The following is a 113669-nucleotide window of genomic DNA, read 5'->3' as shown; positions in this document are numbered from 1 at the left end:
GAAGACGAAGCCATCTACGAGGCACTCGGCGAGCACGTCGCCCCCAAATTCGTCGAAGCGAAACGCCAGGAGTTCGGCGAGTACCTCATCGACGTCTCCGAGTGGGAACTCGACCGCTACCTCGAGACGTTCTGATACGGTCTGGTGTATCGAGCTGACGATCAGACCACAGGACGGCTCGCGGTCAGGGCAGAACTGAGGACAGGAGTCCGTCTGTGTCGACACGCCTCCCTCGAGGAATCGATACCGTCGGCTCGACGGGACGGTCGTCGCCGTCAGCGAAGAATTACGCGATCGAGTATTCGCCGTCGTCTTTCTCGACGTAGCCAGCACTCGAGAGCGATTGCAGAACGCTCAGGACGTCGATTTTCTTCATCGTAAGCGTCCTTCCGATTTCGTCGGCCGTTGTGCTGCCTGCTGTCTCGAGATAGAGGAAAACGAGTTTCGCCTGTGCCGATTCGATTGATTGCGGAACGGGGTCGAGCCGTTCTGTGAGGCGGGGCTCTTGTGAGTGCATTGTCACCTGCTTCGACCACGTTCTGGTATATAAGAGACGCTCTGATTGGGGTTATATGCACCAGTAGGCCCTAGTATGCAGTCTGTGGGCATTGGACACGCTATGTGAAAGGCGGCCCGCCGTCGCGCTCGAGTCGACTGGAGGGACGGCTTTAGGCAACCCCGGTCCGAACGTCCGGACGGATGACCGACACTGGCAGTGAGCGTCCAGCACCGCCCGACGATCTCGATGCCGACCTCTATGACCTGCTCGAGGCGCTTTCCAAACGGGATCTAGAGACGGTCAGTGCCGTCGCGACGTACGTCACCGAACTCGAGGCGTGGCTCGAGTCGACCGAACGCGACGCCACGTATCCTGACGACGTCCCGGAGCGTGCGACCGTCTCGGTGATGGAGGTCGCCGGAACGAGCTATCGGTACTATCAGTGGCGTGAGGGCGACGAGATCAGATCGAAGACGGTCGAACTCGAGTGACGCCCAGCCCAGTCGGTCGCTTCCTCGAGGAGTTCGACGACGCCCCAGGTCCCGTCGATACCACTCCCCGTTCGTTCATCTCGTTCTACTCGGGAGCGGCTCAGGCCTCGCCGTAGACCGGAACCGCCGCGCCGCTCGTCACCGCTGCGGCGTCGCTACAGAGGAACCCCATCACGTCCGCGATTTCGGCCGGCTCGACCCACGAGTCGTGATCCGCGTCGGGCATCATCTCACGGTTCATCGGCGTATCGATCACGCTCGGCATTACGCAGTTGGCCCTGACCGCTCCACGGTTTTCCTCGGCGAGCGTCTCGGTCAACAGCCGAATCCCGGCCTTCGAGATGCGGTACGGACCGTCTCCCTCGCCGCCCTCGAGTGAGGAGCGAGCGCTGACGCTGACGATCGCTCCGTCCTGTTGTTGAAGATGTGGAAGAGCGTGTTTCGCCGCGAGAAATGCCGTTTTCAGGTTGACGTCCATCAGAAACTCGAACTCCTCGGCGTCGGTCTCCTCGATCGGCGCACCACCTCGCCAGGTGCCGGCGACGTTCAGCAGGTGATCGATGCGGCCGTGGTCGTCGACGATCCGGTCGACGAGTTCGGCGACATCGCTCTCGTCAGTCAGATCCGCTTCATAGAAGTGGATTCGATCGTCCGGCTCGAGTAGGCTGTCCGCGTCGTCCGGTTCGACGAGGTCGACGGCACAAACGGTCGCACCTGCGCGGTGAAATCGGTCGACGATCGCGCTTCCGAGCGCCCCGCTTGCACCGGTGATTACGGCGACGGTCCCGTCGAAATCGAGGTCGAACTGCGTCGATGGCATACTGACTACTGCGCCCTCCGGACAGATCAATGCGTGGGTATCCCACACACTCTCTGAGAGGTCATAACGGGCCGTATCAGGCGTGAGTCGAGGGCAGTGCGACCCGATCGAACCAGAAATCGGCGACCGCTTCGACCATCTCGATGTACGCTGCCGGATCGGCCGGCTTGGTGAGGTAGGCGTTCGCGGCCCGTTCGTAGCTCTCGGCGACGTCTTCGCACGCGTTCGAACCGGTCAGGACGAGGATCGGAATCCGTGCGAGCGCCGGTTGGTCCTGTATCTCATCTAAGAACTCGAAGCCGCCCATCCGCGGCAGGTTGAGATCGAGTAAGACGAGGTCCGGGACCGACTCGTTCCGGAGACATCCCGAGAGCGTCTCGAGCGCCTTGGTGCCATCGGTTGCGACGTCCAGTTCGGTGTCGGTCGAGAGTTCACGAAGGGCAATCTCGACGAGTCGGACGTCGCCTGGGTTGTCCTCGACCAGTAGAATTTCGACTGGCTCCTCGAATCGCGTGCTCATCGATTACGCGGTGAGAGAAGCGATCGGTATCGCGACGTGTACATGAATAGCTACTCGGCCATCCATAGTTACGGAACTCGGTTAAACGTGCTTGCTAAAGGCTTTGGAAGCGTCCACAGATCGGCCGAAAGAGGCGTCTAAGACGCCATCTGGCAGACATCTTGTCCGCTGGATGGTTATTCCTCGTCGTTCGAAGGCGAGCGCGGAGTATAACCCCACTCGCCACCGAACTGTAGCCGAATGCGACTGATCGCCCATCGCGGCTTCGCCGCGACCGCACCAGAGAACACGATTGCAGCCGTCCAATCGGCGGCCGACGTCGCCGACGCTGTCGAGTTCGACGTCCGCCGCTGTGGCTCTGGCGAGCTGGTCGTCATCCACGACGAGACGATCGACCGCGTCACCGGTGGCGTCGGCACCGTCGCCGATTCCTCGCTCGCGGACCTCAAGACACACACCGTCCTCGAGTCCGGTGAGCGAATTCCGACGCTCGAGGAACTCCTCGCGGTCGTCCCCGACGACGTCGAGATCAACCTCGAGATGAAAGACCGCGACATCGCGGCGGACGTCCTCGCGGCTCTCGAGGGCGTCGAGAACCGGGTGGTGACCACCTCGTTTCTCGAGGATGAACTCCGGGCGGTTCGCGCCCTCGATCCGGACCAGCCGACGGGACTGCTCGTGCGCCGAGACCTCGACCACCCCATCACCACGGCCGTCGAACTCGACTGTGACGTCATCGGGGCGAACTACGCCCGCTGTCTGACGACGCGACTCGTCCCGCGCGCGAAAGCCGTCGACCTCGAGGTCCACGCTTGGTCGATCGAACGGCCGCTGATGGCGAAGCTGCTGGGTCTGCGTGGCGTCGACTGTGTCTCTGCTGATCGTCTGATTCGGATCTAAAGGGAACAGCGAGAGTTCCACGGGTCACCTGACCCGTGGTTGTTTACCACGGGACACCGCGTGTCTGGATAGCTCGGTCGGTCGCGATTTCGGTCACTGGTAGGCGTCGAACTCCTCGCCGAACAGGACGAAGTAGGCGACGCCAACCATGCCGATGGTGGAGGCGACGGCGAACGAGAGTTCCGGGCTGGCGAACTCCCAGAGGATACCACCGAGCGCGCCGCTTGGGATGACGATCAGGTTCCGAAGGAAGTAGTACGAGCCAGTGACGCGGCCACCTGCGTCTTGCTTGGCAGGGCCGACGACCAGCGCCTTGTGCGCCGGCAGCCCTGCAAACCGAAGTCCGGAGAACGCGAACAGCGCGACGAGAACGGGAACGCTTTCGGGTGCGAAGATGAGGAGGACGGGGAAGACGGCGTAGACGAAAAAGCCCAGCCCTACGACCGTTTTGAGACCGGTGTACTCGGCGAGCTTTGCGGTAGGGGCCATCGTGAGCAACGCGACGAGCATCTCGATCCCCAGCAGAACGCCGAAAAACGCCGCCGGCGAGAGCTCGACCGTCCCGACGACCGGCAGCGACAGGGTCAGCCCAATCCCCATCACCTGCGTGATCACGAGGATGAAAAAGACGTAGACCATCCCGTTGGCGAAGCGAACGAACGTGTCTGCGACGAGCAGCGGTCGGAGGGGATCCGGCATCGCGCGGACGTCATCGACGATCCGTCTGATTCCCTCGAACTCTTTACCGAGCGAGTCGGCCGAGGCGTCGTAGAGGAAATGCTGCGTGAGTGTCCCGATGAGCCCGAAGACGACCGCAATCGCGAGGACGAACAGGAACCCGGGCATCAGATCGTCGGCGACGAGAACCGCGACGATCAGCGGAGCGAGGAGAAACGCCGTTCGTCGGAACGTCTCGGTGCTTGCGAACCCGCGTGCGAGTCGCTCCGGTGGGACGCTCTGTTTGACGATGGCGTACGTGGCACCGATCCCAAACGACTTCCAGCCCTGTGCGAACAACAGGCCGACGAATACCCAGATCCAGGGCTCGAGAACGAACACGCCCAGGTCGACCGGCGGAACGAACGCGCCGGCGAGCCAGATACCGAAGCCGATCGTCGAGAGGAGGCCGAAGGCGGTGAGTGCATACCGCGAGCCGACGCGGTCGGAGATCACGCCGCCGTAGTACGGAAAGACCGCACCGATCACGTTGCCGAGCGTCGCAAAGAGGCCGACGACGAACCCAGTCGCACCGAGGTAGACGAGATAGTCCGGCAGAAATCGGGTGGTCATCTGAAAGCCGAGGCTGAACGCGAACATCGCCAGCGAGAGTACCAGCACGTCCCGTTGCAGCGAGAAGAACTGCCGGAACGGATCGAAGACGTCCGGCTGCTCGGCCTCGGTCGTCATGGCGTACCGTACTCGAGACCGGAGTATAAACACCGTGTCGAAAGACTGTCACCGCCTCTGTCTGAGCGAGACACTCGTAGGGGCTCTGTCAGACCGAGACAATTGTAGGGCCCCTCAGACCGTGGCTCTCGCGGGGTTCTCGAGGCTACTCGCCGACGGTCGTCACGGTGATCGTTCGCGTCCGCGGTCCGTCGCACTCGACCAGGAGCACCGACTGCCAGGTGCCGAGTGCGAGCTCGCCGTCTTCGACCGGAATCGTCACGTCCGGCCCGAGCAGCGTCGCTCGCAGGTGCGAGTCGGCGTTACCGTCTAGCTGGTCGTGGGCGTGGCCCTCGTCCGGGACGACCTCCTCGAGAAACGATTCGATGTCCCCGCGCAGTCGGGGCTCGTTCTCCTGTACAATCAGTCCCGCGGTCGTATGCCGGACGAACGCGGTGGCGGTTCCGGTGGCCAGCTCGTCGGGAACCGCGTCGGCGATCCGGTCGGTCACGTCGACGGTCGTGAGTCGTGCGTCGGTGTCGACTGAAACGTCCATACAAGACGTACGTGCTCACAGTGCCCGTACGTTTCGGTGCCTACGGAAACTGCTCGAGCGCCCCCGCAGCGCGTTCTTTGACGGTCGAGTCCGGATCGTCGGCTGCGAGTTCGGCCAGTCGGTCACGGACGGGATCGACGGTCGCGTCAGTCTCCGTTGCAAGCCGACCGAAGGCGGTCGCACCGGCCGCTCGAGCCTCGGGTGCGTCGTTTTCGAGTGCGATGTCGAGTGCGTCGACGTGGTCGACGAGGGCGTCCGGTCGATCGCTTGAAATAGCGGCGAGCGACCGAATCAGCGCGGGTGTCGCGTCGTGAGCCGGTCGCTCGGCGACGAAGGTGGCGAGTTCGTCGGCCGACGGCGCGACGTCGACCGGCGAGTGTTCGGCGAGTTCGGCGAGACAGTACGCGGCGTCCGCCTGACAGTCGACGTCAGGCTGCTCGAGCAGCGTTCTGAGCTTCGGGACGGTCGGCAAACAGGCGTCCGGATTCTCGGCGACGTGCGTCTGGACTGTCTCGACTGCATCTCTGCACTCCGCTGGCGTGCGTCCGTCGAGTTGTGCGAGCACCGACGGCAGATCGAACCCGACAGATTCGTCGTGTTCCTCGACGGCGTGTCCCCCATCCATCGTATCCGGTTCATGCGAGAACGAGGGCAAAAGGGTTCCGACAGTTTATCACAAACAGTTGGGAAAGAAAGACGTTTCAGGCGAGCCACTCGTCGGGTTTCGTGTCGTAGTCGACGTCTTCGGCCGAGAGGTGTTCGACCTCGTTCCAGGGGACGGTCTCGACGGTCACTTCCTCGCCGTCGTATCGGATGAGCTTGCCGCGTTCTTCGGGCTCGGGCTCACGATTGCGTCGTTTGGCGACCTCGACGTCGTGTTCGTTGACGTCCTTGACGATCGTCAGGAGGTTCACGGGCCGACCCCAAAGTTCGAAGATCCGCTTCAAGGTCTCCTTGGCCTTCCCGAGGTCGAGCATGACGCCGTTGTACTGGTGGCCCAACAGGAGTTCGTTCGCGTTGTTGTAGTTGCCGTCGTAGACCGCGATCGTCGGCTTCCCAAAGTTGGTAAACTGCAACAACAACTTCTTCTTGACGTCCTCGGCGGCGTCGCTCGCGACGTGGAATTGGCCGGTCGCCTTCGAGTGCTCGTAGGTGAAGTAGTTGTTCTCCGTGATGAACTCCTCCGTGAGGAACTCGTCCAGGAAGGTCACGTCGTTGTGACTCTCCCGTACGTCGTACATGCGATCCCAGCCCGCCGTGAACTCGACGTCCTCGAGCGCCTCCTCGACGCTCGCGTATCGAGCATCGTCGAAGAGGTATCGCCCGATCCGCTCGAGTTCGTTCTGGTTGACCCGCGAGAGGAAGCCACGGTGCTGGCGTTTGACCAGCGAGTAGTGCCGACGGGCCAGTCCCTCGTACGTCAGGACCTTCCACGGGTAGCGATCGACATCGACCTCGCCGTCGTGGGCAGCCGACAGTGCGTCGTGGTCGATCCACTCTTCCGGCGCGGCCTCGAGTTCCTCGAGCGTTCCGGCCTCGATCGTGGCGATCGACACTGGCGGCTCGAGCGTCTCGAGGACGTCGTCAAAGTCGACGACGTCGGTCAGATTACGCCAGGAGATTCCCTCGACGCGAAGCAGGCGCTCGAGCACCTCGCGGCGGTTCGTCGTGTTTTCGACGTACTCCCACAGTTCCATGCCGAGGCTGTAGGGGTTGAGTCCGCCGGAAGCGAGCACTTTCGCCATGTGATCGGCGTAGTTGACGAACTCGTCGTCGCCAGCGAACGCCTCGTCGGTCATCATCGCCGACTCCCAGTAGGCCGCCCACCCCTCGTTCATGATCTTCGTCATCTTCTGGGCGGCGAAGTAGTAGGCCTCCGCGCGCATCATATCGAGGACGTCCCGTTGCCAGGGCTCCATCTCGACGGCGCGACCGCTCTCGGCGTCGTACTGTTTGCCGTGTTCGCGGACGAACGAGAGGAGGTCCTTCTGGGGCTCCTCGGGGAAGGTGACCTGTCCGTTTTCGGCCTCGAGTTTCTCGAGCCACTCCTCGTCGAACACCTCGCCTTTGATCTCCTCGGAAAGACCGAGTTCGTCGAGTTTCTCGGCGAGATCCCCGTCGATCTCTTCGGCGGGGCCGTCGACGTCGAGTCGGCGTTCGAACACCCGGTGCTGGTCGATGTTGTCTTCTAAGCTGAGACAGTGGTCGATCCACTTTTCGACCTCCGCACGGTCGATCTCGGGATCGGACATGTACTCGTCGATCGCCCGGGCGTGGCGTTCGAGCATCGCGGCGGCGTTGACCTGTGCTTCGTCCGACTGGCCGCCCGTAAAGAGCCCGAACCACTCGTTTTTCGCGAAGAAGTCCGAATGGGCCTCGACGTGGGTGATGACGGCCTTCTGATCGGCCAGCGTGTTCGACTCCTGGAGGAAGGCATGGGCCGGGTTGTCGTTGTTGACGATCTCGAAGGCCTTCCCGCCGGTGTACTGGCCCTGTTTTTGCTGGCGGTCGTACTGCATCCCCCATCGCCAGTGTGGGTAGCGACTCTGGAAGCCACCGTAGGCGATGAGTTCGTTCATCTCGTCGTAATCGATGATCCAGTACTTCACCGGGTACGGCTCGAGGCCGAGTTTCTGTGCCAGATGTCTGGCTTCTGCGACCGGCTCTTCTAAGTCGGCGGCGATCGCCTGCTTGCGAAACCGGTCGGCGTTGGAATTCGTCTTACTCATCCGAATCACTCTCCGTCGAGAGAATCTCGTAGATCGCGTCGGTCACGTCCGCTTTGCCGTTGACGTACGCCACCGCGACGTCGTCGGCGTCGGTACCGAAGTGACGCTCGAGTTCTTCGGCGTGGGTGGCGTTGATCGCGTTGCCGCTTGGCTGGGTTTCGACGTAGGCATGGAGGTTCGCCGGGATCTCCTCCATGATCGGGATGACGCGCTCTTCAGTGTCGTTCGAGGAGTTCTCCGAATCACCGGCGGCGAAGACGTAGCGGTTCCAGTCGCTCCAGGGATATTCCTCCAGGAGTTCGGCGGCGAGTTCGTACGCGCTCGAGATCTTCGTGCCGCCACCCGAGCGGATGCCGAAGAAGTCCTCCCGTTCGACCTGCCAGGCGTCGGCGTCGTGGGCGATGTAGACGAACTCCGCGTTGTCGTACTTGCCCTGGAGGTACCAGTCGAGCGGGGTGAACGTCCGTTCGACGAGTTCGCGTTTCTTCTCGCGCATCGAGCCGGAGACGTCGCGGATGTTGACCACGACGACGTTCTTCTCTTTTTCCTCGATGATCTCGGGGTAGCGGTAGCGTTCGTCTTCGCGACGGAAGGGGACGTGTTTGATCCCCTCACGGCGGATCTTCTGCTGGACAGTCTCGCGTTCGACGTTCGCTTCGACCTCCTCGATCGACGACCAGGCCCCACGTTCGTCGGCGACCTCGTCGTGGGCCTCCTCGACCCAGGCCATCGACACCGGGAGGTTCTCGCCGCGGGCCCACTCGAAGACCTCGCGGGGGCTGATCCCCTCGACCTTGCACAGTTCTCGCAGGAACTCCTCGTCGAAGTCCATCGCGAGTTTGCGCTTGAGTCCCTCTTTGAACATCCGCTCGAAGTCGAGCGTGCTGTCGGGGCCGGTTCTGGTGAGGTCGGTGAACGGCCCTTCTTTCTCCTCGATCACTTTCTTCCCCTTTGGCTCTAAGTCCAGCCCCAGTTCCTCGTCGAGTTCCTGGGCGAACTCCTCGGGGTCCATCTCGTAGTACTTGTGCTCGCCGCCTTCCTCGCCGGGTTCGTCGCCGTCACCGTCGTCGTCGCCCGGCTGAGGCTGGGGCTGGCCGACGGGCTGGCCGACGTCCGGCGTTCCGCCGTCGCCCTGGCCGACGCCACCTTTGTCCCGGCGGTCGTACTCGAACTCCGGGAGCGAGACGATCTTGACCGGGATGTTGATCTGGTCCGGTCTGCTGGTGCCAAGTTCGCCGTACTGGATGAAGTCGGCTAAGTCCTCGCGTCGCTGTTCGCCCACTTCACGGAATCGCTCGAGGTCGTCTTTCAGTCCCATGGTCGCACCTCGTACGTAGTCGTCAGTCCCATCGGTAGCTCACCTGTCCCATGACGTGTCGGCTGGTCAGTTCGGCCGATGCCTCGGAGTAATCGAACTCGTCGACCATCGTCTCGATCGTTCGCTCCTTGACGCCCTCCGTTTCGGTCCCACTCGGCGGATCGTCCCACTGGCGCGGGTCGAAGTCCTCGAAGGTCCGCCGGACGTCGTCCCAGTCGTGGCTCTCGAGGACCGACTTGATCACTGGAATCGCCGTCAGGTCGACGTTCTGGACGGCGAAATCCTCATCGCGGTGCTCCCAGGCGTGGCGGTTGAGGGACGTGATCACTTTCTCCCGGCGGAAGTTTCGGACGCTCTCGCGGGGGAGGTTGCCTTCGTAATCGTCCTCGCCAAACCGGCCGAGGTGTTCGACCTCGAACAGTTTCATCTTCAGCGGATCGGGTTCGACGCGCTCGCCGCGGTCGTTGTACAGCGGCTCGTCGGTCTCCCAGGCGTAGACGTGTTCGACGTACGCTGCGACCGTCTCCTCGTCGACGCGTCGGTCGTGCATGATCGCCTCGATGACGTCCGACTCCTGTCGGTCGTAAATGTAGTTTTTCACGGGGACGACGCGACCTTCGAACTCCGAGCGTTCGCCCGTCGAGAAAACGGGAGCAGTCGAGAGTCCCTCGGCCATCGCGTTCAACACGTCCCGCGGCATGATGACGTCGCTGACGGGAAGCTCCGGGTGGTGGCGATCCTGGTCAGCCTGGACCAGTTCGGCGAGCGTGTCTCGTGTGTACGTCACCGGGATGCCGTGGTCGCCGTCGCTGCCGTCGTCGGCGAAGTCGAACGCCGCTTTCTCGCGTCGGCTATCCCCTTCCTGCAGGTAGCCCTGATCGTAGATCAACGCCTTGTCGACCAGATCGAGGCCGTTCGGCAGATCCTGCTCGTCGAGGCGGGAAACCACCGCGTACAGCGCGGCCGACTCGATCGCATGCGGGGCGAACTCCTTCGTTCGCGTCTTACCGTCCTGTGCTTTGATCGTGACCCGGACTGGCTCGCGGATGCGCGACTCGAGTTCGTCGTAGGTGTCGGCCTCCCAGACTTCCGTCTCGTTGGTCAGCTCACGTCGGATGAGTTCCGACTCGAGCGAGAGGTTCGTCAGGTAGCCGAACTGGTGTTTGTCGAGCCTTCGTTTGAGCGCCTTCAGCGGGTCCATCCCGTTTCGGTCGGCGTGCTGGTTAAGCTGGGCCTCGAGGTCGGGGTTCGAGATGATCAGTAACTGGGTGTCGACGTCCATCCCGATTCCCTTATCGAGTTTGACCGACTGTTCGTCGGGGACGTTCAGTAGCTTCTGGAGCAAGTCGGCGTGCTGGGCGGCGTCCTCGACGATCGTGAGGACGCCGTTGCCCTGCGAGAGCACCCCGTCGTAGGAGAACGCCTGCGGATTCTTCCGTCCACGCGAGTCCAGTTCCTGGAGCATGCCGTGCATCCAGGAGCCGACGAGCCGTTCTTTGGGGCGGCCGTCGTCTTCGGAGTGGAGCACGCCGACGCCCTGGCCGATGTCGACGACGTAGTTTTTCACCCGCAGGTGTCGATCGTTCGTAATCGCCGAAAACAACTCGTCTTCGCCTTCGCGACGGTAGCGCTCTTCGAGGTAGTCGTAGGCCTCCCGCGAGAACGGGTCGAGTTCTGCGTCGACCCGAAGTGGGACGTGCTCGTCGAGCTCGTCGTTTAGATCCTCGAGGATGCGCTCGCGGATCTCCTCGGGGAAAACCGACAAGGGGTGTGACTGGACGGGACTCTCGTACCAGTGTTTGTCGTCGCCGGCGGTCGGGTCGCTCCCGTAGCTCAGCCCGCGCTGTTCGGCCTCGGCGCTGGTGACGTTCCACTCGACGGTGTACCGACGTCCCGCGGGCGTCTTCGAGTACTCACGCAGTCCGTTGACCAGACAGCGTTTGAGTTCGGATTTCCCCGTCGCCGTCGGCCCCTCGAACCAGATGATCTTCTCGTCTTTCGCCCGGCCGGCCGCGATCGAACGGAGGTCGTCGACGAAGCCGTTGAGCACCTCGGTGTTGCCGAGGATCGCGTGTTCACCGTCGTTGTGCGGGTCGTCGAAGAAGCGATAGCGCTCTTTCTCCTCGCCCTCTTCGACGACGGTGCGAGTCCCGGCGGCCTCGATCGCCTCGAGCAGGTACTTCGAGGCGTGCGAGGCGATCGTCGGGTTCTCGAAGATCCGATCGACGTAGGTCGCCAGCTCCATCGGCTCTTCGTAGGTCGCCTCGAGCGTTCGGTCGGCCTCGGTAACGTAGTCCTCGCCGGTCATACTAGTCTTCCATCTCGGCTTTGGCGACCTCGGCGCCGGCAAACTCGAGAACCTCTTTTGCGCCCGCTTCGGAGTAACCCTGTTCGGTCAGGGCGTCGATCCACGAGGAGCGTTCGTCGTCGTCGACGTCGCTGGCGCTGACCAGCGCGGAGAAGTTGATGTTGTGTTTCTTGTCCTCCCAGAGCTTGCGCTCTAAGGCGCGGCGCAGGCGCTCGTTGTCCTGGGGATTGAATGCCTCGCCTTCGCGGGCCCGCCGGGAGACCCAGTTCGACACTTCCTGGCGGAAGTCGTTCTTGCGGTCTTCGGGCACGTCGAGTTTCTCCTCGACGCTGCGCAGGAACGTCTCGTCGGGTTCCTGTTCGCGGCCGGTGAGGTCGTCCTCGATCGTGTCGTCGTCGATGTACGCCATGACGTGGTCCATGTACTTTTCACCCTGGCGCTGGATCTCGTCGATGTCGTACGCCAGCGCATGGCGGACGTCCTCGATCGCCCGCTCGCGGTACTCCTCACGGACCGTCTCGAGGTAGCGGTAGTACGTCTCGAAGTTGTCTTCGGGGATCGAGCCGTGGTGTTCTAAGTTCTCCTCGAAGAAGTTGAACACCGTCAGCGGCGAGAGGAACCCGCGCTGGCGGTGTTTCGAGTCCATGATCGCCTCGGCGATCTCGTCGCCGATAAAGCGAGGCGAGATGCCGACCATCCCTTCGCCGATCTCGGCTTTCGCCGCGGCTTCCTCACGAAGCTTCTTGACGTCGATGTCGTCGCCTTCGTCGATCTCGCCGTTGTAGGCTTTGGCCTTCGAGAGGAGATCGACGGTTTCGGCGTCGGGCTCTTCGACCCGGGTGAGGACGCCGAACAGCCCCGCCATCTCTAAGGTGTGTGGCTCGACGTTGATGTCGGGGACGTCGGCGTTGTTCAGCATCTTCTCGTAGATGCTCGCCTCGTCTTCGTAACTCAGGACGTACGGGAAGTCGATCCGCTTGGTGCGGTCGTTGAACGCCTCCATCTTCTCGTCGCCCTTTTTATCTTTGTACTCGGGCATATTCGTCCGGCCGACGATCACCTGGTCGATGTCGATCCGGGGGTTGTTCTTCGGCTTGATCGTCTGCTCCTGGGTGGCGTGGAGGAAATCGTAGAGGAACTCCCGCTGGAGCTTGAGCAACTCCTCACCGCTGAATATTCCTCTGTTTGCATTACAGAACGCCCCCGAGTAATCGAACGCACGTGGGTCGCTCTCGCCGTAGATAGCGATCTTCGAGTAGTTGACGTCGCCCGTGAGTTCGGTCTCGTCCTGATTTTTCTTGTCTTTGGGCTCGAACGTCTCGACGCCCTGGCGTTTGTTCTCGTCGGCGACGAAGCGGATGATCTCGACGTGGTTCTCGAGCACCTGCTGTAAGTCGTCGTCGTAGTGCGCCAGCAGCCGATCCATGTAGAACTCGCTTTCGGGGTCAAGCGCCTGCTCGTTCTGGATGGTGTAGGGTGCATCCAGGCGATCGTTCAGATCGTCGATCACCGACTGGCGCTGCTCTACGGGCAACAGAACCAGCGGGTCCTGATTCATTGGCGATCGAACGACGTCGTCGGCCGGATCCTGGTCTTTGACGACGTCACAGAGGTTCGTCCAGCGGAAGGTGTACATCCGACCCTCCTCGCGGAGCGTGTAGTCCTCGAAGTACTTGCGAACCTGCTTGTCGAAGTGAGACTTCCCCGAGCCGACGGGACCGAGCAGGAGTTTGATCCGGCGTTCGGGACCGAGTCGGCGGGCTCCTGATTTCACCTTGTTGACGAACTCGTGGATCGACTGGTGGATCACCTTCCCGTAGAAGGTATTCTCACCGTCGTGTAACGGGTCCTCGCTCGCGAGGCGGTACTCGACGACCCCTTCGGTTTCGTCGTAGGTCGTCCCGTAGTAGTCGAACATGTCCGCGACGCGCTGGTGGGCGTTGCGGGCGATCTTCGGGTCCTCGTACACCGCTTCGAGGTACCAGTCGAACGATTTGGTCTCCCGCAGGTCCGCGGGCATCGATTCTTTGTACGCCGTACTGAGCTTCTCGAGCGTTTCGATGTCACCGGTCATGGTTGGTAGTGTAAATCCCCACCGTCGGTCGTCCGTGATCGCACGGGGTTTGTGTGTGCGGTTCCCGATCTGCTGGAACGTCTCGCGGCCGAAGCGTCACGTTCGTACTGCTTGCTAGAGCCAGCGTGGCACCTCACGGTCGTCTCGGTAACGAGGCGTTGCCAGAACGCGTCTCCCTTTCGGGCGGCGTCGAACGGTCGTGTCATGTGTGGGCGATCACCACTCATTGGTGTGTGAACCCTGGTCGTTGGTTTCACACGACGTGCGCCGGGGACGGGCGCAGAGTGGATCGGTCCGGCGGACGGATACCGATAGTATTTAATGAGTGAGTAATCCAGATACTTAAAGTTGGCCCCAACAGGTATTTACCAGAACCTATTTTCAGGCATTTCTTGCCAGAAAAACATACTGTCATCTGGTACCACAGGGCATTTTTACCGATTGACGGCATAACTGGTCCCCTTGCATTGTCGTGGTCTGCTCGCGCGCGGTTGGTCACCGTGGCTATACACTCCCCGCTTCCGTGGACCGGCCCACTGGCCACGACGACCATTTACCATCACTAGCCCTATCGACACACATGAGCGACATCCCGGCACTACCGGCAGCGTGGGACGTCTGGGCAGACGGTGACGACGGTCGACTCGTCCTCGCCTATCGTCCGGACGTCTTTAACGCCGATTCCTTCCCGGCTGCGTGTCTCCCCACGCTATACGTCACCCATGGCCGCCGGACCCGACGCCCCGGCCGCAACCCGACCGATACGACCGCGGCCGACGACTGGTTCGTCACGTTCTACTTAGAGCCAGACGTCACCGTCGAGGACGGCCGACGATTCCCGGACCGAGACGACGCACTCGAGTACGCAAGCGAGTTGGCGACGCGTTTTGCCGCTGGCGACCTCGAGTATCGCAGTTGCTATCAGGTTCCTCGCGACAGATATCTCGAGCGACTGGACGATCTCACCGGTCGTGACGACGGCTGAACGCGTCGACCGTCCGTACGCGCTCACGCGTGAGGCTTAACCACGCGTGGGCACTACCCGTTGCCATGTCGACCGTGACCCTCATCGGAACCCGGCTGGCCGAGCCGGGGACCGAGTTTATCTACCAGGGCGAAGCCGACGGCTGTGCCGGCTGTCCATACCGGAGTCAGTGTCTCAATCTGTCGACCGATACGAAGTATCGCGTCACGTCGGTCCGCGAAAACGCCCAGACCCTCGAGTGTGCGATGCACGATGATGGCGTCAGAGCCGTCGAGGTCGAACCTGTCTCGGTCCGTGCGAACATCCACGGCAAGGGAGCGTTCGCCGGCAGCAAGACGAGCCTTCCAGGCCCGTGTCCGTACATCGAGTGTCCCAGCCACGAGTTCTGTGACCCCGACGGCGTCGAGTTCGACGAGGAGTACCGCATCCGCGAGATCCTCGGTGAACCGCCACACGACGTCTGCCATCTCGACCGCTCGCTCGAGCTGGTCGAACTCGACGTCGAAGACTGATCGCGTTGTGAGTTATGGTCAAAAATCGCGTCACAGGAGCACCGCCAGTCGGTGCGTCGGTACTGTCAGTCCTCGCGAGCGTCGACGACGAGGACCGGGATGGTCGTCGCCCGGAGCGTCCGTTCGGCGACGCTGCCGAGTAGCATCCGACGGACGCCACCGCGGCCGGCCGACCCCATCACGACCATGTCGATGTCGTGTTCTTCACCGTAGTCTGCGATTCGTTTCCGCGGGTTGCCCGCGACGATCGCTTCGGTTACCTCGAGTCCGTGCTCACTGGCTTGTTCGGCCACGTAGTCGGTGGCATTACGGGCCCGTTGCTCGAGTTCGGGCAGATCGCTCAGGTCGCCCTGCCTGAAGCGGTCGATCTGTTCGGTGCCGACGGCGACGTCCATCGCGTCGAGGTCGACCACGTACAAGGCGTGGACGTCCGCGTCGTACTGCGAGGCGATGTCGATCGCGTGATCGACGGCGTTCTCGGCGACTGCGCTTCCATCTGTCGGGACGAGTATACTGTCGTACATGGTTAGTCGTCTGCAGGGGTGCCGCCGTCAGCGGCGACGTCTTCGGCGGAGTCCATCTTCTTCATCGGTTCGGGGCTGTGACACTGGCGGACGAGTCGTTTGACGTCCTCTGGTGGCTCTTCCGTGAACACCGAAACGACGATGATGACCGTGAATACGACCGGAACGCCAATGAGCGCCGAGGCGGTGCCTGGCAGCCACACGGCCAGCTCTGGAATCACGGCCCCTTCAACACCGGTGTACATTGGGAGTGCCGTGTCGTTCAAGATCGCGCCGAACGAGATCGCCATTCCGACGAGCATCCCGGAGATCGCTCCTTCTTTCGTCGTTTTCTCCCACCAGAGCCCAAGGAAGAACACGGGGAAGAAGATCGATCCTGCGATTGCGAACGACATCGCGACGAGTTCGCCGATGAGCGCCGGCGGGTTGAGTCCGATCAGCATCGTCAGGATACCGATGCCGAGGATCGTGGTCCGACCGACGATCATCTGTTCGCGCTGGGTCGCGTCCTCCTTGTAGAGGTTCGTGTAGATGTCGTGTGCGGCAGCCGAAGATGCCGTGATGAACAGTCCTGCAGTGGTCGCGAGCGCCGCTGCAACTGCACCCGCAGCGACGAGTCCGACCAGCCACTCGGGCAGCTCCGCGAGCTGGGCTGTCAACAGAACGATCGAGTCCGCGTCCCCACCGGGCATGTCCATGAAGCTGCCACCACCGGGGCCGTCGGCGTACAGCAGCCCACCGAAGGCCGCATACGTCGCGGTACCCCAGTAGAGCAGACAGATGAAGAACAGCCCCCAGACCGTCGACCAGCGGGCCGTCCGTTCGTTGTCGACCGTGTAAAACCGCACCAGAACGTGAGGTAGCCCACAGGTACCGACGATGAGACTGAACGTCAGCGCGATCCAGCCGTAGTAGCTCGTGAACGCGAACGGTTCGACGAGCTGGGCCTCGAGGCTCGCCGCCTCGGCGACCTCCGGACCGGCCTCTAAGTACGGTACGGCGAGCGACCAGCCCTGCGCCCAGCCGGTCGCGTAGAGGCCGAGCGTAAAGGCGATGATCAGGATGATGTACTGGATCGCCATGTTCTTGGTCGTCCCCAGCATGCCCGAGAGGGCAACGTAACCGATGGTAACAACCATCAGCAGGATGACGCCGACCTCGTAGGAGAGGCCGAAGATGTACTGGGACATCAGACCCATGCCGCTTGCCTGTCCGATCGCGTAGACGAACGCGATGACGAGCGTGGTGAACGCGGCGATACCGCGCGCCCAGTCGGAGTAGAACCGGTCACCGACGAAGTCGGGTGCCGTGTACTTCCCGAAGCGACGGAACTGGGCCGCCATGAAGATAAGCAGGATGAAGTACCCGGTCGTCCAGCCAACGACGTACGCCAGTCCGAAGTAGCCGATCGTCGCAATCAGTCCGGCCACCCCGAGGTACGACGCGGCGCTCATCCAGTTCGCGCCAATTGCCATGCCGTTTTCGATCGAACCGATCGATCGACCGGCGACCCACAGTTCGTCGACTGCCGCAACGCGGAAGAAGTATCCGACGCCCAGGAACAGTATGAGCATCCCTGCGAGCGTCAGCGTCGGCACGAGTTTGAACCCGATGTCGAGGGCAGACTCGAGGACGACTGGCTCTATCATTGTTCACCCCCGTCGGCGGCCACTGCCCCTGTCTCGGCGTCTTCTTCGTCTTCGTGACTGATGCCGTACTTTGTATCGAGCCGGTCGCGCTGGAACGCATAAACCGCCGACAGCACGAGTGCCCCGAGCGGGGTCACGACCGCCGTAATGAAGAAGTGTAGCGGGAATCCACCGAGCACCTCCGTCCCGGTCATGAACTCCGGGGCGAACAGGATCGCCGTCGTCGGTCCGAAGACGATGATCGCCCACAGCGCGAACAATCCCCACATCGCACGCAGGTTGTCCCGCATGAACGGCGTCGCTGGCTTGAATAAATTTATTTCCTTATCGAGGTACGCTTCCGTCTTCACGCCGCCGTCTGTCTCGGCAACGTCCGTCGAATTCTGGTTGGTATTGTCTGACATAGTTTGTTTTCGTCTCGTAGTCTCGTGCCCACTCGTGTGCGTCCGAAAAGGCCGTTGGTCAGTTGCCTCCGACCTGATCTGCGATGTCGTCGACGACCTCCGGATTCCGAAGGGTCGAGGTATTTCCGAGTTCGTTACCGCTCGCGATGTCCTCGAGCAATCGGCGCATGATCTTGCCCGAGCGCGTCTTCGGTAGTTCGGGCGTGAAGATTACCTCCTCGGGTTTGGCGATCGGACCGATAGAGTCGATGACGCCCTCGATAGCCGCCTCCTCGAGGCTTGCTTCCTGGCCTTCACGACCGTCCTCGGGGATGGCGTAGACGTAGACTGCTTCGCCTTTGACGTCGTGGTCGCCGCCGACGACTGCCGCTTCGGCGATTCCCTCCACGCCGACGACGGCGGACTCGATCTCCATGGTGCCAAGTCGGTGCCCGGAGACGTTGATCACGTCGTCGACCCGACCGAGGACAGTGATGTAGCCGTCCTCGTCGATCTTCGCGCCGTCTTCGGGGAAGTAGACCCACTCGTCGGCCTCGGGGTCGGAGTACTCTTCCCAGTACTCGGAGACGAACCGGTCGTCGTTCCGGTAGAGCGTTCGAAGCATGCCGGGCCATGGCTTCTGAACGGTGAGATAGCCCGCCTGACCGGCGTCGATCTCTTCGCCAGCGCCGTCGACGATCTGTACGTCGAGGCCGGGCAGCCCCGGACCAGCCGAACCGGGTTTCATCTCACAGATACCGGGCAGCGTGGTAATCATGTGCCCGCCGGTTTCGGTCTGCCACCAGGTGTCGACGATCGGGCAGTCACTGCCACCGATGTGCTCGTAGTACCACTTCCACGCCCGCGGGTTGATCGGTTCGCCGACCGTCCCCAGCAGTCGCAGCGAGGAGAGGTCGTGGCGCTCGGGGTACTCTTCGCCCCACTTCATGAACGCCCGGATCGCCGTCGGTGCCGTATAGAAGACATCGACGCGGTTCTTCTCGATGATCTCCCAGAACCGATCTTTCTCCGGATAGTCCGGCGTCCCTTCGTACATCACCGTCGTCGTTCCGAGCGCGAGCGGCCCGTACAGGATGTAGGAGTGACCCGTAATCCAGCCGATGTCAGCCGAACACCAGTAGGTGTCCTCGGGCTTCAGGTCGAGCACCGCATGAGACGTCCAGGCGGCATACGACAGGTAGCCGCCAGTGGTGTGCTTGACGCCTTTCGGCTTGCCAGTCGTCCCCGACGTGTACATCAGGAACAGCATGTCTTCGGCGTCTCGCGTGACTGGCTCGACCGTCTCACCGGCGTGGGCGTCGACTAACTCGTCGTAGTCGTGCTGTCCGTCGGCCAGCGAGTGCTCGAGTTCGGTGCCGAGTCGGTCGACGACGACCGTCGTCGTCTCGTGCTCGACGTCGTCGAGTCCCTCGTTCGTCTTCGAGAGGTGATCGAGTGCGTCACCGCGGCGGTAGTAGCCATCGGTGGTGATCAGATATTCGCTGTCGGCGTCGTTCATCCGGGTCGCGAGCGCGTCCGCAGAGAAGCCCGCGAAGACGACGCTGTGTGGTGCGCCGATACGGGCACACGCGAGCATCGCGATCGGGAGCTCCGGCACCATCGGCATGTACATGGTGACGACGTCGTCTTCTTCGACGCCGAGGTCTCTCAGTGCGGACGCGAACTCGTTGACCTCGTTCAGAAGGTCACTGTAGGTATACGTCCGCGTCTCGCCGAGTTCACCCTCCCACTTGATCGCCGCTCTGTTCTTCGCGCCGTCTTCGACGTGTCGGTCGAGGCAGTTGTACGATGCGTTGAGCTTTCCGTTCGTGAACCAGCGGTAGGTCGGTGCCGTCGACTCGTCGAGAATCTCGTCGTATGACTCTTCCCAGTCGAGAAACTCCGCTGCCTGGTCCCAGCACTCGGGCCAGTTCTCTTCGAACTCGTCGTATATCCCCGGATCCGCCACGTTCGCCTGCTCGACGAACGACTCGGGGGGCTCGAACGTATCTTGCTCCTCGAGTCGTGCCTCGAGATCGGCTTCCTCCTGTGACATGATACACCCAATCAATGAGCAACGGTGATAGTAAAGTGCGACTCTAGCTGTACAAAATCGATCGAGAGATAAACCGATCGTCCAGAATACTTTCTTTCTAAAATCGATGAAAAATTCAAGGGAATCGTCTGTAAGGAAGAGACGGCGGACGAACGACGAGCCGTGTGAGAGTGCCCGATGCCAGAGAGCGGCCGCTTCGCTCCGGATCTGACGGCCCCTCTAGAGGCTTAGTGTGGTGACGGGGCGGTCGGTCACCTGGTCGACTCGCCGACGGCCCCCTCTGCCGGGTCGTCGAAAAACGTTCGGAGGAGTTCGTGCTGGCCTTTCCGAAGGTGGTTGTGAAGCGTCGGTGATGAAATCCCCATCGCGTCGGCGACCTCTTCGGCCGTGCTCTCGCGGGGCCAGTCGTAGTAACCGCCGAAATACGCGGCTCGCAACGCGGCCTCCTGGCGGTCGGTCAGCCGATCCTCGAGGCCTTCGCGGAACTCGCGAGCGGTCTGGACGGTCCGTTCGGCCTCTCGCTTTCCGATGAGTTCAGAAGCCGGGAATGCGGCCCGCAGTCCGTTGAGTATCGTCCGCAGGTCGGCGTCGGCGGCACACTCGCCCGTCACCATCGCCGTTCCGGTATCGAAGACCGCGTCAACGACCGTGACGCCGTACTCGGTCAGCGTCAGCGTCGGTGACGATCCCTCGACGACGAACTCGACACGCCACCCATCCTCGTAGGTCTCGATCAACCGGTAGTCTGCAATGCCCGGATCTGCCTCGGCACGGTCGAACACGTCAGCCGGCGGTGTCCCTTCGAGACGGAGGTAGTACAACTGGGTCGACTCCGAAACCGGGACGAGTGAATCGAGCTCGAATCGACACTCGAGTTCCTGGGAGGCGGCGACGAAAAACGACTCCTCGTCTCGACAGGCGATCTCGAGTTCGACGACACGGTCGGACAGCAGGAGGTTCCGCCGGCGAACTGCGGTGATCGCGTAGCCGACCTGCCTGCCGATCGTCTCGAGCCACTGTCGTTCTTCGCCGTCGAATGCGTTCGGTCTGGTCGTCGCCACCGAGAGACTTCCGTAGACCGTATCGCCGTACGAGAGACTCACGCGCGCGAGGGTGCCATCGAACCGATCACCTCCGAGATCGCTGCTGACCTCGGTTGCGACGTTGACCATCGGTGTCGCGTCGTCGGTCGGTGCAGCGTCGAGCGAGCCGTCGTCGACTTCTGTTGTCGGCGCGTCGACCCACTCATCGGGGACGAGTCGGTCGACTGCGCCGGGTCCAATGCCAGCCGCGGCTCGCCACTCGCTGTGTCGGTCCGTGAACGTCGTCCGGTCGATCCAGGCGAACTCGTAGGCCTCGCTGCTGGCCAGCGCCTCACACGTGCGCGTTTCTACTTCTCCGTGGTCAGTCGATCCGAGCAACGCCCGTGTGAGCGCTCGCTGGCCGCGGCCGATCGCAATCTGACGCTCGAGTGCGTCGCGTTCGGCTTCGATTGCCTCGAGAGCCTCGTAGTGAGTCGAGACGTCACGAACGAAGACGGCGTAACCGCGGTGGCGTCCCCGGTCGTTCCGAAGCGGAGAGATGACTTCGGTCGCGCGGAATCGGGACCCATCCTTGTGCACTCGCCACCCCTCCGTCTCGTATCCGGACTCCTCGACCGCTGTAGCCAGGGTCCGTTCGGGGGCTCCGTCTTCGACGGCTTCGTCGGGGTAAAACGTAGAGACGTGCGTGCCGACGATCTCGCCGGCGCGGTAGCCGAACAGTGAGGCACCGCTTCGGTTCCAGCGCTCGACGTAGCCGTCCTCGTCGAGCCGGATCAGCGCGTATCGATCGCTGGCAGCGAGCAACAGCCTGATTACGCTGTCGTCGCTCACCATTGGTCCGGATCGTGATCCAGACCGGTTGCGGTCGGGTCCTGAAGGTCGCTCGACGGTGTCGAAGGCGTCGACGATCTCTACATCACTCGGCTGGGGAAAATACGGCTCGAGGGCCTCGAAGCTCTGCCAGCCGCCGGCAGACTTGACGATTCGAGGGTTGACGTCGTGATCGACCAGGGACCGATGGGCGAAGTAGTGTCGGAGATCGCCCGAGGAGACGTCGGCCAGCGACGGGGTGTCGAACAGATCGGCGGCCCGTTTGGCGACATCGGCGACGAGCATCTGGAGTCGGCGTGGTGTGACCGAAAAGATTCGGTCTTCAGCAGCGAGGTCGTTACTCCGGGCGTAGCGGCGCAGTTCGCGCTCGACGGTCGTCGGCAAATAGCTGGTCCGCCCTTCACGCTCGCCGATCGATGGCACCCGCACGAGATATCGTGGCGGGTCCATCCGAACCTGCTCGACGTCGCCGATCGTGAGCCCGGCGAGCTCTGCGGGCCGGAGTCCGACTTCCCCACAGAGCCTGACGACTAGCGCCTCACGGTAGGTTTCCGCGGCGTCAAGCAGTGACTCGTACTGGCGGCGCGAGAGGACGGCGTCGGCAGCCGCCTCGAGTGACATGTTTCGCAATTTCAACGGACGCGAACATAATTGTACTGGGTCTGGACAGCGCTTGTGTAGATCTCGACCACCATCCTGGGTGAAACTGTGAGTCGTCGTTTCGCATAACTTGGATTTGCGAAACTGTCAGTGGTCGCCGCGCTCCGTCTGGATTTCACCGACGATCTCCGGGTTTCGAAGCGCGCTCGTATCGCCGAGTTCCTCACCGTTGGCGACGTCCTCGAGCAGTCGGCGCATGATCTTTCCCGAGCGCGTCTTCGGCAGTTCGGGCGTAAAGACGATCTCGCTCGGGCGCGCGAACGGGCCGATCGCGCTCTCGACGTTCTCGACGATCGCGTCCCGAACCGCCCCGTCTGCATCGACGCTGCGTTCAGTGCTCACGTAGACGTAGATTTCGGTCCCGTCGCACTCGCTCGAGCGGCCGACGACGGCGGTTTCGGCGACGCCGTCGACGTCGGTTACCGCGCCTTCGATTTCCATCGTGCTCAGTCGGCGGCCGGCGACGTTAATTACGTCGTCGACTCGGCCGAGGACGGTAACGTAGCCGTCCTCGTCGATGGTCGCCGTGTCACCGCTGAAGTAGCGCCACTCACCGGCTTCAGCATCCGAGAAGCGATTCCAGTACTCCGATCGAAAGCGGTCGTCGCCGTCGTAGAGTGTACGTGCCATTCCAGGCCAGGGACTGGCGAGTGTCAGATAGCCCGTCTCACCGGGATCGACTTCTCGACCGTTCGCGTCGACGACTCTGACGTCGGTTCCGGGCAACGGCGGCCCTGCGGCTCCGGGTTTCATCTCGTCGACGCCGGGCAGCGTCGAGAGCATCACGGCACCCGTTTCGGTCTGCCACCAGGTGTCGACGACCGGACACTCGCCGTCACCGACGTGGTCGCGGTACCACGCCCACGGCCGAGGACTGATCGGTTCGCCGACCGTCCCGAGCAGTCGCAGCGAGGAGAGGTCGTGGCGACCGGGGTACTCTTCGCCCCACTTCATGAACGCGCGGATCGCCGTCGGTGCCGTATAGAAGACGTCGACTGCGTTCCGGTCGACGATTTCCCAGAGCCGGTCGCGATCCGGGTAATCCGGAGAGCCTTCGTACATGACCGTCGTCGTCCCGAGCGCGAGCGGGCCGTAGACGATGTAGGAGTGGCCCGTGATCCAGCCGATATCCGCTGCACACCAGTAGGTGTCTTCGGGCTTGACGTCGAGAACCGCGTGGGTCGTCCACGCGACGTGTGCGAGATAGCCGCCCGTCGTGTGAACGACGCCTTTCGGTTCGCCCGTCGTCCCGGAGGTATACATCAGAAACAGCATGTCCTCGGCGTCACGCGACACCGGATCGACGCGCTCGCCAGCATAACGCTGCTGAAGGTCGTGGTAGTCCCACTCGTCGTCGCCCAACACGTGTGGGAGGTCTTCGCCCAGTCGGTCGACGACGACTGTCCGGACGTCGTGGTCGAGTGAGAGACACGCGTTGTCGACCTTGCTCTTCTGGTTGAACGCATCGCCACGTCGATAGTACCCATCACAGGTGATCAGGAACTCGCTGTCGGCTGCGGCCATTCGGGTCGCGAGTGCGTCCGCCGAAAAGCCCGCGAAGACGACGCTGTGTGGTGCGCCGATACGGGCACACGCGAGCATCGCGATGGGGAGTTCCGGAATCATCGGGAGATAGATCGTCACGATGTCGTCCGCGCCGACGCCGAGTCCCTGCAAGGCGGCGGCGAGCTCGTTGACCTCGACCGCCAGATCCTGGTAGGTGTACGTCTCGCGTTCGCCCTGCTTTCCCTCCCACCGGATCGCTGCGTGGGTCTTCCGCCCCGTCTCGAGATGTCGGTCGATGCAGTTGTACGAGGCGTTCAGTTCGCCGCCGGTGAACCACCGGTAAAAGGGAGGATTGTCGTCCTCGAGAATCGTCTCGTACGGCTGGTCCCACTCGAGCAACGCGGCTGCTCGGTCCCAACACGCCGGCCACTCGGCATCGAACTCACGGTGAATCGACTCGTTCGTGACGTTCGCCTGGTCGACGAACGAACCTGGAGGGCGATGGGTCGTGCCGGTCAGGGCTGAGTTCGTCCGCTCCCAGCCGTTCCGATTATCCATGTCTCGTTCCAACCGAGGATAGTTAGCGGAATAAGCGTTCCTCCGGACGATAGACGGCGACGCGATCCGATTCGATCGCTGTCGAAGCGGTGCCGGTGGCCGCGACGACCCTTGTTGATCGACCGCCAACGGCGAGTGTGTGCAGTCGTGTCAGTCTGCCATCGAATCGACGTCGTCGATCTCGTCGGCGTCAGCGTCGTCGACTGCCTGTCGAACCACGTAAACGTCGTAGCGCTGTCCTTTGGCGACGGGGCTGCCGACACTCGACTGCGGAGTGATCACGGAACCGGCGTTTTGCGAACCGATGAAGACGACGCTCGCATCGATCTCGACGGCGATGCGACGGATCTCTCGGACGACCTCCGTCGTCGATGTCGCGGTCGGCTCGTCCGAACTGACCCGCTCCGTTCGAAACGTCGCCTCGGGAGCGACCTCGGCGGCTCGAGACTGTAGCCCATCGGCGATAGCCTCGCGGTCGAATGGCTCACCTCGGGTGATCCAGCCACGTTCGCGGGCGTAATCTGCGTCGTCTGGAATAACCGTTACCACGACGACCTCCTCGTCCAGCAGGTCACCGAACGTTGCGGCCTTCTCGAGCGCTTTCGTCGCCAACTCCGAGCCGTCGAACGGTACGAGCAGTGCCATGTTGGACTAGCAGGAGAACCGGTGAAGTAAATGTTCGGCTTCGAACAACCGACTGAGAGTATCGGGAGTCGGCGTCGGCTGCGGATTTCGATCATCTCGGCCGCAGAACCGGCACCGATCGTTCCTGTGAGCCGTCACTCAGTGTCGGAGTCGACGACGACTACCGGTTGGTCTGCAAGCCTGACGACCCGGTCCGCCGTGCTCCCCAGCAGTGCCCGCCTGAACGACGATCGGCCCTGTGCACCAAGTACGATAGCGCCGACACCCAGCTCGCCTGCGTACGCGCGGATCTCTTCGTCAGGGACGCCAGAGCGGATCGTCGTCTCGACGCCGACTCCACCCTTCTTGGCTAGCGTTTCGACGTGCTCGAGCCACGACGACGCCTGCTCCCGTCGTCGGCGGTCGACCTCCTCCGGATCGACGATCGCGTTGTCGTACTCGGTCCGCGACTCGAGGACGGCGATCGCATACAGCGGGACCTCGAGTCGGCGTGCCAGTTCGATCGCGTGCTCGACGGCCGTGGACGCGGCGTTGCTCCCGTCGGTCGCGACGAGTATCGAATCGTACATGGCCGCCGATACGTTCCCCGACCTAAAGGCACTACCTGCTGGCACGAGGCCAGTGGGTGCTGCACTCGCCGAGAAACGCCCATCACTTTATACCGCCGACGACAAGATCTGGTATGGCCGAAGCCGGTGCGCCCGAGGAAGTGCCCGTCGAACGCAGGGATCTGATCGTGCTCGCGCTCGTCTCGGTCGTCGGTGGAATTCTCATCGCGATCTGGACGGTGTCACCGGAGTTCTCTCCGGAGTTCTTCCAGGCGATCTTCGTCGGTGCCTGTCTGCTCGCGTTCTTCCTGTTCATCCCGATCATGGGGACGCGACTGTTCATCGACGACTGGCGCGAGAAGTAAGTCCGTTCATCCGGATCGCTGTCCGCCAGTTCCGTTAGACCCGCGATCTGTCTTGGGTGTCTGGTGGTCACCTGGTCTAGCAGATCGAATCAATCGTTCTTCTCGGGCATCGTCGAGAAGCGGGCTGTCCCTTTCATGTCGGCCCGATCCGACGGCGACGGCGCGACCGTCGAGTGTCTGACGACGCCTCGTGAACTCGAGCGGTCGGCCCGGTCGCCACCGAGGTCGACCTCGAGGAGATCGTCCGATTCGCCGGCTTCGCTCGCGTTCTCGTCCTCGGCCGTCCGTTCGTCGTCGTCCTCCCCTGCTTTCTCCTCTGCGCTCTCGTCAGTCCGCGCTGTCTCGAGTCGATCCCGAAGGCGCTGGACGTCGTCGCCAAACTCGGTGACAGACGAGCGGACGGCGTCCTCGAGCGCATCGCCGACGTCGGCCGTCTCTTCCGCAGTCGCCTCTTCGGCAGTCGACTCGTCGCCGACCAGCCCATCTGCGAGTGACTCGAGGACGGAACCCGAATCATCGGCGTCGTCAGCCGCGTCGGTTTCGTCCACCTGGTCGTCGTCTTCCTCCGAGTTGTCCGTCGCGTCGTCAGCGTCGTTCGCACCCGATTCACTCGTCGCGTCGCCGTCCGCTTCGGCTGTCTCACCCTCGAGTTCGGCTGCATCGTCGAGTCGATCTCGGAGCGGCGCGGTCGCGTCTGCGAGCGCGTCTCCGTCTGCGTCGTCGGCTAACTTCGCGAGGTTCATCATCCGCTTGAGGGCTTCGACCTCGCGTTCGTCCCCGCGGACGATTGCCGCCGGAATCGACTCGGGTTCGCTTCCATCAGGGAGCATATCGAGGCCGACCGCCTCGAGCACCGCCTGTGGGTCGTTCGACTCGAGAAACTCGCTGGCCGCTTCGGCAACCTCGAGCAACGAACCATCCGCTAACGCCTCGTCGGTCGAGAGCAGTGCGCCGCTTTCGCGGTCGGCTGTCTCGAGCATGTCCGTCACTCGTTCGCGTTTGGTCTGGCTCATGATGGGATTGTCTCGCCCGGAGTTCTGCCGGCTCGACGCCGTCTCGTCAGTCGGCTTCGGCGTCCGCTTCCGAGTCGGCATCTTCTGCTTGCTCTCCGTCGGATACTGCGTCGACGATCCGCTCGGTCATCTCCTCGCGACCGAGGTTGGCTTTGACGTCGACGTCTTTCGCGATCGATTGCAGGTCCTCGTAGGACAGTACGCCGAGGAAGTCCTCGAGCGTTTCCGTCCGCAATTCCTCGAGATCCTCGGCCGGCAGGTCGGCCTCGCCATCGTCGGTTTCGCCCTCAGTCTCGGCCGTCGACGTGTCGGCTGACTCGGCCGCTCTTTCGTCTTCGTCTGTCTCTTCGGCCGCTGACTCCGCTTGTGCTTCCGTTTCGTCGTCCCCCTCGGCGGCTTCCGCTGACTCGTCTTTCGTTTCGTCGTCCTCCTCGGCGGCTTTCTCTGTCTCATCCTCCTCGCTTTCCTGCGGTTCGTCTTCGAGGACTCCCTCGAGTCCACTCCCTTTGGCGGCGCTTTCGACCAGCGATTGTGCCGACTCGGTGACGGCTGCGTTCTGGACGACGCTCTTGACGGCACGTTTGATCGCCGTGGCGAGGTCCGACCTGATCTCGCCGAGGGATTTCCCCTCGTCGACGCTCTTGGAGATCCCCTGATGGAGTTCGCGGCCGATCGCCGCGCCGAGTTCGCGGCCGAGTTGTTCGCCCGCGCTTCGGCCGACGGCTGCACCGAGTTCTCCGCCGTCGATCGACTCCTGAATCGATCCGTCGCCGAGAAGCGTCGCCAGCTGGACCTGTTCGCTGAGCTCGTCGGTAACCAGTTGCGTGAGTTCGGACTCCGCGCTCATCGGCCCCACCTCGAGCGACGACGAGCTGTATACCGGTCGATTTGCCGGGTGTCGCTCATGGTCTTAGCCCCCTTCGTTGTCGCTGCTTTCGGCTGTCTCCTCGTCGGCGTCCTCGGACTCCGAATCGGATTCTGTCTCGTCACCCGCGTCGCTATCGGTGTCTTCACCACTCGAGCCTTGGTCTTCGGTCTCTTCTGCTCCGTCTTCAGATGCTTCTTTTGCTTCGCCTTCGCCCTCGTCGACTTCCGACTCGGCTTCGTCCCCGTCTTCATCATCACCTTCTGTTTCATCCTCGTCGACCTCCGATTCGGTTTCTTCCTCGCCTTCATCTTCGTCTTCGACCGTTTCGTCAGCCGAGTCCTCGGACTCGAGCAGTTCCTGCGTGACCAGCTCGCCGATCGTACGGCCGAGGGATTCGCCGATTTTCTGCCCGACGACTGAACCGACCTGTGCGCCAAGGGCTTCGCCAAGGGGTCGATCCTCGCCGACCTCGTCTTCCCACTGGGTCCCTTCGACCAGTTGCTCTACGTCGACGTTCTCCGATACCGTCTCGTAGTCCAGACGCTGTGTGGGTGATCCATCGTTCATGCTTATGCCTCCGCTTGCGCCGCCTCGGCTTGCTCTGATTCCTGTTCTTCGCCGGGCTCGAGCTGGTCGATCACCGCTTGAATTACCTCGCGGACGATGGTCGCCACGAGCACCTCGAGCGGGAACCCCGGAACGAGCCCGGCGAGTTTCTCCTTCAGCCAGCTGAACGCCCTCGAGATGCGGCCGGGACCCTCTTCGGCGTCAGCATCCGCTTTGTCGCCTTCGGGTCCCGCCTCGGCATCCTCGGTCAGCTCGGCGTCGAAGCCAAACAGGCTCGAAAGAACGGCCGTTGGTTTCGAGAGCAAGTCACTGAGAAACGCTCGGGGTCGCTCGAGCAGGCCGCTGAAGAACTCAGCCGGCTTGCTGAGCAGCGACGTTACGCTATCGACGACGGCACTGGGGCCGTCGAGCAGCCCCGACACCGCCGACAGGAGGTTCCCGAGCAGGTTGTTCTCGCCCGGACGAGCCGAGACGTCGAGGGTCACTTCGTTCAGGTTGACCTCGAGGCCAAGCAAGTCGAGAAAGAGCCCATCGAGGTCGAGGTGGGCGACCCCGGATGTCCCGTCGCTTTGGTAGACCTCCGCTGCGTCCTCGACGTGCGATTCGGCCTCGGCGTCCGGCGCTTCCTCGTCGACCGACTCTGTGTCTGTCGCTTCGGTAGCGTCCTCCGCCATCGATTCCGCTTCACCGTCGGTTTCTGTGTCGTCTCCCGTGGTTTCTTCCGCTGATTCCGCTTCGTCGTCTGCTGCCGACTCGCTTTCGGACGCGTCGTCAGTCGATTTTTCGTCCGATTTCGCTGTTTCCTCGTCGGCTTCCTCGAGTTGTGCCTGTCCGCCGTCGGTCATCACGCGACCGCTCGGCGGCCCCCACTCGTCACTCGGTCGGCTGCTCTCGTCAACGCTCCCGGAATCGGGACACGCACCGGAGCGGACGGGGTCTCTCATATCTGTCATTATTCGGGAAAGAACACGGTCGTCAGCGTTGTGGGGATTTCCCTTGCGTATGCGACCGATCGAGCTACCGCTGAAACAGCCTCGAGAGCGTTGATATCTCCCAGAAGCGACCAGAACAGTTTCGGCTACTACTCGAGCGAGTCGTTGCCGCTCGAGTCTCGGTCGGCCGCCTCGAGGCGCCACGTGTGAAGCCGATACTCGCCTCGAGTGATCCCTTCGTCGTGGTACTCCACAGGCTCTTCGATCACGGCGAGTCGATCGTCAGCCAGGTCGCCGGCACTCGAGATTCCTTTGATCGGATGTGTCTCGAGCAACCCCGATCCGGCCTCGAACAGGTGTACGGCGTGGGTCTCTGCATCCCGTTCGCGGAAGTTCTGGGCGGACGGAACCGCGACGAGATCGCCGGCGGCGGAAACGCACCGGGCGAAGCCGCGGACGTCGTGGGACCAGACGGCTTCGCCAGACTCGAGGTCGACGCCAAACGCGGTGTGTTCGTTTGGATGGCGACCGTCGGGATCACGGGTCTTCTCGGCGAATGTGTTTCCGGTCACGAAGACGGCAGTGCCGTCGACGACGGCGACGTGGTTTGGGTACGCATACAGCGTTTCGCCCTCGAAGTCGCGCTCGCTCGCCAGGTCGACGCGCCAGCGCTCTCCGCAGTTGTTCTCGAGGAGGTAGCCGTGTTTGTCGCCGTGGCTAGCGACGACGATCCCATCGTCGGTGAGCGCGACGTCGCCGACGCGGCGCTCACCCGGCGTGCCCGGATCCCAGTTCGCGACTTCGTCGCCGGTTTCGAGGTCGAGCACGACGAGGCCACACTCGTGGTCGTGGGTGTCGGGACAGCGATTGTACGCCACAGCGACTTGTTCGTCGTCGACGTCGAACGCAATCGGCGAGGCCTGAACGTCGAACGCCCACTCGAGATCGCCCTCGAGATCGAAGCCGTAGACGACGCTCGACCACTCCTGGACGTCACCATCGCGTTCGTATCGGCGAGCGGCGGCGACGATTTGGTCACCGGCAACGCGAACGTCAACGACGAACGGCTGGGCGAAGAACGTCTCGTTTGTGGGCGAGCCAACGTCTTCGGCGGTGACATACTCCCACAGGAGGGCACCGGTCTCGGCATCGCGCACGCAGATTCGTCCTTCGGAACCACGCTCTCCGATCACGAGACGGTCGCCGGAGACGTCCATCGAGACGACATAGCGCTCGCCGTCGCCGTCGACAGACCAGCGTTGTTCTGGCTTTCCCTCGGCGAGCCTAGCAGCGATAACACGCCCGTCTGCGAGTCCGGCAAAGACGGTTTCGTCGCCGACGGCGACGGCTGAGCGACGCCAGTTGTGTCTGCTCGCGGCTGGCCCGAGGTCGCCCAGCGCCAGTTCCGCCTCGGCTGAAAGGACAGCGTCACTCCCGGCGTCGATAGACGGCGATTCGTTCACGCCTATCACTCCTCGATCGGGAACGCCTCGTGGAGTGTGTGGTGGGTCTCGCCTAAGTCCTCGAGGAGCCCATCAGTCTGCTCGCGGAGCCGACGGATCCGCTGTTCGGCGTCCCGGACGGCAACGACACGTCCACGAAGATACGCGCCGTGTGGATCGGTCGGATCGGCGTCGGACGCCTCCTCTTCGAGGTCGACCAGCGCCGCGTCGAGATGTCGCGCGATCTCGTCGAGGGTTTCAGCGTTCGAAAGCGCGGCGATCGGGCCGTCTTCCTCGAGAGCATCGCCGATTTCGGCTTCGGCGTGTTGTTTGACGTGTTCGTCGACGGTTCCGGTCAGGTTCATCAGTGCGAGTCGTACTGCTTCGAGTTCTGCGCAAGCCATTGGTCTGGTAGTGTGTTGGATAGTCAGCTCCGGTCACAGCGTTTGCTGGACCAGATCGGAAACGATGCGATCCCGTTCTATGTGGGACGAAACGATGCGTTCGGTATCCGCTGAGGTGACGCCGCCGTACCAGATCCCGTCGGGGTAGACGGCAACCATCGGCCCCTCGCCACACTGGCCGAGACAGGAGCTGCGAGAGATGTGAACGTCACAGTCCTCGGCGTCACGGACCTCCTGGCGGAGTCGTTCCAAGACGGTCGCCGCGCCGCTCCCGGCACAGGTCTGGTTCGTACAGACCGCGACGTGTTTCTCGGGCGCGTCGTGGACGTGTGGCTCATCGCCGACGTCTTCGCGGTCTGCGTGTTCGGCCTGATGAGCAAGCGCCCGGAGCATCGCTCGAGCCCCACCGACGTCTTCTTCGTAGCCCTCGAGGTCGACTTTGTACTTGCAGGTGTCACAGGACATCTCGACGCTGCCAGTGCGGGCTTCCTGCCATCGGTCGGCGAAGACGTCGAGCAGCCGGGAGTCCGTGCCGAGGGGATCGCCCGCCAGCGCGTCGACGTACGGATACTCCGCATCGAACTCCGCAGTCCAGTCGCGCACGCGCTGGGTGAGCACGCCGTCACCGAGCATATACGGGAGGACGACGACCGCATCGGGTCGGTGTTTCGAGAGGTCGTGTAATGCCGCCTCGAGTGTGGGTTCGGTAATCCCGACGAACGCAGCCTCGACGCGGTCGAACGATCGCCCTTCGTACAACAGTCTGGCGAGTTTGTGGACGTCGCCGTTGGCGTCCGGATCGCTCGAGCCCCGTCCGCAGAGGACGGCGACGACGTCGTCGCGCTCACGATCGACGCCGAGTTCCGCCTCGACCGCCGCAGCGCGGTCGTCGAGCAAGTCCAGAATCGCCGGGTGAATCCCCAGATGTGAGCCGTTGTCGATCTCGAGGTCGTAGCTCGCTCGGGCCTGCTCGATGGCCAGCGGGACGTCGTTTTTCACGTGACTCGCGGCGAACAGCGAGCAGTGAACGACGGTGACGCGGGAGACGACCGTCTCGAGGTGCGAAAACGCCTCGTCGATCGACGGCTCGGCGAGTTCGAGAAACGCGGCATCGACGGGAAAGCCGAGTCGTGACTCGAGGGCTGCGGCCAGCTCTCGGACCTGTTCGTTCGATTTCTCGCGTCTCGAGCCGTGGCCGACCAGCAAGACGGCCTCGTCGTCGAACGCCGTCGCGGGTGCGGACGTGGTGTCGTCGGGATCGGACGTGGTGTCGTCAGGTGTACTCATCGGTGATTGATCGGTCGTGTCATCTCAGTCGTCGGCCGCCTCGTCGTCGGCCGCTGCCTGCTCGAGGCTGCGCTCGAGCTTTCGGTTTCGACTCGGGGCGTACAGTCCGGTCTCCGCACAGTCCTCGTAGAGCCAGCGCCCGAACGCTGGGGCGGCGTCGTCGTCGATGCCGAACCAGTAGCCTCCCGAGGAGGTCTCTCCGAGATCGCCCGTCGGTGCATCGACCGGACAGGCGGCGATCAGGTTCTGAACGTGCTCGAGGAGCGCACGGTCGTCGTGGACGGCCGAGATACCGACCGTACCGCTCGAGGACTTGAAACAGATCGTTCCACACCCCTCGAACAGGCCGCGAAGGAGCTCACGGCGGTAACTCGAAAACGCTCCGAACCGGTAGCCGCCGCGGCCGTCGACGGGAAGGCCGAGCGTACTCTCCCGTCCGAACAGCCCGTCGTCATCGCGTTCGATCGAGACCGTGTACTCGTCTTCGGTCCGGGTGATCGACGTATCGTGGGCGTACTCGCGGGTCATCGTGTCGTGGTCGACCGTACCGCCAGCGACGGCCGCGAGCACCTGTGCCGACGCCTCGTCGGTGGCAACGACCTCGATCCGGTCGCCCGAGACCTCGCCGCTGCCAGCCACGTGCCCCCAGAAGTACGCCGTCGTTGGGTGTCTCGCGAGCGGATCTGCAGGGACCTCGAGGTCGGCGGTCTCGAGCGGCTCGCGACCGCCCGCTGTGGTGTCGCTCATTCGCTCACCTCCCGGACCTCGATCGCATCGACGGGGCAGGCCTGAGCGGCTTTCTTCGTCTCGTCGACCCGGTCGTCGTCGAAGGTGGCGACGACCCGACCGGCTTCGACCGTGACGGTCTCTTCGCCCGTCGCATCGTAGATCGGGTCGGCATCGGGATCGATCGTCGCCAGGCCGTCCTCGTCTTCGACGAACCGGGGGTCGCGAGTCAGACAGGCGAAGATGCCGTCACAGGCCTCCTTTTCGAGGGTAACTTCGTATTTTGTCATCTGTGTTGGATCGATCAGCGTCAGTAGTCGTATTTCGTCTCGTAGCCACGCGGGGTGACCATCCGGTCGTCCCAGACGTAGGTCTCCTCGTTACCGACGACGATGGTCGTCGTCATGTCGATGATTTCGCTTTCGCCTAACTCCTCGAGTTCGCCGAGTTCGGTGATCATCACCTGTTCGTCCTCGCGGCCGGCGGCGTGGACGATGCCCACCGGCGTGTCTGGGTCGCGGTGAGTCAGCAGGATCTCACAGCACTTCTCGAAGTTGTCACGACGCTTGCGGCTCCAGGGGTTGTAGATCGTGATCGTGAAGCTCTCCTTCGCGACCGCGTGTAGCCGGGACTCGATCTCGGGCATCGGCACGAGGTGGTCAGACAGCGAGATCGAGACCGTGTCGTTCACGAGGGGCGCACCCAGGCGGGCCCCACAGGACTGGGCTGCCGGCACGCCGGGGATCACCTCGAAGTCGACCATCGAGGCCGTCGCCCCTTTCGACTCGAGAATCTCGAGGGCCAGGCCGGCGAGTGCGTAGACGTTCGGGTCACCGCTGCCGACGATCGCTACATCGTTTCCCGCGAGCGTTCGGTCGACCGACTCCTCGGTCCGGGAGACCTCGCCACACATCGGCGTGTCGTAGATGTCCTCTGCTCCCTTGACGATCTCGTCGGGCAACAGATCGATGTAGGTCGTATACCCGACGATGTGATCCGCCTCGAGTAAGGCGTCTCTCGCTCGCTGGGTCATCCCCTCAGGGTGACCGGGGCCGAGACCGACGGCCATCAGTCGCCCGGGTTCGGCGTCGAAATCGTCGACCGTCGCCTCGACCTTCTCCTCGACCGACTCGCTCTTACTCGAGGCACCACAGTTCGAGCCGGAACCGCTCGAGTCGGAACCGCTCGAGTCGGAACCGCTCGAGTCGCTCGAACTCGAACTCGAGGCCCCACACTTCGAGGACGAGGAACTCGAGTCGTCGCTTTTGGACGCGCCGCATTTCGAACCCGACGAGGAACTCGAGGCTTTGCCCTCGTCGGTGTTCGCACCACACTTCGATGTCGATCCGTCTGGTTCAGAGTCCGTGTCGCTGCTCATGATTAGAAATCCTCGACGTCACGCCCGCCGCGCGGGGTGACCAGGTACGTTCGGTCGTCGTTGCTCCAGGTTGTGGTCTCGTGGGTGCCGATGATGAGCGAGGTGCCCATCCCCGAGACTTTGTCGTCGTGATTCACAGCGTCGCCCAACGTCGTGACGAAGTGACCCTCGCCGTTTCGACCGGCATCGGCCCGGCCGGCGTCGTTGACGATCGCTACGTAAGCGTCATCGGTCCGTTCCTCGCGGACGATCTCGACGGCCCTCTCGTAGTTGCGCCAGCAGTTATAAAGGACGATCACGAAGTCGGAAATCGCTGCGGCGCGCAGTTTTTCCTCGATCTCGTCCCAGCCACGCCACTTATCCGACAGCGAGACGGTACAGAAGTCGTTACACAGCGGTGCACCGACTATCGCCGACCCGCCGAGTGCGGCAGTCACGCCGGGGACGATCTCGATGGGGACGTCGGTAGCCGCCTCTTCCTCTGCCATCAGAAAGAGAAGGTCCGATTTTCCGTAGACCGATGGATCACCACCGGAGACGTGAGCGACGTCCTCGCCCGCACGAACCCGCTCAAATGCCTCTCGAGCCAGTTCTATCTGCCGTCCCATCGACGAGCGGACGATCTGCTGTTCGTGCCCATCCTGGTGGTCATCGTCGGCTCGAGTCACGAACCCGTCGTCGTCCACCGCCTCGGCCGGCGGTAGGGTGCCGTCCTCGCGCAGGAACTTCTGGTACAGGTTCGAGACGATGACGCAGTCGGCCGTCTCGATGACCTCCTTTGCCCGCTTGGTCATGTGGTCTGGCAGGCCGGGACCGATGCCGACGACGTAGAGCGTGCCGTACTCCTCGGGCGTCCCGGCGTCAGTCGATGTCGTCGAGTCATCCGTGTCGGTGATATCGAGGTCAGAACTCATCGACCGATCGCCACCGTGACCTCGTTTTCGTAGCTAGTCTTCTCGAGGAGCAGTTCCTGCTCGCGCCCGCCCGCGATAGCCGACGCCTCGGAGACGCCTGGCCAGCCGATCAGCTCCTTCGACTTCGAGGGCGTTGGTCCCTCGTGAGCAAGCAGCGTCTCCTTGTCGAAGGAAACGACACCGAGGTCGAGTTCCTGGGCGGCCTCGAGCAGGCCCGGTTCGTCCTCCTTACGCGTCGCGGTTCCGATGAATTCGACGTCCTCGAAGTCGTACTCGGTCCGTGAGAGTGCCTCCTCCCACGCTGCGAGGAACGCATCCTTGCGTGCGCCGGAAACACTCCCGGTGCCGATAACGACCCCGTCATCGCTATTCCGTTTGAGGACGGTCACGTCGTCCCCAACGAGGACCGCACGGGGTCCCTCGAGTCGCGCGACGGGGCCGAGGTTGTCGTCGAGCACGGCGAGGTTCGTCTGGACCGTCGAGTCACCGTTGACGACGTGCGCGTCCATCGCCTTCGCACGCGACTCGACGCCTTGTTTCCCTGCCGCCTCGCTTGCGGTCGTCATCGCGGGTACGGCCCCCATGGTCGCCAGATCGCCCGCAACCTGATTCGCGCCGTGGTGGCCGCCCGTAATCGGGATCGCCCACGTCAACTCCTCGTCGACCACGACGATCGCGGGGTCTTCCCACTTGTCGTCGAGTAAGTGGGCCGTCTTCCGCATCGCGATTCCTGAGGCCATCAGCCCGACGAAACAGTCGTACTCGCCCCAGTGCTCCTCGAAGACGTCACCGTGGTACTCGATGATGTCGATCGTCTCGTACCGATCCTCGAGGCCGGATTTGATCTCGTTGGCGGTCTCCATCTTCCGCCCGAACGAGACGATACCGATCTCTTCGGCGACCTCACCGTCTGAATCCGGTGCCGAACAGTGACCTCCGTCGTCGTCCGTCCCTGAACTCATCGACTCCCTCCGTACCGATTCGATCTGGCTCGAGTGCTCACGTGCGATACCATCGAACTCCTCCCTAATCAAGCTACGTTTCCCAAGTGCAATATTAGTTTACTTCTTCCGTGCTGTTACTGGCGGCCGATCCGGTCGAGGAAAAGTGCCTGAGCCCTCGAGTCGCCTTCGGAGGCTGTGGATGAAAGCCCCGCAGCGTTGCACCGTGTTCTCCGCGATCATCTTGCCAGTCCAGTGCTTTCAGCCTATCATTGCCGACCGCCCGTGACAGCAGTCGGGGAAAACCGATTCGATAGGTCCTCAAATACTATTTTGCTTCTGTCAGCAAATCCAAAAATACATTACCAATGGTTGTTTCAGTTACGAACAATATGGCTGCATACAGATATACTCGACGGCGCTGGCTTGCGACCTGTGCCGGCGCAACCGCTGGTTTGGCTGCGATAGCTGGCTGCTCCGACGAGACCGACACCTCGAGTCTAGACGACCCTGGGGCTACCGCAAGTGATGGCGACTACGGCGATTGGCCGATGGAACGCTACAATGCGACAAATAGACTCTCGGTTCCCCACACTGGTCTCGACAGTGAACCCGAAGTGCTCTGGACTGCCGAACTTGAGGGCGCTGGTTCAACTAAACCGCCTGTCGTTTACAGCGACACGGTCTTTGTCAATCATGGACTCGATACATGCACTGCTATCGACATTCATGATGGCGAACCGATGTGGGAACATGAGACAGATGGGAGCGAGGCAATCGCTGTCTCCGAAGTTGGCCTGTTTGTCGGTGGTGACGGTCTTGAGGCCCTCGACCGCGAGAACGGGGATGTTCTCTGGACGAGCGGTCATGATCGTACAGTAACCTCAATTAGAATGTACGATGAGACAATTTACGCCGGATTAGAAGATACTGTCATTGCGTTTGACAACGAGGGTGGAGAAAATCTCGAATTTGAGACACCTGAGCCCGTTCAGTCGCTCGCAATCGACGATAATCAGATCTATGCTCGCTGTCGAGAAGATCCTGATGTCGATGATTTCCTCATGGTCGGATACGAACGTGTGAGTGGTGATCAGCTTTGGAGCCATGAAATATCCCACGCACAACAATGGGCCGACGATAGAGTCACCCGTACGTTTCCGGTGATAGATAAAATAGCTTATACAGTTACTAATGAGAATCTCATTTCGATTGATGGCCCAGGCGGTACCTTAGATGAAATTGTGGAATTAGACCAGTCTTCGTGGACTAGACCATCGGTCCATGATGACATTGCCTATCTCCAACGTGGATCAATGGCATACAACTTAGACACGAGCGAAGAACCATCAGAGTGGGACCCCGATGAGGGCGCAGATACGCCGATGGTGATCGCCGGGGGAACCGGCTACATGATTAGCCCTGGCGGGATTAGGGACCCAATTGAGGTCGTATCAGTCGATCCTCTTACAGGGGCAGTCAATTGGTCAATACCAGCACCAGAGAAAGGATCTTCCCATTATCCAATTGTTTTGAACGGACTAATACTTCTGCCAATAGAAACTCTCGGTCTCGTTGCCTTAGGCTAGGCTATCCCCGCTATAGTACTTTACATTAGAAGTAAGCTCTCACAATAATAGCCAACTCAGTCAAAATTATCACATTCGTCATAATCTGTTTTGGCTTCTGGACCAACACCGTTCCACGTTTCTGAACAATAGGTCATGCCAAATTGGTCATACTCACCATCAGCAACAGACGGCACAGGCCCGCCCCGTTGTACGACCGCCCCAGGCATGATAACGATGACTTCGGTGTACGTCTCGAAATCGACCGCTTCGTTCCGACCTGCCTGCACGCTCGAGTCGCCTTCGGAGGCTGTGGATGAAAGCCCCGCAGCGTTGCACCGTGTTCTCCGCGATCATCTTGCCAGTCCAGTGCTTTCAGCCTATCATTGCCGACCGCCCGTGACAGCAGTCGGGGAAAACCGATTCGATAGGTCCTCAAATACTATTTTGCTTCTGTCAGCAAATCCAAAAATACATTACCAATGGTTGTTTCAGTTACGAACAATATGGCTGCATACAGACATACTCGACGGCGCTGGCTTGCGACCTGTGCCGGCGCAACCGCTGGTTTGGCTGCGATAGCTGGCTGTTCCGACGAGACCGACACCTCGAGTCTAGACGACCCTGGGGCTACCGCAAGTGATGGCGACTACGGCGATTGGCCGATGGAACGCTACAATGCGACAAATAGACTCTCGGTTCCCCACACCGGTCTCGACAGTGAACCCGAAGTGCTCTGGACTGCCGAACTGACCGGAGCAACTAGACCGCCAGTCGTCTACGATGATACTGCTTTCGTCAATCATGGCTACGATACGTGTACTGCGATCAACATCAACGACGGCGAGATGCTTTGGGAAGTGGATACCGACGGGAGCGAAGCGATAGCTGTCTCTGAAATGGGCCTCTTGGTTGGTGATAACGGCCTCACGGTGCTTGACCGTGACAATGGAGAAGCGCTCTGGACCTCAAAATCTGACCAGATTATTACATCGATCCGTCTCTACGAAGACGCTATTTATGCTGGTTCTGAAGATTCTGTCGTCACTTTTAACGAGCATGGCGAAGAAATTGTGAGTTTCGACACACCCGACCCAGTCCAATCACTCGCAGTTGATCAGGACCATGTTTACGTTCGCTGTCGAGAAGATCCGGACATCGATGATTTCGTTTTACTCGGATATAGCCGCGACAGCGGGAACAAACTTTGGGAGCACGAAATAACACAGGCACAGCAATGGTTCGATGATAGAGTCTCCAGAACGTTCCCCGTAGTTGAGAGTAAAATATACACAGCTACTGATGACTATTTATTGGAAATCGATGGATCAGATGGTGACACGAACAAAATCACTGAGTTCGATTCGGTCCCATGGACGAGGCCGACAGTCAACGACCACATTGCCTACATCGAACGGGGCTCAATGGCATATAATGTAGAAACTGGCGAAACACCAGAGACATGGAGTCCAGAGCACGGATCTGAAAATCCGCTAGTCTTTGCTGATGGAATTGGCTACGGCATAAGTGCTAACCTGACAGACCCACTTGATTTGGTGGCAGTAGATCCAAATTCGGGAGAGTTACTATGGCAGAAAGAAACCGAGAGAGACAGTCCTCACTACCCAGTTATCTTAAATGGAATAATCATACTACCGCTTGATGACCTGGGACTCATAGCATACAGCTAACACCATAATTAAATGGCTCTGGTGAATCGCCATACTACGCCAAGTTGTACTGTCTTGCTCTCTTGCTGAGACCGGCAAATCAGTTCGCCGTCGGAGGATCTGTTGGGATTGCAGCCATGATTGTTCCAGCGTGGGGCCTCGAGCGACCTATTTTCTCACCCGAAGTCACCGCCGTCTAGTGATTCACCAGGACCAATTAAATGAATTTAATGTTAAGGAAGGGACGAGTCGTCTTCGAGATTGTTACAGTCAGAGTAATCAATATCTGCCTCGGGTCCGACGCTTTCCCACGTTTTTGAACAATATATCATTCCAGTAGCATCGAAATCACCATCAGCAACAGACGGCACAGGCCCACCCCGTTGCACGACCGCCCCAGGCATGATAACGATGACTTCGGTGTACGTCTCGAAATCGACCGCTTCGTTCCGACCTGCCTGCACGCTCGAGTCGTCGGAGAGGTCGACGTACACTGGGCTCTCTTCGGCGACGTACGTCAGTCGGTCGCTGTCGGCTGGATCTCCGATCGTTGAACTGACCTCGAGGCGGGCGTACTCGCCTCTGACGTCGACAGTCCAGGAATTGATGGTAACGTACCACTTGTTTGGCAAGTAAAAGAGCGCCGGTGAACCTGGCCATGGGACGAATTCGTCGGTCTGGATCGCCATCGGAGCGTGATGGGCATCACTATCGGTGTCCATAATCGTTTCCGATTCGCCACGGATTGCTGGATCTCTGTCGCGGTCGATGTCGACCGACGTCAAATATGTGGGCGAACCGGAGATTTCATATTGGGCATCGTCGTGGACTGGCGAGCCATCGAGGTCCTCGGGTTCGGGGTTGAAGTCGGCATTAGCAAAGCCCTGGACGAAGTCGAGTGCGTCGTTCATCCCGTCGACGCCACCGCCGGTTGCGCCGTCTATCGTGTCGTCGAACTGTCCGACGTTTTCATTGTAGTCGTCGTCCGCTAGGTCGAGCCAGTAGTATAATCGGTCGAAGTAGGCGCTTCGGATCTGCTGTCTCGCTTTTTCTTCGGGCGTTTCGTACGGCCCATCGTCGACGAGATCAGTTTCGATGTTGTTCTGAATGTGAGTTTTGACCTGCTCGGGAGGGGTCTCGTCTGTCTGGGTCAACTCGCCAACTTTGACGCTGTGTGGGTCTTCATCCCACCGATCCTGGAATTCGTTATGGACCGCCTCGAGTTCTTCATCGAGGGCCGTGAGTACCTCGGCCCGTTCACTGCTGGTGAGGACATCGTCAGTTTTCAACGTTGCTCCGTCTCTTTCTTTGACACTCTCGATTGCGACGTCACCGAGATTATCGGTGTCGGGGTCGGTCCCGTCGAGAGTCGACTCGAGTCGGCTTCGTAGTTGGCTTTCAGCAGTGCCGTATGAACTCACACCGGTGACCTCGGTGACTGCGTTTCGGGCGCCCGTACGAAACGTCACGTTCTCGTGATCGTCGTAATCCGTCTCGATCGGGTCGTCGGCGACTCGAAACTCGTCGTAACTCTCGTGGTAGTATCCAGCGGCTTCAAAGGCATACTCGCTCTGGATGGCGAACTCGACGTCGATATCGACGGCTCTCGAGGTCGCTGTGGAATCAGTGCCGATCACGGCGCCAGTCTCGTTGCGCTGCACCCAGTATGACGATGCGTCCACCTCGGTCGTTGCTTCCACCTCGAGTTCGTAGATATCGCGAACGTACTCGTCACCGGGACCAGTGGGCTCGATCAAAACGGAGACATCCGAAACGTCTGAGACGCTCCTATCGAGTGAGGTTCGTTCCCAGCCACTGCCACCGGGTGAATTCGGGGTAGGGAGCCTGTCGACCGAGGGGTCGTCGTGGTCGAGCGTGACGCTCAACTCGTAGAGTTCGTCTCGAATATCGTGCGGGCTTGCGTCATAGTTCTCCTCGCCGTCGAATGACGGATTTGGAACGTCCTCATCAACCAGTCCGCCCTCGTTCTCTATCTCGTTCTGAATAGTGTCTATCTCGGCTTCGAAGTACTCGATAGGGTCCTCACTCCCCAATCGATACTCGAGATACGAGGCTTCTGAAAAATCGTTGACAGGAAGTTCGATCTCTTGCTCAGCGACATCCATGCTTTCGATGCCGTCGCGAAGCAACTCCGAGACGGGCGGCACATCTGGGAGGTCACCGGTCGCCTCGTCGCCGAAAACCCAGTCGTTGAGGAGCCCGCCCTCATCACAGACTTCCTCCTCGAAGTCGAGTTCCTCGTTTATCCAGACGGTAATGTTGTCATGCTCGCCGATGCTCTCGTTTCCTTCTTCCATCTGTTCGACATAGTCTTCGAGGTCTTCGTTGAACGTTATATTATCACTGGGAACGATATCGTTTAGATCTATCTCGAGGTCGACGTCTGCAACCGTTGTCGAAACGTCGAGTGCCATACAGAGATACTGTGGGCGCATCGTTCGATCCGCGTAGGGATCACGTGTCCCGAAGGTCTCCTCCTGGATCGAAAAGCGTGCCTGATTCGTGAGTACCTCGGTATGGTCCGTATGGATCACTTCTTCGAAGTCGTGATCGTCTGGACTGTTGGTCGGGTGGGCCCCGAACCGATTCCACGATGCTTTCATGTATGCGTTCGGATACAGCCGAACGCCGAGTTCCTGTCCAAGCCCGTCAGGGTCTGTCGGATTCGGTAAGCCACCGTCCTCGAAGAACCCTGCGTTGAGTTGCGCCTCGTAGTCGATCAATTTCTCGTTCAGCTCGAACACCGGCGTGCCGACGCTAACGGTGATCGATCGTGATTCTGCCGGGACGCGCTCACCGCCTGCGTAGGCACTGAATTCGACATCCTGAATCGTCGCAATGACCGTTCCGTTCTCGACGTCGTCATCGTAGTGGCCGATTTCGAGGTCGACTCGCTGGATCGCCTCGCCGGGATCGATGTACCCGTCGTCAGGGGCATCGGAGACGGGCACTACCGAGACGGTCGAGTACGTGTCGTGGCTTACGGATTGACTCGCAGTGGGCAATCGATCGGCGGCCTCGAGATAGATCAACAGCTTGACGTAGTTTCGGAAGGCCTCGGATTGATCCGACGCTGAGGAGATTGCGTCGACGTCGCTCCCCGCGGTAGAATTGATCGGCGCGCCACCGGCCTGGTGTGTCGCCTCGAGAACAGCCGTCCGAAATTCACTCTGGGCGGCTGTCTCGGTTCGATCCATCGCCAACTCGGCGTCTCGGTCGATTCTGGGCTCAGATCGTTGCTCCAGGATGGCAATCGCCGCCACACTCGAGACGAGTAACAGTACCGCGAGTATTGCAAACGGGACGTGTCCCCGTTCGGCTATCGAAAACGATCGTTCGTTCCGTGATCGAGAGTTCTCTGACATTAGTCCCACGTTTGGACCGTGACGTCGACCGTATCGGTCGCGATTGTTTCATCGAACACTGCTTCGAACGCCTCCGTCTCGTCGTCACTCGGCGACTCATCCAGGTCGTCGTAAGCCTTCCTGATCTCTTCGCCTGCAGGAGAATCACGTAAATCGTCGGCAACGAAGTCCTCGAGTCCCGTTTCATCGGCGGTTTCACCTTCCAGAAGGACCTGGTTGGCTTGCGCTGCGTTCGCGTCGGGTCCCCTGATAGAGTCGTCAATGTCGACGCCGACGACGTCCGCCAGCTGTCGGTAGTTGTACAGCGTGACGGCGGTTTCAGTCAGCGACGACTCGAGGGTGTACTGTGTTTGCGTCGGTGGGAAGTAGCCCTCGATGATCGTTTCGGCAATCTCCCGTCCGATGGCATCGAAGCCGTCCTCGATAGAGTCGCCGGGCGACGCCGTTTCTCCCACCTCGAACTTCGTCGCGAGGTGTTCGGCCTCGAGCGAGTCCGGATTTGCCGAGACCTCAATCGATGCACTCGATACGTCCTCGGTGTGTGGGGGTGTGTTACCGGCTGTCGCCGTGCCGGTTATTGCCGCGCCGTCGTACGGCTCCCACGTCGCGACAGTAAACGTCCGTCCATCGCTGCCGACTAGTCGATCCTGTATCGCCCCATCAACCGACTGTTCGACGGAGTGTCCGTAGGCCCATACCTCGGTGTCGTTGATGACGAGATTCGTCTGGGCGGCTTCGGCGAGGACGTCCATCGCCGAACCGTAGGTCGTGATCTCGTACAGTTCTCCGACGTCGTCGGGATCGAGATCGTCGAGCGGTTCGTAGTGCTCGCTGTCAGTGGCCCGCTCTCCCGCTTCGTTCGGTTCGCTGATGTCGTACGTGATCGTTACCGTTGAGCCTGAAAGCGACTGCAACGCGTGGTCTCCGCGTTCGCTGTCGATCGACTCCGTTTCGGTGTGGACGTACGTTCCGATGAGCAACACGGTAGCACTGATAATCAACAGTGCCAGAGAGACGTCCATCACCGTCGAGATCGCACGGTCGGGCACTACCATACGCTCACCTCGAGTGTTCCGGAGCGGATTTCGGCCTGGCTCTCGACCGCGACCGGAATCGACCGTGTCGAAATACTTGCGCCGCTGGGAACGCCTTCGTCCTCGACGTACTGCTCGATCTGGGTAGGCTCGGAGGGATCGATATCGTCAGGATACCCCGACGGAAAGGCGGCTTCGGCGACCGGTTGCTCTTTCCCCCCATCGACCGCGGTCACGACTACGTACACCGCCGATCCAGCCGGGACCGACTCGCCGTCGACGAGGGCATCAATATCGTCGGCACCGTCGTAGGCGTGAAAGACGCCATGCTGTTCGATATCGTCCCATACCCGATCGATCGTTCGATCAGCTGTCGAATCATCACTAAACCCTGGAAAGATCGGCTGGGCTGCAACGACGTAGAGGCTGAGAGCGATGGCGAAGATCGACACCGCAAAGATCGCCGCCAGCGGTTCGGTCTGTGCTCTATACTGTGACCAACGTAACATAGTGAACGTCACCTCGTGTCTCGTGCCAGTGTGGGTCGTCGAAGGACTCGAGCGTCAGATCGGGACCGCAAATCTCCGTCCAGTCTTTAGCTTCGTCGATCGTGTCGTGACAGCCGTCGAAGTCGTCACCGTCGGCTTCGATCTCCAGTTCGTATGTTCCAGTCCACAGCTCGACGGTGTCGGCCTCGCTGTCGGTTACCTCGTCGAGATCTCCCTCGACGAGGGTCACCGTTTCGGTCCCTTCAAGGGTGGAAACCGACTCGAGCACGTACTCGATCGGCTCGATGTCTGGCTCGTCGTCACACCAGAACCCGCCGTACTGGCAGGTGTAGCCAGTGATTGTATCTCTGAGCCACCCGTCGGAACCGTCGACGTCGATCGCATCCGTCAACGTCTCACCGCTGACGTGAACGGTGGTCTCGCTGGCTGCTGTCCCCGTCATCCGGAGCTCGACTTCGCCGGGTATCTGGAAGTCCTCCGCGTCGAGACCGTCGTCTGCGTCGGCGAGATCCTGCTCGAGCGCCTCGCTGTTCGACGTTCGTGCGTCGAGGCCGACCGCCGAGTCGTCCCGAATCGCGACGGTTCGGACGACTATCTCACCGTCGGCGTGTAGTTTGTCGCCGCTATTGGCCTCGTCCGCCTCGGCGATCTCTTCGAAGAACGTGGCCGTTCCGTCGGTGTGTGGATCGTCCAGCTCGTCATCGTACGCAGCACCGAACGACTGTCCGCCGGTGACGTTCTCGAGCCGATCGTGGCCGTTGACCGGAACGACGGTGCCATAAGAAAAGCTCGCGTGAGCGGTTCCGTACTCGTTTTTCATCGTAATCGTCTGCCGGTCGATCGTTACGACGTCGGCGTCGTGTTCGTACGATGCACTCGAGGCATACTCGCTCCCGGTTGCCGTTTCGATCGCGTTTGCCGCCTGCTGGGCGTCCGGTGGCGGCATCGACGAAATTCCAACCACGATCCCAGCGAAGCTAACGCTGATGATCACGACGGCGACGTAGACGTACCACGCATCGGCGGGGGCCTCGAAGTCCATCCGCTACCTTGCGTTCGACACCGGTGGTTGGTTGGCGATCGATAGTGGCGAGCTCTGGAACTCGGCCGGCAAAGCCACTTGACTGGCACGCACAACACTATCGGACCAGCGTGTAACCGCGTCGGCTCGAGCTGAATGACTACACCTATCGTCCGAAACGATAGCCTGCAAAGACCATACGTCTCTGGCGTAGTCGACTTCCCGTCGGGTTCGACGTCTACCCACGGCTCTAAGCAACAAGCAGTGATACTGCCGCTGAACTCGTCGTCGGCAACGCATAGCATCGGGCCACCGTGCTTGACGACTGCTCTGAGTCGTTTCCTCGAGATTCATGCCCTTGTTGGCCTCGGATTCGTATATAAACTCGAGGGCGATAGCGGGGCGTCCACCACGATGGAGGCGGTTGGGAGACGCGGCCCGACTGCTCGGTCGACGTTCGAACGGTGTCGAAGTCAGACCGGCTCCAGCAGCACCACGTCGATGAGGCTGACCGTTAGCACGAACAGGAGCATCGACGACGTGAGCGTTCGACCGATGTGGTAACCGAACAGGGTACGGTCCATCCCATACCGGAGGGCATACGACAGCGGTGTCAGGATCAACGCGAGCATGACGAGGTAGATGGCCACGACGACCCCCAACTGTTCGATCGGGAGCGTCGCAGCGTCGCCGAACCCCTCGAAAGTAGCGAAGTCGTCGGCGCTGAGCATGTCCGCCATGCCGACGGTCGCACCACCGATCATGGGTCCGAAGTACGCGGCGGTGTTGTCGAGCGTGCTCGTCACTTCTAAGAGTGCACGTTTGGTCTCGGCTTCGACCGCCTCGAGTTCTTCGAGATGGTCCGCCATCGAGACGATGGCACGGCCGGCCGGCTTGCCCTCTTCACCAGCGATGGCGAGCAACGCTGCCATGCTTCGGGCGCGCTGACTCGGGACGTCGCGGAGCGCGCCGTACGTGCCCAGAAACGCCTCCTCGATACTCGTGTGGAGTCTGCGCTGGACGCCTGCCGCGTGGGCGAACACCGCCCCGGTTTCGGCCGGAACGCGGTCGGCGGCGAGTTCGATGGCTGACTCGACAGATTCGCCTTCGGCGACCTGTCGACCGACGATATACAGCGCGTCAGTCAGGTGTTCCTCGACGTCGCGAACGGAGTGACGAAGCTCGAGAATCGGACTGTAGACGGCGAGCAAGGCGACGCCGATACCGACGCCGAACGCGACGATTTCGGCGAGGTACGCTGGCCCGACCGTCGTAACCGAAACGAACGTGACGGCTCCCGCGAGCAAGCCCCAGCCGGCCCGCAGCCAGAGCCGGTCGGGCAACTCGGGATGGGCACGGTCGATCTTCGGTGGTGGGAACGCGACCGGGCGGCGAACGAGCAGCCACAGCGAGGCGACGACCAGCACTGCCGGCAACACCACGTTGTACAGGAGCACGAATATCCAGATGTTGAGGGTGACGCCCGCCATCGGTGCGACGGGGACGATCGCAATGAGCGCCATCGGAAGCAAGATTCCGAACGCGAACAGCATCGTCGTCGGCGCTCTAATCGCGGCCGTGAACTCCGCCATCTGGCTGCGAGTGCCGTCGAGGATGGCTATCAGTGCGCGATCGAGCGTCCGGGCGCGTTCGGCCTTCGGCGCGTCCTGTGCGGTCGCAAGTAGTGTCGAGGATCGCCGGAGGGCAGGAAAGTGTTCGGCCCACTCTTCGGCGAACGTCAACAAGCCGGCGTGTGGCGTCCCTTTCGCACGATTGGCGTGTCCACTGAGACTACTCGCCAGCGGCCCCTGGCCGGTCTTGGACGCGAATCGGATGGCGTTCTCGAGCGAAGGCTGTATTTGCATTCGCAACACTGCTCGGCCGATGAGAGTGGGCGTATCGCCCAGTGCCTCGGTTCGGCGAAACGCAGCCTGGAGGTGCGGCCAGGTATGGACAGCATGGATCGCTCCGAGCGACACTGTCAGGACGAACACCCCGACGAAGACGACCGAAATCTCGAACAGGAGCAGCGGGACCGGCACAGCGGCGCCGATCAACCCTGCGCCGTAGCCAGCACGAACGACGGTCTCGGCGTCGTAGGGGGCATCGATGAACCGGACCGAGTCGACGAGATTTCTGGTAGCCTCCACCTCGTAGGGATAGAGGGCCGCGAGCCCACGGATGACCGTTGTGAAAATCGTCACGAGTGGGATCACCGTCGATCGGTGTAGGCGGCGGCGATCTCTTCGGGTGAGGTTCGCCCGTCTGCAGCCAGTTCACGTAGCAGTTCGGTGCGCTCGGCGATCGCCCGTCGAACGTCCGCGTACTCCTCTGTCGGGCTGGCCATCGAGTGGACGTATCGACTTTCACCCCGGTCGATTCGTCCCGTCGGTGCGGCGCTTCGTCCATCGAGTTCGTAGAGCGACTCGAACCAGATGTCGTCGCCGGTTCCGAGTACCTCCTCGATCCGGGTAATCCGGCGTCGCCGGCCGTTTGGCGTCCGATAGGCCTGGACTGTTACGACGAGGTCGGTCGCGCCGAACGACGACGGTTCAACGGTCAGGTCGGAGACGACCCGTTCGTACACCTCGTCTGCCCCGTCACCGTGGATCGTTCCAAGAACGGCGTTCGCGTTCGCACCGACACGCATCGCTTCGTAGAGGACTCGAGCCTCTTCACCGCGGATCTCGCCGACTACCAGTGCGCCGTCTCCGAGCCGAAGAGCCGTCCGCAGAGCTTCCGTCGGCGAAATTTCGGGCCCGTCGCTGGTGCCGGTCCGAAGCGCCTGCACGTCCCGTCCCACGGATTGCAACGGGTCGACCGGCAGTTCCGGTGTATCCTCGATGATGACGGTCCTGGTATCGGGCGTCACCTCGTAGAGGAGCGTCCCGAGCAGCGTCGTCTTCCCGGCACCGCGAGTTCCGGCGATCAGTGCTGCGGCGTTTCGCTCGATGGCTGTCGAAAGAAAGCCGGCGACCTCCGCGGGGATCGTCCCGTTGGCCACGAGAGCCGGGAGCGTGAACCGGTCGTCGGACTGTTCGCGGAAGGCGAAAGCCGTGCCTCGAGCGACAGGTTCGGTGACCCCGGCGATTCGGAGCCCGCGGCCGTTCGCCAGCGACGCCGTCGCGTCGACCGTCGGCTTCGCCCGCGAAAACGCTCGGCCGCTCGTTCGCCGGACGCGAGATGCGAGCGCTTTCACGCCCGTCTCCGTCAGGTGGACGTTCGTCTCCATCGCCCGACCGTCGAGTTCGACCCGGAGCGGATTCGCCGTCACCGGCGACGTGACGTAGACGTCCGTCACGTCAGGGTCGGCGAACAGGTCCTCGAGAATTCCGTATCCTTCCGTGTATTTCTCGAGCACCCTCGTCAGCACCGGATCCACCGGTTCGCCCGTGGCGAATTCGATCGCCCGCGACGGTGCGCGGTCGCCCTCGACCCATCCTTCGGCAAGCGCCTCGTAGCCGTCGACGACCACGTTACGTTGGGCCGGTGACAGCGTCAGGTCGACGACGTCGAGTTCGTACAACGCCAATCGGTCCTCGCGTTCGTAGATCCGGACGGTACTTCCGGTCTCGAGTTCCCTGACGTCGACGAGCCGGGCGGTATCGTCGATCGAGCGGTCGATGAAGTAGTTTGCCACTTCGAGTCCGACGCGTGGCGAAAAACCGTCCGCGTACGTGTCGACGCCGTCGACCACATCGAGCAGGCCGGACTCGATGGCAACGTCGCCGAGCTCGTCGACGCGGGTTTCGAGTCTGTCGGCCGCACCGAGTGGATCGCGGGCGACGTCACCCACGAGTGGTTCATTACGACTTCCGAGGAGTTCGACGAACCGGCCTGCGGCCCCGAATAACGCTGTCTGCCCACGGTCGTACCGGTAGCTCAACCCGCTCGAGTGGACCACGATCGAGTCAATCTCGTGCTCTGTCAGTACCCGAACAACCGATTCCCGACAGTCAGGTGATTCCGCGAGCTGCCCGTCGCAGTTCGACGCATCGACGACGAGCGTCCGGTCGTCGAACGCCATCTCGCAGTTACAACGGCCCCCGGACTCCGGCTCCCCGAGCAACCCATCGAAGCCGATCCTCGAGAGGGCCCTCCGGACCGTTCGCCTGGTCCCGTCCGTAGACATATCTCATCTGGGCTCGGCTTCTGGTTTAAACTCTCACCGCCGACGCAGAAAACCGTCGTCCGTCAGTCGCTGTTCGGTCGGTAAGACGGTACGGAGGACCTGTCTACTCCGGGGGATCGACGACGACGACCGGATCCCCGTCCGCGTCGGGGCGCAACACGAGCGTCACCATCTGGGTACCGCTCCCGCGAATTTCGGTCGTCCGCGCGTCCGTCGCGTCCCGGTAGACGATCCGCACCTCGATGATCTCGCGGTGATCCGTGCCGTCGGTTAGGACGTACCGGGCGAAACTCGCGTCCGCCCCTGCTACTGGTTCGATCTCGAGGTGTGAGACGCCGGCTTCGGTGAGCGAGCCGGTCGGGACCCTGAAATCGACGACCCGGCGTGGATCGGGGTGGGTATCCGGTGAGAGCTCTTCGTTCTCGGAGAGCTCGATCGCTGCGTCTTCGATATCCGAGATCCCAGTCTGCAGTTCACGTTCAGTGTTGTCGGCCGCGCCGTCGTCGAGGGCCAGTCCGGCGACGCTCACGATGGCGACCGCCAACAGCGCTGCCACGACGTACCGGATCATGACAACCGCGACCGCAGCGATCCGAGTAGACTGCCGTCATCGGCATCGGTGTCGCCGTCGGCGTCGGTTGTCGACGGTTCGCCCTCGTTTATTGCGGAATCGACTGCCATCTGGTTCGCCGATGATACCGGCCTCTCGACGCCGTCGTCGACGAACGACCGCGGTTCGCTCCCGACGATTTCCCCGACTAATCGCTCGGGCGACGGGTTCTCGTCGGACGATCGGAACTCGAAGACCGTCGAGCCGTCTCCGGCCGTCTGGTTCCTGGAATCGCCATCGCCATCGCCATCGCCATCGCTGTCATCGCTCCCGGTCTCCTCTCTTCCGCCATCCTCTCCCCTATCGCCCCCGCTTTGTGCCGTCGGTTCGTCCTCGAGGAGGCCATCTTGGAGGTCGTCGAGTTCGACCTCGAGGGTGTCGATGCGACGCTCGAGTCTGTCGACCGTGGCGATAGCGGACGCTGCGTGTCGTTCGACGTCGTCGTTGACCGACTCGATGGTTCCGACGTAGCCTTCGACCGACTGCACCGACGCCTCGAGGTCAGCAAGGCGACCCTCTTGTTCTTCGAGACGCGATTCGAGTTCGGCAACGGCTTCTACGACCGACGTCAACTCCGACAGTCCCTCGAGCGTCACGTCGCCGTCGACGACGACGCGCTCGACGGCAGCCAGCCGCTGATCGAGCCGATCGATATCCGTCATACCCCTGTTGCTTGCCCGATCGTATTTAAACTACAATATCACAATGGGTGGCTGCCCGGCAACGAGTCGAACGGATGATCCGCTCGAGATCACTCGAGACCGGCCACGTCGCGCGCGCTCGGACTATCGCCACCGTGTGGTGTATCTCGAACCCGAATCCGTGCCGCGTGAACCGTCTCGGTCGCGTCGTCGATAACCACGACTTCCCCTGGTTCCGTTGGGAGTCGTTCCTTGAGCGACTCGTTCAGATATATCGGCTGGGCGGCGGCAAGCGCCTCGAGGTCGGCCTCCGCGGTCAGGCGATGCGAGATCAACACGTCGGACTGAGAGATCGCTGTCTCGGAGACGGCGCTGGGCCGTTGTGTCGCGAGGACGAGACTCACACCCGGAGCGCGCCCGCGTGTAAGAATCGTGTGGAGTGCGGCCTTGGCGACACCGGCGAAGAACGTGTGGGCTTCGTCGATCAGCAGCCACGGGAGTCGATCGATCGTCTCGTCGACGCGTGCGCGATAGAGTCCTTCCCCGATCCCCCGGCAAACGGCGTTCATCGGGGCCGAATCGAGCCCCGAGACGTCGACGACGGAGACGGCGCCGCTCGAGAGCGTCGCCGCGTCGAGGCCATCGGGATCGAAGACGTCCCACGAATCGGCCAGCGAGAGGTGGTTGATCGCTGCTCGTCTATCGACCTCCGGTGCGTCGCTTCCCTCGACGTGACGTCGCATCGTCTCGAGCGACTCCGCTTCTTGGGCGGCTTCCCAGACGAGCGCCCCGGCGGCACTCTCGGGCGAGAGTCCGAGCAGCGAACACCACGAGCGTGGATCGAGCACATCGGCCGAAATCGATGGTTCGTCGACGACGTCCGCTGGGACGGGCTCGCCCTCGGCGGGCGCGGCGAGCGTCGAGAACACTCCCATCGGATCGACGATAACCGGTGCGACGCCCGATACCCTGGCGAGTTCTTCGGCAACGACTCCCAGCGTAAACGACTTTCCGTACCCTCGCTTGCCAACGATCAGCGTCGCGTGCGGACTGTCGAGATCGAGATACAGGTTTGCCCCCTCACTTCCGTCCAGTGCTCGATACTGCCCGACGTGACCGGTCTGGTCCGTCCCGGCGTCGACTCCACGTCCGATAACGAAACGCATGCCGGTGTTCGTTTCCTTCTCGTACGTCAACCTTCGTCCGACTGTTTAAGTTAGATGACGGGACCAACCACGGCATGCAGGCAGGGAACGGAAACGAACCGACGGTTCGACGCTCCAGTTCGAGGCGGTCGTTGCACGAGGACGATCGAGCGATCGAAGGCTTACCGATCAGACTCGTGATCGCGCTCGTTATCGGTGTCGTATCGCTCGGTCTCATGTTACAGATCCTCGGCGGGATCGATACGTTCGAGGGTGATACCGAAGTCGACGTGGAGTTCGAAGCCGAAACGCTCGAGGCAGACAGCAGCGAGGCAGAGTCGTTCAGCGTGTTCGTCGTTGACGAAGACGGGAACGAGGTCCCTAACGCGACGGTCGTCGCAGTTCCGGGTGCAGCCCGGATGGACGACGCACTCGTCGAACAGACCACTAATCCGGACACGAGCGAAAACGAAGTAAAGTTCGACTTCAACGCGGTAGACCTAACGCTCCCGCCGGACCAGCACACCGGCACCGTCGAGTTCGAAGTCCAGCCACCGGCCGGAACGAACTGGGCGGACGACGAACCGAACGAGGAGTTACTCGTGACTGCCAGTTGACCGACCTGGTCGGTCGCGAGCGGTGATCGGCTTTGAGTACGCCCAGCAGTCAGTCGTCCGACTCGAACTCGAACTGTCGCTCGAGTTCCCGTTCGATACGTTCGACCAGTTCGGCGAGGACGACGTCGAACTGGTCGTGGTCAGCAACGCGACCGACGCGGTCGGGGACGTCGTCGGGAAGCTCGACCCGGAACGGGCTGTCGGTTGCGCCCGCGTACTGCCCGCTCGAGTCGTTCGCTAGCTCGCCTTCCGTCGCTCCCACGTAGAACGGTTCGCTCTCTGCGAGCACCTTGCGGTCGATCGCTTTGAGCACCGTCGAGTCACACTGCCCGTGGAGTTGCTGGTAGGCGTTCGAGTACGCGGCCTGGAGTTCGTCGAAATAGTGGACGTACTTCTGATCGAACTTCTCGGAATCGAACTCGGTCATGGCCCTCACTGCGGGTGCGACCGAGTAAACGGTTCGGAACGACTGAGTGGAGGCCGCAGTCTTAGGTCAACGCGGTACCTAGACCCTTCGATGACCGTCACCGTTCGGTACACCTGTCCACACTGCAAGGCCGTGACGAGCGTCGAACGCGCTCCGGATCTCGCGGATCGCTCCGTCACGAAACTCGCCCAGCCTGGCTGGGAGTACGCCACGCCGGACGACGACGACCTCGAGTCGGCGGACGGAATCGCGTTCGTCTGCGGCGAGGACGGCCCGGTTACGGACCTCGAGGGAGAGTCGATCGACGGCTGTGGGCGGCCCTACTATCTGAACTTCGTTCGGTACGAACGCGGCGTCGAGCTCGAGCCCGACCCGCCGACGTACGGCGGGCCGCGGTTCGATTTCGAGCGGTAGCCAGCGTGAGCGGTGGTAGCCGAACACAACCCTTTTCGACGCCCGGAAGTACGTTTGAATATGGACGAAGACGACGTTCGCGACCGTCTCCGGGAAGTCGAGGATCCGGAACTCAGCGACGACATTGTCTCACTTGGGCTGGTCAACGATGTGTCTGTCGACGGTGAGACAGTCACCGTCGACCTCGCACTCGGCGCGCCGTACTCGCCGACGGAATCGAACATCGCCGCCGCCGTTCGGGAGACGCTCGAGGAGGCCGGCCTCGAGTCCGAGTTGTCGGCGACTATTCCGGACCGGGACGGCCGGTCGGGAGAAGAACAGGTGCTAGCGAACGTCAAGAACGTCATCGCGGTCGCGTCCGGAAAGGGGGGTGTCGGCAAGTCGACCGTGTCGGTCAATCTCGCGGCAGGACTGTCACGGCTTGGCGCTCGCGTCGGACTGTTCGATGCGGACATCTACGGGCCGAACGTCCCCCGGATGGTCGACGCCGACGAACCGCCACAGGCGACCGAAGACGAGACGCTCGTCCCACCGGAGAAGTACGGCGTGAAACTGATGAGCATGGCCTTTCTCACGGGCAAGGACGACCCCGTAATCTGGCGCGGCCCGATGGTCCACAAGGTCATCACACAGCTAACGGAGGACGTCGAGTGGGGCCACCTCGATTACCTGATCGTGGACCTGCCTCCGGGGACGGGCGACACCCAGTTGACGATGCTCCAGACGATGCCCGTCACCGGCGCAGTCATCGTTACGACGCCCCAGGACGTCGCTCTCGACGACGCCCGCAAGGGTCTCGAGATGTTCGCCACCCACGAAACCATCGTCCTCGGCATCGCAGAGAACATGTCGACGTTCGCCTGTCCGGACTGTGACAGCCAGCACGACATCTTCGGGTCGGGGGGTGGCGAAGCCTTCGCCGACGAACACGAGTTACCGTTCCTCGGGAGCATTCCACTCGATCCCGCCGTCAGAGAGGGTGGCGACGGCGGTAGGCCAACCGTCCTCGAGGACGACAGCCAGACCGGTGACGCGTTCCGAACGATCACGGAGAACGTTGCGAACAACACGGGGATCGTACACCGACGGAAGGTTTCCCAGCGTCGGGGCGACGAGACGGCATCCGCCGACCGGTGATCTCCATGGGAACCGATGATCGAACATTCGATGCAGATCCCGAACGCGTCGCGTTCCTCCGCGAGATCGCGGACGAAATCCGTGACGAGACGAGCGAAAGCAAACAGCTCGCAAACATCCTCTACCGGACCAGTGATCTCTACGATCCGACCGAAGAGACCACGCCCGAAGAGATCGTTCGGAACGTCAAGTTCATTCTCGAGGTCACCGAACGCGGCGGACTCGACCGCTAGCTGGCGTCGTCTTCGACCTGTCGGACGGTCTCGAGCCTGTCTGTCGGACGGTCTCGAGACCGAACCGGTCGGCCCGTTGCCGTCCGCGTCGTTTTTCATCGTGCCACCCCAGGGAGGCGTGTGGACCCAGCACAGCGATCGCGATCCAATCCGTACAACATGGACGAAGAGTGTCAGAACTGTCCGGCGCTCTGTGAGACGCGAACGCAGGTCGTTCACGGGTACGGGGACGTAGCCGCGGACTTCCTGTTCGTCGGTGAGCGACCGTCGTCTGCGGCGGATGCGGCAGGCGTCCCGTTCGCGACTGACGGGACAGTCGAACCGGAGTCGGGGACGACGCTCCGGCGACTGCTCGAGCGCCTCGGCCTCTGTGATGCGACGTCGCCGTCAGAGCGACCTGGCCTCGAAAACGCGTATCTCACTCTCCTGACCCGGTGTCGCCATCCCGAGCGATCGCCGGCAGACGAGGAGGTCGCGAACTGCGATCCCTACCTCGAGGCCGAGATCAGGATGATTAACCCGGAGATTCTGGTCCCGGTCGGCGAGCGAGCGCTCGTCGAACTCGCCGAAGAGTATACCAGAACGCCTGCGTCGGAACTCAGGTTGCCGGAGCGTCACGCAACGACGATCCGCGGCCGAGGCTTCGCGATCGTCCCGATGATCGACCCGCAACGACAATCGGAGACTCAGACCCAGTCGTGGGTCGAACACTTCGCACAGCTCCTGGCGACGGATTATCGACAGACCAAGGGGCGGCGCGAACGATAGCTCGGACGAACGACGCGTTACCAGTAGGGGTTCTGCCGCCAGCGTTTCGATCCGGCGCCGAGACCGATCAGAGCGCCGACCACGACCACGGTGACGACCAGCGTTGCGACGGTCGGGGCAACCAACGCAGCCGACGGCTCGAGTAGGATGCCCGTGAGAAGCCCGTAGCCGCCGAGAACGGCGAGCCCCAGGATACTCACTACACCAGTAAGGCCGACTATCGAGAGTGAACGTTGTTCCATGTCTCTTCTATCTCACTCGATCGTTATAATAGATATGCGTCGACGATGACTTCCGCTCGGTGTGCTGTCGGAGAACCGTCACTGAAACCAATTCACCACCTCCGGCTGGTGACTGTGGACACTCGGTCTGTCGAACAGTATCGGTCGGGTCACTTCGCCATTCGTACGCAGTCGTCTCGTTTGCTCGCCAGACGAAGTGCGACATCAACTGTCTGTTCAACTTGCGCGTGAGGATCGCTCAAACGTCGCGTTCAAGACCCGAGAGAACGCACTGTAGCGTATGATCGTCGTCGTACCAGTCGATCCACCTCGAGCTGGACTCGTGCTCTCGTCGCTCACCGAGAAAACGTCACTGACCGCGGACGCGACGGCATCCCTCTACGAGGCCGCCGTGACCGACGTGCTACACGCGGCGGCCGACAGCGGCGGCGACCTCTTGATCAATTACCGGGACGAAAAGACGCTTCCACAGGAGTACGTCGGCGACGACCCCGAATCCGAGATCCGAACGCTGGCCGACGCCGCCCTCGAGGACGTCTCGACGGTTCGCTTCGAACGCCAGGTCGGCTCGACGCGATCGGCGCGCGTTGGGAATACGGTCACTCACCTCATCGAACGCGAGAACGTCGACGGCGTCGCCGTCCTCGAGCCGACGGTGCCGCTGGTCAGGCGGGCAGAAATCGACAGCGTGGCCATGTCGCTGCGACGATACGACGTCGTTTTGGGGCCGTCTTCGGCCGGCCAAACGTACGTTGCAGGGTTTACCGACCTTCTCGATTTCACCGACGCATACGCGAGCCCCAACCTCGAGACGGTGGCCCGCCGAAGCGCCGACGCAGACCTTCGCCTCGGCCTCGCGCCAACCCTTCCGAGCGTCACCACCGAGTCAGGTCTCTGTTCAACGATCGCCACCCTCGAGGCTCGACGCGTCGCCGAACGACCGGGTGGCGAGGCGACGGCAACCATAGTCGAGGATCTCGGTCTCGAGGTCGGTTCCGACGGCTCGCTCGTGGTCGGCCGAGACCGATAACCATTTTTGACCGGACGAGGTATCGTAACTCGAGGTGGGGTGGCAGAGCGGCCCAACGCGGTTGCCTTGAGAGCAACTGGCTGACAAGCCTCATGGGTTCAAATCCCATCCCCACCGCTTCTGCGACGAGTATTTCGCGACGACCAGAGCGTGAACCGTTTTCGGCCGAGCAACGACGACGAGCGCAGCGAGTCGTCCGTGCAGGCGAAAACGAACTGATCTAGTAACAACTGCACCGATGTACACACTGATCGCCGATCCGCTTGCCGACCAGGTGCGCACTGACGTGCAGTGGGTACTATAGGTGTCGACGGCGTCCGGGTTCGAGGACGTCGGCCGCGAGTTCGAGATCGGCGGGACCGAAGACATCGACGAAGAGACGCAGGTGGCCATCCTATCGTCCACCGAACGCTACTGCGTCGTCTTCCAGCCGCTCGAGGAGTCGTCGGATGCCGAGACTCGATGAGCGGTCGCCTGACGGGCTGAAAAACGACGCCGGCTGGTCGAACGGTTCCCGCTGGAATTTGCGGGTTTCGATTACCTATAGGACAACTCGAGTTCGAGCGCGCGCTCGAGCAGACTCTGATCGTAGTGGGCCTGGGTCTGCTCGGGTCGGGTGTCGTGGATCGAACGGACCTGTAGGATGGTGTTTCGGAAGACCTTGAACGTGGCTTCGTCGACCATCTGCCCGTCGAGGGTTACCGCGCCGGTGCCCTCGCGTTTGGCCGCGTTGAAGCGTTCGATCTTGCTCACGTCACGCTCGAGTTCCTGGGACGTCGGCATGTGGATGGTGTTGGCCTGAATCGTCTGTTTGGGGTACAGCGACCAGGAGCCGTCGAGGCCGAGGTGGGCTTCGTATTCGACCTGGTCGGCGTAATCGTCGGCGTTGTAGTAGGTCAAGCCGGCACGTTCTTTGAACAGGTCGTCGAACGGGCCGCCGATCGAGAGCAGCCCGCCAGCGCTCGCCTCGTTCGAGAGCGCCTCGAGCAGGCCATCCCAGCGCGGGCGACCGTCGCCGAGATCGCGTGCGCCGAGTTCGGCAGCGTAGTCGACGGGGCCGAAAACGAGCGCGGTGAGCCGCGAGTCGCCACCGAACGTCGCTATTTCGCGGAGGTCCGATCGAGCGCGGCCGGTCTCGACGATGATCGACATCCCGATCGATCCGTCGGGGTAGCCGTGTTCGGCTTCCGCCTCGGCGACGACCTCGGCCGCGCGTTCGACGTCTGCGAGGCGACCGACCTTCGGGACGACGACGCCGTCGATCTCGTCACCGATCTCTGCGACGAGTTGGTCGATCTGCTCTCGGCCGCGGTCGCGGAACGATTCGTCCTCGTAACTCCACTCGACGCGAGGCCAGATCTCGCCAGGGAAGTCGTACTCGGGGACGAGTTCGATCGTGTTCTCGAGGCCCTCGGCTTTCATATCCGGTGCGGTCCCGTCTTCCATGTCGGGAACGAGCCAGTCAGGTGCCTGAAAGCCCTCGGCCTCTAAACCCGAGCGAAGGTACTTCGCCGTGTCATCTTTCGGAACGGCGGCCGGTGCAGTCTGGAACGTACGGCAGAGTCGGATGTCAGTGTCGTCAATCATGTCTGAGTGGGGTCTGAATTCGTGCGTGTCAGCGTTCGTCTGTAACGTTCGATCGTGTTAGTTAGAACGTTTTTGAATCTCCGCGGTTCGTGTTCCCGAGTAGACGGGAACGTCGTCCTGGTTGAACGCGATGTGCTGGAAGCGCACGGTGCCTGCCACGTCGCTCGAGGCGTCGTCGTCTGCCTCAAGCACGCGCGTGAAGGCGTAGACAGTGTCACCAGGGGTGACGAACGTGTGAAACGATTCGTCGTCGAAACCGACCTCGCGCCAGGTTCGTTCGTCCGAACGGGCGTGACCCAGCGCGGTCGAACGGGTGACGTCGCCGTAAGTGACGATATCGCCCGACGGCGAGTCGGCCATCACGTCCACGTTGTGGTGTTGCTTGGCGGTGTTCAGCGTCGCGAGTGGGAGCTGGGCGACCGTGACATCGTCCTGGGTGCGCCCGCGTTCGTGCCGGTAGGCGACCGCCCCGTTCTCCTCGTCTGCGATCTCGAGTGCGTCGACGAAGTCCTCGAAGTAGCCGCCTTCGGGGGTGACGAACGTTTCTGGAAGGTCGTTGTCATCGTCTTCCTCTGTCGCCGTCGCGCCACCGTCCGTCTCGAGCGGTTCCCGTCGTGGGATCATGTTCGTCCGCTCGTAGGACATGAGCAGGTCGTCGGTCTCGAGGTCTTTCGCACGGGTGCGCCAGGAGACGATGCCGTACTGGGGCCGGGAACTCGAGGTCGCGGTGTTGACGACCTCACTTTCGACGGACATATGCGTGCCCGGATAGACGGCGTCCTGGGCGAAGCGAACGTCCGTCCGTCCGAGGAAGTAACCGCCTTTCTCGCTCAGATCCTCGACGGTGATCCCAAGCGTTGCGGCGGTGAGGTAGTCCGGGTGAATCGGTGGCTCCTCGAAGCCGCGGTCGGCGGCCGCGTCGGGTCGCCAGTAGGCCGGATCGTGGTTGAGCGTTTGGCTCATCCACGCCTCGTTGCCCCACTTCGTGAGGGTCAGACCGGGGTCGTGTTCGATAACATCCCCCTCCGCGAAGTCCTCGAAGCAGTTGCCCTTCTCGCGCGTTTCGGCGTGCTCGAGTGCCTGTGCGAACGTATCGGGATCGGTCCAATCAGTCATCTGCAGTAATTTCGTCGGTGTCGGCTAGCTGCTGTTCGCGCGCTCGTCGCGCGACGGTTCGTCGCATCTCGTTTTCGACGATCATGTAGCCCTCGTCGAAGCCCATTCCCGGTTTCGCAAGCACCTGTGCGGCGTTGGTCGCGAGCGCCACGTGCGCACAGGCCCGCGCGGACGTTTCCGTCTCGTTACAGGTCCCGCCGAGATACGCGCGCGTATCGGTTCCTTCACAGTACCTGACAGCCTGTCCGCTTCGGTGGACGCTCCCCAGGTCGGGTGTCTTCACTTGCACGAGGTCGGCCGCACCGGCATCGACGAACGCCTGGACGTCCTCGAAAGTGTTACACCACTCGTCGGCGACGAGGTCGACGTTGACACCCGCATCAGCGAGTCCCTGGCGGAGTTCGACCATCGATTCGATCTGTCCTTCGCGGTCGCCGACGTCCATCGGCCCCTCGATCTGCAGAGGATACGGCGCGGCCGCCTCCTCGAGTGCGCCGAAGTAGTCGACCACTTCCTCACGGTCGTACGGTGCGCCGAAGACCTCACCGATCATCCCGTAGACGTCGATGTGGAATCGGGGCTCGTAGCCGTCAGGCCCGAGTTCCTGTGACCGCTCTCTGAGCCACTCGACGTACTCGAGCAAGGTCTCACCCTCCTGGCCGATTTTCTCGACGCTGTTGATCAGTGCGTGCGGGAGGACGGGGACGCCCTTGATAAACATCTTCTCGGTGTTGATGTAGCGGGCGTCACCGGACTGGCCGAAAACCGGCACTGGCTCCGTTGCGGGGTCGGTACCGAGTGCGTCGGCCATCACGTCGGTCATCGTCGTCCCCTCGGCGTGGGCCGCCGCGGCCAGCAGCGCCTGGGAGACGCCGTACCGGATCGCCGTGTGGAGTCGGCCGCCATCGACCATCAGTTCCTCGAGCGCGTCGGCGTTCTCGAGGAACGACCTCGCGTCGCGGCCGACGAACGCCTCGGTGACCGCCCCTTCGACGACCGGGACGTACTCCTCGGCTTTGAACAGCGGATCGCGTCCGCCAGCACCGGAGTACTGGACCGCCGCACAGTCGCCGCGGTGGTGGGTTCCGTCGGCGAGTTCGACGTCTACGACGATCGTCTCGCCAGCCTGGCGGATCTCGTCGAAGCCGTCCGTGACGGGATCGCCGTCGTACGTAAAGCCGTCCTGCTGTGCTCCCTGCTTGATCGCGCGCTGGTCGTCGAAGAAGAACCCGGAGTAGCCGGGCGTCGCGTGAATATCAGTAATTTCCATTGAAGTTCGTTATGGGCGACCGATGAGTTTTCCGTCGCTGATCGCGTCGACGTCGTCGGCAACCATTCGGAACGATTGTTCGCGGCCCTCGGTGTCGGCTCGCTGTGAGAGTCGCGCCTTGTGAATCTCTTTGATGTCGTCGTCCATCTCGAGGTCGGCCCACTCGAAGATGCGGACGCGTCCGTCGTCGTCTCGAGCGGGGAGGATTGCTCCCTTTGCGCTGTCACTGGGGGCAAACGGCACGTCCAGCGCGCCCGAATCGAATGCCTTGATCGTTCCCTGGACGACGTCGCCGTCGCCGTGGGTAAAGATCGCGTCCATCAGACACCGTGTCTCGCGTTCGATGAGGTCTTGTTCCTCCACGATGCCGTCGATGCCGATGTTCTGTTCGATGGCCATGTCGATGACCTGCCGGGTTGTTCGGAGACCGGCGGCGTTGGCCTGCATCGTCGGAACACCCTGGAACTCCTGGGGTGACTTCGTGATGACTTTATCCGGTTGGGCAATGGCCGCGGTCATCCCACCGAGACTGATCACGCCGTTCGCACGCGCCTCGTCCGGCGGGAACCCGCCCATCCACTCGTGGAAGACCGTCGTGACGACGACTTCATCCGGCAGGTACTCGTTCGCGAGGTCTCGCAGCGCGTTCAGGGCCGCGACGTCTTGGACGACGTTGCCGACCTGCCCGTAGCCGAGCGTGATCGAGCGCACGCCCTGGGTGGCCGCGAGCTGTCCCTCGACGATCCCGATCGCGATAGCGATCGATGGCGGCACGAGCGTCCCGGTCAGCGGCCCGAACGGTTCGCGGTTGATGCGAACCCCGCGTTGGGTGTACGCACCGGCAAGCCGATCGACGAACTGCCAGCGCTCGATCGTCTCCTCGAGGCCGTGGCGTTTCGTGTATGGAATGTTGTACGAGATCGGCCCGCCCTCGAAGCTCTGAAAGCCGCCGGCGAAGGTGATCGCCGCGAGCAATCGGGCGTCGGGGGTCCCGTGGCGGACCTCGATCGGGGCGTCGATCGCCTCGATCAGTTCGCGACAGCCCTCGACGCCGTGGTTGACCGCGGGAAACCCGTTCAACGTGTCGTCGCCCGTCTCTCTGGCCTTTTCGAGTCCCTGCTGGGCCTTCTCGTACTCGTTGTCGCGCGTGTACGAGTCGATCGTCGTCGGTAAGAGATCCGCCTTACCCTCGCCGTGGAGGTACTCCAGCAGTTCGATCTGGTCGTCGAGTCGTGGCACGCCAGCTCGCGGCTGCAACAGGGGCTTATCGGCCGACTCGAGAACGTCTGCGAATCGCTTGCGCTCGGGGAGCGATTCGTGATATGCGATCGCTTCCTCGAAGTCGACGTCGGCACCCGTCGGCCAGTCTGACCTGATTTCCTCGTCGATACGCCGTAGCTCGTCGGATGGTATCCGTTCGTCTCGTATCATCTACAAAGTGACTCTCGGCATCTAGGAACTGATGGTCGCTCGTTCCGTATCGGTGGTCGTGAGCCCGAGATCGTCCCGAAGCGCCGCGATGGCCTCTTCGGGATCGGTCTCGGAGTCGAAGACGCGGTCGAAGCCGAGCGCTTCGAACGTCGCTCGCGTCTCCTCGAAATCGTCCTGGCCGACGGCCAGGTTCCCGCCAATGTAGGTGGCGGCGTCGACCCCGGCCTCCTCGAGGACCTGATGGAAGCCCTGGCAGTCCTGTTCGGCGTGACCGTAGAGCGACGAGACCAGTACGGCCCCGGCGTCGTGTGCTACTGCGGCCTCGGCGAACTCCTCCTGGGAGGTCTGGACGCCGAGGTTGACGACGTCGAATCCAGCTGCACTGAAAGCCTGCTCTAAGATCGTAATGCCGACGACGTGAGCGTCCGAGCCGATCACGCCGAGGACGACCGTTTGGGACATCGTATTCGGAACCATGATGGACTCGGTGATAAACCTAATGATCTTCCATGATAATATCCCTTATACGCCCTAACACCGTCTAATTGGGACGGCCTCACACCCTCATGATCGATGGTAAAGGTTTTTGTAGCCGTTTCGTATCTCACCGCACATGGGAGCGCTTTCGAATTTGCGCGTGTTAGACCTGACCCAGGTGCTTGCTGGCCCCTACTGCACGATGTTACTCGCGGATATGGGAGCAGACGTCGTCAAGATCGAGCGCCCGGGCGGCGACCTCATCCGATCGAACCCACCGTTCGTCGATGACTCCGGAGCCGAGGCCTACGGCGGCTACTTCCAGAGCGTCAATCGAGGCAAAAAGAGCATCGAGCTAAACTTCGGCGACGAAGAAGACCGGGAAGACTTCCTCTCGCTCGTCGAGGAAGCCGACGTCCTCGTCGAGAACTATCGTGCGGGCACGATGGAGAAATACGACCTCGGCTACGAGACACTCACCGAGTACAACCCCGACCTCATCTACTCCTCGATCCGCGGCTTCGGCGATCCGCGGACCGGCGAAACCGACCGCCAGGGCCAGCCGTCGTTCGACCTCATCGCCCAGGCGCTCGGCGGCGTCATGGAGATCACCGGCCAGGAGGACGGTCCACCGACGAAGGTCGGCCCCGGTATCGGCGACCTCTTCACCGCGGCGCTAAACTGTGTGGGAATCCTCGCTGCCGTCAACCATCGCGCACAGACCGGCGAGGGCCAGTACGTCGACACCGGCATGTACGACTCGATGATCAGCATGACCGAGCGGGCGATCTACCAGCAGTCGTACACCGGTGAGGCCCCCACCCGACAAGGCAACTCTCACCCAACGTTGTTCCCCTACGATGCGTTCGAGACCGCCGACGGCTACGCCGTCATCGCCGCGTTCAACGACCGCCACTGGTCTGATCTCTGTGACGTGATGGGGCGGGCGGACCTCGCAACGGAGTACCCGACGACCGCAGACCGGCTGAAAAACCGCGAGATACTCCGTGCGGAACTCGAGGAGTGGGCGGCCGAACGGGAAACCGATGCGTTGGTCGACGCCCTCGAGGGCCAGGTCCCCGCCGCGCCAGTCCAGACGACCGAGGAGATCTTCGAGGACCCACACGTGCACGCCCGAGATATGCTGGTCACAGTCGAGCAGCCGGGAAGCGATACCGACGTCGAGATCGCCGGCAGCGCGATCAAAATGTCGAAGACCGAGCCCAGACCGCGGGGCCGTGCGCCGCTGCTCGACGAACACCGCGAGGAACTCCTCGGCGAGGAAGCCGAGACGACCGCGGACGATTGACGAAAGCGCCCTGTGCCCGGTGTCGCTCGAGTGTTCGACGCAGTGGGCCGACAGGGACCAAGAGTAACCCTTTTGGAAGAGCCCTGCACAGATCCGAGTATGAGTGCGGACTGGCCACACGATCCGGACGGCGAGGAAGGAAGCGAAGGCGGACGGAAATACGACATGCGGATCATCGCCGACAAGGTCGACGACGAGGAGGACTTCCCCCTCGACCGTGACGCCTTCGTCGACGAGTATGGTGACCACCCCATCCGCATCAACCATCAGAAAGTCGTCGCGCTCAGCGACATCTTCGAGTACGTCGAAGAAGACGAGTTCGAGACGATTCTCGACATGCACAAGGCGGTCGGAAAAGCGATGCGAGCGGGCAACTTCTGGGAGTACCACCCCAAGGGATCGGAACCCGAGAAGAAACGCGCCTGATCGTCGACTCGCCCCCGACCGGACGACTCGTTTTCTGCCTCATCTCAAATCTGGATTGCGTATCACTTATACGACGCCGTTCGAAAGAATCGATCACCGTGACTAACACGCAGGTGACCCTCGTTCAGATCGACAACTACGGGCCATGGACGGTGACGCCGGAGCCACGCCGCGAGGCCGACCTCCAGACGCTACAATCCCGACTGTACGCCGACATCTCCCAGTTCGTCGGAAACCGTGGAGGGTACGTCTTCTTTACCCGCTTTGACAACATGATCGCGGTCACGAACGGGCTTTCGATGGACGACCACGCACTCCTTCAGGAGTCCGTCGGAAATCGGTATCCCGTCACACTCAGCCTCGGCGTCGCGACCGCTACGAGCCCCGTCCAGGCGCTCGCCGACGCGACCGAACACGTCCAAGACGCCGGCAGTGCCCAGGATGAAAACCGACGGGAGTGTCTCGAGGGACGGATCGTCGACGACACCTCTCGAACGACCGAGGACATCCAGATCGCTCACTTCGACGTCGTCAACGCGACCGGTAACTACACCGACGAGCTCAACGCGTTCGACACGTTCATCGAGATCGAACAGGGCTACGCCGAACTGATGAGACACATGCGCTATGCCCACGACAGCCTCTCGTTTTTCGTCGGCGGCGACAACGTCATCGTCGTCTGTCCCGACCTCGAGAAGCCCGACTACGAGGAAGCGATCAGCCACGTCAAAGCGGCCGTCGACGTCACGATGCAGGTCGGCGTCGGTCGCGGCGAGAACGCACACGATGCCGGCTACGCCGCAAAACACGCCCTCGAGACCTGCCGATCGGACGGGACTCGGGTCGAATTCGAGTGGTGAGACCAGGCGACTGCACGGGTTGCATGGATCGAACGGCGACGCAGGAGCCGGTTGGACACACCAACCGGTGCAGTTCACTGTGTGACTGCTTAAGTGTAGTGGGAGTAGCTTTTAGCCCGTCTGTGGCTAGTGTTTAGGTATGGAATCAGAACTGTCGGTCAGGGATATCTTGACGACCGAATACGTCGGCGTCAGCGAGTCGGACACCGTCCTCGGGGCGGTTCGACTGATGCGCGACGAGCGCTCGAGTTGTGTCCTCGTCGTCCGGGGCTCGGATCCAGTCGGGATCATGACGGAGTGGGACGTCCTCGGCGTCGTCGGCGATGAGTCCGATCCAGGCGAAACGACCGTCGAAGCAGCGATGACGACTCCCGTTATCTCGGTCTCGCCGGAACGGTCGCTCACCGACGTCGCGACGATGATGGCTCGGGAAAACATCCGGAACGTCGTCGTCGAGACCGAAGACGAACTCCTCGGCGTCGTAACTCAGCGCGACGTCATCGCGGCTGCGGGATCGTTCCAGGCGACGACGGCACCGACGCGATCGAACGAGGGGCCAGCGGCCATAGAGCCCGCCATCGACGACGAAATGACCCCGGTTGACGAGCCAGCCGACGACCGGATCGTCCCGAACGGCGGTGACGAGTACTCGACGCAGGGCGTCTGTGAGGCCTGTGGCTCCCTCGCCGACCAACTGCGGGATGCAAACGGACAGCTCGTTTGCCCGGACTGTCGAGCAGTATGACTTCTCGTGTGACGACGAACCCTGGCTCGTGACAGCAGTCGTCGTCCGCTATTTCTCCGATAGAAAGACCTTTCGGGGGCCGCGGTGGACTCACCTGCAATGATCGATACCCTCGACGATCTGGACGTCGAAGGGACCACCGTCGGTGTCCGTGTCGACGTCAACAGTCCGATCGACGACGACGGGACACTCGCCGACGACGCCCGACTGCGCGCCCACGTCGATACCCTTGCGGAACTCATAGAGCGAGGCGGACGGGTCGCCGTACTCGCCCACCAGGGCCGACCTGGCGGTGACGAGTTCGTCTCGCTCGAATCTCATGCAGATCGCCTCTCCGAGTTGCTCGGTCAACCGGTCGGATACGTCGATGCGACGTTCAGCGACGCCGCACGCGAGGCCGTTCGATCGCTTGAGAACGGCGAGTGTGTCGTCCTCGAGAACACCCGATTTTACAGCGAGGAGTACATGGAGTTCGAGCCCGAGCGAGCCGCCCAGACGCACCTCGTCACCGGTCTCGCTCCCGTTCTCGACGCGTACGTCAACGACGCGTTCGCGGCTGCTCACCGTTCACAACCCTCACTCGTCGGCTTCCCAACCGTCGTCCCTGGGTACGCCGGTCGCGTACTGGAATCCGAACTCGACGTTCTGGGAACGATAGAAGAGACGCCCGAACCCCGCGTCTACGTCCTCGGCGGTGCGAAGGTTCCCGATTCCATCGACGTTGCCTGGTCGATCTTAGAGAAGGGGTTGGCCGATCACGTCCTCACCGCCGGTGTCGTCGGGAACGTCTTTCTCATCGCTGACGGCGTCGATCTCGGTGATGCCAGCTCCGATTTCATCTACGACCAGGGATACTGGGACGAGATCGATCGGGCCGCTGACCTGCTCGACGCCTATGGCGACCGGATCGCACTTCCTCGGGACGTCGCCGTCTCACGCGACGGGAACCGTCACGTACTCGGCGTAAACGCACTCCCACCGCGTGGTGACGAGGCGGCAATGGACATCGGTGATCTCACGCTCGAGTACTACCAGCGGATTCTTGACGACGCGGGGACGGTCATCCTCAACGGCCCCGCGGGAGTCTTCGAACAGTCCGAGTTCGAACGTGGCACCCGTGAACTGTACGGCGCCGCGACGGACGCCCCCACGAGTATCGTCGGCGGCGGCGACACCGCCTCTGCACTCCGTCGACTCGGAATCGAGGGCTTCTCCCACGTCAGCACCGGTGGCGGAGCCGCCTTACGGATGCTCACCGCCGAGCCCCTACCAGCCGTTACGGTTCTCGAAAATGGCCATAGAAATTGATCACGCACGTGTCGACGAACTCGAGGCGATCACCGACATGTGGGTCGCACTCGCTCGAAGTCAGCGATCACACGGGTCGTGCGTTCGCGCCGACGTCAATCGCCAGACGATGCGCGAAACGCTCGCTGCCCACCTGACGGCCGATGGACTGCTGGTCGCTCGCATCGACGGCGACCCCGTCGGATTCGCTTCTGTCTCGGTCGAACGAGGTGCACTCGACCTCGATGCGACTCGGGGAACGCTCTCGAACCTGTACGTCGAGCCAGCGTATCGCGACCGGGGAATCGGATCGAAACTCCTCGAGGCCGTCGACGCCTCGTTCAGCGAGGCTGGCGTCGACGTCGTCACCCTCGAGGTGATGGCCGAGAACGATGCCGCCAGACGATTCTATCATCGTCACGGCTTCGAAACGTTTCGGGTAACGATGCACCGGCAGCTCGAGGATCGATCTAAAAACGACACACACTCAAAGGAAGAGCGCTAACCGACTGACTGCGCCAGGGGAGCATGGGCGGTTCATGCACTCGACTTGTAATCGAGACTTCCCGGGTTCAAATCCCGGCCCTGGCTCTTCTATACGCGTTCTGGACCGCCAGTGCTGTGCTCGCTGGCGACGACAGGACTGCCTGAAACCGGTGATTAGCCGTTACAGTCTCTCCCTGCGACCGAGCTAGTCAGACTTGAAACGATTCAACTCCTGAGAGCATGCTAAATTCATACATTAAACCAATCCAACCTAATGCACCAATGTACTTATTTGAGCATCCATGTGCCATTTTTGTCTACAAGCTCGGGTTGAGGCCAATGGATTTATAACCAGACGAAGAATGAGGTCGGCCAATGCTACTCTCAGTCGATCGGTCGGAATCGAGTCGTAATCAGTCGCTCAGTTTCGAGGTAATCGTCGCCATCGCCGAGCGGGAGGGGGTTGATCCGATGGACATCGAACCCCCGGCGTACGATGCACTCTACGATGTTATCAATCCCGAAGCGCTCGATTCTCTGTTCGCGCCGCGAGAAGACGGTACCCCTCGGGCTGCTGGCCGCGTCGAGTTTCCCTTCTGTGGCTACCAGGTCGTCGTCACCAGCGACGGGACGGTCGAGGTCGAAGACGAACGTACTGGCTACGAGTAACTGTCTCACTGTAGTAGCCACTGCACATCAGCGCGCACCCGGTCACACGACGGTTGTCTGACCGGTATGTCGACCGTTTCAGTTGGTGCTACTGCCGCTTCGGGCCGGTCACTCGCCGCCGATTCGGTTTCGCCACTCGGCTGGTAGCGGTTTAGCATCGCCGTCTTCGTCAACGAGTACCTGAACGGTCCGTGCGGTCGCCGCGAGTTCACCGTCGGCACGAACCTCGTACTCCATCGGGATACTCGAGGTCCCGAGGTCCGTCACGTCGAGGGTGATCTCGACCTCGTCGGTGGCCTCGATCGGTCGACGGTAGTCGATCTCGAGATTCACGAGGACGGTGCCGACCTCCACGAGCGAGACGTCCAGGGCCTCCTCGAAAAACGCTTCTCGAGCCTGTTCTATGTACGTCGCGTAGACGGCGTTGTTCACGTGGCCCATGAAGTCGACGTCTCGTAGACGGACGTCGATATCGGCGGTGTAGACAGCGTTTTCCATCGATCGAGACCACGAACGCGAAGAGTGTAGGCCTATCCCTCCGGAAGCCGTTCAGTCCCGCCGACAGGCGGCTTCGAACACCTGTTCGTGGAGGCGGTCGGCGACGATCTCCATCAGTGGTTCCATGTTTCGCGTATCGGCTCGGTTGTACTCGACGAGCGTCTCGAGGGACCCATCGTCACCTCGTTCGTACTCGTGCCAGAGCCGAACGGCATCGCGACCGGTGATATCGGGCATATCGCGTTCGATACCGAGGTCGCGCTCGATCGCTTTCAGCCCGCCGTCGAGCCCGAGTTTCTTACAGGGGTACATAAGGTCGACGTGCGGGACCGCAACCTCGAGGTCGAAACAGGTCTCGAGAAACGGCACGTCGAAGCGCTGGCCGTTGAACGTAACCAGCAACGATGCGGGCTCGAGTTCAGCCGTGAGTCGATCGGCCGTCAGGTCACGACCATTGACGAACGTTTTCGTTTCGCCCCCGCGGTGGAGGCTGACGGTCGTTACGTCGTTTCGCCGCGCGTCGAGGCCGGTCGTCTCGATATCGAGAAAACAGGTCTCTTGACGGACGTTCTCGTAGAGGCGCCAGCGGCTCGCTGCCGGCAACGACTCCGCGAAGGGGGAGACGTCGCCGCGGTCGAGGTAGGTCCAGCCCTCCTCGATAAACGACTCGATACGGTCGGCGAGCGTCGACCCGACGACGCTCCCGTCGAACTCCTCCCAGTGGGTGATGCCGTGTTCCCAGAGTCTGCGTTCGGTCGCTTCCCCGACACCGTGGACGGGAATGAAACTGTTCTCGATTCGCACACGTGAACAGGGGTCGACGGCGGATAAAAGCGGTCCGATTCCTCGAGTTGCCGACCGGCAGCCACGATTTCTGCGTGGCTCCGCCATACGGAGTCTACTGTCCGACCGGCGACTCGAGTTCGGGTGACCACCTCACTTTTCGTCCCCGGGGCCGAAACGCGAGTATGGTCGACCAGGACGACGAACTCGCCGAGGCCGTCCGGGAGCTGACGCGGACCATCGACGACCTCCGTACCGAACTCCACGAGGAACTCGAGCCCCGTCGACGGCGGCCACCGCTCAGGCCGCCGACGCCGCGGGAACTGCTCGCGTTCACCGACGAGGTTGCGCTCCCCACTTTGCTGACGGTCCTCGAGTCGAGCGTCCGCGCGCTCGAGGCGTTCCAGCGTGGGCTCGAACTCGTTCGAACCCAACGGGACGTTCGGGATCGAACGGCACAGACCAGTACACAGGCCAGCGAGCGAGCGACAGCGCTTCGCCGGACGACGCTCTCACAACTGGACTCCGTCCTGGCCGAACTCCAGCGGGCTGCCTCCGAGGGGACGCTTCCTGCGGACGACCAGGCACGAGACCTGCTCTCGGAGGCCCGCGAACTCCGCGATGACGTCGACCGACGCCTCCGCGAGGCCACGAGCGAGCCATCGTCCGACGTCGTTTCAGCTACTGACGCCGTCCGAATAGACGTCGAAGACGGGCAGCCGACGGAGACGGTACTCGAGCCCGAGGAGTCCGACGAGCCGGAGTCGGCCGTCGACGTCGATGCCGAACTCGAGACGCTGAAAGATCGGTACGGCGCCGACGAGGATACTGGAGACGGCGACGAAGCCGGTAGCAATGTCTCCTCGGGCGAGACGGGAACGGACGCCGCCGATGGCTCAGAAGACGGGGACGACAGAAACGACGGGACAGGCAGCTCTGACGGCGAGGGAGACGGCTCTGGCGACGGGAGCGGTACGGACGAAAACGAGTGAGCGGACGACCGAGACGCTTCAGACGGGCTCGAAGCGGTAGCCGTCCCAGCGCTGGCTCTCGGGTTCGCGGATACCGGCACCGGGCTCGCGGAGTTCGTCCTCGTAGACGGCCCGAACCTGGTCGCCGGTTTCGACGTCACCGGTCGTGAGCTGGACGATCGCTCGCACCGACTCGTCCCCATCGTCGACCGCCTCGCTTACGTCGAACTCGACGATCGCGAGGTGGTTCGGCTCGCGAACGCCCGGCGGCGTCGCCGTACTCGTCGTCCAGGTGACGACCTCGGCGGTGTACTCGCTGAGGTCGATCGTCTCGACCGGCTCCGCGCCATCGGGACCGCGGGGGTGGCCGGGGTAGCTGATCGAACCGTCCTCGTATCGGGTTGCGTCCATCGTCATTGTGTTGCCTCCATGATCGTCGTGATGACACAGTTTCCGAAGCCGCCGACGTTACAGCAGAGCCCGACCTCGGCGTCGACCTGCCGAGGGCCAGCCTCGCCGACGAGTTGTTCGTAGATCTCGACCGCCTGAGCGACGCCGCTCGCCCCGAGGGGGTGGCCCTTCGATTTGAGCCCGCCGGAGGTGTTGACCGGCAGTTCGCCCGTGTCACGTTCCGTATAGCCCTCCTCGACGAGTTTCCAGGCTTCACCCTGCTCGGCGAAGCCGAGACCCTCCATCTGGAGGAACTCGAGGATGGTGAACATGTCGTGGAGTTCCGCGACATCGACGTCCTCGGGCTCGCGGCCGCTCATCTCGTAGGCGCCCGTCCCGCTCTCGACGACGCCACCCATGACGGTCGGATCCTCGCGTTCGTGGACGACGTGCGTGTCGGTCGCGCCGTCGATGCCCGTGATCACCGCGTACTCGTCGGTGTACTCTTCGGCGACCGATTCGGGACAGAGCATCAGCGCCGCCGAGCCGTCGGTGATCGGACAGAAGTCGTACAGCCGCAGCGGATCGGCGACGATCGGCGACTCGAGTGCGGTCTCCTTGTCGATCTCCTTGCGGAACTGCGCGTTGGGGTTGTCGACGCCGTTTTTGTGATTTTTCACCGCGACTTTCGCGAGGCTCTCTCGAGGTGCGTCGAAGCGCTCTAAGTAATGACGTGCGGTGAGACCGGCAAACGACGGCAACGTCACACCGGTTTTGTACTCCACCGGGTGGGTCAGCGACGCGATCACGTCGGTCGACTCGCCCGTCGTCCGGTGGGTCATCTTCTCACCACCAACGAGCATCGTCATCTCGCTCGCCCCGCTGGCGACCGACTGCCAGGCGGCATAGATGCCCGCACCGCCGCTCGAACTCGTCTGATCGATCCGCTGGGTGTAGGCAGGGACGGCGTCGATGTCGTGGGCGAGTGCGTTCATTACGCCGGTCTGGCCCTCGAACTCGCCGCTGGCCATATTCGAGACGTACAGGTGTTCGACCTCGCTTGCCTCGACGGCCGCATCCTCGAGACACTCGAGGGCGGCCTCCGAGAGGAGCTCGAGGATCCACTCGTCCTCGCGCTGCCCGAACTGGGTCATCGAGGCACCGATTACTGCGACACGTTCCATACCTGTTCCATCTCCGAACAGTGATTTATAAGGTAGGGTCCTGCTGACGAGTGGTTGATTCAACCCGTCGGTGGGCGGCTTCGGCTGACCCAGAGCGGATCGACCTGTGGCTTAGTCTGATGCCGACTCAGGCGACGGTGTTGCCAACTCGCTCGCACGCGAGCGGGCCTGTGCGATGATCGACGGCCGAGCCTCGAAGGTGACGAGAACGTCCGTCTCGGCGTAGGTTACGTCCTCGACGTTCGCGTTGTCGTGGATCCACGAGACGACGCTCATCGTGTCGTCGGTCATCGGCAGGACGAGCCGTTCGCGTTCCCACTCCGGCAGCTCGTAGTCGATGCGCTCGAGCAGCGTGTCGACGTTCGTTCCCCCCTTCGCGCTGACTGCGACGGGGTTCGGTGCGAGCGCCGAGAGGGCGGCTTTCTTCTCTGCGAGTTCGTCCTCGTCGACCCGATCGATCTTGTTGAGCACCGTCACGATTGGGGCCTCGTTTCGCTCGTAGAGGGTGTCGTGACAGGTGACGAGTTTCTCGTGAATCTCGTCGATCGGTTCGCTGACATCGACGACGAGCAAGACCAGATCGGCCCGGTAGACCGAGTCGAGCGTCGATTTGAACGACTCGACGAGCCAGTGGGGGAGGTCGCTGATGAAACCGACGGTGTCGGTCACCAGCACGTCCCGAGGATCGATGTCCGCGCGTCTGGTCGTCGTCCCGAGCGTGGTAAAGAGCTTGTCCTGGGACTCGGCCGTCGAGTCCAGGTCGGGATGGAGATCCTCGTTCTCGTCGACCTCGAGGTCTGTCGAGAGTCGACGTAACAGCGTCGACTTGCCGGCGTTCGTATAGCCAGCGAGCGCGACGAGGTCGAACCCGGAGTCACGCCGGCGCTCTCGCCGGTGCTGTTCGGTTTGCTCGATCTGTGCGAGTTCGTCTTTGATCCGGCTGATCTGCGCTTTGATGTCCCGCTCGCGGCTCTCATCGTACTCGCCGAGCCCCATGAAGCCGGGATGTTCATCTCGCTTTGCGAGGCTCGATTTCGCCTCGACGCGAGGTAGCTCATAGCGGAGTTCGGCCAGCTCGACCTGCAGTTGTGCTTTTCGCGTCTGGGCGCGCTGGCCGAAAATCTCGAGGATGAGCGTAAAGCGGTCGATCACTTCGACGCCTTCGGGGAGCAACTGGCCGAGGTTGTACGTCTGATAGGGACCCAGCCGGTTGTCGAAGATGACGGTCACAGCGTCGGCCACCGCGGCCTTCTCGGCGAGTTCGTTCGCTTTTCCCTCCCCAAGCTGGAGTGCCGGGTCGGCCTTTCGTGACTGCGTCACCTCGCCGACGACGCTGTACCCGGCAGCTTCAGCGAGTTCGGTGATCTCGCTCGTGTCGGGGGTCCCCGAATCGACGCGTTTTGCAACGATCGCTCTCATGATGGTACACCCCCCGGCACATGGAACCGGTCGGGCGCGCTCCAGCGCAGTGGCTCGTCGAATCGGGCGGCGACTCCACCGAGACACGTAGAGTCGCGTCTATCCCGCGACGCCGTTCGCCAGAGGGAGTCGGTCGGGCGGACGATGCTCGGTGTCTCGATCACGCTAACGATGCCGATCGAACACCTCCAGTTGGCAGTCGACGATCATGCCAACGAGTATGCAGCCAACGCTCTTCAATCCCGTGCTCGGACATCCCCCATAGCTGAAACGACCAGAATTGCTCCCTACCGGGTCTTGAGATCGTCTTTATCCTTGACAATCTGGGTCTCGGCTTCCCCGCTCGAGTGCTCGTTGACGACGTTGTAGAAGTCGTTTTGCATCCCCGCGGGGAACGTCACGGCCCCGACCCACGAGCCGTCGGGTTGCCACTCTTCGCGCACCAGATCGCCGAACTGTCTGACCTGAGCCTGGGCACTTCCAGCGTACTCGGCAGGTATCTGGACGGCAATGGTTACCTCCTCGAATCTGATCGGGATAACTGGTCGTAAGGCGTCGAGGGCATCGTCGACCTGACTCTCGACGGGTTCCATCGGATCGACCGTAAAGCCTGCCTCCTCTAGAGCGTTCTCGATTCGCTCTGGCGGGTGGGGAGCGTCGTCCATCTGGGGGTTGATCGCGTTTCGTGCGATCGTGTTGATCAGCTGTTTGCGCTTCTGTTCTTGCATCTCGCGACGCTGATCGGCCGTGATCTGGATCTCGCCGTCCTCGATTACCTGGGGGATAATCTCGAGCGGGTCCGTCGTATCGAAGACTTTCTCGAGGTCGTTCTCCGCGGGTCGGTCACCCCGTGAGGCGTCCTCGAAGACGTCCTCAGCGGCAATGACGTCCTCGAGTTCGTCGTCGAACTCGCCGCGTTTGATCGCGAGTGCCGCGTCCGGATCGACCAGCACCTCAAAGCGCGCCCCATGGGACTCGAGCCGAGCCGTCACCGCTTCGTCGAGTGATATCATACCGGTGAGTACCGGTGCCGGGTAAAAGAGCTTTTCCTGATACTATAGTCGATCGTGACTCGTGGAAAATCGACGGCCAGGGTCGGCCGAATCGCCGGTTCCGGACCGGTACTACCCGATTACGTTACTCGTCGTCCGACTCCGTCTCGAGCAGGTCGTTTTCTTCCAGGTGCTCGCCGATGCGGTCCTGGTCGAACTGCTCGAAGGATTCGGTCTCGACGTCGACGGTCGCCAGTCCGACCTCGCTGGGGAGCAAGGAGCCGTCGTTGACCGACGCGAGCGCGTCGAGTGCGAGCGAGATGCCGCCATCTAAGTCGGCTTCTGCGTCGTAGTTCTCCTCAAGGAAGTCCTGGAGTTCGCTTCGGTCGGCACCGACCGCCAGCGCCTTCCACTCGTAGGGCGTCCCCGAGGGGTCGGTCTCGAACAGGCGGGGTTCGCCGTTCTCGATGCCGCCGACGATCAGGGCGACGCCGAACGGGCGGGCGCCGCCGACCTGGGTGTACTGTTGGATGTGGTCGGTGACGTGCTTGGTCAGCGTCTCGACCCCGATCGGCTCGCCGTATCGGAGCTGGTTGACCTGTGCCTGTCGGCGCGCGAAGTCGATCAGCTGTCGGGCGTCGGCGACGTGGCCCGCGCTTGCGACACCGACGTGGTCGTCTGCTTTGTGAATCTTCTCGACGCTCGAGTCCTCGAGCAACGGCGACGGGACCCGCTTGTCGACCGCGAGGACGACGCCGTCTTGGGTTCGGACGCCGATGCTCGCCGTGCCGCGTTTGACCGCCTCGCGAGCGTACTCGACCTGGTAGAGTCGGCCGTCCGGTGAGAAGATCGTGATGCCTCGGTCGTACGCCTGCTGTTGGGCTTGTCCCTGCATAGTATCACGCTAAATCGTAATCGAGGTCTGTCGCGCCCGTGAACGCCTCATCGAGTCGTACGTCTGCAGATCCATCGCACACGACGGCGACTCGCTCTTCGTTCCCGAACACGACGTTTCTCTCTTCCGTGACTTGCCCACGGCGTCCTAAATAGTTTTCTTCAGCGGCACGGATCGTGCCACTGATACCGCGAATCCGGACCCCGACCGCTGCCCCGTCGATCTCGTCGATACAGGCGATCGCCGCTCGAGCCGGTTCTGTCTCGCCGCGACGGACCCTGACCAGCGCTTCACCCTCACCGTTGGCGAACGTGAATCTGATGACGGAGAGGTCGGCGGCCGCACTTCCTGGATCGCCAAGTAGGTTCTGACCGGCGTACCAGACTTCACGCTGGAACGCGCGTCGGTCGATCTCGGCGTCCGGCCACGCCTCGAGACCGATCGCGAGGTAGCGCCAGCGCGGCTGGAGGTGTTTGGGGAGGTGTTTCATTCGTCCTGCGCTGGCTTCGTCGGTGTCGCTGAATCGGATGGTGACCGCTCGGCGACGAGAACGCCGACCTGGTCGTGAACACGTTCGACGGCCGTCAGCGAGAAGCCGACGTCGGTGAAGGCGTCGGCGAGCAGACCGACGGTCGCGGGGTCGTCGACCGCCGGCGAGTAAAACGGCTCGTCGGGATCCGGCTCACCGAAGAACATTACATCGCCGAGAACGAACTTCCGGGGCTCGAGTTCGGCGATGACGGCGATCGCTTCCCGTTTCTCGGTATCCGAGAGGTGATGCATCGCGAAGTTCGAGGTGACGATGTCGACTGGCCCGTCGTAGGCGGGGTCCCGGAAGGTCCCGTAGTCGAACGCTACGTTCTCGAGGCCCTGTTCGGTGGCTTTCTCCGCCGCGCGCTCCATCATGCCGTCGCTGATATCGCGACCGACGACGCGCGTTGCGTCCGGAGCGAGCGCGAGTGCGATCGCTCCCGTTCCTGTCCCCAGATCGAGGACGACTTCGTCGGCCGCCGGCGCGGCGTGTTCGATCACCAGATTCGCACAGGCGCGGTACTCGTCGGCGTTCGACTCGTCGTACTCGTCTGCTAGCTCGTCGAACCGAGCGGCGTGGTCCTCAAGACTCTTCTTCATATCTCCCTCGTTTGACGCCCGGCTCAATGAACGACTCGGAGTGGATCCGCCGGTTGCGTTCCGCAAGTCGGCCCCATTCGGTCAGCCCCTCGTCGACGCCCGACTCGGAGAGTCCGATCTGATCGCCGACAGCTCGGAGTTCCCGGGGAGCACGGAGCTCGAGATGTGATCGGGGCGTTGCGCTCACTACGTACGGTGCGTCGTAGTAGTCGACCAACTCCCAGAGCTTGCGAAGCGACTGGACGGCCCGTACCCGCCGACCACCGTGGACCCGCAAGACGTTCGCGAGGTCGAACTCGAGACGAACGCCGTTCTCGACGGCGGCTTTCACCATGACGTGGTTGACATCGCCACGCCCGGCCATGGGATGGGCAAGGACATCCACCTTCTCGTTTTCGACGGCAAAGCGGTTCATCTGGTTCGTCCCGCCGGCCACGATAACGAGCGTCTCGTCAGTCCGGTAGTTACCTACCGCGCCGCCGGCTCGCTGGGGGTCGTCCGTTTGCACCTCGACGCCGGAAACGACGTCGACCCCGTAGGCCTCCTGGATCTCGTCGGGGTCGACGTCGGCTCGAGCGCTCGCGCCGTTGCGAACGACCACGCCCTCGAAGCCGTAGTCGGCCGCCGTCTTCGCGAACCGGGCGACCGTGCTCTCTCCGTCGGGATAGGCGTGGACGGCCTCGTACATACTCGAGCCTCTCGTGGCGGGGACTTGGGGTTTGCGTCACGCGACAGAGCCGGTCACCAGAAACGCGGCCGCGCCAGGGGAGGGCAGGACCCAACCGACACGCACCGCAAGCGATCGAAGGGAGCGAGAGCCGACGACTGATATGGGGAACACACCGTGTCCTGAACGGAAAAAGAGTGTTTCGATCAACCGGTTATCGGAGGAAAGCGCCCCGTAGGGAAGCTACGCTGCTGTCGGCGCGTCAAACTGTAGAGTACGGGGTTGTTAGTTGAGAATCGACTGGGCTACCGTCGCAAGCTGGCCGTTATCGGCCTCGCGAAGTCGGTCATCGCCGATCTTCAGGCGCAGACGGGGACGGCCGACGTCGATCGGGACCTTCTCGGTGTCGATCAGACCCATGTCCTCGAGTTTGGTTTTCGTTCGGCTGAACGTCGCCTTCGAGGCGATGCCGACGTCCTCACCCCACTTGCTGATGTCGTACAACAACGCCTCGTTTTTGGCGGCGACCAGCAGCGAAATCGTGACCTCGTCGAGTCCGTCGCCGTCGCCGCGGGCGGTCTCGAGCGAGTTCAGGATAGCGGTGAAGTCGTCCTCGGCACCGGGACTGATCTCGTCGGCCAGCGTCTCGCGGACGGCCGTGATCGGCGGGGTCCGGAGGTTGAACGTCGAGGCGTCGGCCCAGCGATCGGCGTAGGTGTCGTGGGTATCCGCGACGAAACTCGCGTCGTCGGTGGTGAGTCCACCGACGCGGTCGCCGGCGTGGACGACGGCGACGACGCGTTCATCGGTGACCAAAAGCGAGTTCTCGGGGGCTTCCTCGAGCGTTCGCAGGGCGAGGGCGTCCTCGCTGATGAGGTCAGCGGCGTTCGAGGCCACGATGAAGTCATCCATCACGTCTTTGAGCGTTCGTTCATCGGCGAGCATGTGGACCGACGGCACGGAGCCGTCGAAGTCGGTGGTGACGGCGACGAACTTTTCGATCGCATCCCACGACGGATTGACCATGTAGACGTCCCCACTCGCCTCCTCGAGAACTGTCTCGAGGATATCATCAATCTGGTGATTGAGTAAATTCGAGGCCATGCGTATACAGAACTAAACGGCCATCGAGTACTTAATTTTGGCGGCCGTTTGCACGGCATAACTTCTCATCTCTCGTGTCTACCGGTAATTTTTGTCTCAAATTGTATTGCTATTCCGACTCTATCGGCAGTTTCAGTCCCTCCAGTTCGACTTCCGATCCGATACACAACTCCGTGGATACGGTCCCAGTGGTGATCTGCTGAATCAGTCGATTGGATCGTCGACCTTTCCGGGTCCACGTCCGGCAGATGGCTGATGACGGAAATTATTTATGGCCGACCTGTTATCACACTAACGTATGGGTACGTGTCACCCTTGGCAATGGGGAGAGGCGATCGAACGCATACTAGCCGGGTCTCGGTCGAGTGAATCGCGAGCGTGGCAGCTACGGTCAGTGCGAGCACAACGAGTGAGTACGTACGGTGGACCCTAACAGCTAAACGCTTCTCCGAGATCCTCGGACCAGTAGAGGTCGCCGTTGTAGATCACCGACGCTTCGGTTTCTTTGAGCACCGTGGCGAGTTCCGATCGCGAGAGTTCGAACTGTGATTGTTGCCCACAGAGGTACGCGCGATCGTTGTTTTCGGTGTGTGGAAAGTAGTACGATCCAGTGATGCGAGCGGAATAGCAGTCGAATGTCACCTGATAGTGCTCGTCGCGACTGGTGGTGTTCTTGAGTGCCTCGATGGTCAGCGTCGTCGGTACGCGGTGTTCGCCCTGAGTGAGCGAGTGTGTTCCGTCACCGACGACCGCGTAGTCTTTGCCCATCATAATGCGTCGCCTCGCGAGTTGCATCGCTCGCTCGATGCTGAAGCCGTGAACGAGGAGTTTCGCGAACGTCGAACCGACTCGGACCGCGTGATCGTTCAGGACCTGAGTGATCGTAACGGCGCCAGCGACGCTACCGCGTTCGATCAGCGACGCCCCCTCGTAGAACGAGCCACACGCGTTGAGAAAGAACGTCTGGACGCGACAGCGGTCGATGCTCGAGGTCGAGAGGTACCCATCTGAACAGCGGAGTCCATCGGTTTCGCAGTGGCCGATGTAGTGAACGAAATCGTGATTGGATTCGAAAATGCGTGCGAGCTCTGCTGTTCGGAGTGACTCTTCGACGGTTACGTCCATCGGGAGTTCGTCGCTTCGTTGCCGATAGATTTCGGCGACGGTGGCACGTTCACCGGCCATGTCAGGATCGTTCAGGACGACTCGAATCGACGTCTGATCGCTGTTGCGTTCGAGGTACGCGAGTCGATTCTCGTAGGCAGCGGTTGTGGTTTTGAAGACATCGATTGGCACGCCGTCAGCGAGCCAGCCGTGGACGCGACCGTGACGGAGATGAGGTTTGACGACATCGACGGAGGCGACCTGTCCGTCGCTTGCCCGACACTGAGCCGACGGCTCTTCGCCTGGACGGACCTCGTCTCGAGGAGAAGTCGTCGTCTCGGCTCGACCCCGGTAGAACTCGTCGAGTGATCGCTCGACGAGTTCTCGTCCCGCTAGCTCGGAGGTGCGTGGCGTGTAGATTAGGCTCAACCGATCGAGCAAAAACGGCAGGGCTTCCAGTCGGTCGTAGCTGGGGGTGACGTACGTCGATAGATGCCACTCAGGCAGGTGGCTGTGAATCGCAGAAAACGGCACGTCGAGATACCCCGCAAGTCGCCGCTGTGGAGACGCCTCGTAAAGCGTCTCGGCGTTGAGACCGACCTCCTCGAGCAGCCACGACTCCGAGAGGCTCGTCCCGTACGGCCCGGCGTTTCGGACGAGACATTCGAGAAAGAACGTCTTCCTGAGCAGTCTGGTGACGGCTTCCTCGAGGTCGGGCATCCTCGGAAGTGGCTCGTCGACTCCGAACGCTGGAACGCGAAGTTGAGGTCGAAACGTGCGGTTCGTACTCGCTTCGATCGGCCGAACCGTCGCCTGGAGATAGTACGCAAGTGGTGCGACGACGTACACCGACTCGTAGTTCGGAGGTACGAAGAGTTCGATACCCGACTCCGGATTTCTCGCCTGAACGCACTCAGGGACGTCGAGACGATCTCCCGACTCGAGCAGGGGCGGATGGCCCCGGAGTGTCGGATAGGTGCGGTCTGGACTCGAGGTTTTGTGTGAGGCAGCCAAATATGTCACTGCCCGCGCAAGCGCGATCGGTGAGTCGGGAACGGTAATGCTTTCGGCAGGGAGTTCGTGTCGGCTGCGGAACCCGAGGACGACGCGCGTCAGCTCCGGGAACGAGACGACGATCGATTCGAAGTCTGCGGTTCGTTCGATCGTCGCCGTGCTGGTGAACCGAAGGTAACTCTTGATCTCCGTATCGACGTCGACGACGTACTCGCGAGCCGGCAACGAGAGCGGTTCGCCCTGTGGATCCAGCTCGTATCGTTCGTCTGACTCGAGTGCGAACGCGTAGACGACGGCATGTGGAAACTCGAGCGATCGTGCAGTGACGCAGATCGTTTCGTCGACTGGCCGGGAAACGTCACTCTCCGTGTCGTCGACGGTGACGTCTTCGCCGCATATCACTACTTCGGCGTTGTCTGCGTCCGTGACCCGAAGCCCACGGGAAGTCATCTCCCACTCGATCATTCAGTAACTCGAATGGCGACCATAGGTTTTAGTTGTATCGATCGGAAATAACCAACAATATCCAAGTTCTGGTAACGTTGCGGCGCTTCTGAACGGGAAAGGTACACTTATACAGCCGCCAGTCGCCACATCGCACATGGAGCACGAGCACGTTCGGGAGGTCGATCCCGCCGTTGCCGACGCACTCGAAGGAGAGGTAACCCGCCAGCGAGAGTCGCTGCAGATGATCGCAAGCGAGAACCACGTCAGCCGCGCCGTCGTCGACGCACAGGGGAGCGTCCTGACGAACAAGTACGCCGAGGGCTATCCCGGATCGCGCTACTATGGCGGCTGTGAGTACGCAGACGAGATCGAACGACTCGCGATCGATCGTGCGACAGAGCTGTTCGGCGCCGAGCACGTTAACGTCCAGCCTCACTCCGGCACGCAAGCCAACCAGGCCGTTTACTTCGCAATGTTGGAGCCCGGCGACAAGATCCTCTCGCTCGATCTGACTCATGGGGGCCACCTCAGCCACGGCCATCCGGCAAACTTCGTCGGCCAGTTCTACGACGTCGAGCAGTACGAGGTCGATGCGGAGACGGGCTACCTCGACTACGAGGGGCTCGCCGACCTCGCCGGCGAGTTCGACCCCGATATCATCGTTTCGGGGTACTCTGCGTACCCGCGTGATATCGACTGGGAACGGATTCAAGACGTCGCCGACGACGTCGACGCGCTTCACCTCGCGGACATCGCCCACATCACAGGACTGGTCGCCGCGGGTGTCCACTCCTCGCCGGTCGGCGTCGCGGACTTCGTCACCGGCTCGACCCACAAGACCATCCGCGCCGGCCGCGGCGGGATCGTCATGTGCAACGAAGAGTACGCCGACGACATCGACGCCGCCGTCTTCCCCGGCGGTCAGGGTGGCCCGCTCATGCACAACGTCGCCGGCAAGGCCGTCGGGTTCAAAGAAGCCCTCGAGCCGGAATTCGAGGAGTACGCCGAACAGACCGTCGCGAACGCGAAGGCACTCGGCGAGCGTCTCGTCGAGAACGGGTTCTCGCTGGTTTCCGGCGGCACCGACAACCACCTGGTGCTCGTCGACCTGCGTGAGAGCCACCCCGAGACGACCGGTGGCGACGCCGAGGTCGCTCTCGAAGAAGCGGGAATCGTTCTCAACGGCAATACGGTGCCCGGCGAGACGCGCTCGGCGTTCGACCCGTCGGGAATCCGTGCCGGTACGCCGGGGCTGACTACCCGCGGTTTCGACGAGGACGACTGTCGAACGGTCGCCGACCTGATCACTCGCGTGGTCGACGCTCCCGACGACGAGGCTGTCATCGAGGAGGTCCGCGAGGAAGTCGCGACGCTGTGTGAGGCGAACCCACTTTATGAGTAGACACAGCACGCGAGGGTGGAATGACCGGAACGAAAGGGTACCGACGCCGTAGCGACTGGGGCGAGCCATACCCACACACCTATCCACGAGCGTGCGCATACGCGAGCACGAATAGCCGCATTTTGGGCACGAACCCGAGCGTTGAATAGCGTCGCGGTCACCAACTCGAGTGATGACCGAGATTATCGACGGCAAGGCCGTCGCGAGCCAGCTCCGCGAGGACTTACAGGATGCGATCGAGACGCTCGCCGACGCGGGTGCACGCCCCGGTCTGGCGACGGTGTTGATGGGTGAGGACCCTGCGAGCCAGACGTACGTAAACATGAAACAGCGGGACTGCGAAGAGGTCGGAATCGACGGGATCCACGTCGAGATCGACGGCGACGCACCCGCCGAGGAACTCTACGACGCCATCGCGGATCTGAACGCTGATGACGACGTCCACGGTTACATCGTCCAGTCGCCCGTCCCGGACCACGTCGACTACCGTGACGTGATCGACCGCGTCGACCCCGCAAAAGACGTCGACGGCTTCCACCCCGAGAACGTCGGCCGGCTCGTCGCCGGCGACGCCCGCTTTCGCCCCTGTACGCCCCACGGCGTCCAGAAGCTGCTCGAGTCGGTCGACGTCGACCTCGAGGGCGCGGACGTAACCATCGTCGGCCGATCCGACATCGTCGGCAAGCCGCTGGCCAACCTCCTGGTTCAAAAGGCCGACGACGGGAACGCAACGGTAACGGTCTGTCACTCCCGAACCGAGAAGTTAGTCGAGAAAACCCGCCGTGCTGACATCGTCGTTGCCGCGGCCGGCGTCCCCGAACTCGTCGACGGCTCGATGGTCGGCGAGGGTGCCGTCGTAATCGACGTCGGAGTCAACCGCGTCGAGGCCGACACCGAGAAGGGCTACGAACTCGTCGGTGACGTCGAGTTCGAGAGTGCGAAAGCGAAGGCCAGCGCGATCACGCCCGTCCCTGGCGGCGTCGGGCCGATGACCCGTGCGATGTTGCTCTACAACACCGTCAAAGCCGCGAGCCTCCAGGAAAACGTCGACGTGGACCTGCCCTGATCGCCCGTTCTGTCGTGTCCGTTACTCGAGTAAGTCTCCCTCGAGGGACTCGAGGCGTTCCTGTGCCTCTGAGAACGCGACGTCGTCTCCCCGAAGCCCGTTTGCGAGGTGTCGTGTCGCCTGGATCAACCGCTCGGCCGACTGGGGGTCGACGTCGCCGTCGAGCACCCGAAAGCGTTTGGCGTGTTCGCCGAGCGTCTCGAGGGCGCTTCGTTCGTCCGGCGTCAGCGTTCGGCCTTCCGTCCAGGTTCGAACGTCGCGGCGGTAGTCCCGAACGGCGTTCGCGTAGGCGAGTCCGCGTCCCGACCGGAGCGAACGTGGCACTTCTTCGACAGGCGGCCGCTTACCGTCGTCTGCATCGCGTAACAGCGAGAGAAAATAGAGTTCTTCGTGTTCGGCCAGCGACCGTTCCCGGGCGACGACGTCCGCGACGTACAGCAGTTCGCTCGCGGCGAGGTACGTGTCGTCCAGTTCGCGAAGATCACCTGCGTTGACGAACCCGCGTTGACGGACGTATTCGCGACACGCCTTTTGGGCCCGCTCGCCGAGTTCGTCGTGAGCAGCGTCGTCGACGTCGTTGCGAACGGCGGTCAGGTCGAACTCAACCTGAAGGTCGGTATGTTCGGTTCGCTCGTCCAAACCGACGCTGTGGAGGCTCCCACAGGCCGGACAGCCAACACTCCCCGTCTCGTAGTACGACCAGCGAGTTCCACACTCCGTGCACTCGCGCTCACCACGGATCTTCATACAAGCGCGTACGCGCGACAGGGGAAAAGGCTTCACGGAGTACCGACGGGTCGCATGAGTGCCAAGGGGGCGTCCGCTGTCTACGCGAAAACCGGGCGGCAGTCGCTGCCCACTCGAGCACATCGAGGCTGTTTACGCCTCGCGACGACCGAACCGTCTCAGCCGCCGAAACGCTCTCGAGCGTTGTAACGAACGTTGTTGGCCGTGTTCGGCCGAACAACGGCTCACAAAGGGCGGGTCCAGCAGGTGATTGTCACGGCTGATGGGGAGCCGAGATGACAATAGTACCGTGATTCCGTCTGCCCGGGAATCGTTTCGTGGATACACCACCGGCACACGCTCGATCGTTTCCGTCACAACTGCCGATTTCTCGAGGGGGTTCCGGGCTGACACCCGACTATCGAATCAAAGTATGTACGGTTGATTCGATGGACAGTTTGTGTTCGTTCACACTCAGGAGTTTGGAGGAGACGTACAACAGGTGATTAAGATACGGCAGTTGCAGGCCGTAGTGCAACCAACGGGAACGTTCTATCGAGAGATATGTCCCATCCGGAACTGAACCGGCGGAAGTTCGTTATTGCAGCAGGTACGGCGAGTACACTGGCGCTGGCAGGATGTGCCGACGACGGTCCTGGCGATGAAGAGGAAGAAGACCCGGATACAGCGGACGACGACCCGATGGACGACGACGAAGATCCGGGCGTTGACGACGAAGCAGATGATGAAGAAGACGACGAAGACGAAACTTACTCTTTGACGGTTACGGTCGAAGACGAAGATGGCGACCCCGTCGAAGGGGCAACCGTCGAACTCGAGGAGGACGAGGAAGACGATGACGATGACGATGACGATGACGAAGACGACGACCTGATGGACGATGAGGACGACGACGAAGCGGATGATGACGAAGACGACGACCTGATGGACGATGAGGAAGACGACGAAGCGGACGATGACGATGACGACGACCTGATGGACGATGAGGAAGATGACGAAGCGGACGACGAAGACTTCGAAGACGAGACCGACGAAGACGGCCAGGTCGAATTCGAGGACCTCGAGGATGGCGAGTACACGGTCCACGCAGAATACGAGGGTGAAGAAGCCGAGGAGGACGTCGAAATCGACGGCGACGACGAGGAAGTCACGCTGACGCTTGGCGAGGAGGCTGACGACGCAATGGACGATGGGGACGATGACGAAGCCGATGACCTGATGGACGACGAAGACGAAGACGACGCGCTCTAACCGGCATCTCCTCGAATCGATCGCTAGACGACCACTCAAACTGCCTCAGTCGGTTCCGGATCGACCGATCCATCGAAGCCGTCTGGGGGCTCGAGATGCCTGTCTCGTTCGCGAACGGGTCTGCACACGGTTATCTGAGTCCGAACAGCGGTACCTACACGAGGCCACAGCGACAGTGAAAAGGCAAGACGTGCGTGTGACGCTGCTGGGACCCACACACTGTCGGCCGAACCAGTCAAATCGACCCGTGCGAGCAGTAAACCGCCACCGTCAGCGACCGATTTTTTGCTCGGTAGACAGTAGGTCTACCTATGCGAGACGAAGAAGACGTCCGTGAACAGTACGAATTTCTAAAAGAACATCTCGAGAGCGAGGAGATGAACCACGACGGCGTCGAGCAGATGTTCACTTACTACAAGCGGGCACTGGGGTGGGTGCTCGAGGAAGAACACATGTAGAATCAGTCACCGGACGTATCACTTCTCCATCCTGTGTCGATATCTTTAAGTAGTACCAGCGGAATCTTTCAGTTGACGCTTCGCTTGGAGGGCCGAAGCGTCAGCGGGGACCAATTCAGGGCGGCAAGCGATCGCGTGGCGTTTTTCCCGCCACGCGATTTGCTTTCCTGTTTACTATGCCGTGTTGAATAGATACTGAGTCACGGTTACAGCGGCTCACAGAGTGGTTCTATGTTCGAGATGGCGAACATGAGGATGATTTCACGGAACTGTCGATACCAGCCGAGCGCTCGCACGGCATCGCCGAGCGAGCGCTTTGTTGTCGAATACGAAGTCTCGGCCATCCAGCGCTGAGAATAGCCTTTTGTCCGGATGAGCGCGTTATGTCCCACCGTCAACGGTCTCGATCCACGCTGTAAGATGAGTGGCTCGACACCGAGTGCGTAGAACTCGTATTTCGTGATCCAGTTGTGGAACGCTTTGTCAGCAGCCACGGACAGCAGGTCGTCCGCGTTCCGGCGGACGACCTGCGGCCCGGTCTTCGTATCGTGTTTCCACCGGGCCGAAATATGTACGTCAAGGACGGCAAGAGACTCTCTGTCGGTTAATGTCGTCACTTTCAGTGTTTGAACGTTACTTCCCGACCGCTGGCGATAGTACGACGAGGCCGAGCGGCGGTCGAAGAACGTGCTGTCGAGTGCTGCATGTCCGGACTGCGGGTGCTGCTGCGCTGAAACGCGCAGCAGCGCCCGCCACACCCACATTTTCAGCCGGTCGAACGATTTGTAGATCGTGGTGTAGTCCGGTAGATCGTCTCGATCTAAGTCGAGTGCGTCACGAATCTCGGCCATATACTTCAGCCGATTCGGCGTTTCGCGGTAGCTATGGTCTTCTTCGAGACGAAAACAGTGCAGAACGACGTGTTTCCAGCGGGCGAACCCGCCGCTGGCGGGCTCGCCCGCGTGTTTCCCCAACGCTTGTTTGACTAGGTGCCGACACTGCTCAACGAAGTCGAGGAGATCGACTTCCATGGATAGAATCGATTTCCTCGGCTTCGTCCTTCTACTCCGCGATATGAGCGGATTAGATCGCTATTCAACACGGCAGTTTACTACATTACTGAGCTACCGCGTCGTTTCAACGAGAACTGATCGACTATAGTAACAACTGCACCGGTGTGTACACTGATCGCCGATCCGTCTGGCGAGCAGGTGCGCACTGACGTGCAGTGGCTGCTATAGCAACCGAGTTACCGCCGAAGAATTATCCAGTGACCCATTCACCTGACCGTAGACATGAACTTGCCGTTACGTATCTCCGTGGGGTCGATCCGTCACTGGAGTTATCTTTCGATCTGAGTCGCCGACGCTGTACTCGTCGGTAATAGTCCGGTTTCGATCGAAACGACCCGATACTCTTATTAAAATTCGACAGTAAGTACGGGTGGTACGTTTCCAATGTACGACCTGACAGGATTCCAGCGCGATCTGCTCTACGTCATCGCTGGCGAGGAGGAACCACACGGACTGGCGATCAAAGAGGAACTCGAGAACTACTACGAAAAGGAGATTCACCACGGACGACTGTATCCGAATCTCGACACGCTCGTCGACAAGGGCCTCGTCGAGAAGGGGCGTCGTGACCGTCGGACGAACTTCTATACGCTCACCCGTCGTGGTCGACGGGAACTCGAGGCTCGCCGCGACTGGGAAGCCCAGTACGTCGACCTGTAACGCGTGCGCCTGGCACGAACGGGTACAGCGCTCGTCGGTCTGATACTCGGTCTCCTCGTGAGCGTCGCTGCCTGGATCTACTTCGAGACGCTGCTGTTGTTTCTGTTCCTCCCGTTCGTCCCGTTTCTCTTTACACGGCGGGGCCGCGAGCAACAGCCCCGTTCGGTCCGGCAGTGTCCACGATGTAACTTCCAGACAGCGGACCCGGACCACGAGTTCTGTCCACGCGACGGTTCCAGATTGCGACAGTGACCGGGACACCTCGATACCTTACCAGTGACATCCCTGACCGCCGTCACCCGTCTGGATACAGAATACAAGCAGAATATCTCGGGGCTCGACCCCGAGGCGATTCACACTGTCACCCTGATGAGTGAGTTGCCGCTGAGAAATCAACACGACCGAGACTCACACGGAGGAACCCCCGCCGTCGGGCTGTGCCAGATTTGCTGCGGGATGTTTGCTCCCAGCCTGGTTACAACGAGGAGGGTCTCAGAGCACGGTGTTCTTATTCGGCGACACCGTGGCGTCCGTTCCGATCGACATACGGTGGACGCGGATGGACGTTTTTGATCGCTTTCACCACGATCGAAGCATTTCATCGAGTCTTTATGTACGGACGTCGCACTGGCGTTCATGGACCGAAACACGGTCGAACCCCAGGTCGAAACGGTTCCTGGCCAGCGAGCGAAGCGCTGGGCCGAGTACCACCACCAGTTTGCCGCCCCCAGCACCTACGTCTACGAGTTCGTCTGGGATACGAGCGCCGACGCGATCGGCCCATTCTGTACGGACGTCGACGGAAACGTCCTGCTCGATTTCACGAGTCACGTCGCCGCTGCCCCGCTCGGGTACAACAACCCACACCTCCGCGAGAAACTCGAGGCGTTCGACCTCGTCGATCCCTCCAAGATTGCCGGCCAGGACTTCTACGTCAGCAACGGTGGTTCGCCGACCGACACCGACCTTCCCGGCCCGAGCCAGCTGATGGACCGACTGCTCGAGACGGTCGGCCAGTACGACATGGACCGGGTCTTCCTCTCGAACTCCGGCGCTGAGGCCGTCGAGAACGCGATCAAGATCTGTTATGCAGGCGGCGGTCACCGAGCGTTCACTTTCGATGGTGCGTTTCACGGACGAACACTCGGTGCACTCTCGCTCAATCGATCGAAGGCCGTCCACCGAACGGGATTCCCCGAAGTCCCCGGCGTCGTCGCCCTTCCGTATCCGTCAACCGACGAGGAGTACGAGACCAACTGGCGAACCGACGGTCCCGGCGGCAACGTCCTCGCCGACAAACTCCATCCCGAACGGGGCGTGATCGACCCCGACGAGGTCGCCTACGTGATCCTCGAGCCGATTCAAGGCGAAGGCGGCTATCGACCCGCCCACCCGGCTTTCGCTCGCGACCTCGAGGCGCTTCGACACCGCTATGACCTGCGAGTCGTCGCCGACGAGATCCAGTCCGGAATCGGCCGAACCGGCGAGCTGTGGGCCGTCGACCACCTCGAGCTGACCCCCGACGTTATCACGAGTGCGAAGGGATTGCGCGTCGGTGCCACGATCTCTCGGTCGGATGTCTTCCCGGAGGAGGAAAGCCGAATCTCCTCCACCTGGGGTGCCGGTGACATCGTCGGTGCTCTCCAGGGCGCGCTCACCCTCGAGGTGCTCCAGGAGACTGACGTCCTCTCGAACGTTCGCGACCGAGGCGAGGATCTCCGGGCTCGACTCGAGGACGAGGTCGACGTCCGACCGGAACTGCTCGAGGTTCGGGGCCGCGGGCTCATGCTCGCCGTCGAATTCGACACCAAAGCCCGCCGCGACGACGTCCTCGAGGCCGCGTTCCGCCGCGGATTGCTCACGCTCGGCTGTGGCTACAAGACCCTTCGCCTGCTCCCGCCGCTCGACGTTACCGCGCGAGAGGTCGACCTCGGGATGGAACTGCTGTGTGAGGCGATCGACGAGGTCACGTCGACGGCCTGAGCCCACGATACTGGTGATCGATCTGCCTCTTGAGTTACCATCCCCCGAGCGAAGAGCTACGGAAATCCCCTCAGGTCGTCCGTCGAAAAGTCGACCGGATCAGTCGACAGCGTCGCTTACAGGCGGAGCAGCGCAATGCCACGGCCTGAAGGCCGTGGATACGCGCGTAAGCTTGATTGGGCTGTATCCCGTAAACGGCAGTACCGGAGTTCCCATGTTGAGAAACGCCGTCTTCGACGGCACTACGGCTTCGCCGTGACTTCTCACGTGGTAACAAATCCGATCGAACCAGTCCACGACGTAACACTAAGCGGAACCCAGTTCCGCGAGGGCAGCGGAATCTTCGATTCCGCCAGACTTCGGGTGACGCGAATCGTGGTACCGTGCGGGCTGAATACCCCGCCGTGGAGCGACGAGCGGTATTCGTCGCGTCGAAACGCCGACCGCGCGTCGGACGGAAGGCCCGTTTGGCCGGGCTAGACGCGCTGCAACGCACGTCCTTGGTCACAACTGGACGGCGACCGTCGACGTGGGACGCGAAAGCGTACTTCGCCACCGAGGAAACGCGCAACCTTGAACTCCGCTTCGCGGATTCCCGCGTCTTCAGGCGCGGGAGGAGGTCAATCCTCGCGCAGTTCGTTCACGTGGTCGATCCGTTGCTGGACGAGGTCGGGCTTGCCGATGTCGTGGCGCATGTGCAGGCCCTCGTCGCCGGCGACTGCCAGCGCGTCCTCGGCGATCTCCTCGGCTTCGGTGATCGAGTCGGCGACGCCGACGACGGCGAACGACCTCGAGGTGGTCGTGTAGATGTCGTCGTCGCGTTCGTCGACGCTGGCGTAGTAGAGCAGAGCGTCACCGGCACTCTTTTCATCAACCTTGACTTTCGCACCGGCCTCGGGATCGGTCGGGTAGCCCTCGGGCACGGCGTACTTACAGACGGTCGCCTGGTCGGCGAACTCGAGATCGGGCAGCGACTCGCCGTCGCGAGCGGCCGTGAGCACGTCGAGGAAGTCCGTCTCGAGGACGGGCAGGGTGTTCATCGCCTCGGGGTCACCAAAGCGGGCGTTGAACTCGATGACCTTCGGCCCCTCGCTGGTGAGCATGAACTGCCCGTAGAGGATGCCGCGGTAGTCCTCGAGGGCGTCGACGACGGCGTCGATGATTTCGACGGCCGCCTCGTAGTCGTCGGCGGTCATGAAGGGGAGTTCTCGAGTCGCATCGGAGTAGCTGCCCATGCCGCCGGTGTTCGGTCCCTCATCGCCCTCGTAGGCCCGTTTGTGGTCCTGGACGGCCGGGGCGGTACGGAACTCGCCGTTAGCGACGAACGCCTGGACGGTGAACTCCTCGCCGATCAGCCGTTCCTCCAGGACGATCCGGTCGTACTCGGAGTCGCGGATGTACTTCTTGCCTTCCTCGGCGGTGACCTGGTCGCCGATGACTTTGACGCCCTTGCCGCCGGTGAGACCGGCGGGCTTGATCGCGAGGTCGCCGTCGTACTCGTCGATGAACTCACAGGCGGCCTCCATCTCGTCGAACGTCTCGAAATCCGGGTTGCCAGGAACGTCGTTCTCGGCCATGAATCGGCGCTGAAACGCTTTGTCCGTCTCGATGCGGGCGTCGGCTTCCTTCGGACCGAAGGCGTAGATGCCGGCCGCCTCGAGCGCGTCCGCGACGCCGGCCTCGAGGGGCGCTTCGGGACCGACGACGGCGATGTTGGCCGCGACCGATTCGGCGTACTCGACGACTGCGTCGGAATCGGTCGTCTCGAGCGTCTGGAAGTCCTCGGCGATGCGGGCGATGCCCGGGTTGCGGTTGCCCGCACAGGCGTAGAGGGCTGCGTCGCTACCGTCCAAGGCGCGGGCGATGGCGTGTTCGCGGCCACCACCGCCGATCAGGAGCACCGTCTCTGTCATGGTCGATAGCGGAACGCACGAACCTGTAAACGTTGCTCTTTGTCCGAGCCGAATGTATGCACGAACGTGCACTGCTCGAGGATGTGCGAGCGACCGGTTTCACGCGTAAAACAGCGGTGGCCGTCGGTCACCGCCGAACTCCTCGTCCGGCAGGTACGGCTCGAGTGCCGTCTCGTCTGCATCACCGAGCAACTGGTCTATAACGTCGACTGCAGCCTCGCGGTGGAGTGGTTGGTTGTCGTTGCCACACTGATCGTCCATCACGCAGGCCGGACAGCCGCCGACGGTCCCACAGTCACAGCCTGCGATCAGCTCCCTGGCTCGCTCTGCGACGGCTTCGTAGTTGTCGTAGATGGCCCGCGCAAAGCCGAGGCCACCTTCGATGCCGTCGTAGACGAACCAGCCGCTGGCTGGCTCGCGCTCGAGGCCCATCGCGATCTCCCTGACCGTCGCTTCGGCGGCCGCGATGTTTCGCGGCGCGCCGGCTGTGTTGGCCGGGTCCGCCCCCGACGAGCCGCCTCGAGCGGCCTCGTCCGAAGTCACGTCCTGGTCGAGGTGAGAGTCGACCGAAAGCGTCGCCAGCCCACCCAGATCGCGTTTGTCGACCATCAACTCGAGCGGGGCGACGCCGATGATTGCGTGTTCGGCGGCGTGTAACCCGCCCGCGTAGCCGAGATGGGCCGTCTCCGCGAGACCATCCTCGAGATCGGGAACCGAGAACTCGCGATGTTTCTCGACGAGTGCGCGTTCGACGTGTTTGGGAACCTCGAGCCAGCACAGTTGCGTCTCCATCGACAGCGGCGGGTTCTCGGTGGGGATCGCCTGTGATTTCGTCATCCCGTCGTGGATGCCGACCTCGTCGTACCTGCCGTGGTAGACGAGCACCCGACCGCGGCCGAAGTGTAGGGTAAACTCACCGATATCCCGTGATTCCTCCGACACCGCATCCAGAACTGTCACGTCGGTTCGGGTGCGCGTGTAGTAGTCGACGTTCGTCGGTCGAACCGTCACCGACGGCCGCGGCGAACTGTGATCGACGGTGACGACCTCGTACTGCTGGCCCTGATGGAGTCGCACTGCCCCCTCGTGGAAGTCCCGGAGGACGCGTTCTCTGGCGAGTGGCTCCATCTCCGGGTCGTACTGCTCGTCGACACCGTCGGCCAGTCGAACCTCGTACTCCTCACCGGCCGTCGCGTACAGCGAGATCGATTGCTGTGGCCGGGGCGACCCCACATAAGAGACCCCGGCCTCGAGTGCGCCGGTTAGCTGCCCGGCCCGACGCCACATCTCGACGGCGCGCTCGAGTCGGTCGCGGTCGGCGAACGATCCTGCGTCGTCTTCGCTAAGTGCCAGTTCGTCTGTGGCACACCGGACGTGCTGGGCGAAGACGGCGTCGTTCTCGACGTCGACGACCGCATCTTCGACGTCGGCTTCGAGCAGGTACTCCGGATTCGAGACGACGTACTGATCGAGCGTACGGTGTTCGGCGACGAGTACCGAGAGCGCGCGTTTCGTCCCTCGGCCGGCACGGCCGATCTGTTGCCAGAAGGACTGGCGCTGACCCGGATAGCCCAGCTGGACCGTCGCGTCCATCTCGCCGACGTCGATCCCCAACTCGAGGGCGTTGGTCGAGGCGACGCCATCCAGCAGTCCCGTCTTCAGCTGGTGTTCGGTGCCGTGGCGTTGTCGGCGCGAGTGGCCGGCGTGGTAGGGTTCGATCGCACTCCCCCGGTCGGGGTTCACGTAGGTGCGTCGGTTGTCTCCTCGGAACTTCGCGGCCCGCTTAACCGACAGCTCGGCGAGCTTTCTCGAGGGCGTAAACAGCAACGTCTGAGCGTCGTGGTACGCCAGGTGTGAGAGAATCCGCGGCGCTTCGACGGTCGCTGGGACGCGCTCGAGGATGGCAGTGGCGTCCGCTTCGGTGGCACGCTCACCCGTGTCGTTCTCGTCCGTCTCGGCCCACTCGTCGCGGTCGTCGCCTGTGTCCTGGTGCGCTCGAGGCGGCGGGTTCCACAGCACCAGTTCGCGCGGACCCGTCGGCGAGCCGTCGTCGTCGATCACGGTTACGGGCTCGTCGATCAGGGCTTCGGAGTGCTCACCCGGGTTACCGATCGTCGCGCTCGTGAGGACGTACTGGGGGTCACAGTCGTAGTACGACAGGACACGTTTGAGTCGGCGGATGATCCAGGCGACGTGCATCCCGTGGATGCCAGTGTAGGTGTGTGACTCGTCGATCACCACGAGATCACACGCCGAGAGGAAACGAGCCCAGCGGTCGTGATCGTGCAGATACGTGTTCACGCCCGCGAAGTTCGTGATGATGACGTCCGCCTCCTCACGGATCCGCCGTCGGTTCTCGCCGTACTCGGTGTCGCCGTCGTAGACCCGAACCGTGATCTCGAGGTCCAGTGCCTCGAAGAAGTCGTTCAAACTCCGTTCTTGATCTCGCGAGAGCGCCTTCGTCGGATAGAGCAGGTACGCGGTCGACTCCTCGCTTCGAGCCCGCGCCTCGAGGACGTGACGGGCGATCTGGAGGGCGTAGATGCGCGTCTTCCCCGAGGACGTACTCGTCGCGACGCAAACGTGCTGTCCGTGGGCGAGGGCGGAGAGTGCCTCGGCCTGGTGGCTGTAGAGCGGATTCTCGAGTGCTTCCGCGAGTTCCGGCCGGAGTACGTCGGTGGGCGGAACCGTCTCGGCCTCCCGCCCCGGCAACTCGAGGACAGTCACGTCATCCCCATCGCGGTAACGCGGAAACGTCTCGAGGAGACCCTCGCCCGTGATCGAGACGTCAGTCGTGTCGGTTGATGATCGCTTGTTCATCGGTCAGAAATCACCTAACCCAGTCTGCTCGGTCCTCTCGGTCGAGTTCTTGGTCTCGCCTGACGTCGGCTCCCGGCGACGGCCGCTCGAGTCCGACTCCGCGGCGTCAGTGAGTCCAGCGGATGATGTACTCGAGCGATCGCTGGCGGTGGTTTCAGCCGTCGAATCCGCCTGTGGGGCGTCTCGAAGGTGTTCGTAGACGTGCCACAGCGCCCGGCAGTCGTCCTCGCAGTAGGCTTCGTGGCGATCCCACTCGAGCGGCTCCCCGGTTCGGACGAACCGCTGGTAGGCCGCGGCGGTTCGCGCGCCGTCGAGGCCCGTTCCCGCGCCCTCGTAGTCAAGCGCCGATGCGACGTCCTCGAGTGCGTTCGTTCGTCCGGGGAGCAACGCGTTGTCGTTGCCGACGGCCCACAGGTAGAGATCGAACGTGGGAATCGCCTCCCACTCCTCGGCGTAGTACGGGACGTGTTTCGCGATGAACGCCCCGAGGTGGCGGTAGTCGAAGCGCCAGCCGTTCCAGGTGAGCAACGCCCGGTTAGGGTGGATGCCGAACAGCCAGTCACAGAACGCCTCGAGCACCGGGGCCGGATCTGTCGGATCGGTTCGCTCGACGAACGCGCGGTACTCGTCGGTGACAGGGTCGTAGACGCCGACCTGCCAGATGATCGTCGGCGAGAGACCGTCGGTCTCGATGTCGAGACACAGCGGCGGTGTCGACCAGTTCTCACCGGGGAGAGACTCGTCGGTGAGTCGCCGGGGCTCGCCCGTCTCGAGGACCGTCGCGTGCTGGTGGAACGTCCGTGCGCGGTCCCGCCCGACTCCCGGAAGGTCGGCGAGCGTCGCCATAGACGTCTCGAGCACGTCCGCCCGCGTCTGTATCCCCCGGTCGGCGAGTCGGGCGGCCGTCTTCGGGCCAATCCCGGAGACGGCCTCGAGGCCGAAGTCGGTGACGTCGTGAGTATCGGTCCGCTCGACGCCGTCACCGTCGCCGTCGAGAGTCACGAGCGCGACGCCCGTCGATTTGCCGTAGCTCTCGACCGATCCCGCACCACGGACGCGGATCGAAACCGCCTCGTCATCGGTCGAGTCGGAACCGACCAGTGGGTCGTGATCGACGGCTCTTACGGCCCCAGTCGCTGGCTCGAGATGCCACAGTTCGTCGTAGCCGGCCGGCTCACCCCCTGTAAGGACGGTCGAAACGCGCCCGCGCGGGAGCGCACTCGCGAGTGCGTCCGCGCACTCGAGCGTCGTCTCGAGGGCGGTCGGGCGAACGCTGGTCGTGACGTCGTCACAGACGAGCGCGCAAGGTTTCGAGGCGGTGAGTTCTTTTGCGGCCGTTTCGGGGTCTCTCTGGAGCGCTCGTGCGTCGGGAGCGAACGCGACCTCGAGTGTCCGGCCAGTAGTGTCGACCGCCAGCGTCGAGAGCGGGCCGTCGCCCGATTCGAGCGGCGGGTGGACCACCGGCACGTCGAACGCTCGCCGGGCGCGGGCGAACGCCCGAGCATCGCGCGATGGGCCAAGCACCCAGACAGCGTCAGGCTCGAGCGTGGCCGCCATATCCTGCAGGGTCGCCTCCGGACGGTCAGCGAGCACCGACGGCGAAAGCGCCAGCAGGCCAGGGCCGGCTCGAGCGGTCATCGACCGACGGAACGTGCGGGGGGACAATGAGGATTTGGAGAGCGCGGTGAAAGTGATTCCACCGTCACCAGGTCCTCGAAGCGCAGTGTTTTACTCGGGGCTTCGAGTGGCGCGACAATACAACAGTACCTTAGTCGGGGGCTTCGAATGGCGCGACAATGCAACAGTACCTCGAGCTGGTCGAGGCCGCGCTCTCGGGAGGGACCTACAAGCCCAACCGCACCGGCGTCGACACGGTTTCGTCGTTTAGCGAACACTACGAGGTCGACCTCTCGAAGGGCTATCCCCTGCTCACGACCAAAAAGATGGACGGCTATCGGTGGAACTCGATGCTCCACGAGGTCTGCTGGTACCTCTCAGGTCAAGAGCACATCCGAGACCTGCGTGAGGAAACGAAGATCTGGGACGCCTGGGCCGACGATGACGGGCATCTCGATACCGCCTACGGCCGGTTCTGGCGTCGATACCCCATCCCAGCAGCGGAGGCGCGTCTCGAGGGCGAGTCCTGGCCTGAGGCGGCCGACCAGTGGGTCACCGAGGAGGCGGACGGCCGACTGACGTTCGACCAGTTACAGTACGTGGTCGACGGGCTCTCGGACTCGCCGAACTCGCGTCGGTTCGTCGTCAACGCCTGGCACCCCGCGAACGCGGCGGTCTCGACGCTGCCGCCGTGTCACTACACCTTCGTCTTCAACGTCCAGGGCGACCGGCTGAACTGCCATCTCACCCAGCGATCGGGCGACATCGCACTCGGAATCCCGTTCAATATCGCCGCCTACGCGCTTTTGACGACCGTCGTCGCCCAGCAGACGGGCTTCGAACCCGGCACGTTCGCTCACACCGTCGTCGACGCACACGTCTACTGTGGTCGTGGTGACCGCGGCGAGTGGTACGCCGACAACCTCGAGACCCTCCAGGCCCGGCTCGCCGACGTCGACGACCGTGAGGGCTACCTCGCGGTTCGCGAGTGGCTCGAGGCCGAAGCGCCGGCGGAAGCCGAGGGCGACGAGCGTCTCGATCACGTTCCTGGCCTGCTCGAGCAACTCTCGCGCGACCCGCTCGAACGACCGACGCTCGAGGTTGCGAACGTCTCGATCGACGACCTCGCCTACGAGGACGTCGAACTCCTCGGGTACGAGTCCCACGAGGGAATCGCGTTCTCGGTGGCCGAATGAGCGACGACTCGACCCCCAGCGACGCCGCCGGGGAACCGGCACTCGAGACGGGTCGCGAACTCGTCGGTATCGTCGCCGTCGCCGACAACGGCATCATCGGGAAGGACGGCGAGATGCCGTGGCACCTCCCCGAAGACCTCGCCCACTTCAAGCAGACGACGATGGACCACCCCGTCGTCATGGGACGAATCACCTACGAGGGCATCTTAGAGGCCCTCGGCGAACCGCTCCCCGGTCGGACGACGGTCGTCGTGACGACCCGTGACCTCGAGACGCCCGAGAACGCCCTCGTCGCGCACGATCTCGAGGAGGCTCTCGAGCGGGCAGGGAGGGCCGCGCGCGAGCGCCACGACGACGCCTCGCGAATCTTCGTCGCGGGCGGGGCCTCGATTTACGAGCAGTTCCTTCCCGTGCTCGATCGGCTGATCGTCACCGAGATTGACGACGAGCCGGACGGCGACACCGCCTTTCCCGACTGGGACCGGACCGCCTTTCGGGAGGCCAGTCGGGACGACCGCGACGGGTTCGCGTTCGTCGAATACGTTCGCACGAACTGATCGGTGACTGCCGTCCGTCTCGTTGTCTCATTTTTCCACCCGGTGATAAAATAGTCATTAACGATCGGTGCAGATCGGACGGTCGAACCGGTCGGTAGAGCCTGAAACTGATGATATCGGGTTATTCTGTGCGATGCAAAATTTGCCCCGACAAATACGGGGCCGTTGTGACCGCTTCGAACGGTTCTCGGCAGTTTCAAATGTGATGGGTCCATAGCCGCGCATATGTCTACGATGGAGTTCTCGGATGCAATCCGGGAGTTCGAGCACGACGGAGAAACGTACAAAATGGCCGACCTTACGGTCTTAGAGGAGCAGGGCCTCTGTGACCTCGAGAAGCTGCCCGTGAGCATTCGAGTGTTGCTCGAGTCCGTGCTGCGCAACGCTGACGGCGACATGATCGACGCCGACGACGTTCGCGCGGCCGCTTCCTGGGAGCCGGACGTTCCGGATGCCGAAGTGCCGTTTACGGTCTCGCGGGTCGTCCTGCAGGACCTGACCGGTGTGCCAGCAGTCGTCGACCTCGCGGCCCTGCGCTCGGCCGCAGACCGAAAGGGCGTCGACCCGACGGTCGTCGAGCCGGAAGTCCCGTGTGACCTCGTGATCGACCACAGCGTACAGGTCGACCACTTCGGCAGCGACGACGCCTACGAGAAGAACGTCGAGATCGAGTACGAGCGCAACGAAGAGCGATACCGCGCGATCAAGTGGGCCCAGCAGGCGTTCGACGAGTTCAACGTCGTGCCGCCGGGAACGGGGATCGTCCACCAGGTCAACTTAGAACACCTCGGCGAGGTCGTCCACGAGCGTGAGGTCGACGGCGAGCAGTGGCTGGTGCCCGACACGCTCGTCGGTACCGACAGCCACACCCCGATGATCGGCGGTATCGGTGTCGTCGGCTGGGGTGTCGGTGGAATCGAGGCCGAAGCGGCGTTGCTCGGCCAGCCGATCAACATGTCCCTTCCCGAAGTCGTCGGTGTCCGCCTCTCCGGCGATCTGCCTGACGGTGCGACCGCGACGGACCTCGTCCTTCACATCACCGAAAAGCTCCGCGAAGTCGGCGTCGTCGACAAGTTCGTCGAGTTCTTCGGCCCCGGCGTCTCCCAGCTTTCCGTGGCCGACCGAGCGACGATCTCGAACATGGCCCCCGAACAGGGTTCGACCATCAGCATGTTCCCCGTCGACGACAAGACCCTCGAGTACCTCGAACTCACGGGTCGCGACGAAGATCACATCGAACTCATCCGCGAATATCTCGAGGCCCAGGGACTGTTCGGCGAGCAGGACCCCGAATTCACCGAGGTCGTCGAGTTCGATCTCGGCGACGTCGAACCGAGCCTCGCCGGCCACAAGAAGCCCCACCAGCGTATCCCGATGGGCAACCTCGACGAGCACTTCCCGTCCCTGCTCGAAGAGGAAGGCGTTATCGGCCCCGGCGGCGAACCAGCGATCGGCGACGGAAGCGGCGCGGCCGCGGCGGATTCGACCGCCGACGGCCCCGGTCTCGCGCTCGACGAGAAGGTCCCCGTCGAACTCGAGGACGGAACTGAGATCGAAATCGGCCACGGCGATGTCCTCGTCAGCGCGATCACCTCCTGTACGAACACCTCGAACCCGTCCGTGATGGTCGGTGCCGGCCTGCTCGCTCGGAACGCGGCCGAGGCCGGACTCGAGGTACCCGAGTACGTCAAAACCAGCCTTGCACCCGGCAGTCGGGTCGTCACGGAGTATCTCGAGCGCTCCGGGCTGCTCGAGGACCTCGAGGAACTCGGCTACCACGTCGTCGGCTACGGCTGTACGACCTGTATCGGCAACTCCGGACCCCTGCCAGAGCCGATCGAGAACGCGATCGACGAACACGACCTCTGGACGACGAGCGTCCTCTCGGGTAACCGAAACTTCGAGGCCCGCATCCACCCGAAGATCAAAGCGAACTATCTCGCTTCCCCGCCGCTGGTCGTCGCCTACGGTCTCGCAGGTCGGATGGACATCGACCTCGAGGAAGAGCCCATCGGCACGAACGACGATGGCGAGGAAATCTACCTCGAGGACATCTGGCCGGACACGGAGGAAGTCCGCGAGACGATCCACGACAGCATCTCTCCCGAGATGTTCGAGGAGAAGTACGCGAGCGTCTACGAAGGCGACGAGCGCTGGGAAGCTCTCGACGCCCCCGAAGGCGAGGTCTACGACTGGGACTCCGAGTCGACGTACATCCGCGAACCGCCGTTCTTCCAGGACTTCCCGCTCGAAGAACCCGGCGTCGACAACGTCGAGGGCGCTCGCGCGCTGTTGACGCTCGGTGACACCGTCACGACCGACCACATCAGCCCCGCCGGGCCGTTCAGCGAGGACCTGCCCGCCGGCCAGTGGCTCAAAGAGCGCGGCGTCGAACCGTACGAGTTCAACACCTACGGCTCCCGCCGTGGCAACCACGAGGTCATGATGCGTGGCACCTTCGCGAACGTCCGCATCAAAAACGAGCTGCTCGACGGCAAGGAAGGCGGCTACACCATCCACCACCCGACCGACGAGGAGACGACGGTCTTCGACGCCTCCGAACGCTACCGCGAGGAGGACACGCCACTCATCGTCATGGCCGGCGAAGAACTCGGAACCGGCTCGAGCCGTGACTGGGCCGCGAAAGGAACCGACCTGCTCGGTATCCGCGCGACCATCGGCAAGAGCTACGAACGTATCTACCGTGACAACCTCATCGGCATGGGCGTCTTGCCCCTGCAGTTCGACGACGGCGAGGGCTGGGAAGAACTCGGCCTCGAGGGCGACGAGCACTTCGAGATTTCCGGCCTCGAGGACGGCCTCGAGCCAAACGCCGAGTTGACGGTCACGGCCGAAGACGACGACGGCGAGGTCACGGAGTTCACCGTCACCGCACAGGTCGACACGCCGATGGCAGTCGAATACGTCGAGAACGGCGGCGTTCTCCACCTCGTGCTGCGACGCCTGCTCACCGAAGAGCTCGAGTAACGCCGGAGCCCGGTCGCCGGTCCGTCCGGTGGCTGTTCGAGTCCACAGACCCCGCGAGGAAACGCCGTCATATGAGGGGCGTATTCAGTATCTTGTAGCAATCCCTCGTCGTAGTGAACACGTGACCACGCTATCGGGTCAATAGCTAGCACTCGGGGAGAAACCGGCACCGTTGGCAAAAAAGCATATACTGGAGACCGCCCTTTGTCTGTGTGAATGCCGGAATTGGAAATCGTCAGTGGCCACAGAAGTGCGGCTTTCTCACGGAATTCGTGTCCCGAACACTCCCAGTATGACGAGAGGACGGAGGTGTGTGATGTCATTCGGTAACCGATCTGCGGGCGGTAGACTCGAGGATACGACCGAGCGCATCGACACCGACGTCGTCGAAGACATCGACGCGGACGCGGGATACGACAACGCCGAGGCTGCCGAGATACAGGAGTCGCTCGCGGAACTCGGCCAGGGAACTGGTGAGATCAGCGAGCGGCTGGAGGAGATCCACGCCGAAGCGAACGAGCAACACGAGGCGATCATGCACGTCGCCGACGAGACCTCGAGCCTTTCGGCGTCGGTCGAGGAGATCGCCTCCTCGTCGGAGGAAGTCGCCGCAGCGGGCGAGACGGCCCAGGAACTCGCTGAAAACGGCCAGCAGTCGGCTGGGGAAGTCGGCTCGGCGATGGAATCGATTCGCGAGGCCGCAACCGAGGTAACCGAAGACGTCACTGCGATCCAACAGAGCGTCGCGGAGATCGACGAAATCGTCTCGATCATCGACAACATCGCCGATCAGACGAACCTGCTGGCGCTGAACGCCTCGATCGAGGCTGCTCACGCCGACAAGTCAGGCGATGGGTTCGCCGTCGTTGCGAGCGAGGTCAAATCGCTGGCCGAAGACTCCCAGCAGCGAGCCAGCGAGATCGAACGGACGATCCGCGACGTCGAGGAGAAGACCAACGCAGCAGTCACGAGCTTAGACGAGAACAACGAGCGGATCGAACGCGGCATCGACGAGGTCGATCGAGCCGTCGAACATCTCGAGGACATCCACGATGTCGTCGGCGAGGTTTCGGCCGGTATCGACGAGGTCGCCGCTGCGACTGACGAGCAGGCCTCGAGCACCGAAGAGGTCGCGAGCATGGTCGATCAGACGGTCGCCAGTGCGGAGCGTATCGCGACCGACACCGGCGCGATTGCCACCGAAATCGAATCCCAGACCGAACACATCGAGACGATCGACCGAACGCTCGAACACCTCGTCGACGATTTCGCGCCGTCGGCCAGGCCGGTGCAGTAGTCCGGCAACGTCCGGTGTATCACTCGAGCCGGGCCGTTTCTGGCCGTCTACTCCGACCGACTTCTTAGTAACATACCGCGGACTTTTACTATACCTGGCCCTAATCGGGTCATGGATCAGCCCACCGAACGCAACCGCCTCGACGAGGAAGAGAGCCCGTATCTCCGCCAGCACGCGGACAACCCCGTCAACTGGCAGCCCTGGGACGAGCAGGCGCTCGAGGCCGCCCGCGACCGTGACGTCCCGATTTTCCTTTCGATCGGCTACTCGGCGTGTCACTGGTGCCACGTCATGGAAGACGAGAGCTTCGCCGACGGGAACGTCGCCGAGGTAGTAAACGAGAACTTCGTCCCTATCAAGGTCGACCGCGAAGAGCGTCCGGACGTCGATAGTATCTACATGACGGTCTGCCAACTCGTCTCAGGTCGTGGCGGCTGGCCCCTGTCGGCGTGGCTCACCCCCGAGGGCAAGCCCTTCTTCGTGGGGACGTACTTCCCCAGAGAAGCGAAACGGGGCCAGCCCGGTTTTCTCGATCTCTGTCGACGAATCAGCGACTCGTGGGACTCACCCGACGATCGTGCGGAGATGGAACACCGAGCCGACCAGTGGACCAGTGCCGCAAGAGACCGACTCGAGGAGACGCCCGACGCGGTTCGCGGTTCGGCCCCGCCAACTAGCGAGGTACTCGAGCGTGCGGCCGAAGCAGCGCTCAGGACTGCCGACCGCCAGCACGGTGGCTTCGGCTCGAGCGGTCCCAAGTTCCCTCAGCCGTCCCGGTTACAGGTACTCGCCCGGGCGTACGATCGGACCGGGCGCGAGGCGTTCCGCGAGGTGCTCTGTGAGTCGCTGGACGCGATGGTGGCAGGAGGCCTCTACGACCACGTCGGCGGCGGCTTTCACCGGTACTGCGTCGACCGCGACTGGACGGTGCCTCACTTCGAGAAGATGCTGTACGACAATGCCGAGATCCCGCGGGCGCTGCTCACCGGCTACCAGCTCACCGGCGACGAGCGCTATGCCGAGGTGGTCAGAGAGACGCTCGAGTTCGTCGAACGCGAGTTGACCCATCCCGATGGCGGCTTTTTCAGTACGCTCGATGCTCAGAGCGAGGACCCAAAAACGGGCGAGCACGAGGAGGGGGTGTTCTACGTCTGGACGCCCGCGGAGGTCCACGACGTACTCGACGACGAGACGGATGCGGAGCTGTTCTGTGCCCGCTACGACGTCACCGAATCGGGCAACTTCGAGGGGACGAGCCAGCCCAACCGGATTCGACCGATCGATGCCCTGGCCGAGGAGTACGACCTCGCCGAAGCGGCCGTCGAACAACGACTCGAGGACGCTCGAGATGCTCTCTTCGATGCTCGAGCGGAGCGTCCGCGACCGAACCGCGACGAGAAGGTACTGGCGGGCTGGAACGGGCTCCTGATCACGACCTGTGCGGAGGCTGCGCTCTGTCTCGGAGATGATGCGTACACAGAGCAGGCCGTCGACGCGCTCGAGTTCGTCCGAGAGCGACTCTGGGACGACGACGCGAACCGACTCTCGCGGCGGTACAAAGACGGGGACGTCAAGGTCGACGGCTACCTCGAGGATTACGCCTTCCTCGCTCGCGGCGCGCTCGCGTGTTACGAAGCGACCGGCGAGGTTGAGTACCTCGCGTTCGCACTCGAGCTGGGTCGAGTCATCGAGGTCGAGTTCTGGGATGCCGACCGCGAAACGCTGTATTTCACCCCTGAAAGTGGCGAGTCGCTGGTCACCCGTCCACAGGAGCTGTCGGACCAGTCGACTCCGTCGGCGACCGGCGTTGCCGTCGAGACGCTGCTGTCTCTCGATGGGTTCACGAGCGACGACTTCGAGTCGATCGCCTCGGCTGTCCTCGAGACCCACGCCAACCGCCTCGAGTCGAACGCGTTCGAACACGCGACGCTCTGTCTCGCGGCCGACCGGCTCGAGGCCGGGCCCGTCGAGATCACCGTCGCCGCCGAAAGTCCACCTGAACCGTGGCAGGATGCGTTCGCCACGCGGTACGTTTCCGGCCGACTGTTCGCACATCGGCCGCCGACGGACGACGGCCTCGAGGCCTGGCTCGGCGAACTCGGTCTCGAGGACGCCCCGCCGATCTGGGCCGGCCGGGAGGCCCGCGACGGCGAACCGACACTGTACGTCTGTCGCGGGCGGACCTGTTCGGCGCCGACCCACGACGTCGAGACGGCGCTCGAGTGGCTCGAGGGGGACGATCCGGCAGACGCCCCGTTCTGACGGTCCACCCACTCGGTCGAAGCGGCCAGTGCGGTATCGGTGAGTCGAACGGTCACGAGTTCGTGTCGCCGTTCGGTCGTTTACCGGTCGCTGACAGGCACGTACATTTATACCGATACCGAGATACCGTACGGCCATCGAAATGGATTCTCTAGAGACGGTCGAAACGGGAGTGGCGGGCCTCGACGAGATTCTTTTCGGTGGGGTCGTGATGGGACGGCTCTACCTCGTTGTTGGACGACCTGGAACGGGGAAGACGCTTCTGGGAATCGAGTTTCTACGAACCGGTCTCGAAAACGACGAGACCGTCCTCTTCGTCCACGGTGAAGAGTCGGAGACGGAGATTCATGCGAACGCCTCGAGTTTCGGGATCGATCTCTCTGCTGCTGAGTTTCTCGATCTGGGACCCGACTCTGATTTCTTCGAGGGTAACCAGTCATACGATCTGGTCGATACGCGAGACATCGAATCCGATCAGTTCATCGAGGACATTCGGGACGCGATCGAGGAGATCAATCCCGATCGGGTGCTTCTGGATCCGATCTCACAACTCCAGTACATCGAGCCCTCGGAGTACCAGTTTCGCAAACGGCTGATCTCGTTCATGCGATTTCTGAAGGGGCGCGGAACCACGGTCATCGCGACCCAGACGCCATCGAAATCCCGAAGCGACAACGAGATTCGCTCGCTCAGCGACGGGATAATCGAACTCGAGCGCGGCGAAGGTGGACGACGAGTATCGGTTCCGAAACACCGGGGGATCGGCCAGCAGGACGGCACCCACGGGCTCGAAATTCGCGAAGACGGGCTCGCCGTCTATCCGAGTCTGATCCCCGACCAGTTCGAACGAGAGTTCATCCCCACACAGATCACCTCCGGCATCGACGAGCTCGATACGATGCTCGGGGGTGGCCTCGAGCGGGGAACGGCGACGTTCATCAGCGGCCCGACGGGCGTCGGTAAGACCACGACCGGAACGCAGTTTCTCGCTGCGGCGGCCGAACAGGGTGGATCTCCCGTTGCCTACCTCTTCGAGGAGTCACCCAAAACGTTCGTCTACCGGTCCGAGTCGACCGGTACGCCGCTGTCCGACCTCGAGGCGGACGGCGCACTCTCGATCGAGGCCGTCGAACCGCTCTCACTCTCGGCTGAAGAGTTCGCCCAGCGAGTCAAGATGCAGGTCGACGTCCACGGGTCGGAGGTCGTGATGATCGACGGCGTCGACGGATACAAGGTCGCGATCCAGGGTGACGAGGAGGCACTCGGTCGGAAGCTCCACGGTCTCATCCGCTATCTCAAGAGCCGAGACGTCACCGTCTTACTCCTCGACGAAACCGAGCAGGTGACCGGGATGCCGAGTGCGAGCAGCGCCAACATCAGTTACATCGCCGACAACATCCTCTTACTCAACTACATCGAGCAAGGCGGTGAGCTACGCAAGGGGATCGGCGTCCTGAAAAAACGAGCCAGCGATTTCGAACGGACCATGCGCGAGTTTCAGATCACGTCCGACGGAATCGTCGTCGGCGAGCCCTTAACCGACGTCGAGGGTATCCTCGAGGGAACGCCGCGGTGGACCGGCGACGGCCGATAGAACGACGTGCCGTCCTGACCGAAACGAGCCATGACAGGTGTTCGGTTCCAAACTGCTCTCCGTACCAGTCAAGTCGACCGACGACGTGTCGTCGCGACTGGTATCCGACGAATGGGCCGTTTTTCCCCGGTGAGCGCCGATGAGTGATCGCGGGATGATCCAGCTGCTCGTCGACGACGACGCGAACAGAGACGCCCTGGCCGAACTCCTCGAAGCACGATACGACGTGACGACGGACCGAAACGAACTGACCGGCGACCTCTTGCTCGTGGACGATCGATCGTTTTCGCGGTATCGTGACCGGATCACCGAGTTGAAAGACGACGCTCCATCCTCGTTTAGGCCGGTCGTCCTCGTTCGACGTCCCGAGACGCGACTGGACCCGTCGCTTCTCGAAGAGCGTTCGGACGGTGGTAATCCGCTCGTCGACGACGTCGTCGGGGCTCCCGTTCAACAGGTCGTCCTCTTTCGGCGGCTCTCGAATCTGCTCGTTCGTCGGAAACAGTTCGAGCAACTCGAGGCCCAAAACGAGCGCCTAGAGGAGTTCGCAAGCGTTGTGACCCACGACCTTCGAAATCCGCTCCAGGTCGCGAAGGGACGACTCGACCTCCTCGAACCGTCCGTTTCCGCGGCCGACAGAGAGCAGCTCGAAATCGTCGCGGAGTCACTCGATCGGATGGAGTCGATCGTCGACACCGTCCTCGCACAGGCCCGGAACGGGTTGACGACCGACCGCAGTGAACTCCACCTCCGGTCCGTCGTCAGGGACGCCTGGTCGGTCATCGAGGCCCCCGACGCGTCCCTGATCGAACCCGACGGTGAATCCGTTGTCGTCGCCGATCCCGACCACCTCCTGACGGCGTTCGAGAACCTGTTTCGAAACGCGGTCGAACACGCTGGCGACGACGTGACGATCGACGTCGGCGTCCTCGAGTCGGGCGTGTACATCGCCGACGACGGCCCTGGGATCGACCCATCGGATCGTGAGAACGTCCTCGAGCGGGGCTACTCGGGGACCGGTGGCGGGACGGGCCTCGGGCTCGACATCGTTGCGAACGCCGTCGAGGCCCACGGCTGGGAGCTGACGATCACCGAGAGCGATGCCGGTGGCGCTCGATTCGAGATTACGGGCGTCGAACGGCCAGACCCCGATCGCTAACGGCGGCTCGCGGGTGCAGGGAACGACATCTCGGAACGAAAACGGCAGTCGGCCTCGATCAGTCGTCGTCGAGTGCGTCCTCGAGCTGTTCGGCCACCCAGATCGCCGGCGGGAGATCCTCTTTCTCGACGAATCGGACGACTTCCTCACCATCGTCTTCGTCTGGCCCGTCGGAGACGCGCTCGACGACGATCGTCGGGATGTACTCGATGCCGTATTCGTCGACGCCGGGGCCCTGTTTGTCCTGGTCGACAGCGATCTCCTCGATGTTGTCGTCGGGGACGCCGGCCGCCTCGAGCGCCGCGCCGAAGTCGGGCAGGAGTTTTCGGCAGTCCTTGCACCAGTCGCCGCCCCAGACCTTGTAGACGAGGTCGTCGGCGTGTGCTTCGAGCGTGGCGACGGCGTCCTCGTAGGATGCGGCGTCCCAGGTGGGGTTCGGTTGCATGGTCTCGAGACTCATACCCACGCGTTACGGATCGAGTGGCTTAACAGCCGTGTTTCCGACGTCCTCTTACTCGAAACACTGGAACTCGACGGTTCGGCCCTCGGGATCGGCGGCGAAGAACTGGTAGATGTCGTAGGTCTCGTTGAACCGTGGCTCGTCGTCCGCGAGAGCGGCCAGTCGCTCGTACATCGCGTCGACGCCGTCACGATCCTCGAAGACGAACGTGACGATGCCCTCGAGGTCGGCCGACTCCCGGTCACAGAAGCCAAAGCGAAAGTCGCCAGCCTCGAGAATCGTACAGTCGGGCTGCTCGAGCCAGACGTCGGCGCCCAGGTCGCGGTAGAACGCGATCACCTCGTCGTGGCGTTCCGTCCGGAAGAAGACGATGCCGTCCATAGGCGAGACATCTCGGCCAGCCGAGATAAGCTACCCGCTCTTTAGCGCAGATGCCACTCGAGTCCACACTCCTTGTCGACCCCACACTCCCTGTGGTCCCTACACCGGCACGTCCTGCCTCCGTCCAGCACGGGTTTACGTCTCGACTCCATACTGATGGGCAATGAAAGGGAGTATCCTGGATACGATCGGCTCGCCGCTCGTCCAGGTCGACTCGCCGGAGGGGGCGACCGTCGCTGCGAAGATCGAGTCGTTCAACCCCGGCGGCTCGGCCAAGGATCGGCCGGCCATGGAGATGATTCGGACGGCCGAACGCGAGGGGCGGATCGAACCCGGCGACCGGCTCGTCGAACCGACCAGCGGCAACACGGGGATCGGGCTGGCGCTGGTCGCCGCCGCCCGCGACTACGACCTGACGATCGTCATGCCGGCGGACAAGTCCGAAGAACGCCAGCAGATTATGGCAGCCTACGGTGCCGACCTCGAACTGATCGACGGCGACATGACCGACGCCCGTGAGCGAGCCGACGAACTCGAGGCCGAAGGAGCGACCCAGCTCGGCCAGTTCGAGAACCCGGCGAACCCGGCGGCTCACTACCGAACGACGGGTGCCGAGATCGTCGAACAGGTCGATAATCGCGAGGTCGACGCCTTCGTCGCTGGCGTTGGAACCGGGGGCACGCTCTCGGGGATCGGCAGACGGCTTCGCGAGGCGTTTCCGGACGTCGAGATCGTCGCCGTCGAACCGGAGCGAAACCCCGTCCTCTCGACTGGCGAGTCAGGGGACGACGATTTTCAGGGGATGGGACCTGGGTTCGTCAGCGACAACCTCGATGTGGATCTGATCGACCGCGTCGAAACCGTCCGACTCGAGGACGCAGAAGACGAGTGTCGACGGCTCGCTCGCGAGGAAGGCATCCTCGTCGGTCAGTCGAGCGGCGCGATGAGTCTGGTCTCCCAGCAGGTTGCCCGTGAGATTGCCGAACCCGACCGGGAGTGCCCCGAGATACCAGGGACGTTTGATTCAGCCCCCACGCCCGAGGCCGACGGCGGCGAGGTCGCCGAAGACTGTCCGCTCGTCGTCACCGTCTTCTGGGACAGCGGCGAACGATACCTCTCGACGGGACTGTTCGACTGAACACAGCGTTACTACGACCCTGGGTCGGTACCGCTCGCGTCGCTTCTCTCCTCACGTGTACTCGGCTTCGGTCACCCGAACGACGAGCGTCTCCTCGACGTCGCAGAGATCGTACGCGGGGAGTTCACCACCCGCCCGTCGCACGTACAGTGGTTCGACGAGGCGCTGGCTCGCAAAGGAGGCGGTTGTGCCTGCGTCCGAGTCGTTGGCGTCTCGAGCGTCGCCCTCGTCGTCGGCCTCCCGGTCGACGTCGGACTCTCCCGTCTCCGTCGCAGCGTCGACGCGCTCGAGCCCATATATCTTACAGAACTCGCCGGTCTCGTCGGGATCGACGTCGCCGTTTCGCAGCTCTCGAGCGAGCGCTCGTGAGAGCCACTCGTCGTCGCTAACGGAGGGCTCGAGGACGAGCGCTTCGTCGACGAAGCGGGTGAGATACCACTGGAGGTCGTTCAGCAGGGAGACGGCAGCGCCGACACTGACGGTACGGACCGAAAGCGAGTTCTCGAACGGGCGGGTGAGGTCGTACGTCGCCAGCGCTTCGCGCGAGGTCTCCCGGGAGAGGAGTTCGTACTGGAGATTGCAGTCGTCGTTCCCGATGAGACAGACGCGGGTCACTGTGGAGTGGTCTGTGCGAATCCCTATTGGTGGTTTCGTCTCACAGTCGCTGGATGCCGACCGTATCAGGGATCTACCAGTTCCGCGTTCGCCGCGGCCGCTGCGGCGCGCTCGAACAGGTCGTCGGGTTCGTTCTCGAGCAACGGCTCGAGTCGGGCGTTGGTTTCGACGCGGTTCGGCGCGACCCGGTTGCAGCCGGCGTTGATCGTCGCCTGCGAAAAGGTACCGATCTTGCGAGCCTGGGCGACGATATCCTGTTTGTCACGGGTGAGCAACGGACGATGGATCGGCAGATCGGTGGCACGACTCGTTACACCGAGGTTCTGGATCGTCTGGCTCGACTTCTGGCCGACGGCCTCCCCGGTGACGATGCCGTGGGCGTCGATTCGGTCTGCCAGCTCCTCCGCGATCCGAAAGAAGAATCGTCGCAGCGACAGCATCCGGCCGTTCTCCATCTCGCGGACCAGCAGGTCGACCGTTTCTCCACCTGGGACTTTGTAGACCGGCATGTCGACGTTCGGCGCGTATTTCGAGAGCGTCCGTACCGCCTCCATCGCCCGCGCCTCGTGGTCGACCCCCCCGTACGCCCCGAGATCGACGTACACCGGGATGACTGGGCTCCCACGTCGCATCAGTTCGTACGCCGCGACGGGCGAATCGATCCCGCCGCTGATCAGTGCGATCACACGCTCCTGGGTGCCGAGCGGGAGCCCCCCCGGTCCCGACACCTGCTCGAGGTAGAGAAACGTCGCGTCTTCGCGGACCTCGATCCCGAAGGTGAGGTCGGGATCGTCGAGATCGACTGCCGGTTCGAACTCGTCTTCGACGGCCTCCCAGATGACGGTGCCACCCTCTCGAGCCAGGTCCTCGCTGTCGTAGGGCAGCTCCCTGTACGCTCGCCGAGCGTCGACCGCGAACGTCCCCCCATCGTAACACTCGCGGGCGATCTCGTCGAGGGCCTCGAGGATCTGTGCCTTCTCGGTGCTGACGGTTCGACAGGCGCTCGCCGAGACGACGCCGAACGTCTCGGCCGCGGCGTCGGTCGCCGCTGCGACGGCGTCTTCGGTGGTGTGGATCAACGGCCGATTCCAGCGGTGTTGGACGTCGCCGGGAATAACCCGGTCGGCCAGCAGGGCCTCGACGTTCTCGACGAGCAGGCCCTCCATCTGCCGTTTGACGTGGGCGCTCTTGGTGTTTAAGTCCCCGTGGCGAACGAGGACGGTATCGGCTCCGGGGGGATGCATGACCGGTGATAGACGACTGCGCCTATAAGGGGGTTACGAGGGGACCGGCAGCGAGCCGAACACACAGCCGACGTCGGGCCCGCAGTTAGTCGACATCGACGGACCACAGGTCGGCGAGTTGAACCAACCCCGGTAGGGATCGATGTGGCTGCTCGAGGACGGCCGGTCGGAACGATCCGTGGTCCGGGTTAGAAGGTCGTGAGTTCGCCGTCGATCACGCTGCGAGTGATCTCGGTGACGTTCGACAGTTCGGCGTCGACGATCGTTTCGATCTCGGCTTCGACGTCGCCGAGGGCGACGCCGTCTTCGGTAACGACGTGGACGTCAGCGACGTGGGGCTGGTCGATCGGACGGCCGATCTGGCTGAGCAGTCGGACGCGCAGGTCACGGATGCCGTCGACCTCGCTGACGACTTCCTCGGCGATCTTCGTCGAGAGAAGGTTGTAGATCTTGCCGATGTGGTTGACGGGGTTCTTGCCGCTGGTGGCCTCCATCGACATCGAGCGATTGGGCGTGATCAGACCGTTGGCGCGGTTGCCCCGGCCGACGGAGCCGTCATCACCCTGTTCGGCGGAGGTGCCGGTGACGGTGAGGTAGATCGAGCCCTCGTCGTAGTCGTCGGCCGTGTTTACGTGGACCGTCACGTCGCGGTCGGTGTGTTCGTTCGCGACCGTCTCGACGAATTCGCGGACGGATTCGACGGCGTCTTTGTACGCGTCCATATCGGGAACGTACTTGTCGACCATCGCGGCCGCGACGGTGACGTCGATCTCGTCACCCTCGCGTTTGCCCATGATCTTCACGTCCGGGCCCAGGTAGGGGTTCTCCTCGACGAACTCGCCGTTCAGTCGCGATTCGGCGTCCTGGACGATCCGTTCGGTCTCGGTCAGTGGCGCGTGGCCGACACCGAAGCTGGTGTCGTTTGCCATCGGAACGCTCACTTCGTCCTCGCCGAAGACTTCCTGTAGATCACCGCTTCCCTCACCGAGTTTCACGTCGACGATGACGTCCTCGCCGTACTCGAGTTGTGGGATGGTTTCCTCGATGTATTTTCGGGCGGCAGTCAGCGCGATCCGCTCGGCCGGGATGGTCTGGCCCTCGTAGTGTTTGGTCGCACGGCCGACAATTAGCAGGTAGATCGGATCGACGACCTCGCCACCGCCGAACGCGGGTGCGGCCTCACCGGCGACGAGCTGTGTCTCGTCCGTGTTGAAGTGCAGTACCTTGCCGACGCGGTCGAGATACGCACGGGCGAGCGCCCCAGCGACGCTCTCGGCGATTCCATCACAGATCGAGTCCGGGTGACCGATCCCTTTTCGCTCGACGATTTCGACCTCCTGATCCTCGACTGCTTGCCGGTCGATCGGCTCGACCCGAATGTTCCGTTCGCTCATTGACGGGGATAGAGCGTTCGAGGTTCTATAACTTGCGGAAACATAATCCGTCAGAAAATACCCCGTAGTAATCCACCACCGGTCGAAACGCGGCTCGATCACCGCTTACGACTCAAGCAGTAGCTCCAGATACGAGGTCCGGCGCTGATCGTCCGGGTCGAGCCCGAGACGCTCGAGGACGTCGAACGCGCCCTCGCGAGCCGACTCGAAGTCGGCCTCCCGGTTGACCTCGGTTTCGACTTCGACGAACTCGCCGACGCCGTCGACGGCGTCGAGCGTGACAGTGTACCCCTCGAGGGCGAACCGGTCGCGCTCTTTGCGGACTGTTTCGACGGGTTCGAATCCCAGATTCGCCAGGACGGCCGCCATCGTCTCTCCGTCTCCAACCGCCGTCTCGAACTCCTCGCGACTCTTCGAGTCGCTATCGAGAAGCGGCCCCTTGTACGTGATTCGCGTCTCTTCGCCGGTCTCGTCGGGACGTGACTCCACTCGCAGGCGCAGAGCCTCGTCCGTCTCTGGAAACGACCGATGTGGCGCGTCGTAGTAGGTGTCAGCCTGCATGACCCGGCCAACCTCAGTCGCCTCGAGGGCTGTGAGACGCGATCGAACCCGCTCCAGGTCCGCGGGTACTTTCACTTCGACCTCGTACATGCCCGAGAAGACGGCTGGCTGGAGTAAGTATCGGTCGCTCTCGCTCGAAAACGTCGTACTTAAATGTAGACGGGCGGACGTACCACGTATGACCGAGGAACAGGAGGCCGACCTAGACGACCAGGCCGATGACGTCGAAGAAGAAGTAGCTGAAGACGAATCCGAAGACGCCGAAACGGAAGCCGACGGGCTTCAACACGGCGACTTCGTCGAACTCGAGTACACCGCCTACACCGTCGAGGGTGAACAGCTGGTCGACACGACCGACCCCGACGTCGCCGAGGAAGAAGGCGTCGACGCCCAGGGCCAGGAGTTCAAGCCGCGGACGATCGTCCTCGGCGAGGGCCACATCTTCGAGGACGTCGAAGACGCCGTCGTCGGCAGTGCGGTCGGCGACGAGGGTACCGTGACGATCACTGCCGAGGACGCCTTCGGCGAGTACGACCCCGACAACGTCCAGACTGTCAGCGCCGAAAAGATCGATGAGGACGACCGCTACCCCGGTGCGAACGTGCAGGTCGACGGCCAGCAGGGCTACATCAGCACGATCATCGGCGGC

108 protein-coding genes and 2 tRNA genes (2 of these 110 cut by a window edge) are annotated in these 113669 nt (G+C 62.3%); 41 read left to right on the top strand and 69 right to left on the bottom strand.

All coding sequences use genetic code 11. The annotated features are described in order from the left end of the window. Nucleotides 1-135, top strand: the 3' end of a protein-coding gene (glnA, locus tag AArc1_RS11210) for a type I glutamate--ammonia ligase (protein ID WP_117364451.1). The gene continues 1221 nt to the left of window position 1, outside the view; only the last 135 of its 1356 coding nucleotides appear in the window; its start codon lies off the left edge, out of view; it ends in the stop codon at nt 133-135. A gap of 151 nt (nt 136-286) precedes the next feature. On the opposite strand, the gene AArc1_RS11205 is transcribed toward glnA, so the two are convergent. Then, nucleotides 287-517, bottom strand: coding sequence for a helix-turn-helix domain-containing protein (locus tag AArc1_RS11205; protein WP_117364450.1), 231 nt, complete (start codon nt 515-517; stop codon nt 287-289). 182 nt (nt 518-699) lie between these two features. Here AArc1_RS11205 and AArc1_RS11200 point away from each other — a divergent pair, with 182 nt between their 5' ends. Further along, a complete protein-coding gene (locus AArc1_RS11200) occupies nt 700-990 on the top strand; it encodes a hypothetical protein (RefSeq protein ID WP_117364449.1) in 291 nt (96 codons plus the stop codon). Between the two features lie 100 nt (nt 991-1090). On the opposite strand, the gene AArc1_RS11195 is transcribed toward AArc1_RS11200, so the two are convergent. Both AArc1_RS11195 and AArc1_RS11190 read right to left on the bottom strand, forming a co-directional pair. Further along, nucleotides 1091-1810: an SDR family oxidoreductase gene (locus AArc1_RS11195; protein ID WP_117364448.1), complete on the bottom strand. Its 720-nt coding sequence runs from the start codon at nt 1808-1810 to the stop codon at nt 1091-1093. A gap of 76 nt (nt 1811-1886) precedes the next feature. Beyond that, entirely contained in the window at nt 1887-2330 is a 444-nt protein-coding gene (locus AArc1_RS11190) for a response regulator (RefSeq protein WP_117364447.1), read from the bottom strand. Between the two features lie 240 nt (nt 2331-2570). On the opposite strand from AArc1_RS11190, the gene AArc1_RS11185 reads away from it, so the two are divergent. Next, nucleotides 2571-3230: a glycerophosphodiester phosphodiesterase gene (locus AArc1_RS11185; protein ID WP_117364446.1), complete on the top strand. Its 660-nt coding sequence runs from the start codon at nt 2571-2573 to the stop codon at nt 3228-3230. A 93-nt stretch (nt 3231-3323) separates the two neighbouring features. Here the strand turns inward: AArc1_RS11185 and AArc1_RS11180 are convergent, their stop codons facing one another. The 7 genes from AArc1_RS11180 to AArc1_RS11150 form a co-directional block, all read right to left on the bottom strand. After that, nucleotides 3324-4637 carry an MFS transporter gene (locus tag AArc1_RS11180; RefSeq protein WP_117364445.1) on the bottom strand — a complete coding sequence of 438 codons (1314 nt, stop codon included), beginning with the start codon at nt 4635-4637 and terminating at the stop codon, nt 3324-3326. Between the two features lie 145 nt (nt 4638-4782). Then, a complete protein-coding gene (locus AArc1_RS11175; RefSeq protein ID WP_117364444.1) occupies nt 4783-5172 on the bottom strand; it encodes a secondary thiamine-phosphate synthase enzyme YjbQ in 390 nt (129 codons plus the stop codon). 40 nt (nt 5173-5212) lie between these two features. Further along, a complete protein-coding gene (locus tag AArc1_RS11170) occupies nt 5213-5797 on the bottom strand; it encodes a hypothetical protein (RefSeq protein WP_117364443.1) in 585 nt (194 codons plus the stop codon). Between the two features lie 76 nt (nt 5798-5873). Then, nucleotides 5874-7901 (bottom strand): SpoVR family protein, encoded by a 2028-nt coding sequence (locus AArc1_RS11165; protein ID WP_117364442.1) that lies wholly within the window; start codon nt 7899-7901, stop codon nt 5874-5876. Next, nucleotides 7894-9219, bottom strand: coding sequence for a YeaH/YhbH family protein (locus AArc1_RS11160; protein WP_117364441.1), 1326 nt, complete (start codon nt 9217-9219; stop codon nt 7894-7896). Before AArc1_RS11160 ends, AArc1_RS11165 begins: the two co-directional genes overlap by 8 nt. Before the next feature lie 22 nt (nt 9220-9241). After that, nucleotides 9242-11527: a PrkA family serine protein kinase gene (locus AArc1_RS11155; protein WP_117364440.1), complete on the bottom strand. Its 2286-nt coding sequence runs from the start codon at nt 11525-11527 to the stop codon at nt 9242-9244. Nucleotide 11528: 1 nt separating this feature from the next. Then, on the bottom strand, nt 11529-13601 hold the full coding sequence (locus tag AArc1_RS11150; protein ID WP_117364439.1) for a PrkA family serine protein kinase: 2073 nt from the start codon (nt 13599-13601) through the stop codon (nt 11529-11531). 580 nt (nt 13602-14181) lie between these two features. Here AArc1_RS11150 and AArc1_RS11145 point away from each other — a divergent pair. Both AArc1_RS11145 and AArc1_RS11140 read left to right on the top strand, forming a co-directional pair. After that, a complete protein-coding gene (locus AArc1_RS11145; RefSeq protein ID WP_117364438.1) occupies nt 14182-14586 on the top strand; it encodes a DUF5820 family protein in 405 nt (134 codons plus the stop codon). A gap of 65 nt (nt 14587-14651) precedes the next feature. Next, nucleotides 14652-15098: a UPF0179 family protein gene (locus AArc1_RS11140; protein ID WP_117364437.1), complete on the top strand. Its 447-nt coding sequence runs from the start codon at nt 14652-14654 to the stop codon at nt 15096-15098. Between the two features lie 65 nt (nt 15099-15163). On the opposite strand, the gene AArc1_RS11135 is transcribed toward AArc1_RS11140, so the two are convergent. From AArc1_RS11135 to AArc1_RS11100, 8 genes are all read right to left on the bottom strand, one after another. Beyond that, complete coding sequence (locus AArc1_RS11135) at nt 15164-15622, bottom strand: universal stress protein (RefSeq protein ID WP_117364436.1); 459 nt, start codon at nt 15620-15622, stop codon at nt 15164-15166. 2 nt (nt 15623-15624) lie between these two features. Then, a complete protein-coding gene (locus AArc1_RS11130; RefSeq protein ID WP_117364435.1) occupies nt 15625-17271 on the bottom strand; it encodes a solute symporter family protein in 1647 nt (548 codons plus the stop codon). Beyond that, nucleotides 17268-17675 carry a DUF4212 domain-containing protein gene (locus AArc1_RS11125; RefSeq protein ID WP_117364434.1) on the bottom strand — a complete coding sequence of 136 codons (408 nt, stop codon included), beginning with the start codon at nt 17673-17675 and terminating at the stop codon, nt 17268-17270. Before AArc1_RS11125 ends, AArc1_RS11130 begins: the two co-directional genes overlap by 4 nt. A gap of 58 nt (nt 17676-17733) precedes the next feature. After that, the gene (acs, locus tag AArc1_RS11120; protein ID WP_117364433.1) at nt 17734-19710 is read right to left on the bottom strand and encodes an acetate--CoA ligase; all 1977 of its coding nucleotides are present in this window, start codon (nt 19708-19710) and stop codon (nt 17734-17736) included. A gap of 251 nt (nt 19711-19961) precedes the next feature. After that, nucleotides 19962-22205, bottom strand: a complete 2244-nt coding sequence (locus tag AArc1_RS11115) for a bacterio-opsin activator domain-containing protein (protein WP_117364432.1) — start codon at nt 22203-22205, stop codon at nt 19962-19964. A gap of 126 nt (nt 22206-22331) precedes the next feature. Continuing rightward, nucleotides 22332-24308: an acetate--CoA ligase gene (gene acs, locus AArc1_RS11110; RefSeq protein WP_117364431.1), complete on the bottom strand. Its 1977-nt coding sequence runs from the start codon at nt 24306-24308 to the stop codon at nt 22332-22334. A gap of 150 nt (nt 24309-24458) precedes the next feature. Beyond that, nucleotides 24459-24953: a universal stress protein gene (locus tag AArc1_RS11105; RefSeq protein ID WP_117364430.1), complete on the bottom strand. Its 495-nt coding sequence runs from the start codon at nt 24951-24953 to the stop codon at nt 24459-24461. Between the two features lie 134 nt (nt 24954-25087). Further along, a complete protein-coding gene (locus tag AArc1_RS11100; RefSeq protein WP_117364429.1) occupies nt 25088-25522 on the bottom strand; it encodes a universal stress protein in 435 nt (144 codons plus the stop codon). Between the two features lie 113 nt (nt 25523-25635). Here AArc1_RS11100 and AArc1_RS11095 point away from each other — a divergent pair, with 113 nt between their 5' ends. After that, nucleotides 25636-25866, top strand: a complete 231-nt coding sequence (locus AArc1_RS11095) for a hypothetical protein (RefSeq protein ID WP_117364428.1) — start codon at nt 25636-25638, stop codon at nt 25864-25866. Between the two features lie 89 nt (nt 25867-25955). On the opposite strand, the gene AArc1_RS11090 is transcribed toward AArc1_RS11095, so the two are convergent. The 12 genes from AArc1_RS11090 to cbiG all read right to left on the bottom strand — a co-directional run bounded on the left by AArc1_RS11090 (nt 25956) and on the right by cbiG (nt 36359). Further along, complete coding sequence (locus AArc1_RS11090) at nt 25956-26879, bottom strand: hypothetical protein (protein ID WP_117365872.1); 924 nt, start codon at nt 26877-26879, stop codon at nt 25956-25958. Between the two features lie 46 nt (nt 26880-26925). Further along, entirely contained in the window at nt 26926-27726 is an 801-nt protein-coding gene (locus AArc1_RS11085; protein ID WP_117364427.1) for a hypothetical protein, read from the bottom strand. Between the two features lie 63 nt (nt 27727-27789). After that, the gene (locus tag AArc1_RS11080) at nt 27790-28314 is read right to left on the bottom strand and encodes a hypothetical protein (protein ID WP_117364426.1); all 525 of its coding nucleotides are present in this window, start codon (nt 28312-28314) and stop codon (nt 27790-27792) included. 2 nt (nt 28315-28316) lie between these two features. Beyond that, nucleotides 28317-29258, bottom strand: coding sequence for a hypothetical protein (locus AArc1_RS11075; RefSeq protein WP_228442316.1), 942 nt, complete (start codon nt 29256-29258; stop codon nt 28317-28319). Nucleotides 29259-29395: 137 nt separating this feature from the next. Further along, entirely contained in the window at nt 29396-30691 is a 1296-nt protein-coding gene (locus tag AArc1_RS11070) for an outer membrane protein assembly factor BamB family protein (protein ID WP_117365870.1), read from the bottom strand. Between the two features lie 23 nt (nt 30692-30714). Beyond that, on the bottom strand, nt 30715-31092 hold the full coding sequence (locus tag AArc1_RS11065) for a DUF3209 family protein (protein ID WP_117364425.1): 378 nt from the start codon (nt 31090-31092) through the stop codon (nt 30715-30717). A 33-nt stretch (nt 31093-31125) separates the two neighbouring features. After that, nucleotides 31126-32379 (bottom strand): CbiX/SirB N-terminal domain-containing protein, encoded by a 1254-nt coding sequence (locus AArc1_RS11060; RefSeq protein ID WP_117364424.1) that lies wholly within the window; start codon nt 32377-32379, stop codon nt 31126-31128. A 24-nt stretch (nt 32380-32403) separates the two neighbouring features. Then, nucleotides 32404-33126 (bottom strand): cobalamin biosynthesis protein, encoded by a 723-nt coding sequence (locus AArc1_RS11055; protein ID WP_117364423.1) that lies wholly within the window; start codon nt 33124-33126, stop codon nt 32404-32406. Then, on the bottom strand, nt 33123-33395 hold the full coding sequence (locus AArc1_RS11050) for a ferredoxin (RefSeq protein ID WP_117364422.1): 273 nt from the start codon (nt 33393-33395) through the stop codon (nt 33123-33125). The genes AArc1_RS11055 and AArc1_RS11050 overlap by 4 nt, the downstream gene beginning before the upstream one ends. Before the next feature lie 20 nt (nt 33396-33415). Then, a complete protein-coding gene (gene cobJ, locus AArc1_RS11045) occupies nt 33416-34483 on the bottom strand; it encodes a precorrin-3B C(17)-methyltransferase (protein WP_117364421.1) in 1068 nt (355 codons plus the stop codon). A gap of 2 nt (nt 34484-34485) precedes the next feature. Continuing rightward, nucleotides 34486-35397 (bottom strand): precorrin-3B C(17)-methyltransferase, encoded by a 912-nt coding sequence (locus tag AArc1_RS11040; protein WP_117364420.1) that lies wholly within the window; start codon nt 35395-35397, stop codon nt 34486-34488. Next, on the bottom strand, nt 35394-36359 hold the full coding sequence (cbiG, locus tag AArc1_RS11035; RefSeq protein WP_117364419.1) for a cobalt-precorrin 5A hydrolase: 966 nt from the start codon (nt 36357-36359) through the stop codon (nt 35394-35396). The genes AArc1_RS11040 and cbiG overlap by 4 nt, the downstream gene beginning before the upstream one ends. Nucleotides 36360-36730: 371 nt before the next feature. Between cbiG and AArc1_RS11030 the strand changes: the two genes are divergently transcribed. Both AArc1_RS11030 and AArc1_RS11025 read left to right on the top strand, forming a co-directional pair. Further along, complete coding sequence (locus AArc1_RS11030) at nt 36731-37927, top strand: outer membrane protein assembly factor BamB family protein (protein ID WP_161958293.1); 1197 nt, start codon at nt 36731-36733, stop codon at nt 37925-37927. Between the two features lie 485 nt (nt 37928-38412). Beyond that, on the top strand, nt 38413-39597 hold the full coding sequence (locus AArc1_RS11025) for an outer membrane protein assembly factor BamB family protein (protein WP_161958292.1): 1185 nt from the start codon (nt 38413-38415) through the stop codon (nt 39595-39597). 212 nt (nt 39598-39809) lie between these two features. Here the strand turns inward: AArc1_RS11025 and AArc1_RS11020 are convergent, their stop codons facing one another. From AArc1_RS11020 to AArc1_RS10980, 9 genes are all read right to left on the bottom strand, one after another. Beyond that, nucleotides 39810-42962, bottom strand: coding sequence for a DUF7286 family protein (locus tag AArc1_RS11020; RefSeq protein WP_117364416.1), 3153 nt, complete (start codon nt 42960-42962; stop codon nt 39810-39812). Next, on the bottom strand, nt 42962-44017 hold the full coding sequence (locus tag AArc1_RS11015; protein WP_133412347.1) for a DUF7284 family protein: 1056 nt from the start codon (nt 44015-44017) through the stop codon (nt 42962-42964). Before AArc1_RS11015 ends, AArc1_RS11020 begins: the two co-directional genes overlap by 1 nt. Further along, nucleotides 44011-44505 carry a DUF7285 family protein gene (locus AArc1_RS11010; RefSeq protein ID WP_117364414.1) on the bottom strand — a complete coding sequence of 165 codons (495 nt, stop codon included), beginning with the start codon at nt 44503-44505 and terminating at the stop codon, nt 44011-44013. Before AArc1_RS11010 ends, AArc1_RS11015 begins: the two co-directional genes overlap by 7 nt. Beyond that, nucleotides 44483-45547 (bottom strand): DUF7283 family protein, encoded by a 1065-nt coding sequence (locus tag AArc1_RS11005; RefSeq protein WP_117364413.1) that lies wholly within the window; start codon nt 45545-45547, stop codon nt 44483-44485. Before AArc1_RS11005 ends, AArc1_RS11010 begins: the two co-directional genes overlap by 23 nt. Nucleotides 45548-45999: 452 nt before the next feature. Further along, nucleotides 46000-47730, bottom strand: a complete 1731-nt coding sequence (locus AArc1_RS11000; RefSeq protein WP_117365869.1) for a secretion system protein — start codon at nt 47728-47730, stop codon at nt 46000-46002. Between the two features lie 8 nt (nt 47731-47738). After that, nucleotides 47739-49658, bottom strand: coding sequence for a type II/IV secretion system ATPase subunit (locus tag AArc1_RS10995; RefSeq protein WP_117364412.1), 1920 nt, complete (start codon nt 49656-49658; stop codon nt 47739-47741). 103 nt (nt 49659-49761) lie between these two features. Continuing rightward, nucleotides 49762-50229, bottom strand: coding sequence for a DUF7311 family protein (locus tag AArc1_RS10990; RefSeq protein ID WP_117364411.1), 468 nt, complete (start codon nt 50227-50229; stop codon nt 49762-49764). Further along, nucleotides 50226-50930 carry a DUF7310 family coiled-coil domain-containing protein gene (locus AArc1_RS10985; protein ID WP_117364410.1) on the bottom strand — a complete coding sequence of 235 codons (705 nt, stop codon included), beginning with the start codon at nt 50928-50930 and terminating at the stop codon, nt 50226-50228. Before AArc1_RS10985 ends, AArc1_RS10990 begins: the two co-directional genes overlap by 4 nt. Before the next feature lie 89 nt (nt 50931-51019). Further along, nucleotides 51020-52075, bottom strand: a complete 1056-nt coding sequence (locus tag AArc1_RS10980) for an ATP-binding protein (RefSeq protein ID WP_117365868.1) — start codon at nt 52073-52075, stop codon at nt 51020-51022. 74 nt (nt 52076-52149) lie between these two features. Between AArc1_RS10980 and AArc1_RS10975 the strand changes: the two genes are divergently transcribed. Then, entirely contained in the window at nt 52150-52671 is a 522-nt protein-coding gene (locus tag AArc1_RS10975) for a DUF7382 domain-containing protein (protein WP_117364409.1), read from the top strand. Between the two features lie 49 nt (nt 52672-52720). On the opposite strand, the gene AArc1_RS10970 is transcribed toward AArc1_RS10975, so the two are convergent. Then, complete coding sequence (locus AArc1_RS10970) at nt 52721-53098, bottom strand: DUF5783 family protein (protein WP_117364408.1); 378 nt, start codon at nt 53096-53098, stop codon at nt 52721-52723. A 90-nt stretch (nt 53099-53188) separates the two neighbouring features. On the opposite strand from AArc1_RS10970, the gene AArc1_RS10965 reads away from it, so the two are divergent. From AArc1_RS10965 to AArc1_RS10950, 4 genes are all read left to right on the top strand, one after another. After that, nucleotides 53189-53512 carry a hypothetical protein gene (locus AArc1_RS10965; RefSeq protein WP_117364407.1) on the top strand — a complete coding sequence of 108 codons (324 nt, stop codon included), beginning with the start codon at nt 53189-53191 and terminating at the stop codon, nt 53510-53512. 60 nt (nt 53513-53572) lie between these two features. Then, nucleotides 53573-54649 carry an Mrp/NBP35 family ATP-binding protein gene (locus AArc1_RS10960; protein ID WP_117364406.1) on the top strand — a complete coding sequence of 359 codons (1077 nt, stop codon included), beginning with the start codon at nt 53573-53575 and terminating at the stop codon, nt 54647-54649. A gap of 5 nt (nt 54650-54654) precedes the next feature. Continuing rightward, on the top strand, nt 54655-54882 hold the full coding sequence (locus AArc1_RS10955) for a hypothetical protein (protein ID WP_117364405.1): 228 nt from the start codon (nt 54655-54657) through the stop codon (nt 54880-54882). Between the two features lie 159 nt (nt 54883-55041). Beyond that, complete coding sequence (locus tag AArc1_RS10950) at nt 55042-55650, top strand: uracil-DNA glycosylase (RefSeq protein WP_117364404.1); 609 nt, start codon at nt 55042-55044, stop codon at nt 55648-55650. A 17-nt stretch (nt 55651-55667) separates the two neighbouring features. On the opposite strand, the gene AArc1_RS10945 is transcribed toward AArc1_RS10950, so the two are convergent. After that, nucleotides 55668-55892: a hypothetical protein gene (locus tag AArc1_RS10945; protein ID WP_117364403.1), complete on the bottom strand. Its 225-nt coding sequence runs from the start codon at nt 55890-55892 to the stop codon at nt 55668-55670. A 280-nt stretch (nt 55893-56172) separates the two neighbouring features. Here AArc1_RS10945 and AArc1_RS10940 point away from each other — a divergent pair, with 280 nt between their 5' ends. The 3 genes from AArc1_RS10940 (at nt 56173) to AArc1_RS18725 (ending at nt 57388) form a co-directional block, all read left to right on the top strand. Further along, complete coding sequence (locus tag AArc1_RS10940) at nt 56173-56922, top strand: hypothetical protein (RefSeq protein ID WP_117364402.1); 750 nt, start codon at nt 56173-56175, stop codon at nt 56920-56922. Nucleotides 56923-56955: 33 nt separating this feature from the next. Further along, nucleotides 56956-57039 (top strand) — tRNA-Ser (locus AArc1_RS10935). A gap of 187 nt (nt 57040-57226) precedes the next feature. Further along, nucleotides 57227-57388, top strand: coding sequence for a hypothetical protein (locus AArc1_RS18725; protein WP_154670602.1), 162 nt, complete (start codon nt 57227-57229; stop codon nt 57386-57388). Between the two features lie 71 nt (nt 57389-57459). On the opposite strand, the gene citE is transcribed toward AArc1_RS18725, so the two are convergent. The 5 genes from citE to glmS are packed head-to-tail and all read right to left on the bottom strand — an operon-like array spanning nt 57460 to nt 62803. Next, the gene (citE, locus tag AArc1_RS10930; protein ID WP_117364401.1) at nt 57460-58509 is read right to left on the bottom strand and encodes an L-malyl-CoA/beta-methylmalyl-CoA lyase; all 1050 of its coding nucleotides are present in this window, start codon (nt 58507-58509) and stop codon (nt 57460-57462) included. A gap of 57 nt (nt 58510-58566) precedes the next feature. Then, nucleotides 58567-59625 carry a 2-methylfumaryl-CoA hydratase gene (gene mch / locus AArc1_RS10925; protein WP_117364400.1) on the bottom strand — a complete coding sequence of 353 codons (1059 nt, stop codon included), beginning with the start codon at nt 59623-59625 and terminating at the stop codon, nt 58567-58569. Continuing rightward, the gene (locus AArc1_RS10920) at nt 59618-60895 is read right to left on the bottom strand and encodes a methylaspartate ammonia-lyase (protein WP_117364399.1); all 1278 of its coding nucleotides are present in this window, start codon (nt 60893-60895) and stop codon (nt 59618-59620) included. Before AArc1_RS10920 ends, mch begins: the two co-directional genes overlap by 8 nt. A gap of 9 nt (nt 60896-60904) precedes the next feature. Further along, the gene (locus AArc1_RS10915) at nt 60905-62326 is read right to left on the bottom strand and encodes a methylaspartate mutase subunit E (protein WP_117364398.1); all 1422 of its coding nucleotides are present in this window, start codon (nt 62324-62326) and stop codon (nt 60905-60907) included. A gap of 21 nt (nt 62327-62347) precedes the next feature. After that, nucleotides 62348-62803, bottom strand: coding sequence for a methylaspartate mutase subunit S (glmS, locus tag AArc1_RS10910; protein WP_117364397.1), 456 nt, complete (start codon nt 62801-62803; stop codon nt 62348-62350). 136 nt (nt 62804-62939) lie between these two features. Between glmS and mct the strand changes: the two genes are divergently transcribed. The 8 genes from mct (at nt 62940) to AArc1_RS10870 (ending at nt 68585) form a co-directional block, all read left to right on the top strand. After that, the gene (gene mct, locus AArc1_RS10905; RefSeq protein WP_117364396.1) at nt 62940-64112 is read left to right on the top strand and encodes a succinyl-CoA:mesaconate CoA-transferase; all 1173 of its coding nucleotides are present in this window, start codon (nt 62940-62942) and stop codon (nt 64110-64112) included. A 99-nt stretch (nt 64113-64211) separates the two neighbouring features. Continuing rightward, a complete protein-coding gene (locus tag AArc1_RS10900; protein WP_117364395.1) occupies nt 64212-64538 on the top strand; it encodes a DUF5785 family protein in 327 nt (108 codons plus the stop codon). A 98-nt stretch (nt 64539-64636) separates the two neighbouring features. Continuing rightward, entirely contained in the window at nt 64637-65398 is a 762-nt protein-coding gene (locus tag AArc1_RS10895) for a GTP cyclohydrolase III (RefSeq protein WP_117364394.1), read from the top strand. Between the two features lie 139 nt (nt 65399-65537). Beyond that, nucleotides 65538-66143 (top strand): CBS domain-containing protein, encoded by a 606-nt coding sequence (locus AArc1_RS10890; RefSeq protein WP_117364393.1) that lies wholly within the window; start codon nt 65538-65540, stop codon nt 66141-66143. A gap of 99 nt (nt 66144-66242) precedes the next feature. Further along, the gene (locus AArc1_RS10885; protein WP_117364392.1) at nt 66243-67451 is read left to right on the top strand and encodes a phosphoglycerate kinase; all 1209 of its coding nucleotides are present in this window, start codon (nt 66243-66245) and stop codon (nt 67449-67451) included. Beyond that, nucleotides 67435-67935 (top strand): GNAT family N-acetyltransferase, encoded by a 501-nt coding sequence (locus tag AArc1_RS10880; protein WP_117364391.1) that lies wholly within the window; start codon nt 67435-67437, stop codon nt 67933-67935. Before AArc1_RS10885 ends, AArc1_RS10880 begins: the two co-directional genes overlap by 17 nt. Before the next feature lie 12 nt (nt 67936-67947). Next, nucleotides 67948-68021: transfer RNA gene (locus AArc1_RS10875), tRNA-Thr, on the top strand. A gap of 270 nt (nt 68022-68291) precedes the next feature. Continuing rightward, nucleotides 68292-68585: a HalOD1 output domain-containing protein gene (locus tag AArc1_RS10870; protein ID WP_117364390.1), complete on the top strand. Its 294-nt coding sequence runs from the start codon at nt 68292-68294 to the stop codon at nt 68583-68585. A gap of 108 nt (nt 68586-68693) precedes the next feature. Here the strand turns inward: AArc1_RS10870 and AArc1_RS10865 are convergent, their stop codons facing one another. Then, complete coding sequence (locus AArc1_RS10865) at nt 68694-69083, bottom strand: acyl-CoA thioesterase (protein ID WP_117364389.1); 390 nt, start codon at nt 69081-69083, stop codon at nt 68694-68696. 51 nt (nt 69084-69134) lie between these two features. Continuing rightward, nucleotides 69135-69887, bottom strand: coding sequence for a ribonuclease H-like domain-containing protein (locus AArc1_RS10860; RefSeq protein ID WP_117364388.1), 753 nt, complete (start codon nt 69885-69887; stop codon nt 69135-69137). Between the two features lie 164 nt (nt 69888-70051). Between AArc1_RS10860 and AArc1_RS10855 the strand changes: the two genes are divergently transcribed. Then, entirely contained in the window at nt 70052-70858 is an 807-nt protein-coding gene (locus AArc1_RS10855) for a DUF7547 family protein (RefSeq protein WP_117364387.1), read from the top strand. Between the two features lie 18 nt (nt 70859-70876). On the opposite strand, the gene AArc1_RS10850 is transcribed toward AArc1_RS10855, so the two are convergent. From AArc1_RS10850 to AArc1_RS10805, 10 genes are all read right to left on the bottom strand, one after another. Then, on the bottom strand, nt 70877-71254 hold the full coding sequence (locus AArc1_RS10850) for a nucleic acid-binding protein (protein WP_117364386.1): 378 nt from the start codon (nt 71252-71254) through the stop codon (nt 70877-70879). Further along, nucleotides 71251-72411, bottom strand: a complete 1161-nt coding sequence (locus AArc1_RS10845) for a thiolase family protein (RefSeq protein ID WP_117364385.1) — start codon at nt 72409-72411, stop codon at nt 71251-71253. Before AArc1_RS10845 ends, AArc1_RS10850 begins: the two co-directional genes overlap by 4 nt. Nucleotides 72412-72522: 111 nt before the next feature. Beyond that, entirely contained in the window at nt 72523-73830 is a 1308-nt protein-coding gene (hflX, locus tag AArc1_RS10840) for a GTPase HflX (RefSeq protein WP_117364384.1), read from the bottom strand. A gap of 287 nt (nt 73831-74117) precedes the next feature. After that, entirely contained in the window at nt 74118-74843 is a 726-nt protein-coding gene (locus AArc1_RS10835) for a ribosome assembly factor SBDS (protein ID WP_117364383.1), read from the bottom strand. A gap of 124 nt (nt 74844-74967) precedes the next feature. Then, a complete protein-coding gene (psmA, locus tag AArc1_RS10830; protein ID WP_117364382.1) occupies nt 74968-75717 on the bottom strand; it encodes an archaeal proteasome endopeptidase complex subunit alpha in 750 nt (249 codons plus the stop codon). Nucleotides 75718-75721: 4 nt separating this feature from the next. Further along, nucleotides 75722-76207, bottom strand: a complete 486-nt coding sequence (locus tag AArc1_RS10825) for an Rpp14/Pop5 family protein (protein ID WP_117364381.1) — start codon at nt 76205-76207, stop codon at nt 75722-75724. Continuing rightward, a complete protein-coding gene (locus AArc1_RS10820) occupies nt 76204-76848 on the bottom strand; it encodes a class I SAM-dependent methyltransferase (RefSeq protein WP_117364380.1) in 645 nt (214 codons plus the stop codon). The genes AArc1_RS10825 and AArc1_RS10820 overlap by 4 nt, the downstream gene beginning before the upstream one ends. Next, entirely contained in the window at nt 76832-77536 is a 705-nt protein-coding gene (locus tag AArc1_RS10815; RefSeq protein WP_117364379.1) for an RNase P subunit p30 family protein, read from the bottom strand. Before AArc1_RS10815 ends, AArc1_RS10820 begins: the two co-directional genes overlap by 17 nt. A 264-nt stretch (nt 77537-77800) precedes the next feature. Then, nucleotides 77801-78619, bottom strand: coding sequence for a transcriptional regulator TbsP (gene tbsP, locus AArc1_RS10810; protein ID WP_117364378.1), 819 nt, complete (start codon nt 78617-78619; stop codon nt 77801-77803). 429 nt (nt 78620-79048) lie between these two features. Then, a complete protein-coding gene (locus AArc1_RS10805; RefSeq protein WP_117364377.1) occupies nt 79049-81202 on the bottom strand; it encodes a hypothetical protein in 2154 nt (717 codons plus the stop codon). A 136-nt stretch (nt 81203-81338) separates the two neighbouring features. Between AArc1_RS10805 and glyA the strand changes: the two genes are divergently transcribed. Both glyA and AArc1_RS10795 read left to right on the top strand, forming a co-directional pair. Further along, a complete protein-coding gene (gene glyA / locus AArc1_RS10800) occupies nt 81339-82586 on the top strand; it encodes a serine hydroxymethyltransferase (RefSeq protein ID WP_117364376.1) in 1248 nt (415 codons plus the stop codon). 172 nt (nt 82587-82758) lie between these two features. Further along, complete coding sequence (locus AArc1_RS10795; RefSeq protein ID WP_117364375.1) at nt 82759-83652, top strand: bifunctional methylenetetrahydrofolate dehydrogenase/methenyltetrahydrofolate cyclohydrolase; 894 nt, start codon at nt 82759-82761, stop codon at nt 83650-83652. A 21-nt stretch (nt 83653-83673) separates the two neighbouring features. Here AArc1_RS10795 and AArc1_RS10790 read toward each other — a convergent pair whose 3' ends face one another. Beyond that, nucleotides 83674-84399: a DUF7117 family protein gene (locus AArc1_RS10790; protein ID WP_117364374.1), complete on the bottom strand. Its 726-nt coding sequence runs from the start codon at nt 84397-84399 to the stop codon at nt 83674-83676. Nucleotides 84400-84942: 543 nt separating this feature from the next. On the opposite strand from AArc1_RS10790, the gene AArc1_RS10785 reads away from it, so the two are divergent. Both AArc1_RS10785 and AArc1_RS19060 read left to right on the top strand, forming a co-directional pair. Beyond that, nucleotides 84943-85650, top strand: a complete 708-nt coding sequence (locus tag AArc1_RS10785) for a hypothetical protein (protein ID WP_117364373.1) — start codon at nt 84943-84945, stop codon at nt 85648-85650. A 311-nt stretch (nt 85651-85961) separates the two neighbouring features. Then, nucleotides 85962-86108 carry a hypothetical protein gene (locus AArc1_RS19060; protein ID WP_186336590.1) on the top strand — a complete coding sequence of 49 codons (147 nt, stop codon included), beginning with the start codon at nt 85962-85964 and terminating at the stop codon, nt 86106-86108. A 206-nt stretch (nt 86109-86314) separates the two neighbouring features. On the opposite strand, the gene AArc1_RS10780 is transcribed toward AArc1_RS19060, so the two are convergent. Further along, a complete protein-coding gene (locus AArc1_RS10780; protein ID WP_117363389.1) occupies nt 86315-87139 on the bottom strand; it encodes an IS5 family transposase in 825 nt (274 codons plus the stop codon). Between the two features lie 426 nt (nt 87140-87565). On the opposite strand from AArc1_RS10780, the gene AArc1_RS10775 reads away from it, so the two are divergent. From AArc1_RS10775 to AArc1_RS10765, 3 genes are all read left to right on the top strand, one after another. Then, nucleotides 87566-87841, top strand: a complete 276-nt coding sequence (locus tag AArc1_RS10775) for a PadR family transcriptional regulator (protein ID WP_117364372.1) — start codon at nt 87566-87568, stop codon at nt 87839-87841. A 3-nt stretch (nt 87842-87844) separates the two neighbouring features. After that, nucleotides 87845-88093, top strand: coding sequence for a hypothetical protein (locus AArc1_RS10770; RefSeq protein WP_117364371.1), 249 nt, complete (start codon nt 87845-87847; stop codon nt 88091-88093). A gap of 384 nt (nt 88094-88477) precedes the next feature. Further along, nucleotides 88478-89824: an aminotransferase class III-fold pyridoxal phosphate-dependent enzyme gene (locus AArc1_RS10765; RefSeq protein ID WP_117364370.1), complete on the top strand. Its 1347-nt coding sequence runs from the start codon at nt 88478-88480 to the stop codon at nt 89822-89824. Between the two features lie 620 nt (nt 89825-90444). Here the strand turns inward: AArc1_RS10765 and purD are convergent. The 3 genes from purD to AArc1_RS10750 form a co-directional block, all read right to left on the bottom strand. Continuing rightward, entirely contained in the window at nt 90445-91737 is a 1293-nt protein-coding gene (gene purD, locus AArc1_RS10760) for a phosphoribosylamine--glycine ligase (protein WP_117364369.1), read from the bottom strand. Between the two features lie 99 nt (nt 91738-91836). Then, on the bottom strand, nt 91837-94557 hold the full coding sequence (locus AArc1_RS10755) for a DEAD/DEAH box helicase (RefSeq protein ID WP_117364368.1): 2721 nt from the start codon (nt 94555-94557) through the stop codon (nt 91837-91839). Between the two features lie 3 nt (nt 94558-94560). Beyond that, a complete protein-coding gene (locus AArc1_RS10750) occupies nt 94561-96195 on the bottom strand; it encodes a ribonuclease H-like domain-containing protein (RefSeq protein WP_117364367.1) in 1635 nt (544 codons plus the stop codon). 158 nt (nt 96196-96353) lie between these two features. Here AArc1_RS10750 and thyA point away from each other — a divergent pair, with 158 nt between their 5' ends. The 7 genes from thyA to AArc1_RS10715 all read left to right on the top strand — a co-directional run bounded on the left by thyA (nt 96354) and on the right by AArc1_RS10715 (nt 107227). Then, nucleotides 96354-97370: a thymidylate synthase gene (gene thyA / locus AArc1_RS10745; RefSeq protein ID WP_117364366.1), complete on the top strand. Its 1017-nt coding sequence runs from the start codon at nt 96354-96356 to the stop codon at nt 97368-97370. After that, a complete protein-coding gene (locus AArc1_RS10740; protein ID WP_117364365.1) occupies nt 97367-97927 on the top strand; it encodes a dihydrofolate reductase in 561 nt (186 codons plus the stop codon). The genes thyA and AArc1_RS10740 overlap by 4 nt, the downstream gene beginning before the upstream one ends. 225 nt (nt 97928-98152) lie before the next feature. Then, nucleotides 98153-100915, top strand: a complete 2763-nt coding sequence (gene acnA / locus AArc1_RS10735) for an aconitate hydratase AcnA (RefSeq protein ID WP_117364364.1) — start codon at nt 98153-98155, stop codon at nt 100913-100915. 316 nt (nt 100916-101231) lie between these two features. After that, nucleotides 101232-102212, top strand: a complete 981-nt coding sequence (locus tag AArc1_RS10730) for a methyl-accepting chemotaxis protein (protein ID WP_117364363.1) — start codon at nt 101232-101234, stop codon at nt 102210-102212. 111 nt (nt 102213-102323) lie between these two features. After that, nucleotides 102324-104474, top strand: coding sequence for a thioredoxin domain-containing protein (locus AArc1_RS10725; RefSeq protein ID WP_117364362.1), 2151 nt, complete (start codon nt 102324-102326; stop codon nt 104472-104474). Between the two features lie 142 nt (nt 104475-104616). Continuing rightward, on the top strand, nt 104617-106068 hold the full coding sequence (locus AArc1_RS10720) for an ATPase domain-containing protein (RefSeq protein WP_117364361.1): 1452 nt from the start codon (nt 104617-104619) through the stop codon (nt 106066-106068). Nucleotides 106069-106207: 139 nt separating this feature from the next. Further along, nucleotides 106208-107227, top strand: coding sequence for a sensor histidine kinase (locus AArc1_RS10715; protein ID WP_117364360.1), 1020 nt, complete (start codon nt 106208-106210; stop codon nt 107225-107227). A gap of 58 nt (nt 107228-107285) precedes the next feature. On the opposite strand, the gene AArc1_RS10710 is transcribed toward AArc1_RS10715, so the two are convergent. After that, nucleotides 107286-107687 (bottom strand): TlpA family protein disulfide reductase, encoded by a 402-nt coding sequence (locus AArc1_RS10710; RefSeq protein ID WP_117364359.1) that lies wholly within the window; start codon nt 107685-107687, stop codon nt 107286-107288. A gap of 51 nt (nt 107688-107738) precedes the next feature. Next, nucleotides 107739-108068: a VOC family protein gene (locus AArc1_RS10705; RefSeq protein ID WP_117364358.1), complete on the bottom strand. Its 330-nt coding sequence runs from the start codon at nt 108066-108068 to the stop codon at nt 107739-107741. A 163-nt stretch (nt 108069-108231) separates the two neighbouring features. Between AArc1_RS10705 and AArc1_RS10700 the strand changes: the two genes are divergently transcribed. Continuing rightward, complete coding sequence (locus AArc1_RS10700) at nt 108232-109206, top strand: PLP-dependent cysteine synthase family protein (RefSeq protein WP_117364357.1); 975 nt, start codon at nt 108232-108234, stop codon at nt 109204-109206. Between the two features lie 51 nt (nt 109207-109257). Here AArc1_RS10700 and AArc1_RS10695 read toward each other — a convergent pair whose 3' ends face one another. The 4 genes from AArc1_RS10695 to cyaB all read right to left on the bottom strand — a co-directional run bounded on the left by AArc1_RS10695 (nt 109258) and on the right by cyaB (nt 113110). Further along, nucleotides 109258-109821 carry a DUF5804 family protein gene (locus AArc1_RS10695; RefSeq protein WP_117364356.1) on the bottom strand — a complete coding sequence of 188 codons (564 nt, stop codon included), beginning with the start codon at nt 109819-109821 and terminating at the stop codon, nt 109258-109260. A 65-nt stretch (nt 109822-109886) separates the two neighbouring features. Then, the gene (locus AArc1_RS10690) at nt 109887-111065 is read right to left on the bottom strand and encodes a tRNA sulfurtransferase (protein WP_117364355.1); all 1179 of its coding nucleotides are present in this window, start codon (nt 111063-111065) and stop codon (nt 109887-109889) included. 188 nt (nt 111066-111253) lie between these two features. Then, the gene (locus tag AArc1_RS10685) at nt 111254-112459 is read right to left on the bottom strand and encodes a methionine adenosyltransferase (RefSeq protein WP_117364354.1); all 1206 of its coding nucleotides are present in this window, start codon (nt 112457-112459) and stop codon (nt 111254-111256) included. A 105-nt stretch (nt 112460-112564) separates the two neighbouring features. Continuing rightward, complete coding sequence (cyaB, locus tag AArc1_RS10680; RefSeq protein WP_117364353.1) at nt 112565-113110, bottom strand: class IV adenylate cyclase; 546 nt, start codon at nt 113108-113110, stop codon at nt 112565-112567. Nucleotides 113111-113198: 88 nt separating this feature from the next. Here cyaB and AArc1_RS10675 point away from each other — a divergent pair, with 88 nt between their 5' ends. After that, on the top strand, nt 113199-113669 hold the 5' end (the start) of the coding sequence (locus tag AArc1_RS10675) for an FKBP-type peptidyl-prolyl cis-trans isomerase (RefSeq protein ID WP_117365867.1). The gene runs 498 nt beyond the window's last position; only the first 471 of its 969 coding nucleotides appear in the window; its start codon is at nt 113199-113201; its stop codon lies off the right edge, out of view.

Origin of the sequence: Natrarchaeobaculum sulfurireducens (genome assembly GCF_003430825.1) — an archaeon.
GTDB lineage: Archaea > Halobacteriota > Halobacteria > Halobacteriales > Natrialbaceae > Natrarchaeobaculum > Natrarchaeobaculum sulfurireducens.
The sequence above is the reverse complement of the archived record's forward strand: the minus strand, read 5'-3'. Positions and strand labels throughout refer to the sequence as shown.

Bases quoted from the DNA above. Each gene is read 5' to 3' on its own strand.
- cobJ (WP_117364421.1), bottom strand. From the start codon at position 34,483: ATGAGCAGCGACACGGACTCTGAACCAGACGGATCGACATCGAAGTGT.
- AArc1_RS11200 (WP_117364449.1), top strand. From the start codon at position 700: ATGACCGACACTGGCAGTGAGCGTCCAGCACCGCCCGACGATCTCGAT.
- AArc1_RS11165 (WP_117364442.1), bottom strand. From the start codon at position 7,901: ATGAGTAAGACGAATTCCAACGCCGACCGGTTTCGCAAGCAGGCGATC.
- mct (WP_117364396.1), top strand. From the start codon at position 62,940: ATGGGAGCGCTTTCGAATTTGCGCGTGTTAGACCTGACCCAGGTGCTT.
- acs (WP_117364431.1), bottom strand. From the start codon at position 24,308: ATGGATAATCGGAACGGCTGGGAGCGGACGAACTCAGCCCTGACCGGC.
- AArc1_RS10990 (WP_117364411.1), bottom strand. From the start codon at position 50,229: ATGATCCGGTACGTCGTGGCAGCGCTGTTGGCGGTCGCCATCGTGAGC.
- AArc1_RS10825 (WP_117364381.1), bottom strand. From the start codon at position 76,207: ATGAAACACCTCCCCAAACACCTCCAGCCGCGCTGGCGCTACCTCGCG.
- AArc1_RS11130 (WP_117364435.1), bottom strand. From the start codon at position 17,271: ATGATAGAGCCAGTCGTCCTCGAGTCTGCCCTCGACATCGGGTTCAAA.
- AArc1_RS10865 (WP_117364389.1), bottom strand. From the start codon at position 69,083: ATGGAAAACGCTGTCTACACCGCCGATATCGACGTCCGTCTACGAGAC.
- AArc1_RS10885 (WP_117364392.1), top strand. From the start codon at position 66,243: ATGATCGATACCCTCGACGATCTGGACGTCGAAGGGACCACCGTCGGT.
- AArc1_RS10855 (WP_117364387.1), top strand. From the start codon at position 70,052: ATGGTCGACCAGGACGACGAACTCGCCGAGGCCGTCCGGGAGCTGACG.
- AArc1_RS11085 (WP_117364427.1), bottom strand. From the start codon at position 27,726: ATGAGCGCGGAGTCCGAACTCACGCAACTGGTTACCGACGAGCTCAGC.
- AArc1_RS10975 (WP_117364409.1), top strand. From the start codon at position 52,150: ATGCAGGCAGGGAACGGAAACGAACCGACGGTTCGACGCTCCAGTTCG.
- AArc1_RS10765 (WP_117364370.1), top strand. From the start codon at position 88,478: ATGGACCGAAACACGGTCGAACCCCAGGTCGAAACGGTTCCTGGCCAG.
- purD (WP_117364369.1), bottom strand. From the start codon at position 91,737: ATGACAGAGACGGTGCTCCTGATCGGCGGTGGTGGCCGCGAACACGCC.
- AArc1_RS11185 (WP_117364446.1), top strand. From the start codon at position 2,571: ATGCGACTGATCGCCCATCGCGGCTTCGCCGCGACCGCACCAGAGAAC.
- AArc1_RS10820 (WP_117364380.1), bottom strand. From the start codon at position 76,848: ATGAAGAAGAGTCTTGAGGACCACGCCGCTCGGTTCGACGAGCTAGCA.
- AArc1_RS10915 (WP_117364398.1), bottom strand. From the start codon at position 62,326: ATGATACGAGACGAACGGATACCATCCGACGAGCTACGGCGTATCGAC.
- AArc1_RS10685 (WP_117364354.1), bottom strand. From the start codon at position 112,459: ATGAGCGAACGGAACATTCGGGTCGAGCCGATCGACCGGCAAGCAGTC.
- AArc1_RS10795 (WP_117364375.1), top strand. From the start codon at position 82,759: ATGACCGAGATTATCGACGGCAAGGCCGTCGCGAGCCAGCTCCGCGAG.
- AArc1_RS10950 (WP_117364404.1), top strand. From the start codon at position 55,042: ATGGACGAAGAGTGTCAGAACTGTCCGGCGCTCTGTGAGACGCGAACG.
- AArc1_RS10790 (WP_117364374.1), bottom strand. From the start codon at position 84,399: ATGAAGATCCGTGGTGAGCGCGAGTGCACGGAGTGTGGAACTCGCTGG.
- AArc1_RS11090 (WP_117365872.1), bottom strand. From the start codon at position 26,879: ATGAGCCAGACCAAACGCGAACGAGTGACGGACATGCTCGAGACAGCC.
- AArc1_RS11025 (WP_161958292.1), top strand. From the start codon at position 38,413: ATGGCTGCATACAGACATACTCGACGGCGCTGGCTTGCGACCTGTGCC.
- AArc1_RS10690 (WP_117364355.1), bottom strand. From the start codon at position 111,065: ATGCATCCCCCCGGAGCCGATACCGTCCTCGTTCGCCACGGGGACTTA.
- AArc1_RS10710 (WP_117364359.1), bottom strand. From the start codon at position 107,687: ATGAGTCTCGAGACCATGCAACCGAACCCCACCTGGGACGCCGCATCC.
- citE (WP_117364401.1), bottom strand. From the start codon at position 58,509: ATGATTGACGACACTGACATCCGACTCTGCCGTACGTTCCAGACTGCA.
- AArc1_RS10775 (WP_117364372.1), top strand. From the start codon at position 87,566: ATGTACGACCTGACAGGATTCCAGCGCGATCTGCTCTACGTCATCGCT.
- AArc1_RS10880 (WP_117364391.1), top strand. From the start codon at position 67,435: ATGGCCATAGAAATTGATCACGCACGTGTCGACGAACTCGAGGCGATC.
- AArc1_RS19060 (WP_186336590.1), top strand. From the start codon at position 85,962: ATGCGAGACGAAGAAGACGTCCGTGAACAGTACGAATTTCTAAAAGAA.
- AArc1_RS11010 (WP_117364414.1), bottom strand. From the start codon at position 44,505: ATGTTACGTTGGTCACAGTATAGAGCACAGACCGAACCGCTGGCGGCG.
- AArc1_RS11075 (WP_228442316.1), bottom strand. From the start codon at position 29,258: ATGAGAGACCCCGTCCGCTCCGGTGCGTGTCCCGATTCCGGGAGCGTT.
- mch (WP_117364400.1), bottom strand. From the start codon at position 59,625: ATGACTGATTGGACCGATCCCGATACGTTCGCACAGGCACTCGAGCAC.
- AArc1_RS10755 (WP_117364368.1), bottom strand. From the start codon at position 94,557: ATGAACAAGCGATCATCAACCGACACGACTGACGTCTCGATCACGGGC.
- AArc1_RS10780 (WP_117363389.1), bottom strand. From the start codon at position 87,139: ATGGAAGTCGATCTCCTCGACTTCGTTGAGCAGTGTCGGCACCTAGTC.
- AArc1_RS11190 (WP_117364447.1), bottom strand. From the start codon at position 2,330: ATGAGCACGCGATTCGAGGAGCCAGTCGAAATTCTACTGGTCGAGGAC.
- AArc1_RS10945 (WP_117364403.1), bottom strand. From the start codon at position 55,892: ATGGAACAACGTTCACTCTCGATAGTCGGCCTTACTGGTGTAGTGAGT.
- psmA (WP_117364382.1), bottom strand. From the start codon at position 75,717: ATGCAGGGACAAGCCCAACAGCAGGCGTACGACCGAGGCATCACGATC.
- AArc1_RS11150 (WP_117364439.1), bottom strand. From the start codon at position 13,601: ATGACCGGTGACATCGAAACGCTCGAGAAGCTCAGTACGGCGTACAAA.
- AArc1_RS10940 (WP_117364402.1), top strand. From the start codon at position 56,173: ATGATCGTCGTCGTACCAGTCGATCCACCTCGAGCTGGACTCGTGCTC.
- AArc1_RS10785 (WP_117364373.1), top strand. From the start codon at position 84,943: ATGTCCCATCCGGAACTGAACCGGCGGAAGTTCGTTATTGCAGCAGGT.
- AArc1_RS10715 (WP_117364360.1), top strand. From the start codon at position 106,208: ATGAGTGATCGCGGGATGATCCAGCTGCTCGTCGACGACGACGCGAAC.
- AArc1_RS10805 (WP_117364377.1), bottom strand. From the start codon at position 81,202: ATGATCGAGTGGGAGATGACTTCCCGTGGGCTTCGGGTCACGGACGCA.
- thyA (WP_117364366.1), top strand. From the start codon at position 96,354: ATGCAACAGTACCTCGAGCTGGTCGAGGCCGCGCTCTCGGGAGGGACC.
- AArc1_RS11060 (WP_117364424.1), bottom strand. From the start codon at position 32,379: ATGAGTACACCTGACGACACCACGTCCGATCCCGACGACACCACGTCC.
- AArc1_RS11195 (WP_117364448.1), bottom strand. From the start codon at position 1,810: ATGCCATCGACGCAGTTCGACCTCGATTTCGACGGGACCGTCGCCGTA.
- AArc1_RS10920 (WP_117364399.1), bottom strand. From the start codon at position 60,895: ATGGAAATTACTGATATTCACGCGACGCCCGGCTACTCCGGGTTCTTC.
- AArc1_RS10965 (WP_117364407.1), top strand. From the start codon at position 53,189: ATGACCGTCACCGTTCGGTACACCTGTCCACACTGCAAGGCCGTGACG.
- AArc1_RS11155 (WP_117364440.1), bottom strand. From the start codon at position 11,527: ATGACCGGCGAGGACTACGTTACCGAGGCCGACCGAACGCTCGAGGCG.
- AArc1_RS11065 (WP_117364425.1), bottom strand. From the start codon at position 31,092: ATGGCTTGCGCAGAACTCGAAGCAGTACGACTCGCACTGATGAACCTG.
- AArc1_RS10740 (WP_117364365.1), top strand. From the start codon at position 97,367: ATGAGCGACGACTCGACCCCCAGCGACGCCGCCGGGGAACCGGCACTC.
- AArc1_RS11125 (WP_117364434.1), bottom strand. From the start codon at position 17,675: ATGTCAGACAATACCAACCAGAATTCGACGGACGTTGCCGAGACAGAC.
- AArc1_RS10845 (WP_117364385.1), bottom strand. From the start codon at position 72,411: ATGGAACGTGTCGCAGTAATCGGTGCCTCGATGACCCAGTTCGGGCAG.
- AArc1_RS11135 (WP_117364436.1), bottom strand. From the start codon at position 15,622: ATGTACGACAGTATACTCGTCCCGACAGATGGAAGCGCAGTCGCCGAG.
- AArc1_RS11030 (WP_161958293.1), top strand. From the start codon at position 36,731: ATGGCTGCATACAGATATACTCGACGGCGCTGGCTTGCGACCTGTGCC.
- AArc1_RS11140 (WP_117364437.1), top strand. From the start codon at position 14,652: ATGTCGACCGTGACCCTCATCGGAACCCGGCTGGCCGAGCCGGGGACC.
- AArc1_RS11040 (WP_117364420.1), bottom strand. From the start codon at position 35,397: ATGAGTTCTGACCTCGATATCACCGACACGGATGACTCGACGACATCG.
- AArc1_RS10870 (WP_117364390.1), top strand. From the start codon at position 68,292: ATGCTACTCTCAGTCGATCGGTCGGAATCGAGTCGTAATCAGTCGCTC.
- AArc1_RS11145 (WP_117364438.1), top strand. From the start codon at position 14,182: ATGAGCGACATCCCGGCACTACCGGCAGCGTGGGACGTCTGGGCAGAC.
- AArc1_RS11205 (WP_117364450.1), bottom strand. From the start codon at position 517: ATGCACTCACAAGAGCCCCGCCTCACAGAACGGCTCGACCCCGTTCCG.
- AArc1_RS11005 (WP_117364413.1), bottom strand. From the start codon at position 45,547: ATGGACTTCGAGGCCCCCGCCGATGCGTGGTACGTCTACGTCGCCGTC.
- AArc1_RS10900 (WP_117364395.1), top strand. From the start codon at position 64,212: ATGAGTGCGGACTGGCCACACGATCCGGACGGCGAGGAAGGAAGCGAA.
- AArc1_RS10850 (WP_117364386.1), bottom strand. From the start codon at position 71,254: ATGACGATGGACGCAACCCGATACGAGGACGGTTCGATCAGCTACCCC.
- tbsP (WP_117364378.1), bottom strand. From the start codon at position 78,619: ATGGCCTCGAATTTACTCAATCACCAGATTGATGATATCCTCGAGACA.
- AArc1_RS10960 (WP_117364406.1), top strand. From the start codon at position 53,573: ATGGACGAAGACGACGTTCGCGACCGTCTCCGGGAAGTCGAGGATCCG.
- AArc1_RS11170 (WP_117364443.1), bottom strand. From the start codon at position 5,797: ATGGATGGGGGACACGCCGTCGAGGAACACGACGAATCTGTCGGGTTC.
- AArc1_RS10980 (WP_117365868.1), bottom strand. From the start codon at position 52,075: ATGCGTTTCGTTATCGGACGTGGAGTCGACGCCGGGACGGACCAGACC.
- acs (WP_117364433.1), bottom strand. From the start codon at position 19,710: ATGTCACAGGAGGAAGCCGATCTCGAGGCACGACTCGAGGAGCAAGAT.
- AArc1_RS11160 (WP_117364441.1), bottom strand. From the start codon at position 9,219: ATGGGACTGAAAGACGACCTCGAGCGATTCCGTGAAGTGGGCGAACAG.
- AArc1_RS11180 (WP_117364445.1), bottom strand. From the start codon at position 4,637: ATGACGACCGAGGCCGAGCAGCCGGACGTCTTCGATCCGTTCCGGCAG.
- glmS (WP_117364397.1), bottom strand. From the start codon at position 62,803: ATGGTTCCGAATACGATGTCCCAAACGGTCGTCCTCGGCGTGATCGGC.
- AArc1_RS11015 (WP_133412347.1), bottom strand. From the start codon at position 44,017: ATGGTAGTGCCCGACCGTGCGATCTCGACGGTGATGGACGTCTCTCTG.
- AArc1_RS11080 (WP_117364426.1), bottom strand. From the start codon at position 28,314: ATGAACGATGGATCACCCACACAGCGTCTGGACTACGAGACGGTATCG.
- AArc1_RS11050 (WP_117364422.1), bottom strand. From the start codon at position 33,395: ATGACAAAATACGAAGTTACCCTCGAAAAGGAGGCCTGTGACGGCATC.
- cbiG (WP_117364419.1), bottom strand. From the start codon at position 36,359: ATGAGTTCAGGGACGGACGACGACGGAGGTCACTGTTCGGCACCGGAT.
- AArc1_RS10700 (WP_117364357.1), top strand. From the start codon at position 108,232: ATGAAAGGGAGTATCCTGGATACGATCGGCTCGCCGCTCGTCCAGGTC.
- glyA (WP_117364376.1), top strand. From the start codon at position 81,339: ATGGAGCACGAGCACGTTCGGGAGGTCGATCCCGCCGTTGCCGACGCA.
- AArc1_RS11115 (WP_117364432.1), bottom strand. From the start codon at position 22,205: ATGTCACTCGAGGCGGCTGCCGACGCCGTCCTCTCGCGCCGCCAGTAC.
- AArc1_RS10705 (WP_117364358.1), bottom strand. From the start codon at position 108,068: ATGGACGGCATCGTCTTCTTCCGGACGGAACGCCACGACGAGGTGATC.
- AArc1_RS11105 (WP_117364430.1), bottom strand. From the start codon at position 24,953: ATGGCACTGCTCGTACCGTTCGACGGCTCGGAGTTGGCGACGAAAGCG.
- cyaB (WP_117364353.1), bottom strand. From the start codon at position 113,110: ATGTACGAGGTCGAAGTGAAAGTACCCGCGGACCTGGAGCGGGTTCGA.
- AArc1_RS10970 (WP_117364408.1), bottom strand. From the start codon at position 53,098: ATGACCGAGTTCGATTCCGAGAAGTTCGATCAGAAGTACGTCCACTAT.
- AArc1_RS11095 (WP_117364428.1), top strand. From the start codon at position 25,636: ATGGCCGAAGCCGGTGCGCCCGAGGAAGTGCCCGTCGAACGCAGGGAT.
- AArc1_RS10835 (WP_117364383.1), bottom strand. From the start codon at position 74,843: ATGATATCACTCGACGAAGCGGTGACGGCTCGGCTCGAGTCCCATGGG.
- AArc1_RS11100 (WP_117364429.1), bottom strand. From the start codon at position 25,522: ATGTACGATTCGATACTCGTCGCGACCGACGGGAGCAACGCCGCGTCC.
- AArc1_RS10890 (WP_117364393.1), top strand. From the start codon at position 65,538: ATGGAATCAGAACTGTCGGTCAGGGATATCTTGACGACCGAATACGTC.
- AArc1_RS11055 (WP_117364423.1), bottom strand. From the start codon at position 33,126: ATGAGCGACACCACAGCGGGCGGTCGCGAGCCGCTCGAGACCGCCGAC.
- AArc1_RS11020 (WP_117364416.1), bottom strand. From the start codon at position 42,962: ATGTCAGAGAACTCTCGATCACGGAACGAACGATCGTTTTCGATAGCC.
- AArc1_RS10720 (WP_117364361.1), top strand. From the start codon at position 104,617: ATGGATTCTCTAGAGACGGTCGAAACGGGAGTGGCGGGCCTCGACGAG.
- hflX (WP_117364384.1), bottom strand. From the start codon at position 73,830: ATGAGAGCGATCGTTGCAAAACGCGTCGATTCGGGGACCCCCGACACG.
- AArc1_RS10815 (WP_117364379.1), bottom strand. From the start codon at position 77,536: ATGTACGAGGCCGTCCACGCCTATCCCGACGGAGAGAGCACGGTCGCC.
- AArc1_RS11175 (WP_117364444.1), bottom strand. From the start codon at position 5,172: ATGGACGTTTCAGTCGACACCGACGCACGACTCACGACCGTCGACGTG.
- acnA (WP_117364364.1), top strand. From the start codon at position 98,153: ATGTCTACGATGGAGTTCTCGGATGCAATCCGGGAGTTCGAGCACGAC.
- AArc1_RS10730 (WP_117364363.1), top strand. From the start codon at position 101,232: ATGTCATTCGGTAACCGATCTGCGGGCGGTAGACTCGAGGATACGACC.
- AArc1_RS10750 (WP_117364367.1), bottom strand. From the start codon at position 96,195: ATGACCGCTCGAGCCGGCCCTGGCCTGCTGGCGCTTTCGCCGTCGGTG.
- AArc1_RS10985 (WP_117364410.1), bottom strand. From the start codon at position 50,930: ATGACGGATATCGATCGGCTCGATCAGCGGCTGGCTGCCGTCGAGCGC.
- AArc1_RS10725 (WP_117364362.1), top strand. From the start codon at position 102,324: ATGGATCAGCCCACCGAACGCAACCGCCTCGACGAGGAAGAGAGCCCG.
- AArc1_RS10955 (WP_117364405.1), top strand. From the start codon at position 54,655: ATGGGAACCGATGATCGAACATTCGATGCAGATCCCGAACGCGTCGCG.
- AArc1_RS10995 (WP_117364412.1), bottom strand. From the start codon at position 49,658: ATGTCTACGGACGGGACCAGGCGAACGGTCCGGAGGGCCCTCTCGAGG.